This is a genomic window from Hymenobacter convexus, from assembly GCF_030580955.1.
Taxonomy (GTDB): domain Bacteria; phylum Bacteroidota; class Bacteroidia; order Cytophagales; family Hymenobacteraceae; genus Hymenobacter.
The window spans coordinates 513,905-629,247 of record NZ_JAUQON010000003.1 but is presented as its reverse complement, the minus strand read 5'-3'; the positions used below and the strand labels follow the sequence as shown (position 1 = coordinate 629,247).

Genomic DNA, 115,343 nt, shown 5'->3' with positions numbered 1-115,343 from the left:
CCAATACGCGCGGCGACCAGTCGCTCGACGTGCCCAACGCCCACCTCAGCCGCAGCTACCTCAGTTTGTTTCCGAGCGCGGTGCTGGCGTATGATGTGAGCAAGGACAACCGGTTGCAAATCAGCTATTCGCGCCGCGTGCAGCGGCCCAACGCCGATGAACTCAACCCCTTCACCGACCGCTCCGACCCACTGAACCTGCGCACCGGCAACCCGCTGCTGTTCCCTGAGTTCGTGCACGCGCTGGAGCTGGGCGACCAGCGCTTTTTCGGGGCCGGCAGCTCGGTGAGCGGCACGGCCTTCTACCGCTACGAGGAAAACACGATTACCAACATCCGCGACCCATTTTTTCTGGACCCGGTTTCCAACACCATCGTCACGAACAACACGCGCTTGAACGTGGGCCACGAAATCAGCTACGGCCTGGAGCTGGTGGGCACCACCAACCTCACCAGCATCTGGAAAGTCAACGCCAACGCCTCGGCGTTCCGGCGCATCATCCAGGGCTCGGTGCCGACCAATGTCGATTTCAACAACAGCAATTTCGTGTACTCGGGCCGGTTGAATACTACGGTTTCGCCCACCAAAAAGCTCGATTTGCAACTCTCCGGCAATTACCGCTCGCCGGTAGTTACGGCCCAGGGCTCGCGCCTCACCCAGCTCAACTTCGACTTTGCCGCCAAGCAGGCCGTGCTTAAAGACAAAGGCAACATCACGCTGCGGGTGTCCGATATTTTCAATACGCTGCAGTTCAACTTCAATGCCTACGGACCTGGTTTCGAGTCGCTCACGCGCAACAAGCGTGAGTCGCGGGTGGTGTACCTGGGCTTCACCTACCGCTTCGGCAACGAAAACGCGGCCCCACGCACCAAGCGCAAAGAAGAGCAGCCCGATGATGCCGGCGGCAAGGGCTTCGACTAGGGAAGTAGGGGCGCACGAGGAACGTTATGCGCTAAATTTGTGGTTTAGCGGCTTCATCGCCCTACGCTTTTTGTTCTTTCGAATGATGTTCTCGTCCCTCCGCTCCACCTTCGTTTCAGGCATTGCCGCCAGCTTGTTGTTGCTCAGCAGCTGTCAGCAGCAAAAGCCGGCCGCCGAGGCGGCTCCTGCCGCGGCCGCGCCCACGGCACAGGCCCGCTACGAATGCCCCATGGGCTGCGCCGGCAGCCAGAGCAACAAGCCCGGCAAGTGCCCCACCTGCGAGATGGAGCTGGTGAAAAAGTCGTAAGCGGCACCTGAAGCCAAAGCGGGATTTTGCAGGTTTTAGCGGCAATTTTATAAGTTCCGGGACTCATCGGCCGGTAATTTTGTTGCCCTGCCTTTGGTTATACCGGAGCGGCCGCACAGGTGCGGGCTGCTTCTAATTTCACTTCGCCATGTCCACGCTTCGCTTCAAAACCACTATCAACTGCGGCGGCTGCATCAAAGCCGTCACGCCCTCGCTCAACCAGCAGGTGGGCGCCAACAACTGGGAAGTCGACACCGCCAACCCCGACAAAATCCTGACCGTAAAAAACACCCAGGTTGCCCCGGCCGAAATCGTGAAAGCGGTGGAAGAAGCTGGGTTTGAGATTCAGGCGCTGGCTTCGTAAAACTATTGGCTGATGCTAGAAAGAACGTCATGCTGAGCGTAGCCGAAGCATCTCTACCGCGCAACGCAATTCATTCGATTGAATTTACTTCCACGGTAGAGATGCTTCGGCTACGCTCAGCATGACGTTCCTATCTACACAAAAAAGGCGGCCCCGCTACCGGGGCCGCCTTTTTTACGCGTTGCAATCAGCCTTATTGCACCACTACTTTCTGGCTGGTGAGTTGCTCGCCTACTTGCAACTTCACGAGGTAGGCGCCGGCGGGCAGGCTGCCCAGGGCAAATTGCTGCGGGCCGCTCTGCTCGGCGCCGGCCAGGGAGCGCACGCGCTGGCCCAGAGCGTTGTACACGGCCAGCGATACCGGCTGACGTCCGGCGGGCACGGTGTAGACCACTGTGGAGGTAGCCGTGGCGGGGTTGGGGTATACCTGGAAATCGAGGCCTTTGGCCACGGCCGAACGGGTGGCCAGCGTGCCCGAGCCCAGCACAAAGGTCAGGTACTGGTTGCCGGCAATGGTGGTGAAATTGGGGTCGATGCCCAGCGTGGTGGTGCGGTTGGCAATTTGCGGAATCACGTCCGTGAAAAAGCCGCCGTCGCCGTCGGTGTAGGCGGCAAACAAATCGAGGTTGCTGCCCGCCGTGAGCAGTGTGCCGCCAATGGCCGAGAGCGGAATCTCAATTTCCAGCCCTGCGTTGCCGGTATTGGCGCTGAGGTTGGCCGTGTTCAGGTACGCGAACCGAGTGCCCGGCAAAACGGTCGCCGTGGAGGTAACCGCCGTGCCGTTTTTATTGCCCGAGCCCACGTAGGTATCCGTACCAGCGGTAGGCGCGCCGGTGCCCGTCACGTACGAAACGTTGCTGAAATATACGTCGGTAGCGCCGGGGCCAACCGAAACGCGAAAGCCATAGTCCGTCTGCATGTCCAGGGTAGGGCGGTGCTTCAGAGGCGATTGGTTGTCGGCGCCGCCGAGCTGCACGCCTGCCGGCGCCCCCGAGCGGTTCGGTGTATTGATGTAGACCATGAGGGCCCGGTAGTTGCCCGAGGTAGCCGCTTCGGCCGAACCCGCCACCAGAATATTCAGCGTGGTGGCCGTGTAGCCTACATACAGGGCTTTCAGGCCGCGGTCGGTGTCGAGGTGGTTGCCGGTGTAGGATGCCGCCAGTTGGTATTTGCCAGCGCCGGTGCCAATTTCGGCCGTAGTGGCCTGCCCGTCAAGCGTGAACTGGGCCGAGGCCGTGAGCGAAGCCGCCGTGAGGGCGCCCATCGCAGCAAGGGTAAAGAAACGTTTCATGGGAATTTTGAATAAGTGAAAAAATGGTTTGAGAATGAGCTGACTAGAGTTGAACCACCTTCACGACCTCGGTCAGGTCGCCGTGGGTGATTTTTAAGAAGTAAGTGCCCGATGCCAGCCCTGGGGCTTCCCAGCGCACCAGTTGCGGCCCCTGGGCCAGGCGCTGCGGCCCGGCTACCACCCGCACCAGCTGCCCGGTAAGGCTGTAGAGCGCCACCTGCACCGTTTCGGCGCGGGGCAGGCTGAAGGCCAGCGTGCGCAGGCCGGCCGTGGGGTTGGGGAATACCTGCGCGGCCAACTGGGAGGTGGCCGCCGCCGTGGCCGTGGTGGTGGTAGCCACAAATTCTACATCATCGAGACTGGCCGACTGGTTAGCACCCGCATTGGAGCGCAGGCCGATTTCGCACTGCCCGTTCGTCACCACAATGCCCGGCACCTGCACCTGCACCCAGTTGCTGGCAGTGGGCAGCGTGGTGGCCAGCTCGGTGCCCCCAAAGCCGTTGGCGTAGAGCTGGCAGGTGGTTTGGCCGCCGGTGCTCTGGGCCCAGGCGCGCAGCGTGTAGGTGCCGTTGGGCACGTTGCTGAGCAGCTGGTAGGTGCGCACCTGGTAGGCGGTGGCTTTCTGGTGGCCTAGCTGGTAGAGGCTGGCGCGGCCGTAGTTCTGGGTGAGGTCGGCGTCGGCATCGGCACTCGACACGGTGGTCCAGCCCAGCGGCGTCTGGGTGGCGGCGGTGTATTCGAAGCCGGGGTTGTAAACCAGGCCCGGGGCGGGCGGGGTGTTTAAAAACGAGCTGAGCGCCACGGTGGGCTGGCCATTGTTATTCCACAAGCCCAGGCCGTAGCCCATCCAGTTGTAGGCCTGCGGCTCCCAGTACATCACACCCAGGCCTTTGCTACCGGATACGGCCCGCGTTTTGGCCAGCAGGTCGAGCAGCATTTGCTGGCTGGGAATGGCGGCGGTGGCGGGCATGCCGGTTTCCACCACCATCACTTCCTTGCCGGGGTAGCGCACCACCATGTCGTTCATGTTGGCCTGAATCTGGGCGTTGAGCGTGGGCCAGTTCACCTCCGTAGGGTAGTGCGACATGCCGATGACGTCGTAGCGCGCGCCGTTCACGGCCAGTTGGTCGAACACGTTGCGGAAGTAGCTGTTGTTGTAGCCGTTGGCGATGTGCACGATAACCTTGGAAGTCGGGTTCACGGCCTTCACGGCCGCGTAGCCCCGGTCAATGATGGCGGCAAAATTCTGGGGGTTGACGGAGCGGCGGCCGTCGGGCCAGAGCATGCCGTCGTTGGTTTCGTTGCCTACCTGCACCCACTCCGGCACGATGTTGTTGTCTTTCAGCGAGTCCAGCACATCGTAGGTGTGGTCGTACACCGCCGTGAGCAGCTGCGGAAAGGTGTAGTTGGCCCAGGCGGCGGGCTTGGCCTGGTGCGCCGGGTCGGCCCAGGTGTCGCTGTAATGAAAGTCAATCAGGAGGCGGTAGCCCAGGTTACGGGCCCGGATGGCCTTGGCTATCACGTCGTTTTTGCCGTTCCAGCCGCCCGCAGGGTTCACCCATACGCGCAGGCGAATGGCGTTCATGTCATGGTCGCGCAGCAGCCGGAACAGGTCCTGCTGCACCCCGGCTTCGTTGTAGAAGCGGTAATTGGCCTGCTCCATCTGCGTCACCCAGCTGATGTCGGCGCCTTTGGCAAAGGCGGGAGTGGTTTGGGCACTCGCGCGGTTCGCCAAGCCAAGCAGTAAACTCAGGGTGAGGAAGAGTATCGTTTTTCTCATGTCAATTGAAATGTTAATGACTGACAAGTCATTAACTAAAATTTCGGGTAAGAGTTTGGGACTGCTTGGATTTGTATGCAAACGATTGAACAACCCAACACAATCGATTTCTTAAAAACCAGCCCGCTATGAGGTGCCTCAGTGCATCAATACGATGCTGAGTCAAAAAGTTATGCAGTTTCCAGTAAAAAAACTACTGTAGCGACACCGATTCGATGTCGACGCTCAACGGCTTGTCCGTAGCCGCGGCAGCTTCCCAAATTACTTGCAACACTTCGGCTTCAGCCAGCTTGAATGCGGGCGCGTTGGCTGGCTGGTATTGCAGGGCGTTGAAGCCCGGGTAGGGGCGGGGCATTAGCAGCAGCGCATCGGGCTGGAATGCGCTGAGCGGCAGGCGCACATCCTGCAGCTCCGCGCCCAGCGGCAGTTGGGCCGAGTACGTCACCGCATCGCGGGTAGTCAAAGTCACCTTTGCCTGGGCACCGGGCTGGCTGCTGCGGGCCCGCACCACCACTTCCTTAAAACCAGCCACATCGGCCGCACGGCCCGCCAGCCGGTCGCCAAAATATGCCCGTAGGCTAGCGGCCGGGCCGGTTTGGGCCGTCTGGCCGGGGCGCGGCGGCCCCTGTACCAGCCGCAGGGCCAGGGTGCCGGCGGGCGTGGTCACGTAGTCCGTCCAGGAGTTGTTAATAACGCTACGCGCCTCGATATGCTCTTGGTCGCGGCTGGCTCGGAACAGCGGCAGCGGCGTGCCGGCCGCCACAATGGGCACCTCAAAATGCTCCTGGTGGGTATAATCCCAGTCGCGCGGCTGGCCGCTGAAACCGCCGGGAAAGGTGAGCACCTGCGCGCTGTGTTTCAGCACCAGCCAGTAGCGGAGCTGGCCGGGATAAAGTAGGTCGGCGGGCACGGTGGCTTCGTAGGTGGCGTAGGCCGGGCTGGTGGTGGGCAATGTGCGGGTGCGGCCGTAGTAGTGCTGGGCCACCAGAAACACGCTGTCGCCCGGAGCAACGCCGCTAAGGGTGGCGCTCAGGCGCAAGGGCTGCCCGGCCGTGGCCTGCACCGGCGGCGTGTGGCGCACCTGCTGCTGGGCGCCTTCCAGAAAAACAAAGCCTTTGGGCGCAGCAAATTCGCGCAGCTCCCCGTGGTTGAAAGCCGTGCGGGGCGTGAAAGCGGCCGTCGACTTGCCGGCTGCGGCCACCAGATACACACCGGGCCGTACAGTAGCGCGCCCATCGGTAGCGTGCGATTCGTAGGAGTTGCTTTCGTCCAGCGCCTTCAGCGTGAAACCAAGGCCCAAGTCGGGCAGCGAAAGCGTCAGCGGCTGCGTATTCCAGAAAATCTGCGTCACGGGCTTGCTGAGCGAAGCTTTTTCGAACGGGTCGCGGATGGGCACGGCGTCGGGCATCACCTCAAGGCGCCACACGCCGGGCGCCAGCTTGTCGAGGAAGTAGGCCCCGGTGCCACCGTAGCTCACCACTTTGGAGGAGCCCACGCCGGCCAAGTGCTGCAGTTTGGCCGGCTGTTTGGGGGCCGAGGCGGTATTGGCGGTGTAGTAAAATTCCTCGGGCGTGTTCATCTCGCTCAGCTGCTGGCGGTAGCTCACGCGGAAATCGCTGAACACGGAATCCTGGGGGTAGCGCGGGAACTGCTGGCCGCGCTTCACGCTGCGGAAAACCTTGCCGGCAATGAGCAGGCTGATGGCTTTGGCCGGCGTGTAGGCCAGGTTGAGGTAGTGCGTCTGGTACTCGGTGTTGGCGTAGGCAATGGCCAGCGGGTCGTAGGCAAACTGAGTGGCCCACTGAAAACCGGCTTCGCGGAAGCTGCGGGCCATGAACGGGTACATGATGGGCTGAATAATGTCGGCCGACTCGAACTCGTACACCATTTTGGCCTTGCTCGTGAAGCGCGAGTCGGTACGGTAGGGGATAGGGTATTGGTCGACGTAAGGCAGAAAGTTGCCGCGCAGCGCGTGGTTGGCCACCAGCCCCTGCGGGTACCACTGGAAAGTGAGGCCGTCGACCTTGGCATTAAGGATGGCCTCGTACACGTCGGGGTTTTCCGACACGTTGTAGAACACCGGCTTGCGGCAGCCCGTGGCCCAGATGGCGGCGGCCATGCGGTTGGCAAAGCTGGTCACTTCGCTCTCGGGCTTGTGGTAGCGCGGCTCGTTGCACACCTCGAAGGCCAGAATGTCGGGGTCTTCGCGGTTGAGGGCCTTGGTGTAGGCATTGCGGTGGTTGAGGAACTGCGTGAGGTAGCGCTCCTGGGCCGCAATGGCGCGCGGGTTGGTGTAGGCCTCGCCCTTCGAAAAGATGCTGGAAAAGCCCGTGCCGGTGTCCTTTTCCGGGTAGCCGTTGTTCCAGTAGGCGATGGGCGTGAGAATGATTTTGATGCCCCGCTGCTTGAGCTCGTTCACCAGAAAATCGAGCAGCCGCAGGTGCTCGTTCTCCTGCAAATTGCCCACCGTGTCGGTAATTTCCACGTCCCACACATGCACCCGAAAGGCATCGACCCCCAGCCGGGCCAGGTGGTACACGTCCTGCCGAATGGCCTCTTCGTGGTTCACGCCCAGCTTCTGCAGAGCGCGGTAGGAGTAGGCAAAGGGCGCGGTGTAGTTCACCCCGAACAGGGCTACTTCCTGGCCACCTTTCTGCCAGCGCAGCACGCCTTTTTTATCGACGTATACGTCGCCGCCGGGCGCTTTCGCGGGCTTCTGAGCCAGCGCCTCTGCGCAGGCAAAAAGGTGAAAGCAGCAGCTTAGCAGCAACAGAAGCGTGGGGCGCTTGCACATAGGTGGGCGGGATAGGGAGAAAGCCGAAGAAACACCCCAAAATTACGCCATTCAGCCCCCGCAGCCCAGACAATCGATTGCCTGCCTTTAAAAGTTAGACAGTACTTTTCGGCCTCCAACGCAACCTGGCTGGCCTGTGGCCGAGCTTAGCTGCCCGCAACCCATTGCGTTGGCCCGAGTTTTCTTCCTTTATTCTTTCTCCCCACCTCTCCATGTCCGCAACCCTCGCCCAAGCCCTCGGGGCCGATTTTCAACAACGTTTCGGCTACGCGCCGCTGCTGGTGCGGGCCCCCGGCCGCGTGAACCTCATCGGCGAGCACACCGACTACAACGGCGGTTTTGTGCTACCCGCGGCCGTTGACAAAGAGGCGGTGTTTGCCGTGGGTCTGAACAAGGGCACGCAAATCCGGCTGGTGGCCCACGACCTGAACGAAACCCTGGAGCTGGCCAACGCCGCCGAAATCGCGCCCAGCGCCACGCACTGGGCCAATTACCTGCTGGGCGTGGCGGCCCAGTTCCAGCTGCGCGGCATTGATGTGCCGGGATTCGACTGCGTGTTTGCCGGCACCGTGCCGCTGGGTGCGGGCATGTCGTCGTCGGCCGCCATTGAGTGCGGCCTGGCCTTCGCGCTCAATGAGTTGCTGAAGGCCGGTTTTGAGAAGATGGAGTTGGCTCGCATTGCCCAGTTTGCCGAGCACACCTATGCCGGCGTGCAGTGCGGCATCATGGACCAGTTTGCCAGCCTCTTCGGGCGCGACGGCCACGTGGTGCGCCTCGACTGCCGCTCGCTCGACTACGAGTATTTCCCCTTCGACACCCAGGCGGCCCGCATCGTGCTCTGCAACTCGGGCGTGAAGCACAGCCTGGCCAGTTCTGAATACAACACCCGCCGCCAGGAGTGCGAGCGCGGCGTATCGGTACTCCAGCAGCACTACGAAGGCATCGGCAGCCTGCGCGACGCCACCCTGGAACAGCTCGAAGCCGTGAAAGGCGAAATCGGCGGTACCGTATATCGCCGCTGCGCCTACGTGGTGCAGGAAAACGCCCGCGTGGAAGCCGCCTGCCAGTGCCTTATCGCGGGCGATTTGGCCGGCTTCGGCAAAGAGATGTACGGCAGCCACGCCGGCTTGCGCGACGACTACGAAGTGAGCTGCGCCGAGCTCGACGTGTTGGTCGAAGCCGCCCAGAAAGCCCCCGGCGTATTCGGCGCCCGCATGATGGGCGGCGGTTTCGGCGGCTGCACCATCAACCTGGTGGCCCCGGATAAGGTGGACGAATTCATCGCCAGCGTGAGCAAGGTGTACGAGGAGAAATTTGGGCTGAAGCTGGAGACGTACCAGACCACGATTGTGGCCGGAGTAGGGACGGTGGCGTAATAGCGTCATGCAGAGCGCAGCGAAGCATCTTGCGTGCAATAGCAAATCAATATTTTGGACGTCAGGAGTTAGTGGCAGCACGCGAGATGCTTCGCTGCGCTCTGCATGACGTTCTAACTAAACCATTCTTCCATGTCCGCTTCCTTCGATTCCACCGAACACCCGCACCGCCGCTTCAACGCCCTAGCCGGCGAATGGGTCCTTGTCTCGCCGCACCGTTCCAAGCGCCCCTGGCAGGGCCAACAGGAAGAGCCCGAGCAGGAGCACCGCCCCGCCTACGACCCCACCTGCTACCTCTGCCCCGGCAACAGCCGCGTGGGCGGCGAGCAGAACCCCAAGTACGAGTCGACCTACGTCTTCAACAACGACTTCGGCGCCCTCACGCCCGACGTGCCTACCGGCGGCCTGAACGAAGGCGGCCTGCTGCGCGCCGAGGCCGAGTCGGGCGTGTGCCGCGTCATCTGCTTCTCGCCGCGCCACGACCTCACCTTGCCGCAAATGACGGTGCCCGCCATCCGCAAGGTGGTCGATTTGTGGGTGGAGGAATTCGCCATGCTCGGCGCGCGGCCGGACATCAACTACGTGCAGATTTTCGAGAACAAGGGCCCGATGATGGGCTGCTCGAACCCGCACCCGCACGGCCAGATTTGGGCCCAGCGCACCGTGCCCGGCGAGCCGGCCAAGGAAACCACGCAGCAGCTGGCCTACTTCCAGGAGCACGGCCGCACGCTGCTGGCCGACTACCTGAAAATTGAGCTAGAGAAAAAGGAACGGGTGGTGCTCGAAAACGAACATTTCGTGGTGCTGGTGCCCTTTTGGGCAGTATGGCCTTTCGAAACCATCATTATCTCGCGCCGCGCCGTGCAGGACATCACCCAGCTCACGGACGATGAGCGCACCGCGCTGGCCGACGCCGTACGCCGCCTCACCATCCGCTACGACAACCTGTTCAACATCAGCTTCCCGTACTCGGCCGGCCTGCACCAGCGCCCGACCGATGGCCAAGAGCACCCCGAGTGGCACCTGCACATGCATTTCTACCCGCCGCTGCTGCGCTCGGCCACGGTGCGCAAGTTCATGGTGGGCTATGAAATGCTGGGCGACCCGCAGCGCGACGTGACGCCGGAATTCAGCGCCGGGCGCCTGCGCGAGCAGTCGGAAGTACATTATAAGGGCGTGCCGGCGGAGTAGGCGGTTATCTTCGGAAACATCATTTTTCAGAACGTCATGCTGAGCGCAGCCGAAGCATCTCGCGTGCTGAAGTAATCCAATCGCAAGAAAAGAATTACTACCACACGCGAGATGCTTCGGCTGCGCTCAGCATGACGTTCTGCATTTTAACAATAAGTCTGTAAGCCACCCATGCCCCACAAATACCGCCTGCTCGGCAGCCTACTAACCGGCCTCGTCCTGCTGAATGCCCCCGCCGCTTCAGCTCAAAAAGCCCCTAAAGCCACGAAAGCTGCCACAGCTACAAAAGCGGCAACGGACTACTTCCCGGCGGCCGACATGATGACCATCGGCGTGTATTACTACCCCGAGGCGTGGCCGGAAAGCCAGTGGGCGCGCGACTTCGCCAACATGCGCAAGTTGGGTCTGGAATTTGTGCACATGGGCGAGTTTGCCTGGGGCCTGTATGAGCCGCAGGAAGGAAAATACAGCCTAGACTGGTTGGAGCGCGCCGTGACCCTTGCCAGCCAGGCGGGCCTGAAAGTGGTGCTGTGCACGCCCAGCGCCGCGCCGCCCGTGTGGCTGGCCGAAAACCACCCCGAAACCATGATGGTGAGCGCCCAGGGCCGCCGCCAGGCCCACGGCACTCGCGAGCAAGGCAACTGGAGCTCGCCGCTGTTCCGGCAGTACGTGGCCAAAATCAACACCCAGCTGGCCCAGCGTTTCGGGCAGAACCCGGCCGTGGTGGGCTGGCAGATTGACAACGAGCTGAGCCACTACGGCCGGCAGTTTTCCTACGACGACTTCAGCAAAGCCAAATTTCAGGCCTGGCTAAAGCAGAAGTACGGCACCATCGACAACCTGAACCGCGACTGGGGCAACGTGTTCTGGTCGCAGCTCTACCAGAATTTCGAGCAGGTCCGCATCCCCAATCAGGACGAGCTGGTGGCCACGCCCAACCCCCATGCGCTGCTGGATTTCGAGCGCTGGTTTGCCGACGAGGCCGCCGACTACATCCGCGAGCAGGCGGCCACGCTGCGCCAACACAGCCGACGCCAGTGGGTGACTACCAACCACATGGCCACCCACCGCGACATCAACCCCGCCCTCACCCGCAAGGATGTGGACATCACTACCTGGACGGTGTACCCCGTACACGGAGAGGTATTTCCGGAGAATGGGCCGCTGGGTTTCCGGCTGGGCAACGGGGCCATGCTGGGCTTCATGCACGATTTCACGCGCAGCCTGAACGGCTACTCCGGCGTGATGGAGCTGCAGCCCGGCCAGGTGAACTGGGGCGACGTGAACCCGCAGCCGCAGCCCGGTGCCGTGCACATGTGGCTGATGCACGCTTTCGGCTCGGGCGCGAACCTGATTTGCTCGTACCGCTACCGGCAGCCGCGCGCGGGCAGCGAGCTGTACCACTACGGCTTCGTGGGGCCCGATGGGGTGACGCCCCTGCCCGGCGGCCTCGAATACGCCCAGGCCATGCGCGAGGTGAACCAGCTGCGCCAGCTGCGGAAGCCCAACGCCCAGATGCCCGCTCGCCACGCTGCCCGCCGCACCGCCCTGCTCTACAACGTCGACAACCGCTTCGACCTCGATAACCAGACCTCCACCACCCGCTGGAACAGCATGGGCCACCTGCTGCGCTACTACCGCGGCCTGAAAACCCTGAACTGCCCGGTCGACGTCATCACCGAAGACCAGGATTTCAGCAAGTACCCTTTCTTGGTAGCGCCAGCTTACCAATTGCTCGACAAGACGTTGGTAGACCGCTGGACCTCCTACGTGCAGAACGGCGGCCACCTCATTCTCAGCGCCCGCACCGGCCAGAAAGACCGGCGCGGCATGCTCTGGGAAGGCCCCTGGGCCATGCCCATCCTCGACCTCATCGGCGCGAAATTCGGCGACCGGCCCTTCGACATGCTGCCCGGCCAGGTGAAGGGGCAGGTGGCCGCCGCTGGCAAGAAATACGACTGGGGCAGCTGGGGCGAGCAACTGGTGCCCAATGCCGGCACCAGCACCCTGGCCACCTACGCCGACCAGTTCTACGCCGGCGCGGCGGCCGTGGTCACGCGCAAGCTGGGCAAGGGCACGGTGACCTATGTGGGCGCCGAGTCGCTGAGCGGCGACCTGGAGCGCGACGTGCTGCGGCAGGTGTACGCCGCCGCCAACGTAGCCGTAGAGAACTTGCCCGACCAATTCATGGTGAACTGGCGCGACGGGTTTTGGGTGGCTACTAACTTCACTTCCAGCCGGCAAACCGTGCCGGCGCCCGCTGGCGCCAAGCTGCTGGTGGGCACCCGCGAGCTGGAACCGGGCGGCGTGGCCGTGTGGCAGGAGTAAGCAACAGAATTAATGATTATTGCGTGCGGATAGGCCGGAGGAAAGAACTACTTTTGCGTTTTCCTTCCCGGCCTTCCTTTTCATCCATTTTCCCATCCCCTTGACGCCCAAACGCGCCTCCATTTCAGACATTGCCAAGGAGCTGAAACTCGCCGTTTCGACCGTGTCGCGGGCGTTGAGCGGGCATTCGCGCATCAGCGAGGCCACCCGGCAGCGGGTGTGGCAGCTGGCCGAGCAGCTCGACTACCAGCCCAACCACCTGGCCGCTGCCCTGCGCAAAGGCCGCAGCAACACGCTGGGGGTCATTCTGCCAAACATCGACGGCCACTTTTTTGCCCTCGTAATGAAGGGCGCGGAAGCCGTGGCCAACCAGGCCGGCTTCAACGTGATGCTCTGCCAGAGCAACGAAGACCACGCCCACGAAGCCAAAAACGTGGAAACGCTGATGAACGCACAAGTCGATGGCATTCTGGTGTCGTTGGCGCGCAATACCCACGATTTTCAGCACTTCGAGAAGGCCAGGCAACGCAACCTGCCGCTGGTTTTTTTCGACCGTATTCTGGATGGCAGCGAGGTGAGCGCCGTGGTGGTGGACGACCAGCGCGGCGGCTATGAGGCCACCCGCCACCTGCTGGCCCAGGGCCGCCGCCGCATTGCCCACTTCGGCGGCCCGCAGCACCTCAACATCTTCAAGGACCGCTACGCCGGCTACCGCCAGGCCCTGGAGGAAGCCGGCATACCGCTGGAAGAAGAGTTGGTAGTGCTCTGCCACGACATGTCGTTGGAAGACGGCGCGGCCGGCATCCGCCAGCTGCTGGCGCTGCCGCAGCCGCCCGATGCCGTCTTCTCGTCGGGCGACTTCACGGCCGTGGGGGCGCTCGATGCCCTTAAGGAAAAGGGCCTACGCGTGCCGCAAGACGTGGCCTTGGTCGGCTTCGGCAACGAAACTTTCTCCTCGCTCACCGAGCCCAAGCTCACCACCATCGACCAGCGCTGCGAGGAAATGGGCGGCGCGGCCATCCGCCTGCTGCTGGAAATGATTCAGAATGACACCCAGACGCGCACACCCCGCAAAATCGTGCTCCGGCCGGAATTGCTCACCCGGGCGTCGTCGGCGCAGAACTGAGACACGGGACATGAGTAGGGAGACATGCGACATGGGAATAGAGAGGTAGAAGACGCCATGCATTCTCCCATCTCACCTCGCACGGCTCACCTCTCGGACTACCTGCTGTTCGTCGATACCGAAACCTCGGGCATCCCGCGCGACTGGACGAAGCCCTACGCCAGCCGCAAAAGCTGGCCGCACATCGTGCAGCTGGCCTGGATAATCTGCACGCCCGACGGCCGCGAAATCAAGGCCGAAAACCACTACATCCAGCCCAGCGACTACGACATGAGCCCCGAGTCGGGCCGCGTGCACGGCCTGACGGTGGACTTCCTGCGCGCCAACGGCCGGCCCCGCCACGCCGTGATGCAGCGCCTGCACCGCGACCTGCAGCACTACCGGCCGCTGGTGGTGGCCCATTTCATGCAGCTCGATTTCCACATGGTGGGGGTGGGCTTCCACCGCGCCGGCCTGAAAAACGTGCTGGCCGACCTGCCCACCTTCTGCACCATGCGGGCCACCGGGCCGCTGGTGCGCCACCCCACGCAGGGTTTCCTGCGCCTGGGTGAGCTGTACGAGCGCCTGTTTCACGAGCCGCTGCTCCACGCCCACGACGCCCTGGTGGACGTGCGCGCCACCGCCCGCTGCTACTTCGAAATGCGCCGCCAGGGCCTCATCACCGACGAAACCATTGCCAAGCAAACGCCCGTGACCGTGCCGCCGGAGCGCCCGGTGCAGCCCTTGCGGCGCAAGCGGCTGCGCATTGGCGTGGCGCCGTGGCTGCTACTGGCGACGCTGGCGCTGCTGGTGCTGGCCTTCTGGTTGATTTCGTAGGATGGTAGGAACTGTACTAAACTTAAGAGAAAACGTCATGCAGAGCGCAGCGCAGCATCTTTACCGCGCTAGTAATCAGTATTATTCAACGAAGCGGTACAGATGCTTCGCTGCGCTCTGCATGACGTTCTATAAATTCTAACGCTACCCCTGATATGCCCGATAAACTCGATTTCCTCCGCACCGTCAAGCCCTTCGACTTGCTGCCCGAGGACGTGCTGGCCGAAGTGGCGGCGAGCCTGCAGGAGGTGCAGCACCCCCGCGAGGGCGTCATTTACTTTCAGGACGAGACGAAGCTGCGCGGGCTCGACATTCTGGTGGAGGGCGAATACGAAACGTTTTTCTACGACAGCCAGCAGAACCGGCGCGTGGTTGAATACAGCCGGCCGGGCGACTGCTACGGCGGCGTGTCGCTGCTGCTGAACCGGAAAAAGTCGCTCCGCACGGTGGTGGCCAAGAAAAATACCCGCGTGTACTTCCTGCACCGGCGCGAGTTTCTGGCCTTGTGTCAGGGCTACGAAGGCTTCTTTCACTTCTTCACTGCGCGCTACGGCCAGCGCATGCTCAACGAGGAGTACGCCCACTTTGTGCGGCCTCTCACCAGCGCCGGCCAGAGCTACCTGGCGTCGGACCAGCTGTTTTCGCGCCGCATCGAGACGCTGGAATTGCGCCCCATGGTGCTGTGCGCCGCCTACACGCCCATTCACGAAGTGGCGCGCCGCATGGCCGAGGCCCGCACCAGCTGCTACTTCATCACCGATGCCGACGTGGACGGCCAAATCATCGGCTACGTGACGGACATCACGTTGCGCGACAAGGTGGTGGCCGGCCTGGCCGATGCTCATTTGCCCGTCGAAACCATTCTGGACGCGCCGGTGGTCAGCATCAGCTCGCGGGCGTTTGTACACGAGGCCATTCTGCTGATGTTCCGGACCAAGACGCGCTATTTGTTGGTCGAAACCGACGGCGAATACGTGGGCTTCCTGAGCCGCAACAAGCTGCTGACCGACGACCAGGCCCAGTCGCCGTTCATCTTCATTCAGAGCGTGAAGCAGGCCCAGGCCGTGCCCGAGCTGAAGCGCCGCTGGGAGCAAGTCCCGGAAATGGTGTACCAGCTCCTGAACCGCGGCGTGAAGCCCGAAATCGTGAACCAGGTTATCACCACCGTGTCCGATACCATTGCCCTCAAGCTCATTGAGGGCGCCATTGCCGAGCTGGGGCCGCCGCCCGCCCGGTTCGTGTACATGGTGCTGGGCAGTGAGGGCCGCAAGGAGCAAACCCTGCTCACGGACCAGGACAACGCCATTATTTACGAAGACAAGGCGAACGAGCAACGTGAACTGGTGCGGGCCTACTTCCTGAAATTTGCCGAAATGGTGAGCGACCAGCTCAACGAAATTGGCTTCAGCTACTGCGAGGGCGGCTTCATGGCCAAAAATCCGAAGTGGACGCACTCGCTCTCGCACTGGAAGCGCAACTACGTGGAGTGGATGACCGAAGCCAACCCCGAAGCCGGCATGCAGTTCGCCGCCTCCTTCGACTGCCGCTACATTTATGGCGACGCCGAAATCATGGACGAGCTGCACACCTTCCTCGATGCCGAGCTGCAGAAGCCGCGCGAGCGGTTTTTCCACTACATGGCCGTGAACGCGCTGCAATACGAGCCGCCGCTCACGTTTTTCCGCAACATCCGCACCTTCGCCCACGGCGACCAGCAGGTATTCAACCTCAAGCGCACCATGTCGCCCATCGTGGACCTGGTGCGCATGTACGCCCTCAAGCACCGCATTTTCGCCACCAACACCGGTGAGCGGCTGGAGGCCCTGCGCGCCGCCGGCGTCTTCACCGAGCGAGAAGCCCAGGAACTGCTGCAGTCCTATTATTACCTGATGGGCGTGCGCCTGAAAAAGCAGGCTGCCCAAATCATCAGCGACAACGTGGCGCCCGATAATTACCTCGACCCCAAAAGCCTGACCAAAGTGGAGCAGGTGACCCTGAAGGAAATCTTCAAGGTCATCGCCGATTTTCAGCTCAAGATTAAGGTGGGCTTCACGAAGTCGTTGGGGTAGGCGACTGTCGCGTAGAAATAGCTGTCATTGCGAGCGCAGCGAAGCAATGACAGCTATTTCTACGGTTACTTCGCTCGCCGCATTTCCTCGCGGCGCATGGGCATCCTGTCCACAATGCCGAACAAGGCGGCGGGCTTTATTGGCCGGCTGCTTTTCTCCTTCACCCCGCCGTCCTTGCCGATGAGCACGGCGGCGAAAGCAGGCGGGGTGAGCCCGATTTCCCGCCGGAGAAACTGTTTGTCAGCCGCCGAAAGCTGGTCGTAGAGCACCGGCAGCACCAGAAAGTCGCGCGCCGCCAGTCCCGCTTCCTCAGTTGCTAAAAGCGCCTTTTGGTACTGGAAATCGGCGTGCGCAGCGTTGGGAGCGGCAATCAACAGCACGCGCTTTTTCCACTGGTTTTCGCGCAGGGTCTTTTCCAGGCTCAAGGGCTTGGGTATTTGAGCGCGGAGCGGGGCACGCAGAACGAGCAAGGCGACCGTGGCTGATAGCAGCAGAAAGGCGAAGCGTTTCATACAACCGGCAATAGACGCAAGAGTGAAAGGGGGATGGGAAGCCGGCAAAAGGCCGCCAGCATCGGTCGGTGACCGTAACACGCAGGCTATCCGAAAGATTTTGCGCAATCATCGATGCGCTGTCGGCTGGTTGATGATAAGAATAATTGATTTGATTAATGTAAGCGCTGCAATCAGCAAGCCTGCTGCTTAACATTTATGGCGTTATCTATTTGATTTTATGATAAATAGAAGAAGTTGATACGTCTTGGAATTATCGGAATAATAGTTGGAAAGCGCCAAGGTGAGGCGGGGAGGATTAGTTTTGATGTTGGCGCGGTCAAACCGGATGGGGCCTCCCGGTTGTTGTGCTATCCACTACCTCGCCCGTGCACCATCCTATGACATTTACTGCCAGTTCCTGGTTGGTTTCGATGGGCGACCTCTCGCGGGTAGTGCTGCTGCTGACTGGTTTGCTGGGCCTGCTGCGCTTTGCGGAGCTGCCTCGAGGGCTGCGCTATCTGGTGGGACTGGCCTGGTTTGGCTTGCTGATGGAAACGGCATCCATTTTCATGCACGGCCACGTTTCCAACCTGTGGCTTATTCCGTTCGACTCGGCCGGGGAGCTGTGGCTATTGTCGCTGGTGTATGCCTGGGCGTTGGGCTCGGCCCGCTTTGCGCGGTGGCGGCCGTGGTGGGTGGGCGCTTTTGTGCTGTATGCCGGCCTGAGCAGCCTCGTGGTGCCGCGGGCCCGGTTCAGCACCGGAGTGCTCGTGCTCGAAAGCCTGTTGCTACTTCTGTTGGCGGGGCTGTATTTTCGCAAGCTGCTGAACGAGCTGCAGGTGCCGCGTCTGGACCGGGACCCCATGTTCTGGGTGTCGACGGGCCTGCTGCAATTTTCCTTGGGCAAGCTACTGATAGCCCTGTTTGGCAACTATATGCTGGAACACTACTCCCTGGCATTGAACCAGTGGGTGTGGGCCTTGCATGCGCTGCTCATCACCGTGCTGTACCTCTGCTACTTCCGAGCCCTATGGATGCGCCCGCAGAAGTAACCTTTATTCCGCTGCTGCTGGGGGGCATTGGACTGATATTGCTATTGGCCGGGGCCTTTGTGTGGTTTGTGGTCACGTACCAGCGGCGGTTGTTTCGGCAGCAACTGCACGAGCGCGGCACCGAAGCCGCGCACCAGAACGCCCTGCTGGCCGCCATCATTGCCGCCCAGGAGGCCGAGCGTGAGCGCATCGGCCGCGACCTGCACGACGATGTGGCCTCGTCCATCGCCATGGCCAAAATGCTCGTCGACCGCCTCACGCCCGACCCGCACGACCCCGACGCGCCCGCTCTGCTGGGCCTGGCCCGCGAGGTGCTGGGCTCGGCCGTGGAGGAAGTGCGCACGGTGTCGCACAGCCTCTACCCGGCCATGCTGGCCCGCGTGGGCCTGGTGCACGCCCTGCGCTACCTGGCCGACCTGAGCCGCCAGACCGAAACGCTGGAAGTAGCGTTTGAGGCCCACTACCCGCTGCCGCTGCCCTTGGCGCAGGAACTGGCCCTCTACCGCATTTGCCAGGAGCTGGTTTACAACAGCCTGAAGCATGCCCACGGCGCTACGCGCCTCGGGGTGCGGCTGTGGCAGCACGAGGCCGTGCTCACGCTGGCCGTGGAGGACGACGGGCGCGGCTTCCAGCCCAACGGCCCCCAGGCCGCTGGCACCGGTGTGGGCCTGAGCAGCATTGCCGTGCGGGTGGAGATGCTCAACGCGCGCCTGGTGCAGCACTCATCGCCCAGCCAGGGCACCCAAACGCGCATCGACTTGGACAACCCGGCGGCCTGACCGGCTGGGCTCCCGGCGCGCTTTACTCGCGACGAAAACGAGCAGTTGCCCGCCCGGCCGCTTAGCCCGCGCGGCGCTTCTCGTCCTCGGCCCCGCCGCTGCGCCGGCGCGCGGGCGCCAGCTTGTCGTTGCCGAAACGGTAGGAAAAGGCCAGCGTCACCACCCGGAAATCGCCGCGCTGGTAGAAGCGCTCCACGTAGTTGTCGTAGGTCGAAACGGCGTGCAGGGCGCCGGTGTAGAAGATGTCGGTGGCGTTGAGCTTGAGGTAGGCCTTGCGGTCGAACAGGCTTTTCTGGATGCCCAGCGACACCTGGCCCAGCGGGCTCGAATTGAAAAACGACGACAGCTCGCGCGACTGGTAGTTGCCGTTCAGCTCGGCGCTCCAGCCCTTGCCGAAGCTGAAGGTGCTGTTGCTGCTCAGCGTGAAGGCCGGCCGGGCGTTGCGCGCGCCAAGGGTGGTGCCGGCCAGCGTGCCCACGTAGCGGCTGTAGTAGGCCACGGCGTTGTTGTACACGCTCCACCACTTTGCAATTTCGACGGGCGCCGTGAGCGTGAGGGCCGCGTAGTGCAGTTGGTCGAGGTTTTGGGAGGTGCTTACCACCGTGCGGCTGGTGGCGTTTTCGGGCTGCACCGTGCCCACAATGGGGTTGGTGGTGTGGCTGTAGCTCAGGCCGGCGCTGTATTTCTTGTGAAAAGTGTGCGTCAGCTCCACGTTGTAGCTGGTTTGGGGCAGCAGGTTGGGGTTGCCGGCGCCGTAGGTGGTGGCGTCGATGTAGGCCCGGAACGGGTTGAGCTGGCTGTAGCTGGGCCGGTCGATGCGGCGGCTGAGCGACAGGGCGGTTTCCTGGTTTTCGCTGAAGGTGTGCTTGAGCGCCGCGCTCGGAAACAACTGCCAGTAGTTGCGGCTGAAGCCCGGCTCCACGCCTTCCTGAATAACGTCCTGCCGTCCTTCGGCCTTGGTTTGCTCGCCACGCAGGCCGGCTTGCAGCGTCCACTTCGGTAGGGTGCGGGTGAAGTTGACATAAGCGGCGTTGATGTTCTCGTCGTAGCGGAAACGGTTCGAGCGGTTGGGGTCGCGCACCAGGGTGTTGAGGTCGCGGGCCTGGGTAGCGGGGTTCTGAAACGGCACCAGAAACAGCACGTCGTTGTCGGAATGCACCAGACTGGATTTGCCGCCCAGCTCCATGCGCGTGGTTTTGCTCAGCGGCCGGGCGTAGTCGGCCTTGATGGATTGGATGCTGAGGTCGCCGGTCACGTCGCCGTTCAGGCGGTCAAACAGCTCGGTGCCCCGGTCAAAGTAGGTATTGAAATACTGCTGCCGGCTACTGCTGTAGTGGGCGTAGTCGGCATCGGCGGTCAGCTCACGGCTGCCCAGGCTGTCCTCGAAGGTGTGTTTCAGGTTGAGGTTGGCGGCGTAATTCGGGAAGGTGGCCACCCGGTCGTTGGTCGAGTTGTAGGGGCGCAAGAGCTGGCCCTGCGCGTCGCGCGGCTCGGTGTAGTTGGTGCCGTTTTGGGTGTTGCGGGCCTGCAGGCCGTTCACGGTGGCGCCCACCACGGTGCGCTCGGTGAGGTTGTAATCAAGCCCCAGTTTGTAGCTGTGCGACTCCGTAATGCCGTGTCCGTAATTCTCTTGGTCGGTGCTGCCGATGAAGTTTTGGCTGCCGCCTGCCGTCGTAAAAAAGTCCCGATGGATGGTCAGTGCGCCATAATTTCCGCGGTTGGCGTAGTTGTAGGAGCCGAAGGTATTGGCCTTTTTGGTGCGGTGGTTCAGGCTGAGGCCGGTGGCAAACTTGCCGTAGCGGCCCTGGCCGAAGCTGGCATTCGCGGTGCCGTTGGTGCCCAGGCGCTGGTCTTTTTTGAGGTTGATGGCGATGACGCCGGCGCTGCCCTGGGCGTCGTATTTGGCCGGCGGGTTGGTGATGAGCTCAATGCTCTTGAGCTGGTCGGCGGGCAGGGCGCGCAGGTAGTCGGCCAGCTCGGTGCCGGTCATCGGCTGGCGCTTGCCGTCGATGAGCACCAACAGGCCCTGGCGGCCGCGCAGGGCCAGGTTGTCGTTGGCGTCCACGGTCACGCCCGGCGAGCGGGCCAGCACGTCCAGCGACGTGTTGCCGGCGGCCAGCGTCGAGCCCTCCACGTTGACCACGGTGCGGTCGGCCAGACGCTCGTAGGTAGGCTTTTTGGCCACTACGGTTACTTCTTTCAGGGCCGTGGCGGTGCTGGTTTGCAGCATCAGTGGAGGCAGCGTCAGCGTTTCGCCAGCCGCCAGCGTCACCGGCACCCAGCCGCGCACAAATCCCACCTGCGCCGCCGAAACCAGGTATTTGCCGGCAACAGCCTGCTCAAAGCGAAACACGCCCTTTTCGTCGCTGAACTCCGATTTCACCACCACCGAATCGGTGGTGCGGTGCAGCGTCACGGTGGCAAATTCGATGGGCGCGCCTGCTGCCGTTTGCACCTGGCCGCTCAGGATGCCGCGCTGTTGCGCCTGCCCACGGTGCGCCAGCATCAGGAGCAACAAGGTGGCGAGGTGATGCCAGCCGAATAATCGGCGGTAAGTGCGGGGGCATGCGTTGAAGCCGGGTATCCCGCTGTGGTGAAAGCTGGGCGCAGTATTCTGCGGACTTGATATCGGCAGTGCTGAAAAAGATGTGTCCATTTTTGTGCAGAAAAAAAGGTGTGTGAAGTAGGGTAGTCTAAGGAGTGTACCAATAGAATTATTTGTTGTAATTCAATGATTTATGCGAATTGTTTTGCTGAGCTTCTCTGCGCTTATGCTGTCCGGATTTGGACAATTGTTCGGAGGCGAATAAGCCCTGGAATCTTGCTGAGACTCGGCAGCGCGGTTGCCTGACTGATATGGCCATTCATCGCTTTGCCCAATTGAATTGAAAGTCGCCACTGCCGCGCAAGGGTTGCGAAGCCCCCTGCTTTTTGGCACGGCATGCAGCGGTTGGAACTGCCTGCGCGGCCCTCACCGAAGAGTACAGGAAGGTTCGGGCTGACACCGACGAGTTCTTGCGGGCGCTTTCATCCATTCCCACCGCGCCCCGTGGCAGTTTCGGTTAAGTTTCGTCTGGTTTTGTGGCTGGTCCTGCTGGGGCCGGGCGCGGCCGGGCGCGCGGCGGGGCAGGTGCTGCGGCGCGCCATACCGGACAAGCTCGTCGTCCTCACCTTCGACGACGCGGCCGTGAGCCACGCCACCTACGTGGCCCCACTGCTGAAGAAATACGGTTTCGGCGGCACGTTTTTCGTGTGCGAATTCCGCGAGCCGCCGTTCGCCGACAAAACCAAATACATGACCTGGGCTCAGATTCAGGGCCTGCACCGGCTGGGGTTTGAGGTGGCCAGCCACACGCTCACGCACCAACACGTCAACAAGCTGAGCCGCCCGCAACTGGGCGCCGAGCTGGATTCCATCGAGGCGCGCTGCCGCACTTGGGGCATTCCCCGGCCCACCACCTTCGCCTACCCCGGCTACGACACCCACCCCACCGCCGCGGCGCTGCTGCCCGAGCGCGGCTACCTGTTTGCCCGCGCCGGCGGCGGCCGGGCCTACGACCCTGCCACCGACCACCCCATGCTGCTGCCTAGCTTCAGCATCGCGGGCACCGATACGGCCAAAGTATTCGACGCCGTCCGGCAGGCGCACGACGGCCGCATTGTGATTCTGACCGTGCACGGCGTGCCCGACGTGGCCCACGATTGGGTGACGACCCCGCCCGCGCTGTTTGAGCAGTACCTGGGCTACCTGCGCGCCCACCGCTACAAAGTCATCGCCCTGCGCGACCTGGCCCGCTACGTGAACGTGCCCGAAGCCTTGCGCACCCTGCCGCCGCACTACGAAAACCTGAAATAACCGCTGTCCTCCATCCTCCCAAATCCCACCCCATGAAAACCAACCGCTACCTGCCTCTCGCGGGCGGCCTGCTGCTGAGCTTCGGCAGCCACGCCCAAACCAAACTCGTCACGGGTTCGCAGAAACCCATGCCCGCCGCCGAGTGGATTGACGCCGATACTGGCCACAAAGTGGTGCGCCTCACCCAACAAGACGGCGACAACGCCAGCTTCTACTTCCACAACAACCCGTTTGTGAAAGGCAAGGGCAACGAGGATTTGATGGTGATTTACCACACCGATGACCGGGGCAAGCAACTGCGCCTCGTCAACCTGAAAACCCGCCAGACAGAGCCGCTGACGCGCTATTTCAAGCAGGTGAAGGGCGAGATTGTGGGGCGTAAGCGCCGCGAGGTGTTCTACCAGGTGCAGGACACCGTGTACGCCACCAGCGTGGACAGCAAAAAGACCCGGCGCGTGTTTGTGTTTCCGGCTGATTTCAAGGCCGATATTACTTCGCTGAACGCCGACGAAACCCAGTTGGGCGGCGCGTTGGGCTCGGATGCGGAAAAGGAGATTTACCGCCAGTACCCGGCCAAGAGCGACTACTTCAACCGCATCTACGACGCCAAGCTGCCGCGCACGCTCTTCACCGTGAGCACCGATGGCAAGGGCAAGGTTGATAAGCTGTTCACGGACAATGCCTGGCTGAACCACGTGCAGTTTTCGCCGACTGACCCCGATTTACTGATGTTTTGCCACGAAGGCCCCTGGCACAAGGTCGACCGCATCTGGCACATCAACATCAAAACCAAGGCCGTGAAGCTGGTGCACAAGCGCACGGTGGATGGTGAAATCGCGGGCCACGAGTTTTTCAGCTCCGATGGCAAGACCATCTGGTTCGACATGCAGAAGCCGCGCAGCGTGACCTTCTACCTGGGCGGCACCGACGTGAAAACCGGCCAGGAGCGCGCCTACCAGATGGAGCGCAACGACTGGTCCATCCACTTCAACGTTTCGCCCGACCAGAAGCTCTTCGCCGGCGACGGCGGCGACGCCGGCCAGGTAGCCAAAGCCCCCGATGGCATGTGGATTAACCTGTTCCGCCCCGAGGGCGACAAGTTCCGCACCGAGCGGCTGGTGAACATGAAAGCCCACGGCTACAAGCTGGAGCCCAACATCCACTTCTCGCCCGATGGCAAATGGATTGTTTTCCGAGCCAACTTTGAAGGCCACGAGCAGGTGTACGCCGTGGAGGTCGACAAAAAGGCTTCGTAGCTGCGGCCAATCTGAAGTAAATAGAACGTCATGCTGAGCGCAGCCGAAGCATCTCTACCTCAATACGAATCTCAATAAAGCGGTAGAGATGCTTCGGCTGCGCTCAGCATGACGGACCAAATAATATGACGTTCAAATCAATGCCCTTAAAAACCACCCTCGCCGCCTGCCTGTCCGTCGCCCTGCTACTCGCGCAGCCCGCCGCCGCGCAGAAGCTGCCCAAGAAAAAGGCTGTGCTCAAAAGCATGACCCTCACCAACAACTACTTCATGGCGAAGTGGCCGGACACGGGCAAGGAAATCGTGACCAACAAAACCCGCCCCAGCCACATCTGGACGCGCGCCGTGTACTACGAAGGCCTAATGGCCCTCTACCAAACCGACAAGCAGAAGCGCTACTACGACTACGCCGTGGACTGGGGCCAGAAGCACCAGTGGGGCATCCGCAACGGCGTGACTGACCGCAACGCCGACAACCAGTGCGCCGGCCAGACCTACCTGGAGCTCTACCAGATTGACCCGAAGCCCGAGCGCCTGCACGACATCAAAATGGCCGTCGACAACATGGTGGCCAGCGAGAAAGCGGACGACTGGAACTGGATTGACGCCCTGCAAATGGCCATGCCGGTGTTTGCCAAGCTGGGCGTGATTACGAAGGATAATGCGTACTACGAGAAGATGTACGCCATTTACAGCTACTCAAAAACCCGCGAGGGCGGCAACGGCCTCTACAACCCGCAGGACAAGTTGTGGTGGCGCGACAAGGATTTCGTGCCCCCGTACAAGGAGCCCAACGGCGAAGACTGCTACTGGAGCCGCGGCAACGGCTGGGTGGTGGCCGCCATGGTGCGCGTGCTGGACGTGATGCCCAAAGACGCCCCCCACCGCGCCGAATACGAGCAGATGTACCTGAACATGATGCAGGCCCTGCCGCCCCTGCAGCGCCCCGACGGCTTCTGGAACGTGAGCCTGCACGACGCCGGCCACTTCGGCGGCAAGGAAATGACGGGCACGGCCCTTTTCACCTACGGTATGGCTTGGGGTCTCAACCACGGCCTGCTCGACCGCAAGCAGTACGAGCCCATCATCGCCAAAGCCTGGCAGGGCATGGTGAAGGACTGCATCCACAAAGACGGTTTTCTGGGCTACGTGCAGGGCACCGGTAAGGAGCCCAAAGACAGCCAGCCCGTGAGCTACACCAACAAACCCGACTTCGAGGACTACGGCCTGGGCTGCTTCCTGCTGGCCGGGAGTGAAGTGTATAAGTTGAAATAGCGTCATTCTGGCGGGGCGCCTCACCCCCCGGCCCCCTCTCCTCAGGGAGAGAGGGAGTTAGCTGACTTTTTAAGAGATTTGAAAATTGTGCACTGCACCGTCGTCAGGCACTCCCTCTCCCTGAGGAGAGGGGGCCGGGGGGTGAGGCGCCCCGCCAGAACAACCCCCATGAAACGCTCCCTCGCCCTTCTTCTCTTCGCCTCACTCAGCGCCCAGGCGCAGGCGCAGGCCCCCAAATGGCCCGCCATCACCCAGCAAACCAAGCCCTGGACGCGCTGGTGGTGGGAGGGCAGCGCCGTGAACAAAGCCGACCTTACCCACCTGCTGACGGAGTACCAGAAAGCTGGCCTCGGCGGCATGGAAATTACCACGATTTATGGCGTGAAAGGGGCCGAAAGCCAGTTCATTGACTTCCTCTCGCCGAAGTGGATGGACATGCTCTCGCACACGCTCACCGAGGCCAACCGATTGGGCCTGGGCATCGACATGGCGCAGGCTTCGGGTTGGCCCTTTGGCGGGCCCTGGGTGACGCCGGCCGACGCCTCGAAGTACATTACTTACAAAACCTTTGAGGTGAAGGGCGGCGCCAGCCTGGCCGAGCCGGTTACGTTCATGCAGAAGCCGATTGCCACGGCCATTGGGCACCGGGTCGATATCAAGCAACTGGCCGACCCCGTGGCCAGCAACAAAAACCTGCAAACCCTGGCCCTGGAACAGGTGCGCTACGAGAAGCTTATCCCGCTCCAAGCCTTGATTGCCTATTCTGACAAAGGCGCCACCGAAGACCTCACCGCCAAAGTCGACCCCAAGGGCAAGCTGACCTGGACGGCCCCGGCCGGCTCGACCTGGACGCTGTATGCCCTCTTTCAAGGCGGGCACGGCAAGCAGGTGGAGCGCGCCGGTCCCGGCGGCGAAGGCGACGTGATTGACCACCTTTCGAAGACGGCGACGGACCACTACCTGGCCTATTTCGACAAGGCGTTCAAAGGTCACGACGTGAAGCCGATTCGGGCGTTTTTCAACGATTCGTACGAAGTGGACGACGCCCAGGGCGAGGCCAACTGGACGCCGCTCATGTTCTCTGAATTCAGCCGGCGGCGCGGGTACGACTTGCGCCAGCACCTGCCCGCGCTGTTCGGCAAAGCCACCGAGGACGAAAACCAGCGCGTGCTCACCGACTACCGCGAAACCGTGTCGGAGCTGCTGCTCGAAAACTACACCAAAACCTGGGGCGCCTGGGCCAAAACCCACGACGCGCTGATTCGGAATCAGGCCCACGGCTCGCCGGCCAACATCCTGGATTTGTACGCCGCCACCGACATTCCCGAGACGGAAGGGGAGGACCTCACGCGCATCAAGTTCGCCTCGTCGGCTGCCCACGTCACGGGCAAGCCGCTGACTTCGGCCGAAACCGCCACCTGGGAGAATGACCATTTCCTGAGCAAGCTCTCGGACGTGAAAAAGGCCATCGACCGCATGCTGCTCGGCGGCGTCAACCACGTCTTTTACCACGGCACGGCCTACTCGCCGCAGGCCGCCAAGTGGCCCGGCTGGCTGTTCTACGCCGCCGTCGAGTTCAACCCCCAGAACCCTTTCTGGACGGATTTCGGCAAGCTGAACCAGTACACGGCCCGCTGCCAGAGCCTTCTGCAGGCCGGCCATCCCAGCAACGACGTGCTGCTCTACCTGCCGCAATCCGACGCCTACACGCGGCCCGGCAAGGTGCTGCTCCAGCATTTCGACGGCATCGAGCACGGCTTTAAAGGGCTACCGGTTGAGGCTACCAGCGAACTGCTGCTGGCCAAAGGCTACGGCTACGATTTTATTTCCGATAAGCAGGTGCAGCAGGTGAAAAACAGTGGCGCGGCCCTCGCCACCAGCGGCGGCGCCAGCTACCAGACGCTGCTCGTGCCCGACGCCCACCTCATGCCCCTGCTCACGATGGAAAACCTGCTGCGCCTGGCCCAGAACGGCGCCACCATCTTGTTCCAAAACCAGGCCCCCGCCGACGTGCCCGGCCTCGGCAACCTCGAAAATCGGCGTGTCAACTTCCAGAAGCTGCTGGCCCAACTCAAGTTTAAAGATGGCCAGGGCGGTGTGCGCCAGGCCACCGTGGGCAAGGGCCGCGTGCTGCTGGGCGCCGACGTGTCCCAGCTCCTGGCCCAGGCCGGCGTGAAGCGCGAAACGCTGGTCGATAACGGCCTGCAGTTCATTCGCCGCGGCCATGCGGGCGGCCACACCTACTTCCTGGCCAACTGGGGCGAACGCGCCGTAGCCGCCTGGGTGCCGCTGGCCACGGCCGCCAAATCGGTGGCCCTCTACAACCCCATGACCGAGCAGACCGGTATGGCCACGCTGCGCACCTCCGCCCAGGGCCTGCCCGAAGTGTACGTGCAGCTGGCCCCCGGCGAAACCTGCCTCCTCGACACCAACGAAGCCGCCGCCACCGGCCCCGCGTACCCCTACCTCACCCTCGCTGCTACCCCCCAGGCCCTTTCGACACCCTGGGACCTGAGCTTCCTCTCGGGTGGCCCGGAGCTGCCGGCCAAGCAGCAAATAAAGGAGTTGGTCTCGTGGACGACGCTGGGCGAGGCGGGCAAGAAGTTCTCCGGCACGGCCACCTACACCACCACCTTCGCCCAGCCGCAGGGCACCGCCGACGGCTGGCTGCTCGACCTGGGCCGCGTGGCCCAGAGCGCCCGCGTGCAGCTCAACGGCCAGCCCGTGGCCACGCTGCTCGGCCCGTCATATCAGGTGTATTTGCCCAAGTACCAGCTCAAGGCCACCAACACCCTCACCGTGACGGTGAGCAACCTGATGGCCAACCGCATCGAGGACCTGGACCGCAACCACGTCGACTGGAAGATTTTTTATAACACCAACATGCCCGCTAAGCTCAAGGAAAACCGCGGCGCCGATGGCCTCTTCACCACCGAAAAGTGGGCGCCGCTGGAATCCGGTCTGCTCGGGCCCGTCACCCTCACCCCGGCGTCGGTAGGCGCGCCGGTTCAATAGATTCTAGTTGTCGGTTACTGGTTGTCAGTTGGCAGATTATTCTGGAACGGCACCCAATACCTGACAACTGACAACTGATAACCAGCAACTGACAACTAACAGATGGAAGAAATAGCCTTCACCATGAAGCTCAAGCCCGGCGTGGCCGCCGAGTACGAGCGCCGCCACGACGAAATCTGGCCCGAACTGTCGTCCCTGCTGCACGAGGCCGGCATCCGGGACTACTCTATTTACCTCGATGCCGCCAGCGGCACCTTGTTTGCGGTGCAGAAGCGCCTGCCCGGCCACACCACCGACGGGCTGCCCGGCACCGAAATCATGCAGCGCTGGTGGGCCTACATGGGCGATTTGATGGAAACCAACCCCGATAATTCGCCGGTGGTGCAGCCGCTGGCGCGGGTGTTTCACATGGATTGAAGCCTCGTCATAATCGGTGGGTGAGTGTATCCTCACAAGAATTTTCACCGGGCAGGAGGGTGCGGGAAGGTTCCGGCCTGGTTCGGTGACAGATTTGTACTGTGAGTTATTTACAACCTGACTGGCGCGCAGCAGGATGGAAAAAGATTGGGTGGGAGTCCTCTTTCATCCGTTTCTGCAGCGTGCCATGTCAGTGTTGTCACCTCAAGGCTTGGCGTGGCAATAGGTGCGCGCTGGCCCATCCACTACCGCAATTTGCGGCGATGCCTCCGATTTCGCGGGCCATCGGCCTGACATAATTTGGTTATAAAGTGAGTTTTAGTGAAACAACAAATGCCGAAGAGGCGGCCTCCAATGGGGGCCGCTTCTTTTTTGTCTATGATTTAAAACATAGTAAATAATATATATAATGTCGCATTTGTACAATGCAAGCTTTTATTATCACTACATCTTTGTTGAGCACCTAGGTCAATACCACTAGCTACCCAGAAGGCCCCCTCCGGCCCCACCGCCCAAACCAGCGCCACAACAGATGTCGTGCCGGTAATCTGCCTGATTTTCAGAAGTCTGTTCATTGCTGCGCTTCCCACGGGCCCGCCCCTGCGCGTGGCTCGGATGGACCTGCTGTGCCCCATTTTTTGGGACCGACGAACCGCACGCTCACGGTGTTGCGGCGCCCGCTGCGAAGCTACTAATCCCACTTTTTGCCTCTGTTCCATGAAACATGTGTTCTTTTTGCTCGTCAATTGCCGCCTGCAGGTACCTGTCGGTCAGATGTTGCCATCTGTAGCCCATAGGAGTTTCCTGACCGCGCGGTGCCGCTCGCTGGGCGTGTTGCTACTGATGGGGTTGTTGCTCTGGGCTGGCCCCGCCGCCGCTCAGATTGCAGCCACCTACCACGATGGCAACCCCAGCGACTGGGCCAATTTTACCACGGTGTACCCCATTCACGCTTACTCGTTGGATGTGGCCAATGCCAGCGGCAACGCCGATAACCAGTTCACGCAGGGCTCCAAGGACGGGAACCTGCTCACGGGCTGGCACTGGAGCAACGGCAGCGCCAACGCCAAGGGCGACATCACCAACGCCGGCGCGCTGCTGACGGGCACGAACAACACCATCATGCGCTTCTTCGGCGACCGCACTTCCGACAACGGCGATGCGTCCATTGGCTTTTGGTTTTTCACCACGCCAGTCAGCGTCAACGCTAATGGCGATTTCAATGGGGTGCACGCCAACGGCGACCTGTTGATACTGAGTGATTTCACCAGTGGTGGCACCACGCCCACCATCACCGTGTATCGCTGGAACAATGGCAGCCTGGTGCAGCTGCCCGCCAACAATGCGTTGTATGCGGCCAACGTAAACCACATTCAGTACCCCGTGCCGGCCGGCCTGACCTATACCGGCAGCGACGGCAACGTGAACTACGCGCCCAACCTGTTCTACGAGGGGGCCATCGACCTGGCCGGGATGGGCATTGGCGGGTGCTTCTCGTATTTCCTGGTCGAAACCCGCAACTCGCAGTCCATCACGGCCTCGTTGCAGGATTTTACTTCGGGCACCTTCAATGCGCTGCCACCCACGCCGGCCGCCACGGTGGTGCAGCCCACCTGCACCCTGGCCACCGGCACCGTGAACGTCACCGACCCGGTATCGGCCTACGTGTATACCCTGACCGGCACCAACCCTGTGCGGGCCGCGGTGAGCAATTCGACGGGCGTTTTCGCCGGTACGCTGCCGGGCGTTTATAGCCTGGTGGCGGCCCAGCGCACGTGCGTATCGGGCGTGCTGACGGTGACAGTGAACGCGCAGCCCCCCACGCCTACGGCGCCCACGCTGGGCAAAGTGGACCCAACCTGTACCCTGAGTACGGGCACCGTCACGGTGACTTCCGCCACCACCGGGCTCACCTTCAGCTTCGATGGCGGTACCTACGCGGCCTATCCGAGCGGTGGCTACACCGGCGCCGCCACCGGCACGCACACGGTAACCTCGAAAAATAGCGACGGCTGTATTTCGGACCCCGCTTCCATCGCCATTGGTGCCCAACCTCCCACGCCGTTGGCGCCTACGCTGGGCAAAGTGGACCCCACTTGTACCGTAAGCACGGGCACGGTCACGGTTACTTCGGCCACCACCGGGCTGCAGTTCAAACTCGATGGCGGGAGTTATGCGGCCTATCCCGTGGGAGGCTATACCGGCCTGGCCGCTGGCTCGCACACCATCACCTCCAAGAACGGCGATGGCTGCATTTCGGCGCCCGCTTCCATCACGCTCAATGCGCAACCGCCCACACCGTTGGCGCCCACACTGGGCAAAATCGACCCCACTTGCACGGTGAGTACGGGTACGGTCACCATCACCTCGGCCACTACTGGGCTCACGTTTAGCCTGGATGGAGGCACCTACGCCGCCTACCCGGCAGGCGGTTACCCCGGCCTGGCGGCGGGCCTGCACGCCATCACGGCCAAAAACAGCGACGGCTGCATTTCAGCCCCTGGCTCCATCACCATTAATGCGCAGCCCGCCACGCCCGCCCGGCCGGTGGTCACCATCCAGGAAGCTACTCTTTGCGGCACCCTCACGGCCCCGAAGCTGAGTGTGAGTTGCCCCCTCACGGGCTACAACTACGTGGTGACCCAAACCGGCGTAGCGGGCTCGCAGTCCACGGTGTATAGCGGCTCGGGGGCTTTGGAATTTACGCTGCAGGCCGGCAAGGGCTTCAGCATCACCACCACCAGCCCGGCGGGCAGCGGCGGGTGTACGTCGGCCGCTACCAACTGCACCAACTATACCACTAATACCTGCCCGGTGGCCCGCCTCATTGGTGCTCCCGAACCCCCAATTTCGGCCCCCTTGCTGAGAGACATCGAAACCCAGGCCTACCCCAACCCCACGGGCAACGACGCGACCATCAACTTCACGGTTTCCCAGCGCGGGCACGTCGTGCTGACGGTGTACAACGCCATGGGCACCCGCGTCACCACGCTCTTTGATGCTGATACCCAAGCCGGCGAAGCGCACTCCGTGGTGCTGAAAGGGGCTGGGTTGGCCACCGGCACTTATTACTACAAAGTGAGCGCCAACGGCCAAACCAAAACCAGCCGCGTGCTCCTGATTAAGTAGGACATACGCTGCTGCCGAATGCAAAATCCCCGTCCAACCTGGACGGGGATTCTTGCGGTTAGGGCAATCCAAAAGTTAATACACCAGCACCACCAGGCTGCGCGCCCCGTGCGCCCCAATCACCAGCGACTGCTCAATGTCGGCCGTTTTTGAGGGGCCGGCCACGAACTTGCCGTAGCCACCCGTATTGGGCAATTGTGCGTAGGCCTGGTGCATGGTGGCCACAACGCGCCGGTGGTCGAGCACCAGCGCCAGGTGCTGCGTGATGGTGGGCAAGGCCCGGTGCAGCATGTTGGCCTCGGGCAGCCACACGCAGCCGTTTTCGGCCACGCCAATTTCGCCGGGCAGCACGGCCAGGTCAATTTCCGCCAGAATGCCCGTAGGCGTCTGCGCATTCACAGGCACGGTGCCGCGGAAGAGAGGAGAGGTTGTGTTGCGGGCCTCGGGGAAAAGTTGGCGCAGTGTTTCTTCCAGCTCGTCCAAGCCAGCCATTCGCACCACGGTACCGCCGATGCCCGTGAGCACGGTCGTAAACCGCTCAATCGTGGCCTCGCCGCCGAAATCGGGCACGATGGGCAGCGGCAGTTCCTCGGGCTTGTTGGCCTTCGCGGCGGCTAAAATTCGTTCGCGGGAAGTGGTGCTCATGCGGGAATCTGAGGTTGAGCGGGCTGAGCAGCGGCTGGGGCGGGCTGCTTGGCATACCACTCGCGGAAGCTTTGCTTGGGGGCCTCGGGCAGCTCGCGGGCCACGGCCCAGGCATTCATGGAAGGGGCGTGGGTGAGCCCGTGGGGTAACAGACGCAGCGCCTTGCGGGCAAACTGCCCGCCCAGGCCATACACCCGCGTGCTGGCCAGCACGCGGCCCATAAACTTCATGCTCCACTTCTTCGAGGCCGGGATTTCATTGGCCTCGCCCAGCACCTGCCGCCACTTGTAGAGCTGGGTGTGAATGTCGATTTTGACCGGGCACACGTCGGTACACGAGCCGCACAGCGTGCTGGCAAACGGCAGCGAGCTGTGCTTCTTCATGTCGATGTTCGGCGACAGAATGGCGCCAATCGGGCCGGGTACGGTGAAATCGTAGCTGTGGCCCCCGCTGCGCCGGTACACTGGGCAGGTGTTCATGCAGGCCCCACACCGGATGCACTTCAGTGAGGCCCGAAAATCGGGCCGACCCAGCTGCTGCGTCCGGCCATTGTCGACGATGACGATGTGCATCTCCTTGCCCGCCGCCGGCTTGGTGAAGTGCGAGGTATAAGTCGTAACGGGCTGGCCGGTAGCACTCCGCGCCAGCAGTCGGGTGAATACGCCCAAGTCACTCAGGCGCGGAATAATCTTTTCGATGCCCATGGCTGCGATGTGCACCCGAGCCAGGTTCACGCCCAAATCGGCGTTGCCTTCGTTGGTGCACACCACCACCGCGCCCGTTTCGGCAATGGCGAAATTGACGCCCGAAATAGCCACCTGCCCGGCCAGAAACTTGGCCCGCAAATGCTGGCGCGCCGCTTCGGTCAGGCGCTGCGGGTCGTTTTCACCCTTATTCGTGCCGAGATGAGTATGAAAGGTGTCGCCCACGTCCTCCTTTTTCAGGTGAATGGCGGGCAGCACGATGTGGCTCGGCGCCTCGTCCCGGAACTGAATAATCCGCTCGCCCAAATCGGTATCCACCACCTCAATGCCGTGCTTAATCAAGTACGGGTTCAGGTGGCACTCCTCGGTCAGCATCGACTTGCTTTTGACGATGCGCGTAGCGCCTTCTTTCTGGATGATGTCGAGGATAATGGCGTTGTGCTCGGCTGCATCGGCGGCCCAGTGCACGTGCACGCCATTGGCCTGCGCGGCGGCTTCAAACTCCCGCAAATACAGGTCGAGCCGGCTCAGGGTGTGGTTTTTGATGCCAGAAGCCAGTTCCCGTAGCTCCTGAAACTCGGGCACGGCGTACACGGCGCGGTCGCGCTTTTCGCGCACGAACCACAGGGTTTCGTCGTGCCAGGTGGTGCGGTCGGCATCCAGCAGGAATTTATCGGCGCGAATGGCGTGGTTCATTGGGTGGATTGTTGGATGGGTGGATGGGCGAATTGTTGAATGGGGCAGTTGCTGGGCGGTTTTGATTCTGTTAAAACAAACAATTCAACCATTTAGCAGTCCAACCATTCAACAATTCACCCATTGACCACCCCATTCAGAATTTCGGCCGCGTGCATCACTTTGATGGGCAGCTTGGCGCGGCGCACAATGCCTTCGAGGTGCATCAGGCACGACATGTCGCTGCCAGTGAGCACCTGCGTACCGTTCAGCACATGGTCGGCTACCCGGTCCTGGCCCATGCGGGCCGAAATGCCGGCTTCGCTCACGCAGAAGGTGCCGCCGAAGCCGCAGCATTCGTCGTTGCGGTTGAGCTGGGTGAGTTCAATGCCATCGAGCGAGGCCATTAGGCGGCGCAGCTGGCCGTCGCGCACCGGCGTCATCTCCGATTCGTTGGCCTGGTGCAGGCCGCGCTGGCCGTGGCAGCTCAGGTGCAGGCCCACTTTATGCGGAAACGCGCCCGGAATTTCCGTCACGTTCAGCACGGTGCTGATGAAGTCAATGAGGTCGTAGGCCGCGCCGCGCACGTGCTGCACGTCGGCCGTTTGGTCCAGCTTGTCGAAGTGCTTGCGGACGTGGTACACGCAGCTGCCCGAGGGCGCCACCACGTAGTCGTAGTCGCTGAATGTCTCCACAAAATGCTTGTAGATGGGCAGCGCGTCGCGCTCGCAGCCGCTATTGGCCAAAGGCTGGCCGCAGCAGGTTTGCTGAGCCGGAAAGTGTGCCTGCACGCCCAGCTTCTCCAGCAGCTGAAGCGTGGCAATGCCGACCTGCGGGTAGAACTGGTCGATGTAGCACGGGACGAATAGGGCGACTTTCATTTTAGCGGTTTCCTCCTCAACGATGTAGAGACGCGACACTTCGCGTCTCCTCGTTAGCGCCATTAGATTTTGGCAACTAACGTTTTAGAGTCGTTCAACGTGGAGACGCGACACTTCGCGTCTCTACATTGCAAACGGCTTATTCTATTTGCTCACGGGCGCAACATCGTTCCGTACTTCCGCCAGCGGCATATCATCCTCATCCGTAAACAGCGGCTGTGTTTTCTTCAGGGCCTCCCCCTGCTCCAGGTGCACCAAAGCACCCAAAGCCGTGGCCTGCGGCACTTCCAGCGTGCGGATTTCCGCCTTCGGGAAGTTCCAGCTCAGCGTTTGCATGAAGAGCGGGTTGCGGGCAAAACCGCCATCGACGAAGATGGTTTTTTCGCCCTGCCAAACGAGGTGAATAGATTCGAGCAGAATGTTAATCAGCCCGTGCATAAGGTGCTGGTAGGCATCGGAGGCGGTGCGGAAGCCGCTCAGGTCCCACTCCTCGGCCGGCTGGTCGGGGAAGGGGCCGGTGCCGGCCATGCAAGCCGGGCGGAAACCGGCCGAGGCCTCATCATACGGCCGGGCCAGCACGATGGAGCGGTAAAAATCGGGCTTGACGTGGAAATGAGCGGCAATGCGCTCCACCTGGTAGTCGTGCTCACGGCCCAGAAACACGCGGGCGGCGCGGGTGGCCTCGCCGCGCGGCGTCATAAAGCTGAGGCAGTCGCGGCGCAGCAGTTCGGGCGTGAGCGGGTTGCTGTTGAAGGGGTTGATGGTGACCGACCAGGTGCCGGTGGACACCAGCACGAACGGCTCGTCGTTCTCGGCCAGATAAGGCATCACGGCCGACGTGCTGTCGTGCAAGCCCACGCCCACCATGATGCCGTCCACGACGGAGGCAATGGAATCGCGGGTGAGGGGCGCCAGCTTCTCGTCGATGCCCTCGCGGTACACCCATTCGTGGTAGTCGCCGCGCTTGTAGTCCCAAAGGGCCGTGTGGCAGCCAATGGAGGTGAAGTCGCTGAATTTCTCGCCCGAAATCAGATAGGAGAGGTAGTTCGGCAAGTGTAGCGAGGTATGAATCTGGGCGTATTTCTCCGGCTTTGCGTATTTCAGCCAGTACAGCTGCAGGCCCGAATTGAGCAATCCCAGGCGCGGTGAACAGGTGTCGGCCGCGAATTCTTCGGGCGACTGGCTTAGCTCCGCATAGAACTTGGCCTCGATATCAGCCGGCATCGGCTTGAGGTAGTTGTAGAGCGGCAGCATGGGCTGGCCGTCGGCGCCGAGGTGCACCCAGCTGGCGCCATAGGCCGTGAAATTCACGCCCTTCACAGTATAGTGCGGGTGGTGGCGCAGCTGCTTCCAGTGGTCGAGCACCCACTCCGTGAGGCGGGGCAGGTGGTCGCACACAAAGCCGTCGTCGTCCAGCACATCGGTGCAGACGTGCAGCTCCTCGTTGATAATCTGCTGGTCCTCATCGAAAAGAATCAGCTTCTTATTGGTCTTGCCGATGTCGAAAACGGCGTAGACGGTCTTTTTTACGTTTGGATTCATAGCCCCGTCGATACGCTGTGCTTGCCGCGCTGCTGAATGAGTTTCTCGCGCACGCCTTCGGCGCGGAAGGCCGCGAGGGGCCGGATGGCGCCGCCGGCGCGCAGGTAGGCTTCCGATACCAGCGGGCGCACGTCGGTGAGGAAGGCGTCGCGCAGGATTTCCTCGGCGCGCACCACGTCGTTGGCGTCCTGGGCTTCGGCTAAGGCTTGGCGGTCGACCAAAAGGGCTTTGGCGTAGGCCGAGAGGATGTTGTCGACCGACTGTAGGAGGTCTTCCAGCGGGTCTTTCACGTTGTGGCTGGCGTCAATCATGTAAGCCACGGCCTCAGCCGGCACCGATTTGTCGAGGGCGGCGTCTACCAGCTCGTTGAAAATCAGGAATAGCTGAAAGGGCTTGATGCTGCCGGTGGTCAGGTCGTCGTCGCCGTACATCGAGCCGTTGAAGTGGAAGCCGCCAAGGCGGCCGAACTGCCGCAGGCGGCCCACAATCTGCTCAATGTTGGTGTTGGGCAAATGGTGGCCCAAGTCAACCAGCACCTGCGCCTGCTGGCCCAGCGCCTGGCAAAGCGCCAGCGAGGTGCCCCAATCGGGAATCACCATCGAGTAGAAATTGGGCTCGTAGGGCTTGTACTCCACCAGCATGGTCCAGTCCGAAGGCATGGCCTCGTAAATGGCGGCCAGCGACTCCTGGGTGCGCAGGAAGGCTCGGCGCAGGTGCGACTGCCCGGGGAAATTGGAGCCATCGGCCAGCCAGATGGTCAGCGTCTTGGCGTCGAGCTGCTTGCCGTAGCGCACGCAGTCGATGTTGTGCTGAATGGACTGCTCGCGCACCGCCTTGTCGGTGTGGCTGAGCGAGCCGAATTTATACGACTGCGGCTGGTCTTTCTGGTCCTGGAAGGTGTTGGAATTTACCGAATCAATCACTAGGCCCTTCTCCTTCAGCAGCTGCTGCAAGCCGGGAATGTCCTGCGGAATATCCCACGGAATGTGCAGCGAGATGGAATTCGAGGAGCGGTTCAGCGACTGCAGAATGCCTACGTCGCCGATTTTATCTTCCAGCGTGGCGGGCTCGCCGCCGGCCGCGAAACGGCCGAAACGGGTGCCGCCGGTGCCCAATGCCCAGCTCGGAATCGCCACCTGAAAATCAATCAGCTTCTGCACCACGGCGGCCACGTCGGCGTGGCGCAGGCGTGGCGATTCGGCCGTGTACTGAAACTGGGTTTGGTGCTCGGCCAGCAGCGGCTGGTTGAGTTCGGCAAGGCGTTGGTCAGAGAACATAAGTTGGCGAGGGAATAATGTCCGGTGTTGGTTGGGTAGATACAAATTACCCGTCTCCGCGAGGCAGAACTGTTCTGGGCTCTCCTGTTTTGCGCGCGAAACCTAACGGCACGGGATGTAGCGTGGACTCTGCGAGTCCGCGCATTGCCAGAACGTTCGCCCATGCGCGGACTCGCAGAGTCCACGCTACAGTTACAGCGACCCGCGCCGAATGGTGTAGAACGGGTTCTTCACCTTCACGCGCTGCTTCTCCAGCAGCAGCGTAGCGGCGGTTTTGCCCATGGCTTCGAAGTCGGTGGTAATCACCGTCATGTTGAGCAGCTCCTTCAGGGGTGTTTCGTTGAAAGAGATGATGCCGACTTCGCGGCCCAGCAGGTAGCTGGTCTGGCGGATTTTCTTCACCAGCTCTACCAGGTCGGTTTCGCGAATAACCACGTAGGCCGTACCGGCCTGGACCACCTCGTTCATGGCGTTTTCCACCACCGAGAACTCCTTGTTGCGCATCAGGCAGAAGGAGCGAAAACCCCAGGGCAATTCTTCCGGATGGTTGGCGTCGGAGGGCAGCACCAGTACGAGACGGGAGTACTTTTCGAGCAGGTCTTCGGAGCTTTCCAGGGCGTTGAAAATGTCCTTATCGAAGTCCTGGAACACGCGCAGGCAATCGTGAGTCAACTCGGGAATGTCTTTGTCGAGCAGCACCAGTTCTTGGCTGGGAATGGTGTTGAGCACGGCGCGCGACTGCGCCTTGTCGCTGTTCAGCGCAAAGTGCGGCATCACCACGTAGTAGTTGTACTTGCCGAGATTCTTCTCGATGATTTCCTGAAACAGATTCACGTTGTAGTGGTGAATCTGCAGGTCGACGGTGGCGTGGTCGCCGAGGGTTTCGAGGAAGGCGTAGTAAATGATTTTCTTGTAGGAACTGAGCTTGTTGAAGACCAGCAGAATCTTCAGTTTCGAGTTGTCGCTGGTTTCCACGTAATAGCCCTTGCCCTGCACCGAGGTAATGAAGCCTCGTTCGCGCAGCTCGCGATAGGCCTTTTCCACGGTGTCGCGGGCCAGGTAGTGCTCCACGCTCAGCTCGCTGATGCTGGGCAGGTGGTCGCCGTTTTTCAGCACGCCGCGCTCGATGTCCATAATGACCGACTGCACAATCTGCTTGTACTTGGGCGTTTTATCGAGCGGCTTTAGTTGGAGTTGGTACATCCCGGGGTGGAGGACAAGGCGTGTGATTTCAGGCTTTTCTACTAAGGGAAACCCGGTTGGAAGCGGCGAAATTCAGCAGCGCAAAAGGAAAGTGGGAAAAGGAAAGCAACGCAGAGCGTTACTCAAATGTAGCTTTTTCGGCGGTGCAAGCCGATAGATAGCTCACAAAAAAAGAACGTCATGCTGAGCGCAGCCGAAGCATCTCTACCGTGGGAGTAATTCGTTACTCTTGCGGTAGAGATGCTTCGGCTGCGCTCAGCATGACGTTCAGCTAATTACATAAACCGTCAAGCCTTGACGCTTAGCGCACGAAGGCCATGGCCACGCCGCCGTCCACGTTCAGCACGTTGCCGGTCGATTTGCTCAGCGAGCCATCCACGAACACGCGCACGGCTTTGGCAATGTCTTCCGACAGCAATTCTTCGCCCAGCAACGTGCGCTTGGCGTAGTGAGCCGGCAGTTCTTCCACCGAGATGCCGTAGGCCTTGGCGCGGCCGGCGGCCCAGTCGCCTTCCCAGATTTTGGAGCCGCGCAGCACGGCATCCGGGTTCACGGTGTTCACGCGGATTTTGTCGGCGCCGAGCTCGGCGGCCAGCAGGCGGCTCATGTGCAACTGGGCGGCTTTGGCGGTGCCGTAGGCCACGTTATTGGGGCCGGCTACGAGGCCGTTTTTGCTGGCAATGTTCACTATGTCGCCGCCCAGGCCCTGCTGGCGCAGGATGGTGACGGCGGCCTGGCTCACCAGGAACTGGCCTTTTACGAGCACATCGTTCAGGATGTCCCAGTCGGCTTGCGTGGTGTCGGCCAGCGGCTTGCTGATGCTTAGGCCCGCGCAGTTCACGATGATATCCACGCCGCCGAATTGCAGCGTAGCAGCGCGCAACGACTCGGCAATGCTCTCGGCGTCGGTCACGTTAATGGCGGCGGTGAGGGCGCTGTCCTTGCCGAATTGCTTGCGCAGGTCAGCCTGGGTTTCTTCCAGCCGGTCACGGTCGACGGCCACCACGCAGGCGCCGAATTTTAGTAACTCCTCGCAGATGGCTTTGCCGATGCCGCCGGTGCCGCCGGTCACGTAGGCCACCTTGCCGGAGAGGGCTTTGGGCGGGGCCATGCGCTGCAGCTTGGCTTCTTCGAGCAGCCAGTATTCGATGTTGAAGGCTTCCTGCTCGGGCAGGCCCTGGTAGGTGCTCACGGCTTCGGCGCCGCGCATCACGTTGATGGCGTTGGTGTAGAACTCGGCGGCCACGCGGGCGGTCTGCTTGTCTTTCGAGAAGGAGAACAGACCCACGCCGGGCCACAGGATGATGACCGGGTTGGCGTCGCGCACGGCGGGCGAGTTAGCGTGCTTGCTGCGCTCGTAGTAGGCCATGTAGTCCTTGCGGTAGGCTTCAAACTGCGCTTCCAGGTAGGTTTTTACGATGGCGGCGTCGCCCTGCATCACGTCGGCGTCGAGCACGAGCGGGCGGATTTTGGTGCGCAGGAAGTGGTCGGGGCAGGAGGTGCCTTTGGCGGCGAGGCGGGCTAGGTCGTGCGAGTTCACGAATTCGAGCACGCGGGCGTCGTCCGTGTAGTGGCCGAGCATGCGGCGCTGGCTGCTGGCCAGGCCACGCAACACGGGCATCACGGCAGCGGCGGCGGCACGGCGGCCGGCCGCGTCGAGGGTTTGCTCGCGCTTCACGCCACCGAAAACCGGCGCTTTCTTGCCGTAGTTGGCTTCGAGGTAAGTCGCGGCCTGCTCAATAACTTCGAGCGTGTTCATGTACGACTCGTACGAGGTGTCGCCCCAGGTGAAGAGGCCGTGGCCGCCGAGGATGACGCCGCGCAGGCCGGGGTTGTCGGCCACGATTTTTTCGAGCTGCAACCCGAGGTCGAAACCGGGCTTCTGCCAGGGCAGCCAGCCCATGGTGTCACCCCAGATTTCGTGCATGATTTGCTCGCCGTCCTTGCTGGCCGCGATGGCAATCAGGGCGTCGGGGTGCAGGTGGTCGATGTGCTTGAAGGGCAGCAGGCCGTGTAGCGGGGTGTCGATGCTGGGCGTGGCGCACTTGGGGTCGAAGAGGCAGTATTCGAACAGGCCCACCATCTCGTCCTCAAATTCGAGGCCGCGGTAACGGTTCTTGAGCTGGTGCAGCTTTTCTACATAGAGGTTGGCGCAGCCCGAGCGGGTCAGGGTGCCGATGTCGCCGCCCGAGCCTTTCACCCACATTACTTCGGCAGCTTCGCCGGTCACGGGGTTGGTTTCGGTGATTTTGCAGCTGGTGTTGCCGCCAGCGTAGTTGGTCAGGCGCAGGTCGGCGCCGAGCAGATTGGAGCGGTAGAGGAAAAGGGCTACTTCGTCGCCGGCCAGCTCTGCGGCTTTGGCTTCGTCCCAGAGGTAGCTGACGTGCTGGAAAGTGAGGGTTTTTTCCATGAGAGATGGTGCAGATGCGTTAACCAGAATTCGAAATAGGTTTGCGATGCTACAAAGGTGCCGGCAGGGGTGAGGCCTAACATCCTGCACTCTCCTGCTTAGCCGTAAAAAGTTATTGTGAACAGTAGCGCGGCCTCTGTAGTCCGCGTCGCCGTGCCATTTGGGTGTCGTTCGGGTTTCCTTCCGGGGCGCGGACTACAAAGTCCGCGCTACTTTGCGCGCTACTTTCGCGGTCAGGAGAGCACAGGAGGGTTTGGACTCACTTACCGGACAGTTTTGCCTAAAACAACATCATTATGGCTGTAATCTGGGGAGTTATCCTTCATGCGCTGGGCGGCTTTGCCTCCGGCAGTTTTTACCTTCCTTATAAGAAGGTGACGGGCTGGGCCTGGGAAAGCTACTGGCTGGTGGGCGGCATCGTGAGCTGGCTGGTGGTGCCGTGGATTCTGGGCCTGGCCACCGTGCCGCACCTGACGGAAGTACTGCACCAAACCGACTTCACCACGCTGCTGTGGGTGTATTTCTGGGGCATTATGTGGGGCTTTGGCGGCCTCACCTTCGGGTTGGCCATGCGCTACCTGGGTTTGAGCCTGGGCATGGCCGTGATTATGGGACTTTGCGCGCTGGTGGGCACGCTGGTGCCGCCCATCTGGGAAGGCACGATGGGCCACCTGGCCAGCACGCTGTCCGGGCAGGTGACGCTGCTGGGGCTGCTGGTGTGCTTGGTGGGCATTCTGATTTGCAGCCGCGCCGGCTTGATGAAAGAGAAGTCGCTCACGGCCGAGGAAAAGGGCAAATCCATTGCCGAATACGACCTGCGCAAGGGCCTACTGGTAGCCGTGTTTTCGGGCATCATGAGCGCCTGCTTCGCCTTCGGGCTGGCGGCGGGGCAGAAAATTGCCGACCTGGCCGTGCAGCAGGGCGCCGACCCGCTCTTTAAGAACAACGCCATTCTGGTGGTGATTCTGCTGGGCGGCCTCACCACCAACGCGGTGTGGTGCCTCTACCTCAACGTTAAGAACAAGACCTACACCGACTACTTCAACCCGTCGTTTCCGGCGTTGCGCAACATCATTTTCTGCGCCATGGCAGGCACCATGTGGTACTTCCAGTTCTTCTTCTACGGCATGGGCGACACCAAGCTGGGCACCTACCGCTTCTCGGGCTGGACGCTGCACATGGCCTTTATTATCGCCTTCAGTAGCATGTGGGGCCTGGTGCTGCACGAGTGGCGCGGCGCCAACCGGGCTACCATGCGGACCGTGACGCTGGGCATTCTGACGGTGGTGTTTTCGACCATTGTGGTGGGCTACGGCAACTACCTGGGCTCGCCGGAGCACAGCGGCGCGGCGCCGGATACGGCGGCCGTCATCGAATAAACTGCTGCGCTTTTCTTGTCACCATAAAACAGTTGGGCCCGCTGACAGCGCATGTCAGCGGGCCCAACTGTTTTATGCCCCGGCGCCCGATGAAAACTAACGGAATGCCGGGCGGCCAGCAGGAGAGGGAGAGCAGGTAGCCGGCGGCCGGCCTGTTTTTGCGCGAAAAGGCTGCTGGCGCGGGGGCTTTCGGCGCGAACTGCGTGCGTATTCTGCGGTTGGGCCAGCAATTTCTTCATTCTCGGCTTTGCGATAGATGCAGCGGCTGATACTGAGGCAAAAAACACGCAGGTATCGCGCGCCAAACATTGAAAATGACGGCGTTGAAAATGTAGATAAGATGAAAAAATAGTACAGGAATCAGCGAATTCAGGAGAGCACAGGTGAGTAGGGGCAGTGGGCGGCGGTTGCTTTGCCTCTACCTAAGGAAGCCCTTACTCACAGGGCTTTTGCTTTTAAAAACCCACCAACCAACCTTTCCATGAACAAGCTATACCAGCTTACCCGCCTGCTGCTACTCGTGCTGGCGGTGTTCTATTCCCAGGCCGCCCTGGCCCAAACCCGCGCCCTGAGCGGTAAGGTGACCACCGCCGATACCAAGGAAGCCCTGCCCGGCGTGACGGTGCTGCTGAAAGGCACCACCAACGGCACTGGCACCGGCCCCGATGGCACCTACACCCTGCAAGTGCCCGAGCAAGGCGGCACCCTGGTGTTCAGCTTTGTGGGCTATGCCAGTAAGGAAGTGGCCATCAACGGCCAGACCACCATCAGCCCCGTGCTGGATGTCGACGCCAAAGGCCTCGACGAAGTAGTGGTGGTGGGCTACGGCACCCAGAAAGCCGGCAACGTGACCGGCGCCGTGACGGGCATCACCGCCAAGGAGATTGAGGAGCGGCCCGTCAACCGCATCGAGAATGCGCTGGTGGGCCAGATGCCCGGCGTGTACGTGCAGACGACCACCGGCGAGCCCGGCGCCGACCTGCAGATTCGGGTGCGCGGCGCGGCTTCCATCAACGCTTCGAACGACCCGCTGTATGTGGTGGACGGCGTGCCGGTGGACAACCTGCGCGGCATCAACCCCACCGACGTGGCCAACATTGAGGTGCTAAAAGACGCGGCTTCAGCGGCCATCTACGGCTCGCGCGGCTCCAACGGCGTGGTACTCGTGACCACCAAGCGCGGCAAGAAGGGCGCAGCCAAGCTGCAATTTTCGGGCTATACGGGCGTGCAGCTAGCCGAAAGCCGGTTGAAAGTGCAGTCGGCCGAGGATTGGATTCAGATGCGCAAGGAAGGCATCGACATTGACTGGGTGAACCAAAACCCCACCCTGAACCGGCCCGAGGATTCGCGCACCACCCGCCTGCAGCGCCTGACCGTGAACGGGGTGCCCCCGAGCTCGACCAACGTCATCCGCTACACCTACGACCCCAAGTGGCAGTACGGCCAAGACAGCCTGGACTACATCGACTGGCAGAAAGCCATTTTCCAGCGCGCCCTGATGCAGCAGTACACGGTGGGCGTGTCGGGCGGCACCGACAACGTGAACTACAACGTGAATGGCTCGTTCCTGAACCAGAACGGCATCATCATCGGCAGCGACCTGCAGCGCGCCACGCTGCGCGCCAACATTGACGCCCAGATTCGCAAGGGCATCAAGCTGTTTATGACGCTGGCCCCGAGCATGGAATGGAGCAGCCTGGGCCGTGTGGACGGCACCGGCGGCCAAGCCCTGAACGCCGCCCAGATGCCGCCCGTGTCGCCGAAAGGCGCGGGCATTTATGCCGGCGCCGACCCCTACTTTACCTACAACTACTCGGGCCGCTACATCAGCCCCGTGGCCGTGATGGAACGCACCGATGCCAACGGCACCCGCACCCGCCTCAACGCCAACATGGGCCTGAACCTGGACCTCTACAAAGGCCTCCAGCTGCAGCTGCTGGGCGCCATGGACAACGGCTACTTCCAGGACCAGATTTATACGCCCACCAACGCCAGCCGCGACTGGGTGGGCGCCGCCCCGGGCTCGCTGAGCACCTCGCGCTACTCGCAGACGTTTAACACGCGCTACCTGTTTCAGAGCGTGCTGAACTACACCCGCTCGTTTGGCGACCACAACCTGAACGCCATTCTGGGCTACTCGGTGGAGCGCACCAAGGTGGACTTCTCGCAGCAGGAAAACGGCCAGCTGCCCAACGACCAGACCTACCTGTTCGACCGCGCCAATTCGACTGTAAACCGCAGCTACATCACGGCCGGCAAGGAGGCTTTGCTCTCGTATTTCGCCCGGGCCCAGTACGACTACAAGCAGCGCTACCTGCTGTCGGCCAGCATCCGGCGCGACGGCTCCTCCAAGTTCGGCGCCAACCGCCCGTTTGGCTACTTCCCGGCCGTGAGCGCCGGCTGGCGCATCTCCAGCGAAAGCTTCATGCAGGGCGTCACCTTCATCAGTGACCTGAAGGCCCGCGCCAGCTGGGGCGTGACCGGCAACAACCGCATCCCGAACGACTCGCAGTTTTCGCTGCTCGGCGTGAGCAACTACTCGCTGGGCGGCGCCAGCATTAACGGCTACGCACCGGTGGGCTTCCAGAACCGCGACCTGGGCTGGGAACAAACGGCCAGCTTCAACTACGGCCTCGACTTCAGCATCCTGAACAACCGCCTGCAGGTGACGGCCGACTACTACACCAAGCAAACGTCCGACCTGCTTTACCAGGTGCCGCTTTCGTCGCTCACGGGCTTCACCCGCACCTACGTCAACATCGGCGAAGTGTACAACCAGGGTGTTGAACTGGGCCTGACCTCGCGCAACCTGGTGGGCGCGTTTGAGTGGAGCACCAACTTCAACGCCTCCTACAACAAGAACCGCGTTGAGAAGCTTGACTACGACAACACGCCCGTGCCCACCGGCAGCAGCCCCGGCGGCTTTGTGAGCTTGCTGCAAGTGGGCCTGCCCATCAACTCCTACTATCTGTATGACGCCATCGGCGTGTACCAGACCCAGGCCGAGGTGGACAACCAACCCAAGCTGAGCAATACCCGCGTGGGTGACATCAAGTACCGCGACGTGAACGGCGACGGCAAAATCACGGACGCCGACCGCACCATCATGGGCAACCCCACGCCCAAGTACATTTTTGGCGTCACGAACACCTTCCGCTACAAGGGCTTCGACCTGATGGTGCTGATGAACGCCCAGCAGGGTGCCTACCTCTACTCGCTCATCGGCCGCAGCATCGACCGCCCCGGCATGGGCTACCTCTACAACCACGCCGAATCCTGGAACAACCGCTGGAAGTCGGAAGCCGAGCCCGGCGACGGCAAGACGCCCAACATCACGGCCCAGAACAGCTCGCTGCTGGACTCGCGCTGGCTGTATAGCTCCGACTACATCCGCCTGAAAAATATCACCCTGGGCTACACCCTGCCCAAGGCCCGCTTCTACAGCGGCGCCCGCCTCTACGTGGCCCTCGAAAACGCCTACATCTGGCACAACTACACCGGCGGCTTCTCGCCCGAGGCCCTGCAAACCGGCGGCTTCGACAACGGCAGCTACCCGCAGGCCCGCACTTACACCCTCGGTTTCAACCTGACGCTGTAAGGTCTTCCCACCCTCCTTATTCGATACATTCCGATGAAAGCTTTATTTCTCAAACAAGTGGCCTGCGCCGTGGGCCTGGGCACCGCCGGGCTCCTGGCCACTTCCTGCAAGGAGGACATTCTCCAGATTCAGCCCGTGGCCAACAACACGGTGGACGGGTTTTACCAGAACGAAATCCAGGTGAACCAGGGCGTGATAGCCATTTACAACGGCACCCTGTCGTTGCCCGAAAACTCCTACTGGTTTCTGGCCGAGTTCCGCTCCGACAACGTGGCCGCCGACATTGCCACCGTGCAGCGCGACTACAGCGACGTGAGCAACTTCAACACCACCTCGCAAACCCAGCAGCTGCAAGCCACCTGGACCGACCTCTACGAAATCGTGTACCGCGCCAACGTGCTGCAGGAGCGCATTCAGCCCTTCAGCTTTGCCCGCGTGCCCCAGTTCAAGGGCGAGGCCCGGTTCCTGCGCGCCCTGGCTTACTTCGACTTGGTGCGCTTCTTCGGCGCTGTGCCGATTGTGGACAAGACCCTGACCATTGAGCAGTCGAAGCAGGTGCCGCGTGCGCCCGTGGCCGACGTGTATAAGTTCATCGTGGACGACCTGCTCTTTGCTGCCGACAACCTGCCCGCCACTTACACCGCCGCCGACAAGGGCCGCGCCACCAAGTGGGCCGCCAAAGCCCTGCTGGCCAAGGTGTACCTCACCATGTACGGCTACCCGCTGCGCCAGGCCACGGCCTTGCCCCTGGCCAAGCAGCAGCTGATGGACGTGTACGCCGCCGCCAGCCCCACCACGTTCTCGGTAGCGACGAACTTCGCCGACCTGTTCAAATCGGCCAACGACAACAAGTACGCCGTGTTTGAAATCCAGTTCCAGTCGGGCGGCACCGGCCTGGGCAACCCCATTCCCTGGCAGCAGGGGCAGGTGTTCCCCACCAACTGGTCGCCGTTCACGGGCTTTGCCGCCGATTTCACGCTGCCGCCCGCCCTGTTTGGCGCCAACTGGCCCAAGGTGGACAAGCGCAAAGCCGCCACGCTCGATTCGGTCGTTCGCAACGCTTCCGGAACCATCGTTGCCGGCCGGCCGGAATTCACCAAGTTCCTGGAGAAGGGCGTGGCCGGCGTGCAGAACCGCACCGACTACCCCAACAACTTCCCCATCATCCGCTTCGAGGACGTGGTGCTCATGTACGCCGAGGTGCTGACCGAGGAAACCGGTGGCACCCCGCCGCCCCTGGCCATTTCGCTGGTGAACCAGATTCGGACCCGCTCGGGCCTGACGGCTTTCACCGCCACCTCGCCCGAAACGGCCTCGCAGGCCGCCTTCCGCGCCGCCATCCTCAAGGAGCGCCGCTACGAGTTCGTGGCCGAAGGCCAGCGCTGGCACGACTTGGTGCGCACCGGCAACGCCATTTCGGTAATGACGGCCTTCAAGCGCAGCACCACCGCCGCGGGCGCCAGCTTCCGCCAACTCGACGACCACGACCTGATTTTCCCCATTCCGCTGCTGGAGCTGCGCATCAACCCGGGCTTCTGGCAGCAGAACCCCGGCTACAACTAAGCCGCCGGCTGGCTTAACTGAGTTGCAGTGACCAGAACGTTGTTGCAGCAAATCGAACGTCATGCTGAGCGCAGCCGAGGCATCTCGCGTGCCGAAGTAATCCAATTGATAGGTTTACTCTTGCCCGCGAGATGCTTCGGCTGCGTTCAGCATGACGTTCTTTTTAACATGACTTGTCCTTCCTTTTTCCAATGAAAACCCGCTTTTTGCCTTTGCTGCTCACCACAGTGTTATTGGGCGCAGGCCCATCGATGGTGCCGCCACCCGCTGCCCCGCAAGCCCAGCCCGAGCGGTTGGGGAGGGGAGTGGTAGCCATAGCCCAGCCCGATGGGAAGGTGTTCATCAGCTGGCGCCTGCTGGCTGATGATGCGGCTAATGTGGCCTTTGACATATATCGGCTGAGTGACGCTAACCCGCCGGTAAAACTGAACGACAAGCCTTTGGCTGCCGGAACTAATTGGGTGGATGCTACCTCCCCAACTCGGGTAGCCGCTGAGTACCTCGTGCTACCTGTTGACGGCACGTTAGCACAATATTTCAAAGGCAATAACAAGCTCAGCAAAGACCACTCTGCCAGAGTCAGAGCTTGGGCCAACGGCTACCTGCGCCTGCCCCTCCAGCCGCCGCCCGGCGGCACCGTGAGCAGCGGCCCCGAAACCAGTCCCTACACCTACACCGCCAACGACGCCAGCCCTGCCGACCTCGACGGCGATGGCCAATATGAAATCGTGCTGAAGTGGGAGCCTACCAACGCCCGCGACAACGGCTCCAGCGGCATCACCGGCCCTGTCATTCTGGACGCCTATAAGTTGGACGGCACCCGTCTATGGCGCATCAACTTAGGCAAAAACATTCGCGCTGGCGCCCACTACACCCAGTTCATGGCCTACGACCTCGACGGCGACGGCCGGGCCGAAGTGGCCTGCAAAACTGCCGACGGCACCGTGGACGGCGCAGGCAAAACTATTGGCGATGCCGGCAAGGACTACCGCTCGCTGACGGTGCCCACCGATGGCGCCAGCGTACCCAGCCCGCGCGACAGCAAGTACGGCCGTATCCTGGCCGGCCCGGAATACTTCACGGTTTTCGATGGCCGAACCGGCGCGGCCCTGGCCAGCACGCCTTATCTGCCAGCCCGGGGCGAGCTGGGCGGCTGGGGCGGCATCGGCGGCAACGGCGGCAACGACAGCTACGGCAACCGCGTGGACCGCATGCTGGCCTGCGTGGCTTACCTGGATGGCGCCAAGCCCAGCGTGGTGATGTGCCGCGGCTACTACGGCCGCACCGTGCTGGCCGCCTGGGACTGGCGCGGCGGCCAGCTCACCTCTCGCTGGGTGTTCGACTCGAAAGACGGCCAGAATCCCTTTTCCGGCATGGGCAACCACGGCCTGAGCGTGAACGATGTGGACGGCGACGGCCGCGACGAAATCGTGTACGGCTCGATGGTGGTGGACGACAACGGCATGGGCCTGTTCAGCACCGGCCTGCGCCACGGCGACGCCCTCCACGTCTCTGACCTCGACCCCAGCCTGCCCGGCCTCGAAGCCTGGGGCGTACACGAAAACGAGGAGAAGGTGCCCGGCCACGAAAACGGCCCCGGCGCGGCCCTCTACGCCGCCGGCACCGGCAAAATGCTCGTCTCCAAACTGCCCGGCGAGGACGTGGGCCGTGGCATGGCGGCCGACATCGACCCACGCTACCCCGGCGCCGAGCTGTGGGTGAGCAACCCCGAGCTGGGCTTGCTCACCTGCAAAGGCGAGAAAATCGGCCCCTCGCCGCGCTCCGTCAACTTCGGCCTGTGGTGGGACGGCGACCTGCTGCGCGAGTTGCTGAACGACTCCCGCGTGGAGAAGTGGGACTACCAGGCCGGCCAGTTCGCCAAGCTGCTCGAAGGCAAGGACTTTGGTGCGGCGTCCTGCAACGGCAGCAAAGCCACGCCCTGCCTCAGCGCCGACCTGCTGGGCGACTGGCGCGAGGAAGTAGTGTGGCGCACCGCCGACAACTCCGCACTGCTCATCTTCAGCACCACCATCCCCACCCAGCACCGCCTCGTCACGCTGATGCAGGACCGCGCCTACCGCCTCGGCGTGGCCCGCGAAAACGTGGGCTACAACCAGCCCCCGCACCCCGGCTTTTTCCTGGGCGAAGGCATGAAGAACCTGTAGCACGGACTAAAGTCCGCGCTACGGTGCAGGTAGGTGCAGGATACCGTCCATTGCATTTAAACGAACATTTGCCCACCGGCTGCCTCCTTTCCCACCCGAAAACGACTTGATGAATAGATTCCTCTCCGCCGCCCGCCGCTCGGCCGCCATAGCCCTGGTGTTCGGCAGCTTCCCGGTGCTGGCCCAGCGCGTGACCACACCCTTCGACAACGACTGGCATTTTCTAAAATCCGACGCCAAAGGCGCCGAAGCCCCGGCCTTCGCTGATGCCAAATGGCGTACGCTGAACGTCCCACACGACTGGAGCATCGAAGGCCCTTACGACCAGGCCAACCCCACCAATAGGGGAGGGGGCTACCTGCCGGCCGGCATCGGCTGGTACCGCAAGTCATTTACGCTGCCGGCCACCGATGCCCAGCGCCGCGTCCGCATCGAGTTTGATGGCGTGATGGCCAACAGCGAGGTCTGGATAAACGGCGTGTCGCTGGGCCAGCGGCCCTACGGCTACAGCAGCTTCAGCTACGACCTGACCAAGCACCTGAAATTTGGCAAGGGCCAGACCAACGTGCTGGCCGTGCGCGCTGACAACTCGGTGCAGCCGGCCTCGCGCTACTACACCGGCGCGGGCATCTACCGGCACGTGCGGCTGGTGAGCACGGCCCCGGCACATTTTGGCGAAGGCGGCGTGTACGTGACCACGCCCCAAGCCGGGGCCGACAACGCCACCGTGCAGGTGAAGGCCGGCATGCTGAACCAGACGGCCGCCAGCAGCGAATACACGCTGCAAACCACGATTTTTGACCCCAGCGGCAAGTCCGTCCAGACCACCGAAACCAAGCAAACCGTGGCCGCCGGCAAATCGGCCGACTTCAGCCAGAGCCTCGCCGTGAAGTCCCCGCAACGCTGGTCGCCCGACCAGCCGCGCCTCTACCAAGCGGTTTCGAAGCTACTCAATGGCAAAACGTTGCTCGATGAGCAAACCACGCCCTTCGGTATCCGCGAAGCCAGATTCGACGCTGCCACCGGCTTCTCGCTGAACGGTGTGCCAATGAAAATCAAGGGCGTGTGCCTGCACCACGACGCGGGCGGCCTAGGTGCGGCCGTGCCGCTCGATGGCTGGCGCCATCGCCTGGAGCTGCTGAAGCAGGCCGGCGTGAACGGCATTCGCACGGCCCACAACCCCGTGGCGCCGGAGTTTCTGGACCTCTGCGACCAGATGGGTTTTCTGGTGATGGACGAAACGTTTGACACTTGGACGGCAGCCAAAAACAACGGCGAGCAGGGCTATAACCGCTTTTTTACGAAATGGTGGGAGGCTGACACCCGCAGCATGGTGCTGCGCGACCGCAACCACCCGAGCATTGTGATTTACAGCGTGGGCAACGAAATCCACGACAACCTGAACAACCCTGAGGGTTTCCAGAAATACAAGATGCAGCAGGACCTCATCCACCAGCTCGACCCCACGCGGCCCGTGACCATGGCGCTGTTCCGCCCCGGCCAGAGCAAGGTGTACGAGAACGGCTTCGTGGAAACGATGGACGTGGTGGGCCAGAACTACCGCGAAAACGAGCTGGTGGCCGCCCACCAGGCCAAGCCCGAGCGCAAGGTCATTGGCACCGAAAACGGCCACACCCTTACCGCCTGGCTGGCCCTGCGCGACAATCCGTTCATGGCCGGCCAGTTTCTGTGGGCCGGCTTCGACTACCTGGGCGAAAACGACTGGCCCGCCACCACCTCCGACCTCGGCCTGTTCGACCGCGTGGGCGGCTGGAAACCCATTGCCTACCAGCGCCAAAGCTGGTGGAGCTCCACCCCCGTGGTGCACCTCGTGCGCAAGGAAGGCAACGCCGGCGCCGGCCCTTGGGTGGCCAACTGGACGCCCACCGACTTCGACACCTACGACGACGGCAAGGTGGAGGCCTACAGCAACGCCGACGAGGTGGAGCTGTTCCTCAACGGGCAGTCGCTGGGCAAAAAAGACAAGCCGGCCAACGACGCCCCCCGCGCCTGGGACGTGACCTTTGCCAAGGGCACCCTGCGTGCCGTGGCCCGCAACAAAGGCCAGGAAGTAGCCACCGACGAGCTGAAAACGGCCGGCCCGCCCGCCCGCATCGTCCTCAGCACCAGCCGCCCGAAGCTGGGTGCCAGCTGGGACGATGCCGCCTACCTCACCGCCCGCGTGGTGGACGCCGACGGCGTGCTCTGCCCGAATGCGGATAACCAGCTCACCTTCACGATGACCGGCCCGGCCCTGCTGGCCGCCGTCGACAACGGCAACGTGGCCAGCCACGAAGGCTACCAGACCAATCAGCGCAAAGCTTACCAGGGCCAGTGCATCGCCATCGTGAAGGCAAAATCGGCGGGTGGCGCGATTACGGTTAAAGCCTCCGCGCCGGGCCTGACGGACGGCACCGTGACGATGGAAACCACGAAATAATGGAACGATTGTAGAGACGCGACACTTCGCGTCTCCCGCGTTGAACGACCCTACAGAGTTCTGCTATCACGCCCGATTAACAACATCCGCAACGAGGAGACGCGAAGTGTTGCGTCTCTACAATCGTTCTTAAAAACCATGAAAACGAAACCCCTTCTCGCCCTTTCGGCGCTTTTTCTCCTGCTGGCCAGCTTCCATAAGCCGAGCGCGCCGCCCACGCTGTTTCTCATCGGCGATTCGACGGTGAACAACAACAACAAGCCGCAAATGGGCTGGGGCAACGTCATCAGCGCCCTGTTCGACACCACCAAAATCAAAGTGCGCAACAACGCCAAGGCCGGTCGCAGCACCCGCACCTTCATCACCGAAGGCCGCTGGAAAACCACCATCGACGCCATCCGGCCCGGTGATTTTCTCATCATGCAGTTTGGCCACAACGAGGGCAGCGTGCCCGACACCAGCAAGGCCGGCCGGCGCGGCGTGCTGCGCGGCACCGGCGAGGAAACCAAAGCCCTCGTGTGGCCCGACGGCCACCCCGAAACCGTGAACACCTACGGCTTCTACCTGCGCAAATTTATCCGCGAGGCCAAGGCCAAAGGGGCCACGCCGATGGTCTGCTCCATGATTCCGCGCAACGAGTGGAAAGACGGCAAGGTCATCCGGGCCAGCAACGACTTTGGCAAGTGGGCCCAGGAAGTAGCCCAGCAGGAAGGCGTGGCGTTTATCGATTTGAACGACATCACGGCGCTGAAATACGAGAAGCTGGGCCCCGAGGAAGTGAAGAAGTTTTTCCCCGGCGACCACACCCACACCAACGAAGCCGGCGCGATTATCAACGCCCAATCAGTGGTGGACGGCATTCGGGCCAACAAGAAATTGGCGCTGAACAAGTATCTGAAGAAGTAGAATTCTCCCTCAAAAAGAACGTCATGCTGAGCGAAGTCGAAGCATTTCTACTGCGAGAGTAATCTGATGGCTATTGCGGTAGAGATGCTTCGACTGCGCTCAGCATGACACAAGGACCTTCCATGAAACCCACCAAAACCACCCGCACCTACGGCCTGCTTGTCCTCGTTCTGCTACTGGCCGCCTTCACCGCCCGCCCGCCCAAGCGCAAGCCCACGCTCTATCTCATCGGCGACTCGACCGTGAAAAACGGAAAAGGCAAGGGCGACGGCGGCCTCTGGGGCTGGGGCAACTACCTGCCCGCGCACTTCGACACCACCCGCATCCGCATCGAGAACGACGCGCTGGGCGGCACCAGCAGCCGCACTTTCCAGACCAAAGGCCTGTGGGAAGGTGTGCGGAATAAACTCCAGCCCGGCGACTTCGTCATCATGCAATTCGGCCACAACGACGATGGCGCACTGGTCGACACTTCCCGCGCCCGGGGCACCATCAAAAGCAACGGCGAGGAAAGCCAGAACCTCTACAACCCCCTCACCAAGCAGCAGGAAGTGGTGCACAGCTACGGCTGGTACCTGCGTAAAGTCATTAGCGAAACCAAGGCTAAAGGCGCTACGCCGGTCGTCTGCTCGCTGGTGCCGCGCAACGGCTGGAAGGCCGGTAAGGTGAACCGCGCCACCGATGGCTACACCAAATGGGCCGCCGAGGCCGCCCAGCAAGGCGGCGCTTATTTCATTGATTTGAACCGCTTGGTGGCCGACAAATACGACCGCGAAGGCGAAGCCAAAGTGGGTACCGTCTACTTCACCTCAAAGGACCACACCCACACCATCGAAGCCGGCGCGCAACTCAACGCTGCCACCGTGGCCGAGGGCATCAAGGCCACGAAGGGGCTGGCGCTAAGCAAATATTTGAAGAAGTAGCGCGGACTTTTAGTCCGCGACTTACAGGTTTAATTCCGATGCACTCGCGGACTAAAAGTCCGCGCTACAGCTCCCATTGCGCATGAAAGAACTCGCCGTCGTGGCCATGTTATTGTGCTGCACTGGCAGCTCAAGAATCGCTGCCCAGACGCCTGCCGCCCGGCCCGCACCGCTGCCGGCTACGGTCATCATTCCGGCGTCGGATTTTATTCAGGAGCTCCCCAAAGGCGTCGTCATTGCCGATGCCAATGCCCTGCATGCGCCCTGGATTTTCAACAACACCGCGCTGGTGCTGAAGTCGAAAACCAACATGCAGGTGCGCGTGCAGGTGCCGGAAGCGGGGCGCTACATGCTATTTGTGCGCAGCCAGGGCGAAAAAAACACCGGCTTCAAAGTCGCCGTCAATGATAAGGTGACGGTTGGGGAATTTGGTCGCGGCCCGCTAAGCTGGCAGGCCGGCGGCACGTTTGAGTTGCCAGCCGGCCCGGCTTACGTCAAGCTGACCCGCATCGAAATGGGCGCGGCCGTGGACGTGCTGGTCCTGAGCAAAAATGCCGATTTGAAGGAAGCAGATATTCGGCCCTACCAGCTGCCGGAGGATGTGGCGCTGCTGAAGCAGTACATTATTCCATCGTCGAACGCCGTGAAATTCGGCGACGTGGACGGCGACGGCAAAACCGATTTCATGGTGCTGGAACCCGACTTCTCGGCCCATGTTTTCGATAACGCGGGCAAGGAGCTCTGGGCCTACCAGGCGCCGACTGAGTATGTGAAGGAACGGTCAGAATTTGAAGCGCCCGGTGTGCTCTGGGACTTCGACCGCAACGGCCGCGCCGAAGTGGTGCACTGGCGCTTCATCGAAGGCCAGGAGTGGCTGGTGGTGGCCGACGGCCGCACCGGCCGCATTCTGCGCAAAACGCCCTGGCCCACCCAGCCGCTGCCGCACGTTTACAACAACTTCCGGCTGGCCATTGCCCACCTGCACGCCGGCCCGGCCAACGACCTGGTGGCCTACACCGACATGGGCGGCACCCAGAACGTGACCGCCTACGCGGCCGACCTCAAGCAGCTCTGGCAGCACACCGAGCACCGCAAAAAGGACAACCTGGGCCACTACGTTTACCCCGTCGACCTCAACAGCGACGGCCTCGACGAAGTGCTGGTTGGCTCGCTGCTGCTCGATACGAGCGGCAAAGAAATCTGGAACCGCTTCGACCTGCTGCCCGACAACCACGACCACGCCGACAGCTACAAATTCATCGACATGAACGGCGACGGCCGTCTCGACATCGCCACTGCCAACAGCGAAACCGGCGTGTTCATCTATGATGGGATGACGGGCAAAATCATCTGGCAAAACACCGCCGAGCACAGCCAGCAGCTCGCCGTGGGCAATTTCCTGAAAGGCGTTTCCGGCCCGCAGGTCGTCATCGGCGGCCGCACCTATGGCACCAAGGGCACCGACGAGCCCGGCCTGTCGAGCCAGCTCTACTGGTTCGACAACGGCGGCAGCCTAGTGAAAAAGTGGCCCGGCAACCCCATCAACGGCAACCCTGATTTCGTGCGCGGCAACTGGCGCGGCGACGGCACCACCTGGCTGTTCTGGCACAAATTCCGGCTGAACGACGCTGGTACCGGCGAGCTGTATTTCCCCGACACCGTTTTCCACATGTTCGATTTCACGGGACGCGGCGCGGAAGAGGTCATCACGCTGAATCAGGGGCGGCTGAGTGTCTTCGGCAGCCGCCGCGCCGCGCACAGCGGCAAAGACTCGAAGAAGAACCTGGAATACTTGAGAAACAGCGTGGTTAACCATACGCACTACTAGAACCGCCTGAACCATGTAGAGACGCGACACTTCGCGTCTCGGCGTTGAACGGCCGGAACCACAGCCCATTAGGAACAACATCAGTAACGACGAGACGCGAAGTGTCGCGTCTCTACATCGCCCTCCAATGCCCAAAACTATTCAATACCTGTTGCTCGTTTGGGCGCTTGTGTCCTTCCAGAATACTCGTGCCCAAACGTCTGCCAACCAGAAGCAAATTCAATACCTCTCCGGCCGCGACAACCACCCTACCGTGAAGTGGGATTTCTACTGTACCGGCGGGCGCAAAAGCGGCTACTGGACTACCATTGCCGTGCCTTCATGCTGGGAGCAGCAGGGTTTCGGCCTCTACAACTACGGCCGCGACTACAAAACCTACGGTAAGAACTTCCGCTTCGCCGACGAGCAGGGGCTGTATAAGCATTCGTTCAACGTGCCCGCCGCCTGGCGCGGGCGGCGCGTTGAAATCGTGTTCGAAGGCTCGATGACGGACACTGAAGTGAAGGTGAACGGCCAGGTGGCTGGCCCGATTCACCAGGGCGCGTTCTACCGTTTCAAGTACGATATCACCGACAAGCTCAAGTTCGGCGAGGCAAATTTGCTCGAAGTAAAAGTGAGCAAGATGTCGGCCGAGCCCAGTGTGAACAACGCCGAGCGACTGGCCGACTACTGGGTATTCGGCGGGATTTTCCGGCCGGTGTACCTGCAGTCTTACCCGCAGCAATACGCCGAAAACGTGGCCATTGACGCCCGCGCCAACGGCAGCTTTACGCTCCGCGCCAACGTGCGCAACGTGCGGCAGCCCGCCCAACTCCAGGCCGATATCATCGACCAAAGCGGCCAAACCGTGGGTGCCGCCAGCGCCACCGTGGCGGCCGGCGACACCCTGGCCCGCCTGACTACCACCATCAAAACCCCGCGCCAGTGGACCAGCGAAACGCCCGACCTTTACCGTGCCCGCCTCACGCTACGCAGCGGGGCTGAAACGCAGTACCAGACCACCGAAAGATTTGGATTCCGCACCATTGAGGTGCGGCGCGGCAAGGGCATTTACGTGAACGGTACGCAGGTGAAAATGAAAGGCACCAATCGCCACAGCTGGTGGCCCGAAACCGGCCGTACCCTCAACGACTCCATTCAGCTGCAGGACGTGAAGCTGCTGAAGGAGATGAATATGAACGCCGTGCGCATGTCGCACTACCCGCCCGATGCCGAGTTCCTGCACCTCTGCGATTCGCTGGGTTTGTACGTGCTCGATGAACTGGCCGGCTGGCAGAAATTCTACAGCACCAGGGCCGGCACGCCGCTGGTGCGCTCCATGGTGGAGAAGGACCAGAACCACCCCAGCATCATCTTCTGGGACAATGGCAACGAGGGCGGCACCAACAAAGAGCTGGACGCCATTTTTACGCAATACGACCTCACCAAACGCCCGGTTATTCACCCGCACCACCGGCCCGGCAACGCGGCCAGCGGCATCGACTGCAACCACTACGAGGACTACTACAGCACCCAAAAAATCCTCGCCGACTCGCTCATCTACATGCCCACCGAATTCCTGCACAGCCAGGACGATGGGGGCGGAGGGGCCGGCCTGGCCGATATGTGGGAGTTGCACTGGAAGGCCCAGCGCTCGGGCGGCGGCTTCCTCTGGGCCATGGTGGACGAGGGCATCGTGCGCACCGACCAGAACAACATCATCGACGTGAACGGCGTGAACGCGCCCGACGGCCTGCTGGGCCCGCACCGCGAAAAGGAGGGCAGCTTCTTCGCCATCCGCGAGATTTTCTCGCCCATTCACATCACCCTGAAAGAGCTGCCGGCCAAATTCGACGGGAAAATAGAAGTCGAAAACCGCTACCATTTCACCAACCTCAGCCAGTGTTTTTTCCAGTGGGAGCTGGTGAATTTCCGCCAGCCGAGCGACCCGTTTGCGGGCAGCATCACGGGCAAGAAAAGCCGCTTCAAGAGCCCCAACGTAGCCCCGCTGGCCACCGGCAAGTTGAAACTGGAGCTGCCCAAAGACTTTCAACGCTACGACGCCATCGTCCTTTCGGCCTTCGACCCGGCCAAAAATCTGGTGTACAAATGGACCTGGAAAACCGGCGGCAATACCAAGCTGCTGGCAGATGTACTGGTGCTGGCCGGCAAGGACAAGCCCGCCGTGCAGGTGGCCGAAACCGATAGCACGCTCAACCTTACGGCCAGCAACATTTCGGTCACGTTCAGCAAAACCAACGGCCGCATCACCGGTGTGAAGGGCAACAACGGCGACAAACTCAGCTTCACCAACGGCCCCGTGCTGGTGGCCGGCACTGCCACCTTCACCGGCCTCACGCACCGCACCGAGCCCGACGGCGAAGTGGTGGAAGCCCGCTACTCCGGCGACCTAAAAACTGTGCGCTGGAAAATGTACGCCACCGGCTGGCTACAAATGGATTACGAGTACGCCCTCACCGGCAACTATGCCTTCGCTGGCCTCAGCTTCACCTACCCCGAAAACTTCGTTATCGGGGCCAAATGGCTGGGCCAGGGACCGTACCGCGCCTGGAAAAACCGCCTCGCCGGCACCACTTTAAATGTGTGGGAAAACGCCAATAACAACACCCAAACGGCCGCCGCGCCCTGGATTTACCCCGAGTTCAAAGGCTATTTCGCCGATATCGCCTGGATGGAATTCAACACCGTGGAAGGGGCCTTCCTAGTGGCCAGCCCCGACAAAGACCTGTTCGTGCGGCGCTTCAATTTTTACGGCCTTTCGGGCGTGAAGCCCCAGCCCGGCCTGCCCATCGGTGACATTTCCTTCCTCGACCGCATCCCGCCCATCGGCACTAAGCTGGGCCTCAACATCGACAACAACCCCAAAAACCTCGGGCCAAACTCCGAAACCAACCACTTCAGCGGTGCGCCCATCCGGCGCACGCTGTACTTCTACTTCGGCCTGCCGCCCACCGACAGCAAGCCCCAACCCTACATTGCCCCGGCGAAGGACGATTTGTTCTAACGCCGGCCTGCGGGCGGTACCAGCCGCACAAACGTGGGCTTATCCCGGTCACAGGTCAGTTGGCCATCCTTAAATTCCAACTCTGCCACCTGAATCACGCTGCGCTTGGCGGCGATGCTGTTGGCCGGGGCGGGGCTGGCCTTGCTGCGGCCGGGGTGGGTGAAGTAGAACACGTAGGCGCGGCCGTTGCTAACCACCACGTCGCAGTGCCCGCCGATGGCCTGGTCGTCGCGGCCCTGGCCGGGGAGTTCGAGCAGGCGCTCGGGCTGGGGCTGCCAGTGCAGCAGGTCATCGGAATGGTACACGGCCATGCCTTTCCACTGGTCGATTATCATCCAGTACTGCTCGTGCCAGCGGAATACTTTGGGGCCTTCGCCGCGCTCATTCAGGGCCTGGCCGTGGTCGGTCCAGTGCAGCAGGTCGGGGCTGTCGGCGTAGTAAATAGACTTGTGGTCCCGCTCGTTGTTGTACCACAGCCGCCAGGTGCCGTCGGGCAGCCGGAACACGCTGGCGTCGATGACTTTATCAGTGATGAGCGGCAGGGTTTGCACGTATTTCCAGTTCAGCAAATCGGGGCTGGTGAGCTGGATGATGACGCGCGGGTGGTTCCAGTCGGTGAAGGTGCCGGGCACGTAGGTCAGGAACATGTGGTACTGCCCGTTGGCCTCCACCACATCGGGGGCCCAGTGGGTGTATCCGCGGTCGGGGCGGTAGTTGATGTTGGCCGTATCGCGGTAGGTCCAGGTGGTGCCACCGTCGCCCGATTCGGCGATGCCGATGCGGGTGCTGTGCACCCAGGTCACGCCGGTGGCGGTGGTGTCGGTGGCGCGGCGGTTGGTGTAGAACATCCACCATTTTTTCGCCTGCTTATTCCAGATGATGACCGGGTCAGCCGCCCCATCGAAAACGGGGTCGCTGAACAGCGGCTTGGGCGCGGGTTTGGCCGCGGTGGCTTTAGGGGCAGAAACAGCTTTCGGAGCTTTGGTGGCGGGTGTTTTTTGGGCGAATGCGTGGCCGCTTGCGAGTAGCAGCGCGAAGCAAGGAATGTAAAGGGCGATTTTCATTTAGTGCGTTTAAACGTCATGCAGAGCGCAGCGAAGCATCTCGCTTGCGATGGTAATCAGATACAGCACGCGAGATGCTTCGCTGCGCTCTGCATGACGGCTCAGTAGTGTTGTGCTATCTGGCGCGGACTCGCAGAGTCCACGCTACTGCGCCACGATTTCATACGTTTTACCAGCCTTCGTTTCGAATGCAGTGACGTACTGCGACTGCCCATTCAACGCACTGGTCACCGTTTGGGCCGCGATGTCCTTCACCGTCACCGGCACATTGGTGCGCAGCCGGAGCGGGGCGCCGGTGCGCGACAAAACCCGCGCCCGGGTCAGCCGGCCGTCGCGCCAGTCCATATCCACCACAAAGCCGCCGCGGGCCACCAGGCCAGAAACGTGGCCGGCGCGCCAGGCGGCGGGCAGGGCCGCAAGCAGGTGCACATCGTCGAGCTGGCTTTGTAGCAGCATTTCGGTGATGCCAGCGGTGGCGCCGAAGTTGCCATCAATCTGGAAGGGCGGGTGGGTATCGAAGAGGTTGTTGAGGGTGGAGACTTTGAGCAGCTCCTGGTACATCTTGTAGGCGTGGTTGCCATCGAGCAGGCGGGCCCAGAAGTTGATTTTCCAGGCCTTGCTCCAGCCGGTGCCTTCATCGCCGCGCACTTCGAGGGTTTTGCGAGCCGCGGCGGCGTATATGGCGTCAAGCAAGGGCGAGATTTCGCGGCCCGGGTGCAGGCCGAACAGCTGCGACACGTGGCGGTGCTGCGGGTCCACGTCGGGCCAGTCGCCGTACCACTCCTGCAGGTTGCCGGCCTTCCCGATGTGCAGCGGGTAGAGCCGGGCGCGCTGCTGCTTCAGCAGCTTCGCAAAGTCGGCATCGATGCCCAGAATGGAGTCGGATTCGATGACGTTGGCGAATAAGTCGCGCATGATGGACATGTCCATGGTCGAGGCGATGGTCACCACTTCCTGGTTGCCATTGGGCAGGAGGTAGCTGTTTTCGGGCGAGGTAGACGGGGCCGTGACGAGGTAGCCGTCCTTTTCCACCAGCCAGTCGAGGCAGAACTCGGCGGCCGACTTCATCAGCGGGTAAGCCTCATTGCGCAGGTAGGTTTGGTCGTTGGTGAAGCGGTAATGCTCGTACAGGTGCTGCGCGAGCCAGGGGCTGCCCAGGCTCCAGTTGGCCCACTTGGGGTCGCCGGTGCCTTCGCCCACGGGGTTGGTCTGGGCCCAGATGTCGGAGTTGTGGTGCACGGCCCAGCCGCGGGCGTGGTAGTAGTTGGTGGCGGTGGCGGTGCCGTTTCTGGCAAGGCGGTTAATTTGGGCCCGCAAGGGCTCCTGCATTTCAGGCAGGTTGCAGGCCTCGGCGGGCCAGTAGTTCATCTGCAGGTTGATGTTGGTTGTGTAGTTGCTGCGCCAGGAAGGCCGAATGAGCGGGTTCCAGATACCCTGCAAATTGGCCGCCGGCCCACCGGGACGGGAGCTGGAAATCAGCAGGTAGCGCCCGAAATCGAAGTACAGCAGCTCCAGCGCGGGGTCGGGCCGGCCGGCTTTGTAGGCCTTCAGGCGTTGGTCGATGGGCAGGTTGGGCGGCACGGCCCCGTCCAGCGTGAAATTCACCCGATTGAAATACTGCTGATAATCCTTGGTGTGTTCTGCTTTTAGCTTGTTGAAGCTCCGGCCACTGGCCGCATCTAGGTAGCGCAGGGCTTCTTGGTTTTCGTCCTTGCCGTCCTTGTCGGGGCACTTGTCGTAGCCATTAAAACTGGTGGCGCCCGATACCAGAATCAGCGCCTCGCTGGCCCCGCCGACGTGCAGAATGCTGTCGCCCGACACCTTGCCATCGGTTTTCACCACCCGAATGCGCAGTTGGTAGCGCATGCCGTTGCAGCTTTGGTCGTCCTGGTACACCACGGGTTTCAGGGCGCGGCGCTCGTCGGCGTAGATGCGGGCTTTGCCGCGCAGCACCAGGTCGTTGCTGCCTTCTATGGCTTTGGTAAAAGCCAGTTGGTTTTTGGTTGAGAGGCTGAAATTCAGCGTTTTTTTCCGGCTGGCCGTGAGCCGAATGACCATCACCTGTCCCGGCGCGGTTACGAATAGCTCGCGGGTGTAGTCCACGCCATCCACGGTGAAGCGGGTGGTGGCGGTGGCGTCGGCCAGATTGAGGTCGCGGTGGTAGTTGGTGGGCTGGCCGGCCATGGGCTGGCGCAGAATCAGGTCGCCCAGCGGCTGGTAGGCGTTGGTGTTGGGGCCCTGCATCCGGCGCATGAGCTTCACGGCCGCGCCATTATCGCCGGCGAAGAGCAACCGGCGCACCTCCGCCAAATGGCTGAAGGCCTCGGGATTGGGGTTTGGGTTAGCGGGGCCGCCGGTCCAGAGCGTGGCTTCGTTGAGCTGAATCAGTTCCTCGGCCGGGCGGCCGAACACCATGGCGCCCAGCCGGCCGTTGCCCAGCGGCAGGGCTTCTTCCCATACGTTGGCCGGCTGGTCGTACCAGAGTATGCGGGCAGTTTTCTGCTGGGCAAAGGCTGGGTTAAGGCTGGCCCAAAGGAGCAAGGCCAGGAAGACTTTAGTCATTGCTTGCGGGGATTTTCAGGAGGTAGGCCCGGGCAAACCGGCGGCCTTTTTAGTAGAGAATATCAGCGCTGTTGGCCACCGAATACGCGGGCTTCGCGCCGCTTCCGGCTTTCACGTCCGTGAATTTCACCTGCTCGGCATCGTTGATGACCACCTTCGCATTTTCGGGCAAAAGGATGTGGCTGAACGTGACGTTGCGCAGTCGGTGCGCCGGGTCCTTGAAGCCGTTGATGTTGATGGCCGGCTCGGTGGCAGCAGCTTCTGAGAGGTCGATGTTCCGGAACACAAACTGCTCAAACGTCGGGACCTCCGGGGCCGGCGCGCCGTCGTTGTTGTAGTTGACGGCCGAGAAAATGGTGATTTGGCGCAGTTGGCAATCCGTCACGGTGACGTTGCGCACGTAGCCGCCCCGGTCTTTGGTGCCTTTTATCTGCATGCCGTGCAGCAGCGCGCCGGCCTTGCAGTCCTGCACCAGCACGTCGCTCACGCCGCCCGACATCTCGCTGCCGATGGAAATGCCGTGCCCCCGCAGGAAGTCGCAATCCGTAATGCGCACGTTGCGGGTCGGCTTGCCAATGGCAAAACCCTCCGGATTCTTGCCCGATTTGATGGCGATGCAGTCGTCGCCGGTATCGAAGGTGCAGTTGAAAATGTAGGAATCGGTGGACGAGTCGGGGTCGATGCCGTCGCCGTTATGAATGCCTTTCGTGACGATGGCTAGGTCGTGGCAGCTGATGTTGTGGCTGTAGATGTAGTGGATGGTCCAGCAGGGCGGTTCCGTCACGGTGAGGTGCGAAATGCTCACGTCCTCGCAGCTCAACAGGCAGATGAGGCGGCCCCGGCTGCGCAGGCCGTGGGCCTTGGTCATGGCATCGCCCAGGCGGCGCCCGCCGCCCGAGATGGTGCCGCCGCCCGTGATGCGCAGGTTGCTGACCGTGTAGCCGTTGCGGTTGAGCGTGCCGGCGTTGAGCAGGCTGGCGTAGGTGGTCAGTTCCCAGCCTTCAAACCGATTCAGAATCATCGGCAGGTAGTCGTCCGGTGCGCGGGAGCCCTTCAGCATGCCCTCGATGCGCAACGTCATGTTGCTCTTCAAAAAAAGCGCCCCCGACACAAACGTGCCCTTCGGAATGAGGACGGTGCCGCCCGCTGCGCAGGCATTTATCGCCGCCTGAATGGCTTTGGTGTTGACGACGGCGGTATCGTTTTTCGCGCCGTAATCAAGCACGTTGTACACCTTCCCTTTGGCGGCGGTTTTGAATTTTAGGGTGCCGAAATCCCGGGCTGCTCCGGCGTTTTCCGGCTTTACGCGCAGCTGAATAGCGTAGGCTGTGGCGGGGGCGAGTTGGGAAAAGGTGTAATTGGTTTTGCTGGTCGTTGCCACGGCTTTACCGTTCAGGGCCAGCTCGTAGACTGCCTTGCCCGCACCGGGCTGCTTATCCCACAAAACCGTGACGGAATTTTCGGTCAGCGTGCCCGGCGCAACGAGCAGGTGGGCGTTGCCAGGCAGCGCGGCTGCCCCGCGTGCCGCAAAAGCGGCCAGGAAGCTCACCCAAAGCAGGAATTTGAGGGTTTTTGATGTTGTATTTTTTGCCATGGACGAGGAGTCGTTAGGAAACAGTGTTATCCGTCGTGTCGAGCTTACCCGTCATGTCGAGCGCAGCCGAGACATCTCGCGTGCTACCACTAATTCTTTTCGATTGAATTACTTCGGCACGCGAGATGTCTCGGCTGCGCTCGACATGACGTTCTTTTTTCTCGTCAAGCCGGGCTTCTGGAAGTGCCTTTCGCAGAAAAAGACGCCTAGTTCCCGTCCGGCTTGGTCACCTCACTCCGCGGGCTGTCCACCCACACCCAGTTGGCCAGCGTGTCGGGCTTGGCGGGGTCGAAGGCGGGCGTGTCGTTTTTCAAGAATTTCGTTAGGCCTAGTTTGTTGGCTTTGATGCCTTCGACCACGCATTTGGCGATTTCGTAGGCTCCGTAGGGGTTGAAATGGGTGTTGTCGGCCAGGGGGGCGGTTTGGCCGGGGTAGGTGTTGGCGGGGTAATGCACCAGGGCCTTTTTCGATTCTTCCACGCCCATGGCCTCGTAGAGCTTGGCGGTCATGGCGTTGAGGTCGATGAGGGCCACTTTTTCCTCCTCGGCTACTTTGCGGGCGGCGGCGGGGAAGTCGCCGAGGCTGTTTTCAATCTTGCCATCGGCCCCGAAGGTGCGGCGGCTGGTGGAGGTAACGATGACTGGGATGCCGCCCTTTTTCCGCGCTTCCTGCACAAACAGGTGCAGCCGCTCCGAATAGGCTTTCCAGGCGCCATCGTTCTCGCCTTTGTCTTTCTGGTCGTTGTGGCCGAACTCAATGAAGAGGTAGTCGCCGGGCTTCATCACGCTCAGCACCTTGGCCAGGCGCTTTGAGCCCAGGAAGCTGCCCAGCGTGAGGCCCGATTCGGCGTGGTTGGCCACCGCCACGCCGGGCTTGAGGAAGCGTGGCAGCATCTGGCCCCAGGCGGCCCAGGGCTCGTCGTCCTGGTTCACCACGGTGGAGTTGCCGGCCAGGAAAACCGTCACGGCTTGCGGCGCGGGCGTTATCTCAATGGCGTTAAGGCAGGGGTTCGCGCCGTCGAACTCTAGCGTCAGGCGGTCGTCCCAGTCCAGCTTGCGCAATTCGCGGGGCTTGAGGGCCACGGTTTCGGTGTCGCTGATGCGGCGGCTCTTCACGTTGAGGGTGAAGGTTTGGGTGGTGAACTGGCCCGGCTTGGTGGCCGTGGTTTCGAGTAGCAGCCGGCGCGACTCCGCCTTCAGAAAAGTGCTGGACGAGCCCTTGGCGTCGCCCAGCGTCACGGTCACGTTGTAGTTGCCTTCCGGCAAATTCACCGAGAAATAAAACGGCTGCTTGCTGGTCACAAAGTCGCCCTTGAGCGCGTCCTTCCCGCCGCGGTCCACACCCGTCACGGTGGTGCCAAAGTCGAAGCCGTAGCCGGTGGTGGGGGAGTAGGCCGCCGTGGGCAGCACCTGCTGGTAGCCGGGGGCCGCCTGGCCGGGGCCAAAGTCGAATTTGAAGGAGGTTTTGGGCGGCGTTTGGGCGGCAACGGCCGACGTCAGTAATACGCCGGCAGCTAAGGCGAAAAAGTGTCTTTTCATAGAACGAAGCGAGTGGGAAGTGGCTTGTGGGCTAAAAGTACCGGCAGCGGCTGCGCGGGCATACCTGCACTGTCATGGCCAGCGGTTCACCCCGGATTCTGCGCGTCAAGTGGCGACGGCCCGGGAGTGGAGCCAGGGCGGCAGAGTGCAGGAGAGTGCCGCTGGCGCAACTGGCTTCCTTGCGTAGCTTACTGCAGCCCCATTCCCACCCACCTCTGAATGCCCACCCGTCGCACCTTTCTCACCGGCCTCCTGCTGGCTCCGCTGGCCCACGCCTGGGCGGGCTTTGCCGGCCGGCTGATTGATTACCCCAAAGCCGATTTCTCGAAATTCAGCAAGCACCTCAAGCCGGTGGGCCGGGCGCTGGAACTGCCCGGCTACTACGTGTGGTGCAACTCGCCCATCTACGGGCCCGATGGCAAGGTGCACGTCTTTTTCTCGCGCTGGGTGGCCAGCAAGGGTATGGGCGGCTGGCTGAACGGCTCCGAAATCTGCCACGCCGTGGCCGATAAGCCCGAAGGCCCGTTCACTTTTGTCGAAACCGTGCTGGCCCCGCGCGGCCCCAGCCATTGGGACGCCACCACCTGCCACAACCCCAGCATTCAGTTCGTGGATGGCCGGTATTGCCTGTTTTTCATGGGTAATGCCAACGGCAAAACCGACACCAAGCGCATCGGCCTGGCCACCGCGCCCACCCTCAACGGCCCCTGGACGCGGCCCGACGCGCCGCTGCTGCTGCCCGGCCCCGCCGGCGCCTGGGACGACCACTGCACCACCAACCCCGCTTTCATCAAGCACCCCGACGGCCAGTACTGGCTCTACTACAAATCCTGGAACACCAAGGAATACGAGGACGCCAAGGGCCAGGAAATTCGCGGCAACCGCAAGTACGGCCTCGCCATCTCGGACAGGCTGGAAGGCCCTTACCAGAAATTCGAAGGCAACCCCGTCATCGACTTCTCGAAGCAGGGCAACAACAAGCAGTTCGAAGATGCCTTTGTGTGGCGGCAGCACGGCAAGTTCAACCTGCTGGCCCGCGACATGGGCGTGTACAGCCAGGAAGTGGGCCTCTACCTCGAATCCGAAGACGGCAAAGCCTGGACTTTCCCCAAAATCGCCTTCCTGCCCATCCGCGCCTACGGCGTTACGGAGCCGCCCGCGCCGCCCAAGCTCAAGCGCTACGGCCGCCTCGAACGGCCCCAGCTGCTGCTGCGCGACGGGAAGCCGGAGTACCTGTTCTGCGCCTCGCAGGGCGGACGGGAGATGACGGCTTCGGCATTCATCCTGAAAGTGAGCTAAAACGCCGCGTGGGTGCTGGCCGGGTGCGCTCGCATTGAGCACCACTAATTTATGGTCGCCAGGGACAACTTCCGAATAGTTGTCGGCCTCGTCGATGCGCTTCGATGTGTGACTGGTGCACCGCAGGGTAACAAGCAGCGCAAAAGTGGCGCCGGGCAGGAGGGTGCGGGAAGGCATTGCGCCTAAAAAAAGAAATTTTTGTATAAATGGTAATGTCCGGCGGAGTGGTTCTCCGCCGAATCGGTGAGTCGGGTCCGGCGCGGGTGGCTGCAACTGCCCGCGCCGGCCTTTCGCCCAACGCAGTTGGCGCTGCTGCCCGTGTTCAGCGGTGGTATGCCAATGGTCACGGCGCTGGCAGTGAGCGCGATACTGCCCCGCCGGTCGGTTTCTACTGCCGGGCCCGGCCGGGCCAATGTCCGTTCCACACACTTTTCCGGCGGGAGTGCAACTGGCTAATTCAGTACAAAAACCCGACAGTAAGTTATCAGAATGTGCCTAACCAGTAGTCTACAGGAGAGTAAGGGCTTACCCAACTCCTAATATTGACCCAGGTTCCGCCTTTCCACCCTGCTATTAAGTAGAAAGTCTCACCCAATTCCCACATCTGTATGAATAAGTTTTACACCTGGCAACGTTTGCGCCTCACCGCCTGCGTGCCAATGCTCTTCCTGGCGGGGCCAGCCGTTGCAGCGGCGGTGCCTCATGCGCCCGCCGCCCGCCACGCCGCGGCCGCCGACTGGCAGCTCACCGGCAAGGTGACTTCGCCCACCGGCGAGGGCCTGCCCGGCGTGACGGTGGTGGTGAAGGGCACCACCCTGGGCACCACTAGCAACGCCGACGGCTCGTTTAGCCTGTCGGTGCCCGAAACGCCGGGTACGCTGGTATTCAGCTTTATCGGCTTCCAGACGCAGGAGAAGTCGTTTTCGGGCCCCGGCAGCTTCACTGTGAAGCTGGCCGACGACAGCAAGAGCCTCGACGAGGTAGTGGTAGTGGGCTACGGTACCCAGAAGCGGGCCGACGTGACCAGCGCCATTGCCACTATGGACGCCCGCAAGCTGGAGGAGCGGCCCATTGCCCGCGTCGACCAAGCCCTGGTGGGCCAGCTGGCCGGCGTGGTCGTGAAGCAGACGTCGGGCGTGCCCGGCCGGCCCTTCAGCATCCAGGTGCGGGGCGCGGGCTCGATTTCGGCCGGCAGCGAGCCGCTGTACGTGATTGACGGCTTTCCGCTGGAAAGCGTGGGTGCCAGCGCCAACGGCCGTTTCGGCAGCGGCAACCCGCTCGACAACATCAACCCCAACGACATCGAGAAGATTGAGGTGCTGAAAGATGCGGCGGCGGCGGCCATCTATGGCTCCCGCGCCGCCAACGGCGTGGTGCTCATCACCACCAAGCGCGGCCGCACCGGCAAGCCCCAGATTCAGGTGAACAGCTACGTGGGCGGCTCGCGCGCGGCCAAAAAGCTCGACCTGCTGAGCGGCGAAGAGTGGGCCGCGCGCGCCACCGAAATCATCAACAACAACTGGGTGAAATCGGGCCCCGGCCGCACCGCCGACCAGACCACCGCCCAGCGCCGCCAGATTCTGGGCCTCACCGGCAATAACGTGACGGCCAACCTGATGCTGGACGACCGCTGGGCCCTGCCCGGCCACCCCGGCCTGCAATACATCGACTGGCAGGACGAGCTTTACCGCACGGGCATCAGCCAGAACTACCAGGTAAGCGCCTCCGGCGCGACCGACAACGTGAACTACTTCGTGTCGGGCAACTACAACGACCAGCAGGGCTTCGCCCTCGGCCTGGACTACAAGCGCTACTCGGCCCGCGCCAACGTGGAAGTGAAGGCCAGCGACAAGCTGAAATTCGGCCTCACCCTCACGCCGACTTACTCTATCTCGACCGACCCGGGCATCGAGGGCAAGGACAACCGCTTCCACCAGCTGCTTTCCGAAACCCCGATTGTGGAAGACACCGCCGGCGTGAACACCGGCTACGGCAAAAACGAAACCTACCGCTGGGGCGTGAGCACGGCCAGCCCGATTGCCGTCATCAACAACTACTCGGGCGATACCCGCAACTTCCGCACGCTGGGCACGGTGTTCGGCGAGTTTCAGCCCATTGCCGGCCTGCGCCTGCGCTCTACGCTGAACTTCGACAACAACGAGTCGACCTCGAAATCGTACCAGCCGCCCACGCGCAACCTGGTGACGTCGCTGGCCAGCGGCTCCTACAGCACCTACCGCCGCCAGACGTTCGTGAACGAAAACACGGCTACCTACAACAAGACCCTGGGCAAGCACGACTTTTCGGCGCTGGCGGGCTTTTCCTATAACTTCGCCAAGCTCGAAAACAACAGCCAGGCCTCGTCGGGCGGCTTTGTGAACAGCACGGTGAGAACCCTGAGCGGCGCCGTACTGGTGACCAGCCCCGGCCCCACCGAAACGCAAAGCGTGCTGATTTCCTACTTCGGCCGCCTGCAGTATTCATACGATGGCAAGTACCTGTTCTCGGGCAGCGTGCGCCGCGATGCTTCGTCGCGCTTCGGCTACGAGGACCGGGCCGGCGTGTTCCCGGCCTTGTCGGCCGGCTGGCGTATCTCGCAGGAAGAATTCCTGCGCTCCGTGACGGCGCTGAGCGACCTGAAGCTGCGCGCCAGCCTGGGCTACTCCGGCAACAACACCATCGGCGATTACAGCAGCATTGCCACCCTTAGCCCCTACAACTACACCTTCGGCGGCCTCATCGCCCCCGGCCAGGCGCCCAACAAAGTAGGCAACTCGCAGCTGAAGTGGGAGCGCAACCGCACCGTCGACTTCGGGGTTGATTTCGGCCTGCTGAAAAACCGCATCACGGCGTCGTTCGACTACTACACCAAAAACAGCCAGGACCTGCTCCTGAACGTGCCCGTGCTCACGGGGTCGGGCTTCGCCACCAACCTGCAGAACATCGGCGAGCTGCGCAATACCGGCTGGGAAGTGGAATTGAATACCCGCAACCTGGAAGGCGCCCTCTCGTGGACTACCTCGTTCAACGTGAGCCACAACGAGAACAAAGTGGTGCACCTGGGCCCCGGCGATGCCACCATCGAAGTGCCCAACGGCCTCGATACGCCCAGCAACATCCTGAAAGTGGGCCTGCCCATTTACAGCCTCTTCGTGGTGCGCCAGACCGGCATCCTCAGCCAGGCCGACATTGACGGCGGCGCCGCCAAATTTGGCAACGAAACGGCCGGCGACCCGAAATACGAAGACTACAACAAGGACGGCAAAATTGACGTGAACGACCGCCAGGTGGTGGGCAACCCCAACCCGACCTACACCTTCGGCATGACCAACACGCTGCGCTACAAGGGCTTCGACCTGAGCTTCCTGGTGCAGGGCCAGTACGGCGGCTCCGTTTACTCGACCCTGGGCCGCGCCATCGACCGTACCAGCGTGGGCTTCCTGGAAAACGCCCTGGGCCGCGTGCGCGACCGCTGGTACTCGGCCGACAACCCCGGCGCCGGCATCAAAGGCAAGGCCACGGGCAGCTTCGGCTTCATCCGCAACACCGACTGGCTGTATTCGTCGGACTACTACCGGGTGCGCACCATCACGCTGGGCTACGACCTGGGCCTGCTCATCAACAAGCGCGTGGCACAAGGCGCCCGCGTGTATGTGACGGCAGAAAACTGGTTTGGCTACGACAAGTACTACGGCGGTCTCAACCCCGACGCCGTGAACACGGGCAACACCGGCACCTTCGTGTCGGGCTCCGACTACGGCGGATTGCCGCTGGCCAAAACCCTGGTTCTGGGCCTCAACCTCACTTTCTAATTTAAGCAAGGATTTGAGCTCGACAGAACAGTCATGCTCAGCATGACCGTTCTGGAATCTGCTCTCCTTCTCATAAAATTCCCCATGAAAAAGTTATTCCTCAGCTTGTCTCTGGCCTGTGCCCTGGTTTCCTTGGGCGGATGTGAAAAAGACCTGGAACAGAACCCGCTCTCCAACGGCTCGGTACCGGACTTCTACAAAACGGCCGCCGATTTCGACCAGGCCATGTCGGCCGTGTACAGCTCGCTGCGCGGCTTTCCCGACCGGGAAGTGGTGCTCTCCGAGCTGCGCTCCGACAACATGTTCGCGGTGAGTTCCATCGGCTCGCGCGACTGGGACCCCATCAACAACTTCTCGTCCGCGCTGCTCGTCATCAACCCCTACGTGGCCGATGCCTGGGCCTCGGACTATGCCACCATCTTCCGGGCCAACACCATGCTGGCGCAGCTGGCGGCCAACGGCTCGGCCACGGGCTCGCTCCGCACCCGCTACGAGGGCGAGTCGAAGTTCATCCGGGCCTTTATGTACCTCGATTTGGTGCGTAAGTTTGGCAAAGTGCCGGTTATCGACAAACCGCTCATTCCGCAGGAAGTAGCCAAAATTCCGCGCAGCGAAGTAGCCGCTGTTTACGCCCTGATTGAGGCTGACCTGCGCACGGCCATTGCCAGCCTGCCCACCGCCTACACGGGCAGCGGCGTGGGCGCCACGCTGGGCGTGGGCCGCGTCACGTCGGGTGCCGCCAAGGCCCTGCTCGCGCAGATGTACCTTACCAAATCGGGCCCTACCTACGGTATCAACGGCCCGGGCCTGGCCAGTAATGAGTACGACAAAGCCAGCGTGCTGCTCGATGAAATTATTGCCGCCACCGGCACGGCCCGCTACAACCTGCTGGCCGGCACCGGCGCCTACGCCAACATCTTCTCGCCCACCAACGAGAACAACGCGGAGGTCATCTTCGACCTGCAGTACATCTCCAACGGCACCGGCACGCTGGGCTCGTCCTTCATGAACGTGGTGGCCCCCGACGGCTACTACTCCGGCACCGTGGCGCTGGGCAACCTGGCCCTGCCGTTCTCGGCCGGCTCGGTCGAAATCAAGCCCTGCTCCAACGACCTGAACAACGTGTCGTATAGCGCCACCGACGTGCGCCGCGCCGTGAACATCCAGCAGGGCTACAACAACGCCGGCAACGTCGACCCCCGGCCGTTCTACAAGAAGTACATCAACGTGGCCGCCAAAGGCACCAGCCGCACCGACTGGGCCACCAACTTCATCGTGATTCGCTACGCCGATGTGTTGATGATGAAGGCCGAATGCGAAGTGCGCGGCGTGGGCGGAACCCCGGCCACGGCCGCCGCTCGCCTCACGCCCATTCGCACCCGCGCGGGCCTGCCGGCCCTCACCACCATCGACCTGCCCGGCCTGATGGAGGAGCGCCGCCGCGAGTTTGCTGGCGAAAACCTGCGCTGGAACGACCTCATGCGCTCCGGCCTGGCCCTCACCACCATGAACGCCTGGATTCTGCGCGAGGACCCACCCGCTGGCAACCCCCCAACGTATAAAATCACGCGCCCTCTCACCGCCGACCTGCTGCTCTACCCTGTGCCGCAGGTGGAGCTAAGCTCGGCGCCCGGCCTCTACGACCAGAACCCGGGATACTAGGCTAAACGACTGATTCCGGCCACCAGCGCCCGGTTTTGGGGTTGCTTCGCACACTGCGGGCAGCGCCAGGGCCGGGCGCTTTGGCATAGCGCCGCGCAGACCGCACAGTACAGGACAGTGTGAGTGGTGGGGGCTGCTTCATTTGTCTGATTCCTTCTTTTTCCTCATGCTGATTCCGAATTTCTGCCGGTTTGTAAGGGCGTGGCGCGCTGCCGCGCTGCTTGTGTTGCTGTGGAGCCTGGGCCCCGCTGCCCTGGCCGCCCCGGCCCCGGCCGGCCGCCTGAAATTCAACTTCAACCCCGGGTGGAAAGTGCGGGTAGGGGAGATGCCCGGCGCCGAAGCCAGTGCGTTTGACGACGCGAAGTGGAAAAGCGTGACGCTGCCCTACGCCTGGAACGAGGACGAAGCCTTCAGCAAGGACATCAAGGATTTGAGCACGGGCGTGGCCTGGTACCGCAAGCATTTCCGGCTGCCAGCCGGGGCGGCGGGCCAGAAGGTGTTCGTGGAGTTTGAGGGCGTGCGGCTGGCGGGCGAGTTCTGGCTGAACGGCCAGCCCCTGGGCCTGCACGAAAACGGCGTGATGGCCGTGGGCTTCGACCTGACGCCCTACCTGCGGCCCGCGCCGGCCGACAACGTGCTGGCCGTGCGCACCGACAACGACTGGGATTACAAGGAAAAAGCCAGCGGCCAGATGTTCCAGTGGAGTAACCGGAACTTCAACGCCAACTACGGTGGTATTCCCAAGAACGTGTTTCTGCACGTGATGAGCCCGTTGCACCAGACGCTGCCGCTGTTCTCGATGCTGGGCACTACGGGTGTGTATGTGTATGCGCAGGAGTTCGATGTGGCCGCAGGCAAAGCCACGGTGGTGGCCGAGGCGCAGGTGAAGAACGGGTTTCCGGCCGCCCGCACCTTCACGTTTGAGGCGGCGGTGGCCGATGGGGCGGGCAAAACCATCGGCACCTTCAGCGGCGGCACAACAACTTTGGCGCCGGGCGAAATGAAAACGGTGACGGCGCGGGGCAAGCTGGCCGGGCTGCATTTCTGGAGCTGGGGCTACGGCTACCTGTATACGGTTTCGACCCGATTGATTGATAGCAAACAAGTCATCGATGAGGTGAAAACCCGCACCGGCTTCCGCAAAACCGAGTTTGCCAACGGCCTCATCAAGCTGAACGACCGGGTGATGATGGTGCACGGCTATGCCCAGCGCACCAGTAACGAGTGGCCGGCCGTGGGCCTGGGCGTGCCGGCCTGGCTCTCGGACTACAGCAACGGCCTGATGGTGGCTGGCAACGCCAACCTGGTCCGCTGGATGCATGTCACACCCTGGAAACAGGACATCGAAAGCTGTGACCGGGTGGGCCTGCCCCAGGCCATGCCCGCCGGCGACGCCGAAAAAGACGTGGCCGACCGCCGCTGGGGCCAGCGCCTGGAGCTGATGCGCGACGCCATCATTTACAACCGCAACAACCCCAGCATCCTGTTCTACGAGGGCGGCAACGAGAGCATCAGCGCCGCCCACATGCAGGAGCTGAAGGACATCCGGAACCAGTATGACCCGCACGGCGGCCGGGCCATCGGCTCGCGCGAGATGCTGGACATTCCGGCGGCCGAGTACGGCGGCGAGATGCTCTACATCAACAAAAGCGCCACCAAGCCGCTGTGGGCTATGGAATACTCGCGCGACGAGGCCCTGCGCAAGTACTGGGACGAGCTCAGCCCGCCCTTCCACAAGGACGGCGCCGGCCCACTCTACAAGGGCGCGAATGCCGCCGAGTATAACCGCAACCAAGACTCCCAGGCCCGCGAGGACGTCATCCGCTGGTACGACTACTGGCACGAGCGGCCCGGCACCGGCACCCGCAGTAGCGCCGGCGGCGTCAACATCGTGTTCAGCGACACCAACACCCACTACCGTGGCGAGGAAAACTACCGCCGCAGCGGCGAGGTGGACGCCCTGCGCATCGCCAAAGACGGCTACTACGCCCACCAGGTAATGTGGGACGGCTGGGTAGAGCCGGAGAGGGCGCGTACCCACATTATTGGCCACTGGAACTACAAAATGGGAGTGGTGAAAAACGTGGATGTGGTTTCGAACGGTGAGAAAGTGGAGCTGTTTCTCAATGGCAAGTCGCTGGGTTTTGGGCAGCAGCAGTACCGCTTCCTCTTCACCTTCCCGGACGTGGCCTGGCAGCCCGGGACCCTGCGCGCCGTGAGCTACGACGCCAGCGGCAAGGTCGTGAGCGAAGCCGAGCACCAGACCGCCGGCCCCGCCGTGGCCCTGCGCCTGGCCGCCACCACCAGCCCCACCGGCCTGCACGCCGACGGCACCGACCTGGCCCTGGTGCAGGTGGAAGCCGTGGATGCGCAAGGTCGCCGCTGCCCCACGGCCCTCAACATGGTGAACTTCACCCTAAGCGGCCCGGCCGAATGGCGCGGCGGTCTGGCGCAAGGGCCCGGCAACTACATTCTGGCCAAAAGCCTGCCCGTGGAAGGCGGCGTGAACCGGGCGCTCGTGCGCAGCACCACCCATGCCGGCACCATCACCATCACCGCCACTTCGGAGGGCCTGAAGCCGGCCACGGTCAGCCTGAAATCGCAGCCGATGACGGTGGCCAATGGCCTGAGCATGCAACTGCCGGGCGCCGATTTGCCGGTGCGGCTGGGGCGCGGGCCCACGCCGGCCGGGCCGTCGTTCCGGGTATCGCGGGTGGCCGTGCCGATTCAGGCCGTCACTGCCAGCTCCAACCCTGACAACGCGGCTTTCAGCTTCGATGACAACGAGCTTTCGGAATGGATTTCGGACCGCAAGCAGGCCGGGCCGTGGATTGAATACACGCTGGCCCGGCCCGCAAGTATCAGCCAGGTGGCCATGAAGCTCACCGGCTGGCGCACCAGCACTTACCCGATTCGCATTCTGGTGGATGGGCAAGAGGTTTTCGGCGGGAAAACCGAGCGCAGCCTGGGCTACTTCACGGCCGTATTTCCGCCGCGCACCGGCCAGAAGGTTCGCATCGAACTGACCGGCCAGACGCAGGCCAAAGACGCTTTCAACATCACCGAGCTGGAAACGCCCAAAGTGGCTACCGCCGCCACCGACCAGGCCGGCCCGCCCGGCACGCTGGGCCTGGTGGAGGTGGAAGTATATGAAAAGCCGGCGGGTACGCCGGCGCCGTAAGTTACTGTTCCGTTGCTCATGTTCCTCCGCTTCCTTTTGTCTGGCAAGCCATTAGCCCTCGGCTTGCTGCTGATTTGTGCTACAGCGGCCCATGCGCAAGGGCCGCTCACCGCCCCGCTCACGGCGGCGTATTCGGCCCAGGCCTTTCCGTTGGTACACGCTCACCAGGTAGCTACGCTCTGCTTCGATGCGACTGATGCCGCCGTGGTGCGCGTGGCGGCCGAAGCCTTTGCCGGCGACGTGGCGCGGGTGACGGGCCTGAAACCCCGGATGCAGACTGGGGCGAAAACGCCCGCCGGGCCCGCCGTCATTATCGGCACGCTGGGCCAATCGGCGCTGATTGACAAACTCGTGGCCAGCGGCAAGCTCAAGGCCAGGCAACTGCGTGGCACTTGGGAAAGCTACAGCATAAGTGTGGTGGAAAAGCCGTTTCCGAATGTGCCGCGCGCCCTGGTCATTGCCGGGAGCGACCGACGGGGCACGGCGTTTGGCGTATTTGAGGTGGCGCGGCGCATGGGCGTATCGCCGTGGGTGTGGTGGGCCGATGTGGCGCCCGCGCACCATGATGCGCTGTATGTGCAGCCGGGTGCGCTGGTGCAGGGGCCGCCGGCGGTGCAGTATCGGGGCATTTTCCTCAATGATGAGGACTGGGGCCTGCGCCCCTGGGCGGCCCGCCACTTAGATAAAGACGTGCAGGACATTGGCCCAAACACCTACGCCCATATTTTCGAGCTGCTGCTGCGCCTCAAGGCCAACTACATCTGGCCGGCCATGCACCCCGGCACCAAGGCTTTCTACCATTACCCCGCCGACCCCGTGCTGGCCGACCGCTACGCCATTGTGGTGGGTGGCAGCCACTGCGAGCCCATGCTGCGCAACAACGTGTTTGAGTGGGCCGAAAACTACGAGCACGAGTACGGCCAGAAGCCCGGCGAATGGCGCTACGACCTCAACGGCCCGCAGATGTACCGCTACTGGGAAGACCGGCTGAAACAGTCGGCTCAGTACGAATCGGTGTACACGGTGGGCATGCGCGGCATCCACGACGGCAGCATGCCCGGCCCGCCCGACCGCGCTGCCAAGGTGCGCCTGCTCGATACCGTCATCACCGACCAGCGCCGCCTGCTGCACCAGTACGTGAAGCCTATCAATGGCCAGCCGGTGCCTCAAATTTTTTGCCCCTACAAAGAGGTGCTGACGCTGTATCAGGCCGGCCTGAAGCTGCCCGATGACGTGACCATCGTATGGGCCGATGATAACCACGGCTACATCCGGCAACTCTCTGACAAAGAAGAACAAAAACGCAGTGGCGGCAGCGGCGTGTACTACCACGTCTCGTACTGGGGCGCCCCGCAGGATTATTTGTGGTTGTCGAGCATTTCGCCCGCGTTGATGAGCTACGAGCTGAGCAAGGCGTACGCCCTGGGAGCTAAGAGGCTGTGGGTGGTGAACGTGGGTGACATCAAGCCCGCCGAGCTGGAAACGCAGTTTGCCATGGACCTGGCCTGGAACGTGGGCCGTTGGACGCCCGCCACCGCCGATGCCTATGCCGCGCGCTGGGCCACCGAAACCTTCGGCGCTAAGCTTGCGCCCGCCATTGCCCGCCTCAAGCACGAGTACTACCGCCTGGGCCACGCCGCCAAGCCCGAGCACCTGAGCGGCGTAAGCTTCACCGCCCCCGAGCAGGACCAGCGCCTGGCCGACTACCAGAAAATAGCGGCCGAAGCCGAGGCCCTGGAAAAGCAAATTCCGGCTAGTTTGCGGGATGCTTATTTTGAGCTGATTCTCTACCCAGTACTGGGGGCAAGGCTAATGAACGAGAAGGTGTTTTACGCCGCCCGTAGCCTGGAATTGGCCAAAAAAGGCGATGACCAGGCTTTGGGTTTTACCCAAAAATCCCAGGCCGCCTACGACCAGATTCAGGCCCTGACCCGGCGCTACAACGACGAAATAGCCGGCGGCAAATGGGCCGGCATGATGAGCTCGCACCCGCGCGACCAGAAGATTTTCGAGATGCCGCCCGTGGCCAACGCGGCCTTGGTGGCCGAAGGCAAAGCCGCCGCCGCTGCGCCGAGAGCTCCGGAAGCCGCCTTGGCCACCGCGCCGCTGATGCTGCCTGCCACGGCTTTTACCAGCAAAGGGGCCGCGCCCAACGAATTCCTGGCTCCGCTGCCCGGCCTCGGGCTGGAAGGGCAGGGGCTGACCCGACTACCCTACGACGTGCCCTCTTTTGCGGCCGACATAGCCCACGCGCCCTACCTGGAATACCGCGCCAACCTTTCGGCCGGCCCGCATTCGGTGTTCGTGCGCTGCCTGCCCACCTTTGGGCTGTATGCCGGGCGCGGGCTGCACTACGCGGTTTCGGTGAATGGCGGGCCGCCCCAAACCGTGGACGTGAACGTGCCCGCCGACTCGAAGCAGTGGAAAGAAAACGTGCTGCGCGGCTTCTCACAAGGCCAGACCACGCACGAGGTGGCGGCCAGCGGCCCGGCCACTATTCGGCTATACTTGCTCGATGCGGGGCTGGTGGTAAATCAGCTTCAGATTCAATAACTCCGGCCGCTGATGAACAAAAAGACCCTTCTGAACCTACTGCTGCTCCTGTTGCTGAGTCGCGGGATGCAGGCGCAGGGCGTGCCCGGTCCGCCGCTTTGGCACAACCAGCCGCGCACCCTGCGCTACCGTCCCGAAGGCACCGATTTTGTCATCAGCAACGGCACGCACCGCTTCACCCGCGCCCTTTACGGCACCAACACCGCCTTCCGCGTGGAAGCCGGCGACTTGCCCGAATTCGCGCTCTACCTGCCCGGCATGGGCGGCAACCTGAAGTTCGGCCTGCTGGCCAATGGCCAAAGCAAGTGGCTGATGAAAGCCGAAAACATCACGGCCCGCTACCGCCCGGGCATGATGCTCTACGACATCACCGACCCTCTGCTGGGCCCCGGCCGGCTGCACCTCGACGTGCAGGCCATGGCCGATGCCGAAGGCGTGCTGGTGCGGGCCCGGTTTGAAAACGTGCCCGCCGGCCGGGTGCGGCTGCTGTGGGCTTTCGGTGGAGCCACGGGCAAGAAATTCAGCCGCGACGGCGACATCGGCGCCGACCCGGAATCGAGCTTCTACCTGAAGCCGGAGTATTGCCAGGGCAACACGGTTGAATTGAAAAAGAATGCTTTTGTGCTGACTTATGGCGGGGCAAAGTCCCCACCCACCGCCGACCCCTACCGTGATTTGGGCGCGAAACTGCCAGCCACGACGCCCGCCCCGGGCCCGGCCGCGACCCCTAAATTGCTGCTGGGTGTGGTGCCGCCAACTTCGGAAAGCCACGTGGCCGATGCCGCGCAGCAGGAGACGCCACAGCAGCTTTTCGCTTCCCAAGCTTCGGCCGCGCCGGTAGCGACGGGTGCTGTAAACGCCCGCAGCGGCGAAGATTTTTACTTCGCGGTGCAGAAAGGCGAGGCGGGCCCAGTGCCGGCTTATGCGGCTTTGCCGGCTGCTTTCGCCCGGGCCGAGGCCGTGCGGGTGGCGCTGGCGGGCCGCGTGAAAGTTGCGACGCCCGACCCCTACATCAATACCCTGGGCGGGGCGCTGGCCGTGGCCGCCGATGCCATTTGGGAAACGCCCTCCTATATGCACGGCGCCATTGCCTGGCGCATGCGCCTAAATGGCTGGCGTGGGCCCTACGCGGCCGACCCGCTGGGCTGGCACGACCGCGCCCAGTTGCATTTTGGCAGCTACGCGCAGTCGCAGCTCACCAGCCCGCCCAGTGGCCCTATCACGCCCGATACGGCCCTGCACCTGGCCCGGCAGCTGGAGAAGCTGGGCACCACTATTTTCAGCGAAGGCTATATCAGCCGCAACCCCGGCGGCGACTTCCGGCCCCACCACTACGACATGAACCTCGTGTTCATCGACGAGCTGCTGCGCCACTTCAACTGGACCGGCGACCTAGCCTTTGCCCGCCGCATGTGGCCCGTGCTGCAGCGCCACCTGGCCTGGGAGAAGCGCAACTTCGACCCCGACGGCGATGGCCTGTACGACGCTTACGCGGCCATTTGGGCTTCCGATGCGCTGCAGTACAGCGGCGGCGCGGTCACGCATTCGTCGGCCTACAACTACTTCGCCAACCAAAAAGCCGCAGAACTGGCCCAACTGCTGGGCGAAAATCCGGCACCTTACCAACAGGAAGCAGCCAAAATTCATCAGGTCCTGAATGCCCGGCTCTGGATGCCGGGCCGCGGGTGGTACGCCGAATACCAGGATGCGTTGGGCCTGAAAACCCTGCACCCCGCCGCTGGCCTCTGGACGATTTACCACGCGCTCGATTCGGAAGTGCCCGATGCGTTCCAGGCCTACCAGGCGCTGCGCTACGTCGACGCCGAATTGCCCCACATTCCGGTGCGCGCCGCCGGCCTGCCCGATGCCGGCTACTACCTGCTTTCGACTACTAATTGGCAGCCTTATGACTGGTCTTTGAACAACGTGGTGCTGGCCGAAAACCTGCATGCCACGCTGGCCAACTGGCAGGCCAGCCGCCCGGAACAGGCCTTCCTGCTCTGGAAAAGCGCTTTGCTCGAAAGCATGTACCTGGGCAGCAGCCCCGGCAATTTCCAGCAGATTTCCTTTTACGACGCCAACCGCGGCGAACTGTACCGCGACTTTGCTGACCCCATCGGCATGGCTGCCCGTTCGCTGGTGGAGGGCCTGTTCGGCATCGTGCCCGATGCCCTGCACGGCACCCTGCGCATCCGACCCGGCCTGCCCGCTGCCTGGAACGATGCTGCCCTGAATGTGCCGGACGTGGCATTTGATTTCAAACGGAAAGACGCCCGCGACACCTACACCATCATGCCTGCCTTTGCCAAACCGCTCAAATTGCAGCTGCAGGTGCAGGCCCGCGCCGTGGGCATCCAAACCGTTATGGTAAACGGCCAGCAAGCCACTTGGCGCAATGTGGAAACGGCCGTGGGGCGGCCCATTATTGAAATCAACAGCGAGCCGGCGGCGAAGTATGTGGTCGAAATTCAGTGGCAGGGCGATGCGCCCGACGTGGCCGCGCCCAAAGCGCAATACGCCGCCAACGAGGCCCTGACGGTGCGCTTCCCGCAGGCCAATATTCTCAAGGTTTCCGACCCGCAACAAGTGCTGCGGCAGCTAAACAACACGACGCACGAACTAAGCGCGCAAGTAGGAGGGGAGCCCGGCGCCCGCACGGTGTTCGTGCAGCTGCAGCAGGGCGCCCTGACGTGGTGGGAGCCGGTGAACCTGAATGTAACCTTGGCCGCGAAAGTGGCGGAAGCAGCTCCGGCTGCTCCTGCCAAATGGGAAACCGTGGACTTGAGCCGTTATTTCAACGACCAGGTGACGCGCATTTTCCAGAATGCCTACCTCTCGCCCCGCGCCGGCACGGCCACCCTGGAGCTGCCTACCCAGGGCATCGGCAACTGGTGCTACCCGCTCACACAGGCCAACATCGACGACAGCGGCCTGCGCCAGTTGGCGGGCGCCAAAAATGAAATCCAACTGCCCACTGGCGAGCCACTGCGCACGCCCGGCGCGGCGGGCACGAAGAACATCGTGTTCGTGTCGCAGTGGGACACTTACCCCCACGCAGCCACCGTGCCGCTGCGGGGCCGCGCCAGCCGCACCGTGCTGCTCATGGCCGGCTCCACCAATCCCATGCAAAGCCAGTTGACCAACGGCGAAGTGCTGATAACCTACGCCGACAACAGCACCGCCACGCTGCTCCTACGCAACCCCGACAACTGGTGGCCCATCGAGCAGGACTACGCCAATGACGGCTTCGCCTTCCAAACCAACGCCCCCCAGCCCCTGCGCCTCCACCTCAAAACCGGGCTGATGACGCGCGACTTCAGCCAGTATACCAGCATCAAGGGTTTCAGCACCCGCGCCATCGACGGCGGCGCAGCCACGGTGCTGGAACTCCCGCTCGACCCAAAGAAAAAGCTCAAAAGCCTCACCGTCAAAGCACTAGCCAATGACGTGGTAATTGGGCTGATGAGCGTGACCTTGGCCCGTAATTAATCTAATCTGTTTCATGAAAATACCCGTTGGCATTCTTCTTCTTAGTTCGCTGCTGGCTGCGAAGCCGGCCCGCATAGCTGCTCAGCCAACTCCCATCAACCGCCAGGCCGTGGTGGAGCGCCACAAAGTGTTGGTCACCAATACCGACTCGCTCAATTCGCTGTCGGTAGGCAATGGCAAATTTGCTTTCACCGCCGATTTCACCGGCTTGCAGACCTTTCCGCTGCACTACGAAAAAGGCCTGCCGCTGGGCACGGAGTCGGAGTGGGGCTGGCACCGCTTTCCCAATAAAGAGGGCTACAAATTCGGCCAAAGCCTGCGCACTTACACCCTCAACGGCCGCCCGGTGAGCTACGCCGTGCAGGTGAAAACGCCTGGCAATAAGGAGTCCGGCGACTACTTCCGGGCCAACCCGCACCGCCTGCAGCTGGGCAATCTGGGTTTTATTATTATAAAGAAAGACGGCCAGCCGGCCGGAGTCCGGGACATCAAAAACATCCATCAGGTGCTGAACCCCTGGACGGGCGAAATCCAGAGCCACTTCACGGTGGAAGGCACGGCGGTGGACGTGCTGACCGTGGGCCACCAGGCGCAGGACGCCGTGGCGGCCAAAATCACGTCGGAACTGCTGAAAACGAGGCGGCTGAAAGTGGCGTTGCGCTTCCCGTTTCCCACCGCTGGCTGGGCTGATATGGCCGTCGACTACAGCCACAAAGACGCGCACAAATCAACCATTGTGGAACAGAAAGTCGGCCGCGCTTTGCTCACTCATCAACTCGATACCACGAAATACTTTGTGGCACTGAACTGGGCGCAGCCGGCCACACTTGCTGCGGGCCGGCCGCATGAATTCATCCTCACGCCCGGCCGGGCCAGCGCCACGCTGGAACTGGGCTGCCAATTCACGCCCAACAAAGCCCGGGCTGCCGCACCCACTTTCGCCGCCACGCTGGCCAACAGCCGGCAGCAGTGGCCAGCCTTTTGGCGCAGCGGCGGGGCCGTCGATTTCGGCGGCACCGCCGACCCGCGCGCCAGGGAGCTGGAGCGCCGCGTGGTGCTCTCGCAGTACCTGACCAAGATTCACAACGCTGGCTCGCAGCCGCCGCAGGAAACCGGGCTGCTGCTCAACAGCTGGTACGGCCGGCCGCACCTCGAAATGCACTGGTGGCACGCGGCGCATTTCGCGCTCTGGGGCCGCCCCGAAATTCTGGAAAAGAGCCTCACCTGGTACGCCCGGCCCGACGTGCAGGCCGTGGCCCGGGGCATTGCCCAGCGCCAGGGCTACGCCGGCTGGCGCTGGCAGAAAATGACCGACCCCTGGGGCGAAGAAGGGCCGTCGTCGGTGGGCGCTTTTCTGCTGTGGCAGCAGCCGCACACCATTTATTTCGCCGAGGAAGCCTACCGCGCTCACCCCAACGCCGCTACCCTGAAACTGTACCAGGAGCGCGTGACACAGACGGCTGAGTTCATGGCGTCCTTCCCGTTTTATGAGAAGGACAAAGACCGGTATATTCTCGGCAAAGGCGTGATTCCGGCCCAGGAGCGGTTCAAGGCCGAGGACACTTTCAACCCCACGTTTGAGCTGGTGTACTGGCATTGGGCGCTGGATATTGCCCAGAAATGGCGCGAGCGCCAGGGCCAGCCGCGCAACGCCAAGTGGGACGAGGTGCTGGCCAAGCTCTCGAAACTGCCCGAGGCCAACGGCGTGTACCTGGCCACCGAAAGCGCCCCCGATTCCTACACCAACCCCGAATACAAAACCGACCACCCCTCGGTGCTGGCCGCGCTGGGCGTGATGCCCGCTACCGGCCAGCAGGACGCCGCTACCATGCGCCGCACCTTCGACCTCATCTGGAAGGACTGGAGCTGGAACGACACCTGGGGCTGGGACTTCCCCATGACGTCGATGACGGCCACCCGCCTCGGCCTGCCCGAAAAGGCCGTGGACGCCCTGCTGATGAAGGTGCAAAAGAACACCTACCTGCCCAACGGCCACAACTACCAGGAAGGCCGTCTGCCCCTCTACCTGCCCGGCAACGGCGGCCTGCTCGCCGCAGTGGCCCTCATGTGCGCCGGCTACGACGGCGCCAAAGAAGCCAACCCCGGCATTCCGAAGGGGTGGAAGGTGAAGTGGGAGGGCTTGCAGAAAATGCCGTAGGCACTGTAGCGTGGACTCTGCGAGTCCGCGCGTGACCGGCCGTTCAAACGCTCACATTCGCTGCGCTCATTCGCGGACTCGCAGAGTCCACGCTACATTTCCCCTATGAAAGCCTTCCTGCTCGCATTACTTCCAATAGTCGCTGCCGCCCAGTCGCCCGCCGCGCTACCACCCGTTAAGACCACCGCCTTCCGGGCCGATACGTTTTCCATTGCCAAATACGGCGCCATCGGCGACGGCCAAACTACCAATACCGCCGCCTTCCAGCAAGCCATTGCGGCCTGCGTGGCCAAGGGTGGGGGCGTGGTGCTGGTGCCGCCCGGCCAGTGGCGCACCGGCCCCATCGAGCTGCAAAGCAACGTGAACCTGCGCGTGGCCACTGGCGCACTCGTGCAGTTTAGCGAGCAAATGGCTGATTATAAACTCATCAAAACCAACTGGGAGGGACTGGCTGCCGTGCGTAACCAGCCGCTCATCTACGGCAAAAACCTGGAGAACGTGGCCATCACCGGCCACGGCATTCTCGACGGCGCGGGCGAGGCCTGGTGGATGGTGCAGAAGCCGCGCACCCTGGAAAGCGACTGGAAAAAGCTGGTAGCCTCGGGCGGCGCCCTCAACGAGAAGCAGGACCGGTGGTACCCCACCGCCCAGGCCCTGAAGGGCACCACCGTAAAGGAGGCCGGCGTGCTCACCGAGGATAAGAAAAACATTGCCGATTTCGAGGACATTAAGGACTACCTGCGGCCTGATTTCCTGGTGCTCGACGGCTGCAAGCGCCTCCTGATTGAGGGCGTCACCTTCCAGAACTCGCCGGCCTGGACGGTACACCCACTGCTGAGCGACAACGTCATCGTGCGCAACGTGACGGTCATCAACCCGCCCTACAGCCCCAATACTGACGCGCTGGACCTGGAGTCCTGCCGCAACGGCATTGTGGAGGGCTGCTCGTTCTCGGCCGGGGACGACGGCATTTGCATCAAATCGGGCCGCGACGCGCAGGGCCGCGCCCGCGCCGTGCCCACCGAGAACTTTCTCATCCGCAACTGCACCGTGTACCGCGCCCACGGCGGCTTTGTGATTGGGTCGGAAATGTCGGGCGGCGCCCGCAACATCTACGCCTCCAATCTCACGTTCATTGGCACCGATATTGGCCTGCGTTTCAAAACCACGCGCGGCCGAGGCGGGGTGGTCGAAAACATCTTCATCGACCACGTCACCATGAAGGACATCCTGAACGAGGCCCTGCTCTTCGACATGTACTACATGATACGCGACCCCAGCCCGCAGGTGGCCGGCTCGAAGGAGCGCCCCGCCTCGCCACCCAAGCCGGTGGACGCGGGCACGCCGCAGTTCCGCAAAATTTACATAACGGACGTGACCTGCAACGGGGCCAAAACCGGCCTGCTGGTGCGCGGCCTGCCCGAAATGGCCATCCAGGACATCAGCCTCAAAAACGCGGTGCTGAAGAGCGAGCAGGGCCTGGTGTGCATCGAAGCCGACCGCATCAGCCTCACCAACGTGACGCTGCTGCCCACCCGAACCGACCCGGTGATAGAGGTGCACAACAGCCGCAACATCAGCCTCGACGGCATCCGCTACGCGCCGGGCGCGGCGGTGTTGCTGCGCGTGTCGGGCCCCGAGAAAGCCCAGAACATTAAGCTCACCAACACCGATGCTTCCAAGGCCAAACTAGCGTTGGAACTGGGTGCGGGCATGAACAAGAAAGCCGTTGTAATGCCGAAAAAATAGGAAGCGTCACGGACCCCATAGTATCGGCGGTGCAGCATAGAATGGTGGGCCGAATGGAGCTGGATTGAGCAGCAAAGCCGCCTGGCGGCGACAGATTCCCTGGTGGTTCTGTCGCCGCCAGGCGGCTTTGCACTGCATGGCGCCCTCATATAATGCCGTCAGACTACGAAGCTGGGAAAATGAATTGGCGACATGCTGCTGAAAGTAGTCATGGCAGAAATATAGCTTTCTGGGCTTGAGGCCATCGAATCTGGGCCTGTGCAGGTGATAAAGGAAGCTAATATTTGGAAAGGACTTTGGTTAAGGCAGTGATTTCTGCGCGGAAGCAGGCATGAGGCAGCAAAACCACCTCAAAATGCACACCTCCGGACATTGCCTAATAAAAGGATTTAGCTAAAGCGCTTTTTTGCAGGAATTGCAAAAGCGTGCTGGCCGGATTAACAAAATTTCTATCGAGCCAATGCTCTGTTGCTTTTACTTGAAAAAACAGGGCTTTATGTTGGGTGTAACCATTCCGTTTGGCAGGATAAGACGAAGGATTCAGCCAGAAAAATCAACGTTGTCAGGGTGTTAAGTGCAGGCTTTCGCTCTACATTTGAAAAAAATCTAATCAGCCATTTTCATATGAAAAAACTGTTTACACGCACCTGCCGGCCGCTGCTTTATGCGCTGGGCCTGGGCGCCTTATTCATTAATGAAGTGCAGGCCGCTCCGGTACCCGTGGCCGTGACCGGCTACACCGCCGACGTGGTGGCCGACGGCACCGGGGCCGCTACGGCCCGCACCACGGCCGACTTCGACGGCGCCAGCTACGCCCTCATGACGGTGGGCTACACCAACCCCGCTGGCGCCACCTCAACGTCGGGCCTGCCCGCGTCGGGCCTCATCACCAGCGCCGCCACGTCGGGGCTCACCTTCCAGTTGGCGGCCTACACGGCCAATAACTCGCTGCGCCTCAACACCACGGGCGGCACGGGCACCCTCACCGTGACCACGCCGCGTACGGCCGGCGATGTCTACGTGCTGGCCTCGTCGGGCAGCGGGGTGTCCACCATGGTGGTGACCGTGACGTTTACGGACGGCACGACGCAGGTATTCCCGGCCACGACCGTGGCCGACTGGTACGGCGGCACCGGGGCGGCCATCATCGGCCTGGGCCGCGTGAGCGTGGCCGATAACACCATTACCAACAACACGTCCGACCCCCGCCTATACGAATTCCGCTACACCTTGTCGGCGGCCAACCTCAGCAAGCAGGTGCAGAGCGTGGGCTTCAGCAAAACCTCCACCACCGGGGTGCTCAACGTGATGGGTATTTCGGTGAACCCTGTGTGCAGCAGCGCGCCCACGGCCGGCACGGCCGTGGCCTCGGCCACCAATACCTGTGCTTCGGCGGCCATCGTGCTGTCGCTCACGGGCACTTCCACCGACGGCGGCCTGTCCTATCAGTGGCAGGCTTCGACCAATGGCGGCACCACCTACACCGACATCACGGGCGCTACCAGCGCCACCTACACGGTTTCGGGCCAAACGACGACCACGCTTTATCGCGCCCGCGTGACGTGCAGCGCCACGTCGCAGTCGGCCAATTCCACGGCGGTAACGATTTCCTCGACGGCGCCGAGCTACGCCACGCTGCCCGTGGTGGAAAGCTTCGAGGGCACCTGGCTGGACGTGTGCAGCACCCGCGACGTGCCCACGGCCTTCTGGCGCAACTCGCCCGGCACGGGCAACCCTTCGTGGCGCCGCGACGACGACGGCACCGCCGCCGGCTGGAGCCTGCCTACTTCGTATATCTACACTCCGCTGGCCAGCCAGGGCTCGCACTCGGCCCGCTTCCACAGCGGCTACACGCTGTCGGGCGTCACGGGCGCGCTCGATTTGTACGTGAACCTGAGCGCCGCCGGCGCCAAGCGCCTGAGCTTTGACGTGAACAACACGGTGGGCTCCGACTCGCTGGTGGTATTGCTTTCTGAAGACGGGGGCACCACTTTCACCCGTCTGGGCCGCTACGGCGTGGTGGGCGCGGGCTTCGTGACGCAGGTGCTGCCCATCAGCAGCACGTCGGCCACGGCCGTGATTCGCTTCCGCGGCCGCGGCGACTACGCCAGCAACGACATCGGCCTCGATAACGTGATTCTGGAGTCGGCCACGGGCTGCCTCACGCCGGCCAGCCTCACGGCCACGGCCGTCACCACCACCACCGCCACGCTGTCGTGGCTGACGGGCGGCACCGGCACCTACACCGTCGTGTACGGCCCCACGGGCTTCAACCCTGCCACGGGCGGCACCACGGTTTCGGGCATCACCACGGGCAGCACCAACCTCACGGGCCTCACGCCGGCCACTACTTACCAGTTCTACGTGACGGCCAACTGCGGCACCGGCTCCAACTCGGGCACCGCCGGCCCGGTTACGTTCACCACCCTGATTTTGAACGACAATCCCTGCGGCGCCACGCAGCTGACCATTAATAACGTGTGCACGCCGGTTACCTCCACCACCATCGGCGCTACCCAGACGCCGAGCACCACCTATACCGGCGGCACGCAGGGCACGGGCTGCGGCTCTGTTTCGGCCCCGCGCGACGTGTGGTTCCAGTTCACGACGGCCGCCACCGGCCCCACCAGCACGCAGGTGCGCATCACCGTCACGGGCGGTGCGGCCAGCGTGGTACGGGCTTACTCGGGTACGGCCTGCACGGGCCCGCTCACCTACATTTCCTGCGTGGGCACGGCTTCTAACACGGCCGCCCCGGTACTCGACTTGACTTCCCTCACGCCGAGCACCACCTACTACATCCGTGTGAACGAGTACAGCACCACCGGCACGCTGGGCAGCTTCACCATCTGCGCCTCGCCGGTGCCCAACTGCCCGGCCCCCACGGGCCTGACCGCCGGCTCGCTCACCAGCTTCACGGCGGTGCTGAGCTGGAGCGGCACGCTGAGCACGGGCGGCACCTACTCCGTGATTTATGGCCCCCGCGGGTTCATCCCCAGCGCCAGCGGTACCACGGTTTCGGGCCTCACCGCCAATACCACCACCATCAACGGCCTGAGCCCCACCACCGACTACGATTTCTACGTGCAGCAGATTTGCGGCGGCTTCAACGGCAGCAGCACCCTGGTGGGCCCCTCGCTCTTCACCACGCCGCTCACCGTGCCCGCCAACGATGAGCCCTGCGGTGCCATCGCGCTGAGCAGCACGCCCGTTTCGGCCAACAACATCGGCTCGACTACCACCACGCTGGGCAGCATTTTCCTGCCGGCCTGCGTGGGCGGCCAGCAGCCCAAAGACGTGTGGTTCGCCTTCACGGCCAGCGCCACCTCCAGCACCATGACCCTCACCGGCGCACCCGCCGGCGCCCTGCGGGTGTACACCGCCGCCAGCTGCTCGGCCGGGCCGTTCAACTCGGTGTTCTGCCAGGGCAGCGGCGCCAACAACACCGCCTTTGCTGCGCCGGTAGTCGTGTCGCCCCTCACGGTGGGCACGCGCTACTACGTGGCCGTGAGTGGCTTCGGCAGCTCCGACACGCCGGGCGCGTTCACCATCGCGGCCTCTAACGTGCTGGCTGCCCGCGCCCAGACCAATAGCACCGCCCTGAGCGTGTTCCCCAACCCAAGCAACACGGGCCAGCTCACGTTGCGTTTCAGCGGCCTCGGCGCCAGCCAGGCCACGCTGCTCAACGCCCTCGGCCAGAGCGTGCGTACCCTGCAGCTGCCCGCTGGTCAGGCCGAGCACACGCTCAAAACCCAAGGCCTGGCGGCCGGCGTCTACACGCTGCGCCTGCAGGCCGGCACGGAGGTATTCACCCAGAAAGTGGTGCTGGAATAGCTTCCAGGTACTTTCCATGAAAAGAGCCGCTCCATTTGGGGCGGCTCTTTTTTTGTTTAATGGCCAGCCTTGGTTGGGGCCGCCAAGCAATCCGACTTCAACCACGGTTGATGGCAGTGGGAAAATGTAAACGAGTTCCTGCCCATCTCGCTGCGCTGAAATCGACCTGTCTGACGGTTTCTTTGGCTAAGTATGCTTAGAAGCTATTTAAGTTGATAATGAAAAGGGGAGGCCTGTCGCGTTATCTTGCCATCCATCATGAACCTGAAGCTACTCGTGTTACCCCTGGCGCTGTTGGCCCTGCCGGCACTCGCCCAAAAAGCAAAGCTTAACGTCGGCCAAAAAGTAAAGCTCAACGTGCGGCTGCGGCAGCAGCTCGATAGCCTGGACCAGGCCTACCGGCGGCACGAGCAGCGCAACGACGCTGCCTTTGAGCGAGCCGAAGCCGACTCGCTCCTGAAGCCCGTCCGCCTGCCCACTGGTGCTTTGGCCGGCTACGCGCGGGCCGGCTCCACGGGACCGACAAGCTGGGAAATGCCACCCGATAGCACCGACCTGCGCTTCGTGGCCGCCGTTATCCGGCGCTACGGCTACCCTGGGACGTCACTGGTAGGCCGGCCGGCCAGCGAAATAGCCTGGCGGGTGCTGCAACGCACCGGCCAAACCACGCGCTTCCTGCCGCAGCTGCGCGCGGCGGCCGTAGCGGGCGAGCTATCCTACCAGTACTACGCGCAAGCGGTGGACACTCAACTGATGCAGGCTGGTCAGGCGCAGCGCTACGGCACGCAGGTGGTCGATTGCCTCATCATCAACAAAGCCACCGGCCAACTCGACGTGGTGCGCTTTCTCTGGCCGGTGGCCGATATGCGCCGCGCCAACGAGTTGCGCCGTCGGGCGGGCTTTCCCACCACCGTCGCTCAGGAGGCCCAGATTCTGGGCTTTTCAGCTGCGCCGGTGAGCCTGGCGTACGCCTTGCGGATGAAACACGCCGCCGAAACCGGCGAGTGAGCGTCGGAAAAAGGCGGTTCGAGTTGCCGAAATTGAAGGAAATGGCAGGCGTTAAGGATTGTCGGCCAGATAGCTTCGTTGCCCCATGAAAAAAGCCCCGAACTGCTAGGCAGCCGGGGTTTTTTTCATGGGGCAACGAAGCTGTTATTCCACAACCAGCTTCTTGACCACTGCCCCGGCCGACGTTTGCAGGCGCAGAGAGTAAACGCCGGTGGCCACGTCGGTCAGCGGCAAGGTGTGGGTGGTGAGGCCGGCGGGGAGCTGCTGTTGCAACACCACCCGGCCCAGGGCGTCGACCAGCGCGGCCGTCACGGCCACGCGCCGCAGCGCCGCCGGCAGCTCCACAAACACGGCCTTGGAGGCCGGGTTGGGGAACACGGCTACCTGCGCCGCCAGCGCGGCCGAAGCCGTGCCCAGCACCTGCGCCGGCCCAAACACCAGCTCGAAGCGCGGCGTGGTATTGGCCGCGTTCATGGTGAAGGTGTAGGTCGGCGTCACGCTCAAGTCCGTGAGCGTGCCCAGCTGCAAGTCGCGCAGGAAGGGTTGAGCGCCGCTGCCAAAGTTGAGCACCTGCGCCGCGCGCAGCGTGTAGGTGCCCGTGGTGGGCAGGCCGATGGACAACGGCACCGTCACGGCCGTAGCGCCGCCGGTGGGCAGGCCGTTGATGGCCAGCTGCTGGCCGACGGCCACCGAAGCCAGGTTCAGGCCGGTGGTGTTGGGCAGCTTCACGGCGTCGTACTGCGCATCCACGCCGGCGGTCGCACCCGCTTCGAAGTACACATACGCCTCGTCTGTAGCTGCACCGGCCGCCGCCCCGCTGAGCGTGAGCTGCACCAGCGGCCGCGTTTCGGCGGTGCCGCGGTGGTACGTGGGGTTCTGGTAGGTCGTCACGCGTTGGGTATTGCGGAAAGTGAGCGAGCCGCTGGTCTGGCCGGAGCTCACCCGCGCGAAGAAGCCCTGGCCCATGGGCAGGATGGGGTTGCCGCCTAAGCCGTTGACGTAAGCGCGGTAGGTGCCCACGTACTGGGCGGTGCTCTCGAACACGTAGATGGCCGCATCCAGATTCGGCCGGTCAGCCGCCGCCACCAGCGAGTAGTCCAGCGGCGAGGGGTAGGGGTTGCCCAGCAGTTGCCAACCAGCGTCGGCGTTATTAGCTGAGCCGGCCGCGTTGCGCGTCAGGCTCTTGGTGAATGCGCCAAAACCCAGGCCGCCCTTGAAGCTCACCGTTTCGCCGGCGCCCACGTTCACCGTATAGCCGGTGCCCGAAGTCATACGGTCGCTCAGCGCGTTGGGCGAAACCCAGCCCTTGTCGAAAGCCGACAGATTGTTGGTGGCCGAAGCCAGGCGGCTCTGGTCGTAGCCGTACACCGTGGGGAAGGGCGTCACGGCCGTCGGCGTGGCCGACGTGTTGTAGGCCGGGTTCACCACGGGCGTAAACGAGGCCGTGCTCAGGTCGCTGAACATGGTGCCGGTGGTGTTCGACAGGCTCACGGTGGGCGAGGACAGGTGGCGGTAGCCCAGGCCGGGGTTCAGGTCGGGGCTGATGTAGCGCTGCACCGTGATGCTGGTACCGCTGGTGCCGGAGGAGTTCGGGTTCACCACCAGGGCCGTACCCGCGGCATTCGACTCCAGCAGCAACGGGTTGCCGTTGGTGTTGAAGGTGGAAGCGTTGGTCAGCACCCGCTGGATGCTGACGCCGGCACTGGTGGCGATGGTCACGGTGTTGCCGGTGGTGGTCAGGTTCCAGAAGCGCGTGGGGCTGCTGCCAAAGATGTTGGCCGCCGCGCTCGTGCCCAGCACCACCGTGCCGCCCGTGGCGGCGAAGGTGCCGTTGTTGGTCAGGTCGGCCGCCAGGGTCAGAGTGCCGTTGCTCTGACTTATCGTGGCGCCGGAGCTGATGCTCAAGTTGCGAACATCGGCCGTGCCCGACGAGATAACCGGGAAGCGGTTGCCGCTGGGCGCGGTCGGAATGATGGCATCGGTGTTCGCCGTGGGCACTACGTTGGGCGTCCAGTTAGTAGTCGTGAACCAATCGGTGCTCGCGCTGCCGTTCCAGGTGAGCGAAGTCGGCGAGGCAATGGTCAGTGAGTAAGCGCGCGAACCGCTGTAAGGAGCCCCTGCTCCGGTGGAAGCGTCGGTTGCTGCCACCGTGAAGTTGAACGTGCCGCTGGCTGAAGGTATGCCCGAAATCGTGTTGCCCGTCAGGCTCAGGCCCGTCGGCAGCGCGCCGCTGATGAGGGCATAGCTGTAAGGTGCCGTGCCGCCCGAAGCCGTCAGGGTCTGGCTATACGCCGTGCCCTGCGTGCCGTTGAGCAGCGTGTTCGGGGTCAGGGTGATGGTCGGCGCCCCGATGGTTAGCGTGTATGCCTGCGTACCGGTGATGGCCGTGGGCGTACTCGTGTCGGTGGCGCGCACCGTGAAGGCGAACGGGCCGCCCGCCGTGGGCGTGCCCGACAGCGTACCGTTGCCGGCCAGCACCAGGCCCGCCGGCAGCGTACCGCTGGCCAGGGAGTAGGTGTAGGTGCCATTGCCCCCCGTGGCCGTGAAGGTCTGGCTGTAGGCCATGCCCACCGTGCCGCCGGTCAGCGTCCCGTTGGTTGGCGCCACCGTCAGGGTGGGCGGCGGCGAGGTCAGCGAGTAGGTGCCCGAGGCCGTGTTGCCGTTGCTGGCGGCGTCTTGCACCGAGTTGGCCGATACGGTCACTGTGGTCACCGTGCCGGCCGTGGTCGGCGTCACGCTGAAGGTGTAGGTCGAATTGGCGGGCGTGGTGCCGGCCACCACGGTCGGGCCGCTCGTCACCGAGCCGTTGGTTACCGCAATGTCACCGGCCACAAAGCCCGTCACGCCTTCCGAGAAGGTGGCCGTGAAGGCGAAGGGCGTTGCCACGTTGGTGCTGCCGCTGGCCCCGCTGGTGCTGGTCAGCGTCACCGTCGGCGCCGTCTGGTCCACCGTGAAGGTGTTGGTGTTCGAGCTGGCGCTCACCGCTTCGCCCGGGTTTTGGGCCGTAGCGTAGGCCTGGTAGGTGGCACTTGCGAGGGGCAAGGGGCTCGTGCTGAAGGTGCCGCCCGCCGTGGCCGTGAGCGGGAAGGACTGCAATGCGCCGCCGTTCTGGCTCACGTAGACCACCACCGCGCTGTTGGCCGGGGCCGTGCCGCTGATGGTCACGGCCTGGTTGGTGAAGCTGTTGTTGGCCGGCGAAGTGATAACCGGTGCCGCCGTCACCGGCTGGCTGCCAATAATCAACGTGTAAGCGCGCGCGCCGCTGTAAGGAGCCCCTGTGCCGGTAGAAGCGTCGGTTGCTGCCACCGTGAAGTTGAACGTGCCGCTGGCCGTGGGCGTGCCCGAAATCGTGTTGCCCGTCAGGCTCAGGCCCGCTGGCAGCGCGCCGCTGATGAGGGCATAGCTGTAAGGTGCCGTGCCGCCCGAAGCCGTCAGGGTCTGGCTGTAGGCTGCTGCCACCGTGCCGTTGGGCAGGGTAGTCGGGGCGATTACGATAGTGGGAGCTGTAATGGTCAGCGTATAGCTACGTGTGCCATTGTATGGCCCTGGGGTTGCCGAAGCATCCGTCGCGCGCACCGTGAAGTTGAACGTGCCGCCTGCCGTAGGCGTACCCGCCAACGTGCCGCCGGCCGTCAGCGTTAGGCCCGCGGGCAAAGCGCCAACGGTAATGGCAAACGAGTAGGGAGCGGTAGCGCCCGAGGCCGTGAAAGTCTGGCTGTAGGCGACGCCTACCGTACCGCCGGTCAGCGTCCCGCTGGCCGGGGCTACCGTCACCACGGGCGGCGCCGAGGTCAGCGAGTAGGTGTTCGAGGCCGTGTTGCCGTTGCTGGCCGCATCTTGGACCGAGTTGGTGAACACAAATACCGACGTCACCACGCCGGGTGTATTCGGCGTCACGGTGAAGGTATAGGTCGAGTTGGCGGGTGTGGTGCCGGTCACCACGGTCGGGCCGCTCGTTACCGTGCCGTTGGTCACCGATAGGTCACCCGATACGAAGCCCGATACGCCTTCAGAGAAGGTGGCCGTGAACGAGAAGGGCGCCGCCACGTTGGTGCTGCCGCTGGCTCCGCTCGACGAGGTAAGAACCACCGTCGGGCGCGTTGCGTCTACCGTGAAGGTGTTGGTGTTCGAGTTGGCGCTCACCAGCGCGCCAGCGGTTTGGGCCGTGGCGTACACCGTGAACGTGCCATCCGGCAAGGCCGTCGGCCCGAAGCTGAACGAACCGTTGGCCAGGGCCGCGACGCTGAAAGGCGACCCGCTGACCGCCGTGCCCCCCTGCGCGACGTAAAGCAACACCGTGCTGCCCGCCGGGGCCGTGCCGCTGATGGTCACGGCCTGGTTGGTGAGGCTGCCGTTGGCCGGTGCGGTAATCACCGGCGCCGCCGTCACCGGCTGCGTGTACTGCACGCTCACTGCGTTGCTGGCCGTATTATTCGTGTTATTAGCGTCGCTAGCCACGCCCGCGGCCAGGCTCACCGTCACGGTGCCCGTGCCGCTGGGCGTCACGGTAAAGGTGTAGGGGCCGGCGCCGCTGCCGCTGAAGCTGCCGCCGGTCAGCGTGCCGCCCGACACCGTCACGTCCGAGGCCGTGAAGCTGGTGCCCACGCTTTGCGAGAAGCTCACCGAGAACGGAAGGGGCGAGGTGCTGGTCGGGCTGGCCGGCCCGCTCACCGTCGCCGTCAGGACCGGGGCAAACACGTTGAACGTAGCCGAGGTGAAGGGTGCGTACGCCGGGGTTTGACCGGACTGAATGCTGCCCACGAACACGTCATTAATCCCGTCGTTGACGAACACGTTCAGCCGCTGGTCGACCGAGGTGTAGTAGCGCTGGGCCGTCTGGAAGTTCACCTGGTAGCTGCCCGTGGGCACGGCCAGGTTTTGCGAGAGGCTGGCGTTGTTGTTGCCGGCGCTCTGTATCAGGGCTACCGCGTCGCCGTTGGGCGGCAGGGGCTGGGGCTGGCCCGGGACTTGGGAGTCGAAGGGGCTGCCGTAGCGCGCCACCCCGGCCGTGCCGGTGAAGCTCCAGGGCGCGGCCACCACGCCGTCGGCCGTTTTCTTGAAGCCGTTAGCCGGGACGTTGTTGGTTTCAAAGCTGCCGTTTTGCAAGCCGTTGGGCACCACCGTGCTCGTGCCGCTTTGCAGCACCTGCACCACGTCCACGAAGGCCGTCACGTCGCCGTTGCCGCTGGCGCTGCCCGCCGCCTGAATGCGCAGCGTGGGCGCGGCCGCGAAGTTCTTGATGATGGTGTACTGCTCGCCCGCCGTGTAGGGCACGTTCGACGCCGTGGGCGTAATGCCCGCGGTGTTGGCCACGTTCAGGAGCAGGGTGCCGTCGCCGGTGCCGGTGTTCACCGTCACGGTGTAGGTCGTGCCCGAGCCGCTCGTGCTGCTCACCGAAGCCCCGCTCACGCCGGAGCTCAGCGTGTTCACCGAAAAGTTGCTGACGGTGACGCCGCTCACGCTGCCCGAGAACACCACTTGGTAACGCACCTGGGCCGTGGCCGTGGGCGAAAGGTCCAGGCGCGTGACCGAAACGACGGTGACGGTCGGGGGGGGCGCGATGGTGAGCGAGTAGCTGCGCGCGCCGCTGTAGGGGCCGGGAGCCGTCGAGGCGTCGGTGGCCGTGATGGTGAAGTTGAACGTGCCGTTGGTTGTGGGCGTGCCGCTAACCGTGCCGTTGCTCAGGTTCAGGAGCAGGCCCGCCGGCAGCGCGCCGGCCGTGACGGCGTAGGCGTAGGGCACCGTGCCGCCCGAGGCCGTAATGGCCTGGCTGTAGGCCGTGCCCTGCGTGCCGTTGGGCAACGAGGCCGGGCCCAACGTGATGGTGGGCGCCTGGAACTGCACGCTCACCGCGTTGCTGGCCGAGTTCTGCGTGTTGTTGGCGTCCTGGGCCACGCCCGCGGCCAGGCTCACCGTCACGGTGCCCGTGCCGCTGGGCGTCACGGTGAAGGTGTAGGGGCCGCTGCCCGCGAAGCTAGCGGTGTTCAGCGTGCCGCCCGCCACCGTCACGTCCGAGGCCGTGAAGCTGGTGCCCACGCTCTGCGAGAAGTTCACCGAGAAGGGAAGGGGCGAGGTGCTGGTCGGGCTGGCCGAGGTCGTGCTCACGGTGGCCGTCAGCGGCGGCACCTGCACCGTGAAGGCGCTGGTCACTGTCTGCGAGCAGGGAGCTGCTACCGCCAGGCTGCCAGCGCCGAAGGTGGCCCCGGTGGGCACCACGAAGGAGAAACCGTTGGCCGACAAGCTGCTCACGGTTGCCGTCGCGCCGTTCACCGTCACGCTGTTCACGCCGCTCAGGTTAGTGCCCGTTACCGCCACGGTGGCGCCGCGCTGGGCCGAGGTGGGGTTCACGGCAGAAATCGTAATGGCGGGCGGCGGGTTCACCGTCACCTGGGCCACTTGGGTGCTGGTGCTGGTGCCGTTGCTCACGGTCAGCAGCACGTACTGGGTTTTGGTGGCTTCGGTGCAGTCGTAGGTCAGGCTGGCGGCGTCGGCCGAGTAGCCGGCCTGCACGGCCAGGAACTTGGGCGTGCCCCCGCAGGGGTCGCCGAGGATGGGGTTGTTGCGGGTATCCGTGTTGCTGGCGTACAGGCTGCCGCTGCTGCGGCCCACGTAGGCGTTCTGCGCAGCTGCTAGGCTGTTGGCCGCGTTGCAGGAGCCCAGGCTGTAGTTGCCGTTGATATTGTTGTTGGGCGTACCGTAGCTGGCGAAGCGGATTTGGGTGAAGTTGGCGCCGTTGGGCGTCGTCAGCGTGAGCGGCGAAGTACTCTCCGGAATATAGCCAAAAGCAATTTTCTGGATGGTGTAGGTGAGCGTGCCCGGGCCGGTGCTGCCGTTGTTGACGCTGCTGGCGTTGAGCGTGGCCGTGCCGTTGGCGGCCAGGTTCACCGTCACGTTCTGCGCCGTGGCCACCAGCGGCTGCTGGTAAGTGACGCTGAACTGCGAGGCTGCCGTGTTGCCGTTGCCGGCCGCGTCGGTGGCCACGTTGGCCGCTACGTTTACCGTCACGGTGCTGCCGCTTCCGATAGGCGTTACGTTGAAGGTGTAGGTCGAGCCCGAGCCCGTGAATCCTGAGATGGTGCCACCCGCCACCTGTACGTCGCTCTGCACGAAGTTCAGCACGCTTTCCGAGAACGTCACCGCGAAGGCAATCGGCGTAGTGGCCGTCGTACCGCCGTTGCTCACCCCCGGCGTCGAGCTGGAGATGGTCGTCGTCGGGGCCGTCTTGTCGAAGGTGTAGGTTTCGCCCGCAAACGGGAGCGTGGTGGTGATATCGACTGAGAGGTTGGTGTCGTTGGCCAGATTTAAGGTCAGGGAACCGTTGCCCGTGCCCGTGTTTACCGGCACGGTCCAAGTGTTGCCTGCGCCGGCCACCGGCGTACCCACCGAAGCGCCGCTCACACCTGTGGTCGTCAGCGTGAAGTTAGAAGCCGTCAGGCCCGTCACCGGGGCGCCGAAGGTTACCGTGTAATTTACCGTGGCGGCGTTGGTGGGGTTGGCGTTGGCCCGCACAATGGAGTTGACCGTGGTTTGCGGCGTGCCCGTAATCTGGATGTTGTCGAAGGCAATTTCTTCGCCCCCGTTGTCGCCCACTTCAACCCGGAAGCTCACGTTGGTACCCGCCACCGCGGCGGGCAGCGCGATGTCCACGTCTTGCATGGTGGTGGTCAGCAACAGGCCGGAGGCGCTGCCGTCCTGGCGCAGCCCCCCGTTATTCAAGCCCGTGAAGTTGCCCGAAGGGAAGGCCTGCCAGCCCGCGCCGGTGTTCAGGTTGTAGGAGAAGCGCAGAAAGTCGTCGGTGGAAAAGGGACTGGGGGAGGTGGCGGCGGCCTTGAGCTTGAAGTGCAGGTTGGTGAAGCCGGTGGTATTCACCGGGGCCAACTGCAGTACGCCGCCAAGCGGCGTCGCGATGTTGTTGCCCGCCGTGGGCAGCCCGTCGCTCGACGCGGGCAGGAAGAATTCCTTGGTGCCTTTGCCGTAAAAGTAGCCGCTGCCCTGGACCTGGCTGAAGACGGTGCTGGAGCCGTACGTAGCGCCGGGGGCGCCGGTCAGCCGCACAAAGCCCTGCGTCCCAGAGGTAGCCGTGTTGGAGCCATAGGTCGTGCCTTCGCCGTCAGTCTCGAAATCCACGGTGAAAGGCACCGCCAGCCCTACCGCGTTATTGAGCATGGCCGTCACCACTACGTTGCGGGTAAGCTGCCCGCTGGTGCTACCGCTGTTGCTGACCGTAAACGCGAAGGTGCGCGTCCCGCCGCGGGCGGCCGTAGAGGTGGTGTTGCGGTATCTCACCGAGAGCAGCAGGTCCTGGTAATTGGTTTCCGAGGAAGAGCCGGTAAAAGCCAGCGCGCCGTTGGTGCTGTTGGCCGCATCGAACGTGATGCCGCTGCCGCTGGGAATCGTGTACGTCAGCTCATCCTGCGCCGCCACGCGGCCACTGATGAATACAACTTTTGCCCCGTCCAGCGTAGCGCCCGAAGGGTTATTGGCCGTCAGCGCGCTGAAGATGGCCGTGGCCGCCGCCCCTTCGGTGTAGGCTACGTCACCCGTATTGGTAGTCGCTAGGGTCGGTTGGCTGGCGGTAGCCTGCGTACCCGTTACCCGGAGGTTGTCAAATCCCAGCTCCGCGCCCGACTGGTTCTGGTCAACCTCTACGCGGACAAATAAAAACCCCGTGCCGCTCGGAATCGGAAAATCAAAATTGGTGAGGCTTGTGGTTAGGGCAGGCCCTTGGGTGCTGCCTACGAACTGATACCAGGAGCTGACACTAGCAGCATTAAGACCCCTAAATTCGCCGACTGTTTGAAAACTGGAAGCTGCCGGAACGGCGTTCGTCGAGGTATAAGCGTATTGAATACGCATGTGCTCGTCCGATGTAGCGACGCCGCCGCCACTACCGCGCGGGTCCGTGACCAGAATACTAAGCTTAATGTTGTTGTAGTTTCCCGCGTTGGGTATCCCGTTGAGCGTTAGCGTTGCTGCGGGTATGGTGCGGTTGAAATCCCTTACCCCTTCCGCCGCCCAGAACCAGGAGCCATCGGGCGTCGGCGATTGAACCGGGTTTCCAAATCCCGTCTTCGGATTGGTCGTGCGGGTGAAGTAAACTTGGGTGGCTGGGGTATTGGAGAAGCTACTAGTGTAGCCGTAGTCGCCATTCACTGTCTCGAAGCTTTCCCTGATGCTCAGCTGAGCCCAGGCGCTGCCGGAAAGCAGGAGCAGTAACCAGAGGATTATATGTTTTTTCATAAAAAATATTTGAAAGGATGAAACAAAGGGACGGTGTAATTCAGAGGGGTATAGGAAGCGGGAAAGCCCGCCGCCAATAAACCGCGCCGGCCACCGGCAGCAGACGGGCTGCTGCCCAGGCCGGCGCGGTTTATTGGTGGCAGAGGCAAGGAGTTAGCCGCGCGAGGGGAAGATGCCCGTTATGGCAATGGCATAGTTCATTACCATCAGGGGCTGGCGGTTTTCGTGGGGCTGGCTGCCGCCGCTGTTGTCCGTGTTGCCCGTAAACTGCCCGCCCAGGGTCGTGTTGGCCGAGCCATTGGCGTACTGGTTGCCCTGGTTGGCAGGGGGAGCCGGATACGTATTGGCGGGCGACTTGCTGTCGGCCGAGTCCGCCGTCTTCACCGTGCCCGAAAAGGCGTGCTGGTGCGCCGGTATCTGGTTGGCGTTTAGCGCTACCGATTCGGAGCCGGCCATCTGGCCCGGCGAGTAGTTGGCGCCGCTGGCCGTCGACTGGCCCTGGCCCAGAATTACGCGGCCGCGCAGGTCGGGCAGCTTGAACGTGGTCACGCCGTCGCCGCCGTAGGTGGTGCCGAGCAGCGAAAACAGGGCCTGGTTCTGGTTAACGGGCAATGTCTGGCCCTGGCAGAGCAGCCAGCCTTTCGGCGGAAAATTGAAGCTCATGAGGCGAATTTCGCCGAGGAATATACCGTCCATGTGATTGGGAGCAAATACGAGGTGGAAGAGAAGCTACTGTTGCGACGGGTAGATGCCGTACAGGGCAATGATGTAGCTCGTCGCCAGTACGGGCTGGATGTTGAGGTGCGGCGCGCTGCTGCCCACCGGGGTAGTTTGGCCGGTCACGGAGCCGGGGGCCAGGGTGGCATTCGCCCCCGCCGGGCTGGCGTATTCACTTGTTCCATTACCCCCGAACTGATTGTTGTCGGGCGTATTGGCGGGCGTGCCGCCGGTCATCGCGCTGATGGAGCTACTGACCGGGTGCGTATGCGCCGCCATGTTCAGGGTGGTCAGCGTCACGCTCTCCACGCCCGCATTCATCCCCATCTGATAATTGGTGCCCGAGGCGGCCACCCCTTGGCCTACCACCACCCGGCTCTGCAGATTGGGCAGGGCAAAGGTCGTTTGCCCGTCGCCGCCGTAGGTCGTGCCGACCAGCTGAAACAGCGCGGGGTTTTCACTGATACTGACCAGGCTGCCGTTGCAAAACGCCCAACCTTCCGGGGCGAAGTTGCCGGCAAAAACGCGGATTTCACCAACGTAGTTATCCATAAGAAAAGCTGTTTAAATGTCAGGGGTTAGGAACGGGGCGGGAAAACGCCCACCAGGCAGATGATGTAGTTCATGGTCAGGTAGGGCATCATGTTGCTGTGCGCCTGCCCGCCCCCGCTTGGGCTGGAAGTGCCCTTGATAATGCCCTGGCCCATGGTTTTGCTGCCGACTTCTTCCCCGTACTGGTTGACGGGTGTCGTAGCCAGAAAATTATTGCTGGGGCTGTTCTTGTCCGCTTGGCCATCAAAGACCGGCAGCGTGCCGGTGATGGTGTGGAGGTGGGCCGGAATCTGCGTCATATCCAGCGTGACGCCCTCACTGCCTACGGCCGCGCCCCGCGGGTACGTCGATAGCCCCGGACCCTGCCCCGCGTTGATGATGGCCCGGCCGCAAAGGTTCGGCAGGGCGAAGGTGGTCGTCCCATTGCCGCCGTACGTCGTGCCCAGAATCGAGAACAGGGCCGTATTTGACCGGATTTGCATAATCTGGCCCTGGCATAAGGCCCAGTTCTGCGGCGCGAAACTGAACCCGACGGCGCGGATTTCGCCTACGTAAGCTTCCATAAAAAAGAAAGGTGAAAAAAGGTGAAGGTGAAAAAAGCAGGCCCTCGCAACCGCTTCGGCCCGTAACTAAAGCATTGGTAGCAATCAGGCTGCCGGGGCCGCAGCATCGTTGGCCGGCCCGTGCCCGGCATCCACCACGCGGCGGGCCTTTTTATACTCGGCCGCCATCTTTTCAAATTCCGGCTCCTCGCCCAGGCTGTCCATCCGCGTGTCCAGCGGCTCGAAGTCCGTGCGCAGCTGCGCTACCAGTTTGCGGCCCGTGGTGCGCAGTGTGCTGCCCGCCAGCATCTGCCCGCGCGGCGTGCCCACCAAGGGGCGGTAGGCCTCCATCGTCTCGGTCAGCGCGGTTAGCCTCTTCGCCATCACGCGCTCGGCCATTGCCGCTGCGGCCACCCCGGTGGCCGCAGCGGCAATGGCCTCCAGGGCCTTCACCAGGTTCTCGTCGCGCAGCCGGTCCAGGTCCGATTGCTGGTAGCCCGCCGCCTTGGCCAGTTCCGGGCGGTACTGGTTCAGTTGCACGTTGCGTAAGCCCTTCACCACCCGCATGGCCGCCACCACAGCCGCGTCCTCGGCCCGGTCCTTGGCATCGGTGTTGCCCCGGTTGCTCGTGCCCGCCAGCGCGGTGCCAATGGCATCGAAATCGGCCAGCAGCTGTTGCACCTTCAGGAAGTCGGGCACCATGCGCGGGGCGACCGGCTCCCACAGCTTGCGGTAGTCCGTGCGCTTTTGCACGGCCCGGCGTGCCATCGCCCGGCAGTTCGCTTCTTTATCGGTCATGGGAAAGGAAATAGGAACAGTAAGAAGAAGCAAGCAGGGCAACCACTACGCCATTCTAGGGGTAAATAGGATGACGGTGGTAAAAGATAAGATTTTCGCGATAATAATTTGCGTCGCGGTGGCAGGAAGTTGATTTTCGCGAGAAGCAGCGCCGTCGCAGCGTAGGTAAAGTCGCAGCGTAGGTAAAGTCGCAGCGTAGGTAAATAGGATTGCGGCGGCAAACAGTGGTATGGCGTCGGTAGTCCGATGGGTTGCGGCGGCGGCCGTCTCGCTACGCGGTTGCCCAGGCACCAGCCCACCGCGAAACCAGCGGCCCAGCCCGGCTGCTGGTTTCGCGGCTCCCCAGCGTTGGCCGGTGCGGACTTTGCGTAGAAAGTAGCTCCATGGGCGCCCTTCAATAACCAGCGGCTAAAAGTGTCCAATCGGTGCTTTAGCAAAAGGACGTTTGAAGTAATAGCAGCATAAATGTAAGATGAATTTTTAGCTGTTATATATTAAATATTCCGTTAAAATAAAATTCCGCTCCAAGCAGCCGGAAAAGATGATTTGGCGACAAAAACATATTTTGCTCCGTTCAACTGCCTCATCTGACCGTTGAAAACAAGTCGACCGACCCACCCGGTTTGCATCAGCAAAATAAGGAGCTACATACCGCAGGCTTTAGCGTAGAAATACGTGCTTCTAAAAACCACGTATTTTTACGGGGGTGCCCCCGCCGGACGTGGTCAGGCGCGGCGCTGCCATTACGATTCCAGCAAGCCGTGCTTGGCGGCAAACCCGACCAGGCCCGCCGCATTGGGGGCGCCGGTTTTCTCCAGCAGCTTCTGCCAGTGGCCCTCCACCGTGCGCCGACTGATGAAAAGATGGGCGGCAATTTCGGCCGCCGTGCGTCCCTCGCAGATGAGCCGCAGCACTTCCTGCTCGCGGGGAGTGAATTGCTCCTGCTCCTGCAGCTTAACGGACGGCGGACGGGTGGGCTGATGCAGGCCCCGCATGAGTGCCCGCGAAATGCGCGGCGTGAAGTGGTAGCCGGTAGTAAGTACCTCTTCAAGGGCGTGAATGAGCTCCTCCTGATTGGCGTCTTTGGGCAGGTAGCTACGGGCGCCGAGCTTCATCATCTGGGTGATGTACTTGTCGGCCGAAAACATCGACAGCACAATGATTTTCAGGGCGGGGTATTGGCGGAGCAGCTGTTGGGCTACTTCGGCGCCGTCGGCACCGGGCATTTGCATGTCGAGCAGTAGCACGTCGGGTAGTCGTTGCTCGCAAATGACCAACAGCCCCGGCAGTGTGGATGCCTCTTCTACAGCCGCCACGTAAGGCAACGATTGAAGGATGAAACGCAAGCCCTGCCGGAACATGGGATGGTCATCGAGCAGGGCAATGTGGGCGGGCGAGGAGGGGGCGGCCATATACAATGGGGGTAGCCAAGGCTGGGCGAAGTTAATGGTTAAGAATCTGCGGGAGGGAAACAGGCTAGGCTGGTGCTTTTAGTTGGATGATGAAGCGGCTGCCCCGGCCTGGCGCCGACTCCTGGTGCAGGCGCGCGCCCAGCATTTGCACCCGCACGTCGATGTTGCGCAGGCCGGCCCCGCTCCCGGCAGGGGCCGGGCCCAGCGAAAAGCCGCAGCCGTTGTCGGCTACTTCCAGGGTCAGGTGCTGGTGCTGCTGCTGCAAGCTTACCAGCAGTTGCGTGGCGCCCCGGGCGTGCTTCAGGGCGTTGTGCATGAGCTCCTGGCAAATGCGGTAGAGCGCCAGTTCCTTAGCCAGCGCCAGGGGATGGGTGTAGTCAAGCTCCAACTCGATGGCCATCGTCTCCGTCTCGTTGCACACGTCCACCAGGTGCTGAATGGCCTCGGCCAGGCCAAAGCGGGCGAGCACCGCCGGGTAGAGACTGTGCGAAATGCTGCGTGCATCCTGCACAGCCGCGGCCATCAGCTCTTCCACCATGGCCAGCAACTCGGGCGCATTTTCGGGCGCGGGCCGGTTGCTGAGGCGGTTCACGAGCAGCTTGGCCGTGGCAATGGTGGAGCCGATGCCGTCGTGCAAATCCTGCCCGATGCGCTCCCGCTCGCCTTCCTGCGCTTCGATGACGGCCGCCAAGAGTTGCTGCTGGTGCACCGATTCGGCCATGCGCAGCTGCAGTTCCTGCAGCAGCAGCCGTTTTTGGTAGGTAACCAGAAACAGCAGCAGGCACCCGGCGGCCAGCAGCATCATGCCAATGCTCCAGAACAGGAGAGGGCCGAAGGTTACTTCTTCCGGGGAAGCCATAGGGCCAGGCTGTAACAGCAGTAAAGCGTGATAAACAGCAGGGAATGTACCATCCAGACGGTCATGTTCAACTGGTCGGAATACCGCAGCAGGTAATTGCTGAAAAGAGCAATCTGCAGGTAGCCGAGGCAGTAAATTATCAACCCGGCCGACACCCAGAACATGGGTTCGCGCTTGAGCTGCTGCACGCGCAGCTCGTGCAGCAGCTTGCGGAAGTACAGCCCCACCAAGCCGAGCGTGAGCACGCTTTGCAGCACCTGTTGGCCGGGCCGGAATTCCTTGAGCATGCCCGCCGAAAAACTGTCGAACAGCACGTAGGCCCCAAAAGCGCCCACCAGCCAGGGCGAGGCCCGCGTGAAGGCCGGCGAGCGCAGCGTTTTGGCGTAGACCAGGACCAGCAGCCCAAATTCGCCAATGGCGCATAGGGGCATGAGAAACAGGTTGTTGCGCTGTTGCAGCATCAGCGCGTAGGCGATGAGGTCGAGCGGCAGAATGAACCAGACGAGGTAAGCCAGGCACCGCAGGTTGTTCGGCAGGTAACGAAAGCGCAGGGCACCAATCAGGGCCGCCGCCACTACCGGCACCAGTGTCAGCCGCGTGAGCCACTGCTGAAGCGTTAGGTGCAAAAAGTCATCCATGCTGGCAACTCGCTATTGCATTGAGGGGCAGGGGCAGCGCCGGCCCTGTTAGTGAACCGGCGGGCAGGGAAACGACAAATCGTAGAACAGGTCGCCGTCGTCGCCTTTGCCAACTGCCGACAGCGGGTCGTAGCGCCGCACCACCAGCCCGAAGGTCTGGGTCAGGCTGTCGAGGTTGGCCGGCGAGTAGTAGTTGTGCAGGCCCAGCCAGAGGCGGATTTCCTGCTTATCGTAGGGCTGGTCGGTGAACAGGGGCTTGACAAAGTCCTTGAGGTCGAAGTTGTAGCCTTCGAGCGGGCCGTCGGGCGTGGCAAACAAAGCGGGGGCCACGCCCGCCGCGCTTTGCCAGTTGTTGAGCCACACGGCGGCCAGGCTGTCCGGCACGGCCTCGCCCAGCTGGGAGCCGGCGGCCGACGTCCACGACGGTTCGGCCAGGTAGTAGGCCGATTTGCGGCCCTCGGCCTGCTGCGTGTCGTCGGCGGCAAACAGCACGAGCGAAAACTTCTTCTGCCCGCCCGCCGGCAGCAGCACAAAGCGGGCCTTTACCTGCTGCGCCCCCACCGCCGACACCAACTCCACCACGCGCGAGATGGGAAAGCTGACGTACAGCACCCGGTCGCCCGCTTCGGTCTGAAAGACTCCGGGCAGCGTCGGGCTGTCGGGCTGGCCGACGAGCGACAGCCAGTCGGCCGCGTACTGGTTGAACTCGTCTTGCGAAAGAAGGCCCGGGGAGATGGAGTTGTTTTGCATTGGTTGAAAGAGAATGAAGGAATAAGGAGGGGAAGGGAACCGCAACGAAGCCCGGCGGCCTGCAAAATAGCGCAGCCGCAAGGCCCACCCAACAGGGCCACCAAAGGGCCTTTTGCCGAGTTGCGAGGGCAAAGTACAGGGGCAGCCGCAGGAATTGGGCAGGTAGAATTACGGGGTTTTAAAAACCACGTAATTCTACGGGGGTGGGCCGGGGCCTGCGCCCGAACGCCGGGCCTGGCTTAGTCGAACTCCACCATGGCTTTGATGACGCCGGTGGCGGGTTCGAGCCAGCTTTCAAATTGGTCCTTCACGGCCCCAAACCGCACGCGGTGCGTGATGTAGTTGGTGGGGTTCACCAGCCCTTGCTTCATGGAGCGGATGACATGCTCAAAATCGGCACGGGTGGCGTTGCGGCTGCTCATCAGCGTGGCTTCGCGCTTGTGAAACTCGGGGTGGGAGAAGCTGATTTCGCCCTTTTGCAGGCCCACCAGCACCAGCCGCCCGCCGTGCGCCAGATACGGGAAAGCCCCCACAATAGCCTTCTGGCTGCCCGTGGCGTCGATAACCACCGTGGGCATGTCGCCGTTGGTGATGCTGCGCAATTGCTCCACCACATCGGGCGCCAGCGCATTGAGGGTGTGGGCCACGCCCAGCTTTTCCCGGCAAAAAGCCAGCCGCTGCTCGTTGATGTCGAGCGCAATGACGTGGGCGTCGGCAATGCGGGCAAACTCCATCACCCCCAATCCAATGGGCCCGGCGCCCACCACCAGCACAAACTCGCCGGGCTCCACCCCGGCGCGGCGCACGCCGTGGGCGCCAATGGCCAGCGGCTCCACCAGGGCCAGCTCGTCGAAGCTCAGGCCTGCGCCGTGCACCAGCTTGTCGGCCGGCACGGCCACCACGTCGGTCATGCCGCCGTCGGTGTGCACCCCGAAAACCCGGATGCTGGCGCAGCAGTTGGGCAGGCCGCGGCGGCAGGCAATGCAGTGCCCGCAGTTGAAATAGGGGATGAACGTGACGGCCTCGCCCGTGGCAAAGCCGTCGGCACCGCCGGCGTCCAGCAGCTCGCCGGCCAGCTCGTGGCCCAGTACGCGCGGGTAGCTGAAAAACGGTTGCGTGCCCTGAAAAGCGTGCAAATCGGTGCCGCAGATGCCGATGCGCCGGATGCGAATCAGGGCTTCGCCGGGCCGGGCGACGGGGTGGGGGTGCTGCTGGTAGGCAAACTGGCCGGGTTCGAGACAGACGAGGGTATTCACTTTGCTGAGTGATGAGGTGGTGAGTGGAGAGGTAGTGTGCCCGTCAGTCATGCTGAGCGCAGCGAAGGACCTTCTCACCGATGAACAATAGTCGTTCAAACGTGAGAAGGTCCTTCGCTGCGCTCAGCATGACTGACGTTTCCTGACTATGCTACTAGGCATTGGCCAGGGCGCGGTCGAGGTGGACGTAGCCGCCGTCGACGTGGACGATTTGGCCGGTGGTGTGGCTGCTGCGGCTGGAGAGGAGGAAGGCCGTGGTGTTGGCCAGCTCCTCGGCGGTGGTCATGCGGTTGCCGAGCGGGATTTTGCTGGTGATTTCGCGCAGCTTCTCTTCCGGGTTGGGCAGGGTCTGAATCCAGGTTTCGTAGGCCGGCGTCCAGCTTTCGGCCACCATCACGGCGTTCACCCGAATGCCGTATTTGAGCAGCTCCACGGCCCACTCGCGGGTGAGGGCGTTGCGGCCTCCGTTGGCGGCAGCGTAGGCCGAGGTGTTGCCCTGGCCGGTTTCGGCGGTTTTGGAGGTGATGTTGACGATGGCGCCGCGCGACTTGATGAGCTCCGGCAGGGCGTGGTGGGCCATGAGGTAGTAGTGCACCACGTTGCGGTGCAGGCTTTGCATGAAGCCCTCGTAAGTGCCGGTTTCGAGGCCCACGCCGTCGTTCACGCCGGCGTTGTTCACCAAGCCGTCGATGCGGCCGAACTGGCTGATAACGGCCTGCACGGCGCGGGCGCACTCGTCGGGCTCGGCCAGCTCGGCGGCCACCTGCCCGGCCCGGCCACCGGCGGCCTCAATGGCGGCCACGGTCTGCCGGTTGTCGGCCTCGTTGCGGCCCACAATGACCGGCACGGCGCCCTCCTGAGCCAGCAGCCGCGCAATGCCTTCGCCGATGCCTTTGGCCCCGCCGGTTACAATAATGACTTTATCCTGAAGCTGTAAATCCATTTTTTCAGTGAGCAGTTAACAGTGAGCAGTTATCAGGAGGCCAGCTTGTAGAAGCGCGCAGCATTATCACCCCAGAACTGGGCTTGCTCGTTGGGCGAGAGCTGCGCGACGTAGTCGGCCACCAGGGCGTGCATGCGGCTATAGCCGCCGGCCACATTGCACACCGGCCAGTCGGAGCCAAACAGCACGCGGCCCGGGCCAAAGGCTTCGAATACGACGTCGAGGTAGGGCCGGAAATCGGCCGGTTGCCAGCGCTGCCAGTCGGCTTCCGTTACCATCCCCGAGACTTTGCACCATGCATTTTCACGCGCGGCGAGGGCTTGAATATCGCGCCGCCAGGGCTCCAGCTCGCCGGCTTTGATGAGCGGTTTGGCGAGGTGGTCGAGCACAAAGGGCTGCGTCGGAAATGCCTGCGCCAACTCGGCCGCGTAGCCCAGTTGGTCGGGCAGCACCAGCAAGTCGTAAGTGAAGCCGTGGGCGGCAAGGGCCGCCAGCCCGCGCCGGAATTCGGGCCGCAGCATGAGGGCGCGGTCGGCTTCGCCTTGCAGCACGTGCCGAAAGCCTTTCAGCTTTTCAAAATGCGCGTAGTGCGCCAGCCGCTCCACCACGTTTTCGGCCCGCAAATCGACCCAGCCCACCACGCCATTAATGAAGTCGTGCGCGTCGGCAAGCCTTAGCAGCCAGTCGGTTTCGGCTTCGCTCTGGCTGGCCTGCACGGCCACGCAGCCGTCGAGGCCGTGTTGCTGCAGAATAGGCGCCAAATCCTGCGGCAGAAAGTCGCGTTGAATAACGGCCATAACCGGCGTTATCCAGGCGTCACGCTCGGGGTCGAATTGCCAGAAATGCTGATGCGAATCAATGCGCGGCATACGCTTTCACGGTTTGGCGCGAGGTGCCGAGGCCGTCGATGCCCAGTTCCACCACGTCGCCGGGCTTGAGGTACACGGGGGGCTTCATGCCCAGGCCCACGCCGGCCGGCGTGCCCGTCGAGATGATGTCGCCGGGCAGGAGCGTCATGAACTGGCTGAGGTAGGAAATCAGGAAGGGAATCTTGAAAATGAGGTTGGCGGTGGTGCCGTCCTGCATCATCTGCCCGTTCACCGAGAGCCAGAGGCGCAGGTTGTCCACGTCGCCGATTTCGTCGGGCGTGGCCAGAAACGGGCCCACCGGTGCGAAGGTGTCGCAGCCCTTGCCCTTGTCCCAGGTGCCGCTGCGCTCCAGCTGAAACTCGCGCTCCGAGACGTCGTTGTGCAGCGCGTAGCCGGCAATGCATTCGTGGGCGTCGGCCTCTTCCACATAAGAAGCTTTCTTGCCGATGATTACGGCCAGCTCCACTTCCCAGTCAGTTTTTACCGAGTTTTTGGGAATTATGAGGTCATCGAATGGCCCCACGTAGGCCGTGGTCGATTTCATGAACAGCACCGGTTCGGGCGGGGGCGTGGCGCCGGTTTCGCGGGCATGGTCGGCGTAGTTCAGGCCAATGCAGAGCAGCTTCGAGGGCCGGGCCACCGGCGGGCCGAGGCGCTCGCCGGCCGGGATTTGCGGAAGTTGGCCTTCGTTTTCTTTCACGAACTGAGCGAGGCGGGCGAGGCCGTCATTTGCAAAAAACGCTTCGTTGTAATCCTCCCCAAACGCGGAGGTGTCGTAGTGCTGGTCGTGGAGGATAACGCCGGGTTTCTCCTGGCCGGGCTGGCCGTAGCGGATGAGTTTCATAGGTGGTTTAGGGTGTGTTGGAGAATTATTCAAAGAACGTCATGCTGAGCGCAGTCGCAGCATGACGTTCAATTGACTGACCAGACTGCATTTAGGTGTTCAGCTTGATGAAGCCGCCATCGAGCGGGTAATCGCAGCCGGTCACGAAGCCGGCTTCATCCGAGGCCAGGTAGAGGGCCAGAGCGGCCACTTCGTCGGGCCGGCCCATGCGGCCAATGGGCTGGCTTTGAGAAAGCTTGTCGAAGATTTCGGCTTCCCGGCCGGCGTAGTTTTTGGCGATGAAGCCGTCCACAAACGGCGTGTGCACGCGGGCCGGCGAGATGCTGTTGCAGCGAATGTTGGCGCCCAGGTAGTCGCGCGCCACCGAGAGCGTCATGGCGAAAATGGCGCCCTTGCTCATGGAATACGCCAGGCGGTCCGTCAGGCCGACGTGGGCCGCAATGGAGGCCATGTTCACGATGGCGCCGCCGCCCTGCGCTTTCATCAGCGGCACGGCGGCGAAGAGGCAGTTGTAGGCGCCCTTCACGTTCACTTGGTACACGCGGTCAAAATCGGCTTCAGAGGTGGTTTCGACGGTGCCCACGTGGGCAATACCGGCGTTATTCACCAGCACATCGACCCGGCCAATGGCCTGGAACACGGCCACTACGGCGGCCTGCTGGCTCACGTCGGCGGCGTGTACCCGGGCCTGCCCGCCGGCCTGCTCAATTTCGGCCACCACGTCCCGGCCCGCTTCGGCGTTCAATTCGATGATGTGCACGGCGGCGCCCTGCCGGGCAAAAAGCAGCGCAATGGCCCGGCCGATGCCGCTGCCGCCGCCGGTGATAACGGCCGTTTTTCCGGTTAACTTAAACATGCTGTGAAGGTGCTGCAAAGAGCTTGATGAGCGGAATGGGGAGGCGCGGATGGTTGCGGCTTCGTCAACCACCAGATATGCCAATGCGCCGCCATCCGGATGGGATAGCGACGCATTGAGGGGTAAGGAGTTAAGTCGGGCTGGCCACGCCTTAGAGCATGGGGTCGAAGCTGCCGCCCCAGTCTTTGTTTTGCTGAATCTTGTTGTTGTTGTCGATGGCCGCCTGCGGAATGGGGAAGAAGTAGTACTTCGACTGCCAGGCAATGCCCCCGGCGTTGCGCGTATCCAGGATTTTGGGGGCCAGCGTGAAGTAGTTGGTATACACCATGTCCAGGTTCAGGTTGTCGCGCGTGGTGGCAAAATCGGTGGGAACGCCAGTGGTTTTCAGCGTAATGGTCAGGCCGGTGCGCTTCGTGTTGTTGAGGGTTTCCATCTTGCGCCAGCGGCGCAAATCCCAGAAGCGTTTGCCTTCGAAGGCCAGCTCCAGCTGCCGCTCGTAAAGCACGGCTTCGAACATCTCGGCCCGGGTCATGTTGGCTTTTAGGCCGTAGAGTTGGTCGGCGCCCGCCTCGATGCCGGCGCGGGCCCGAATGGCCTTCAGCTCCGTGTAGGCCTCGCTCAGCTTGTTCACGCCGCAGGCACTTTCGGCCAGGTTCAGCAGCACTTCGGCAAAGCGGATTTCAATCCAGTCGGTGCCCAGGTACTGCACTTCGCTGGGCGAAGCCGTGGGGTTGATGGCCTTGCGGCAGTAGAAGCCGGTGTTGGTCGAGCCGCCGGTTTCCACTGTGGTGGTGCCCCGCAGGTAGGTCCAGAGGCGGTAGCCGGTGTTGCCGTTCAGGGGCCAGGTGGCGCCGTTGTAGGCAATGGTTTTGTCGAAGCGCGGGTCGCGGTTTTTGTAAAACAGCTGGTCGGTGTAGGTATAGCGGCCCGTTTCGCTGCGCTTCTTGCCATCAAGCATGGGGAAGGCTTGCGCCATTTCCCAGGTGGGCTGGTTCTGGCCACCGCCGGTGCCGTTCACGGCGGGGCGGGTCGAGTTGTCGTAGGTGTTGTTGCGCTTCAGCTGGTCGCCGGTGGCTGTGTTATAGCTGGTCACCATCACGGCTTCGGGGTTGTTCACTTCCTGAAACCAGAGCTGGTCGAAGGACGTGTGCAGGCGGTAGCCGTTGGCCGTGAGCAGGGCTTTGGCCTGCACGTTGGCGTCGTAGGCGGCCTGCCACTTGTCGGTGGTGGTGAACTGGGGGCTGGCGGCGTACACCAGCACCCGGCCTTTGAGGGCGGCGGCGGTGCCTTTGTTGATGCGGCCCCAGTCGGCGGAAGCCGTCCACTTGCCGGGCAGCACTTGGATGGCCGAATCCAAGTCGGCCACGATGGCGGCGAAGGTTTCGGTGGTGCTGGCGCGCGGCAGGTAGGTCAGGTCGCGCGCTTCGGGGCCCACGCCGTTGAGCGGGCTCATCACCAGCGGCACGCCGCCGTATTGCCGCACCAGCTCGAAGTAGCGCCACGCCCGGAAAAACTGGGCCTGGCCCCGCAGGCGGCCTTTGGCGCCGGCGGGCAGCGGGCCCACCTGCACGTTGCTCAGGAACATGTTGATGGTCCTGATTTTGCCGTAGTTGTTGGTGGCGCTCAGGCCGGTGCCAAACTCGCCGCCCACGTCCGATAGCTGCAGCGTGCCGGCCAGCAGGCGGTTGTCAGCGTACGCCTCGTCGGCTAGGCCGGCCACGTTGTAGTTGCTGGCCGTGGTGTTGCCCGCGTTCAGGGTGGCCGAAATGATGGGGTCGCCCCACTCCGGCAGGTTTTGGTTGTAGATGAAGCTCAGGTTGAGGTTGGCCAGCGTGGAGTCTTTGAAAATAAGCTCCGTCGTGGACTGCCCCAGGTTCTCCTTATCGAGCACTTTTTCGCAGCTGCTCAGCCCGAAAGCGGAGGCAATGGTGGCGAGTGCGATGTAATGAAATGGTTTCATGTTGCGGATGGGGTGGGAATTAGAAGCCAACGTTCAAACCGAGCGAGAGCGAACGCAGCGTGGGGTACGCGTCGTAGGAGCCCGAATAGGTTTTGTAGCTGTAAGGGTTGTAGAAGTTCAGCGGGTTGATGGCCGTGAAGAACACGCGCACCGAGCCGATGCCCGCCCGGTTGGTGAGGGCGCTGGGGAGGCTGTAGGAGATGTTGGCGTTGCGCATGCCGGCCGAGAACGAGCTGCGGAACCAGAACGCGGAGGACACGTCGTAGGTGGCGTTGTAGGCGGGCGCGGGATACGTGGCGCCCGTGTTTTCCGGCGTCCAGTGGTCGGTCCAGAACTCGGGCCGGTTGGACGTGGCGGTGCCCAGCTTGCGCGCCGCCGACTCTACCTGGGCCTGGCCACCCCAGGAGATGCCCATCGTGGCCGAAATGCTCAGCGACTTGTAGGTGATGGTGGGGTTGAAGCCGATGCCGTAGTGGTTGCTTTCCTTGGGGGTCAGGTAGGTTTGGTCTACGTCCGTGATGATGCCGTCGGGGGCGGTGTAGTTGCCCGAGGCGTCCTTGGGGCCGCGGATGTCTTCGTAGTACAGCATGCCGGGCTTGGGGGCCGAGCCGAAGATGGTATACCTGGGGTTGGCCTGGAGCAGGGCGTCCACGTCGGCCTGGGTGCGCAGCATGCCCACGTACTTGTAGCCCACCACGCCCTGGTCGGTCGAGCGGCCCGTCGGGTCGTCCCACTGGCCGAGCTGGCCGCGGCTCACGTCCACCAGCACCTGCTTGTTGTCGCTCCAGGAGAAGAACGTGTTCAGGCGGAAGCTGAGGTCTTTGGTGATTTTGTCGCCGTAGCCCACCGACACTTCGTAGCCGAAGCCGTCAACCGATGAGTAGTTTTCCGAGGGCAGGGCGGCGCCAATCACCAGCGGGGCCGAGTTCACCAGCGCCGTGAGCATGTTGTAGCGGTGGTCGTAGAAGCCGTCCACGGTCAGCGAGAGGCGGTTGCCCAGGAACGCCGCGTCGATGCCGGCGTTGTACTTGGTGTCGTCGTCCCAGCGGGCGGCGCGGTTGGCCAGCGCGTTGTTGGCCGCAAACACCAGCGAACGGTCGCCGTTGCCGCCGAACACGGCGCCCTGGCCGGTTTTCAGGCCGTAGCTCGTTTGCCAGTTGAAGGGCTTGGTGGCGTCGCCGCCCAGGAAGCCCAGCGAGGCGCGCAGCTTCAGCAGGTTCACGAAGTTCACGTTGTCTTTAAAGAACGGCTCCTGCGACATCACCCAGCCCACCGATACCGACGGGAACAGGCCCCAGCGGTACTCCGGCGCGAAGTTGGTCGAAGCGTCGTAGCGCAGCGTGGTTTCGAGCAGGTACTTGCCGTCGTAGTCGTAGTTGAAGCGCCCGGCGTAGGAGAGGGTACCGGCCTCGCTGGCGGTTTCCGTGGTGGTTTGGGCACCGGTGGCAAAGTTCTGGTAGTCGAGGTTGGGCACGTCGGTGGCAATGATGGCGCCTTCGGCCATGGCGGCCACGCCGTCAATCGCCGTTTCCGACTGCTCGAAGAAGCCAATGGCCGCCACGTGGTGCTTGCCAAACTGCCGGTCATACGTGAGGTAGCCGTTCAGCTGGTAGCTGTCGAAGGTGGTGGGGTTGAGGCGCACCCGGTCGCCGTTGTTCAGCACAATGGGGGCGCCGCTCACGTTGCCGCCGTAAATGTGCTTGTTGGTGCCCAGCATGGTCAGGCGGTACACATTGTACTTCGTGCCGTACTGCTTGCCGAAGCCGTTGTCCATGGTTTTGCTGAACAACACCCGCGCTTTCAGGCCCTTGAGGAACGGCAACTCGTAGTCGGCGCTGGCCGTCACGTTCAGGCCCGTGTTGCGGGTCGAGGTGTAGTTGTCCGAGTTCTGCACCTCGAAGAAGTGGAAGGCGTCCACCGAGTTCAGGTTGGCGTTGCTGGCGTTGGTCAGCAGCGTCGGCAGGCCGTTCACGTACGTGGGTACCCACTGCGGCGTGTAAAGCAGGCTCTTCATGTCGTTTTCCACGTTTTCACCCCCCTGCTTGAGGTAGTACATGCGCTTCTGCGACAAGTCGCCGCTCACCGACAGGGCCACCTTCAGGCCGCGGGCCACCTTCACGTCGGTGCTGGCCCGGTAGGTCCACTTGTTGGCGTTGATGTTGTCGAAGTTGGCGTTCTGGTAGTTGTAGCTCACGCCGGCGAAGTAGGTCACCCGGTCGGTGCCGCCGCTCATGTTCAGGGCGTGGCGCGTCACGGTAGCGGGTTTCCAGGCCGTGCGCAGCCAGTCGGTGTTGTTGTTGGCGAAGTAGTCCAGCTCGTCCGGCGCGTAATAGGCCGCGTTGGTGGAAGCCACGTTGTTTGCGCGGTTTACGTCGTTCAGGTAAGTGGCCTGCTGCACCGCATTCATCATCTTGGGCAGCATCACAGCATCGGTGGAGCCCACTGAGCCGCTGTAGCTGAACTTGGGCGCGCCCAGCTGGCCGCGCCGCGTGGCCACCAGCACCACGCCCTGGGCGCCGCGGGCGCCGTAAATGGCCGCCGCCGCGTCTTTCAGCACCGATATGGATTCCACTTCCGACTGGTCAAGCACGTTGAAGTCGTCCTCCGTCCGCACCACGCCGTCGATGACGAACAAGGGGCGCAGCGTGCCGCCGTCCTTCGACAGAATGATGGGGTTGCGCACCGTGATGGCACCCGGGTCGCCGGGGCGGCCCGTGCCGCCGCTCACGCCCACGCCCGGCAGCTGCCCCTGCAGGGCCGTGGAGAGGCTTCCCACCGGCAAATCCTGAATTTTCTGCATGTCGACCACGGCCACGGCCCCGGTCAT

Annotated in this window: 68 protein-coding genes (2 of these 68 running past the window's edge); 36 read left to right on the top strand and 32 right to left on the bottom strand. The window is 62.6% G+C overall.

Features of this window, described 5'->3' with window-relative positions:
* The 3 genes from Q4S41_RS09090 to Q4S41_RS09080 form a co-directional block, all read left to right on the top strand.
* Positions 1–920, top strand: partial view of a TonB-dependent receptor domain-containing protein gene (locus tag Q4S41_RS09090; RefSeq protein ID WP_305030831.1) — the end only. It extends 1,492 nt beyond the left edge of the window; 920 of the gene's 2,412 nt are visible here — the last part of the coding sequence; its start codon lies off the left edge, out of view; the stop codon is at positions 918–920.
* An 82-nt stretch (positions 921–1,002) separates the two neighbouring features.
* The gene (locus tag Q4S41_RS09085; RefSeq protein ID WP_305030796.1) at positions 1,003–1,227 is read left to right on the top strand and encodes a heavy metal-binding domain-containing protein; all 225 of its coding nucleotides are present in this window, start codon (positions 1,003–1,005) and stop codon (positions 1,225–1,227) included.
* Positions 1,228–1,375: 148 nt separating this feature from the next.
* A complete protein-coding gene (locus Q4S41_RS09080; protein ID WP_305030795.1) occupies positions 1,376–1,591 on the top strand; it encodes a heavy-metal-associated domain-containing protein in 216 nt (71 codons plus the stop codon).
* 193 nt (positions 1,592–1,784) lie between these two features.
* Here the strand turns inward: Q4S41_RS09080 and Q4S41_RS09075 are convergent, their stop codons facing one another.
* From Q4S41_RS09075 to Q4S41_RS09065, 3 genes are all read right to left on the bottom strand, one after another.
* Positions 1,785–2,882: a T9SS type A sorting domain-containing protein gene (locus tag Q4S41_RS09075; RefSeq protein WP_305030794.1), complete on the bottom strand. Its 1,098-nt coding sequence runs from the start codon at positions 2,880–2,882 to the stop codon at positions 1,785–1,787.
* A 43-nt stretch (positions 2,883–2,925) separates the two neighbouring features.
* A complete protein-coding gene (locus Q4S41_RS09070; protein ID WP_305030793.1) occupies positions 2,926–4,662 on the bottom strand; it encodes a glycosyl hydrolase 53 family protein in 1,737 nt (578 codons plus the stop codon).
* A gap of 193 nt (positions 4,663–4,855) precedes the next feature.
* Complete coding sequence (locus Q4S41_RS09065) at positions 4,856–7,456, bottom strand: cellulase family glycosylhydrolase (protein ID WP_305030792.1); 2,601 nt, start codon at positions 7,454–7,456, stop codon at positions 4,856–4,858.
* Between the two features lie 212 nt (positions 7,457–7,668).
* Between Q4S41_RS09065 and galK the strand changes: the two genes are divergently transcribed.
* From galK to Q4S41_RS09030, 6 genes are all read left to right on the top strand, one after another.
* Positions 7,669–8,832 carry a galactokinase gene (gene galK, locus Q4S41_RS09060; protein ID WP_305030791.1) on the top strand — a complete coding sequence of 388 codons (1,164 nt, stop codon included), beginning with the start codon at positions 7,669–7,671 and terminating at the stop codon, positions 8,830–8,832.
* A 132-nt stretch (positions 8,833–8,964) separates the two neighbouring features.
* The gene (locus Q4S41_RS09055) at positions 8,965–10,023 is read left to right on the top strand and encodes a UDP-glucose--hexose-1-phosphate uridylyltransferase (protein WP_305030790.1); all 1,059 of its coding nucleotides are present in this window, start codon (positions 8,965–8,967) and stop codon (positions 10,021–10,023) included.
* A gap of 171 nt (positions 10,024–10,194) precedes the next feature.
* Positions 10,195–12,351 carry a beta-galactosidase gene (locus Q4S41_RS09050; RefSeq protein ID WP_305030789.1) on the top strand — a complete coding sequence of 719 codons (2,157 nt, stop codon included), beginning with the start codon at positions 10,195–10,197 and terminating at the stop codon, positions 12,349–12,351.
* Between the two features lie 100 nt (positions 12,352–12,451).
* Complete coding sequence (locus tag Q4S41_RS09045) at positions 12,452–13,477, top strand: LacI family DNA-binding transcriptional regulator (protein WP_305030788.1); 1,026 nt, start codon at positions 12,452–12,454, stop codon at positions 13,475–13,477.
* A gap of 57 nt (positions 13,478–13,534) precedes the next feature.
* Positions 13,535–14,293 (top strand): 3'-5' exonuclease, encoded by a 759-nt coding sequence (locus Q4S41_RS09040; RefSeq protein WP_305030787.1) that lies wholly within the window; start codon positions 13,535–13,537, stop codon positions 14,291–14,293.
* 155 nt (positions 14,294–14,448) lie between these two features.
* The gene (locus tag Q4S41_RS09030) at positions 14,449–16,362 is read left to right on the top strand and encodes a DUF294 nucleotidyltransferase-like domain-containing protein (RefSeq protein ID WP_369811269.1); all 1,914 of its coding nucleotides are present in this window, start codon (positions 14,449–14,451) and stop codon (positions 16,360–16,362) included.
* Positions 16,363–16,427: 65 nt separating this feature from the next.
* On the opposite strand, the gene Q4S41_RS09025 is transcribed toward Q4S41_RS09030, so the two are convergent.
* The gene (locus Q4S41_RS09025; RefSeq protein ID WP_305030786.1) at positions 16,428–16,787 is read right to left on the bottom strand and encodes a DUF4174 domain-containing protein; all 360 of its coding nucleotides are present in this window, start codon (positions 16,785–16,787) and stop codon (positions 16,428–16,430) included.
* Between the two features lie 467 nt (positions 16,788–17,254).
* Between Q4S41_RS09025 and Q4S41_RS09020 the strand changes: the two genes are divergently transcribed.
* Both Q4S41_RS09020 and Q4S41_RS09015 read left to right on the top strand, forming a co-directional pair.
* Positions 17,255–17,908, top strand: coding sequence for a hypothetical protein (locus tag Q4S41_RS09020; protein WP_305030785.1), 654 nt, complete (start codon positions 17,255–17,257; stop codon positions 17,906–17,908).
* Entirely contained in the window at positions 17,887–18,687 is an 801-nt protein-coding gene (locus Q4S41_RS09015) for a sensor histidine kinase (protein ID WP_305030784.1), read from the top strand. The genes Q4S41_RS09020 and Q4S41_RS09015 overlap by 22 nt, the downstream gene beginning before the upstream one ends.
* A gap of 61 nt (positions 18,688–18,748) precedes the next feature.
* On the opposite strand, the gene Q4S41_RS09010 is transcribed toward Q4S41_RS09015, so the two are convergent.
* Complete coding sequence (locus Q4S41_RS09010; protein WP_305030783.1) at positions 18,749–21,193, bottom strand: TonB-dependent receptor domain-containing protein; 2,445 nt, start codon at positions 21,191–21,193, stop codon at positions 18,749–18,751.
* 543 nt (positions 21,194–21,736) lie between these two features.
* Between Q4S41_RS09010 and Q4S41_RS09005 the strand changes: the two genes are divergently transcribed.
* From Q4S41_RS09005 to Q4S41_RS08980, 6 genes are all read left to right on the top strand, one after another.
* A complete protein-coding gene (locus tag Q4S41_RS09005) occupies positions 21,737–22,543 on the top strand; it encodes a polysaccharide deacetylase family protein (RefSeq protein WP_305030782.1) in 807 nt (268 codons plus the stop codon).
* Positions 22,544–22,575: 32 nt separating this feature from the next.
* Entirely contained in the window at positions 22,576–23,799 is a 1,224-nt protein-coding gene (locus tag Q4S41_RS09000) for an oligogalacturonate lyase family protein (protein WP_305030781.1), read from the top strand.
* A 140-nt stretch (positions 23,800–23,939) separates the two neighbouring features.
* Positions 23,940–25,073 (top strand): glycoside hydrolase family 88/105 protein, encoded by a 1,134-nt coding sequence (locus tag Q4S41_RS08995; protein WP_305030780.1) that lies wholly within the window; start codon positions 23,940–23,942, stop codon positions 25,071–25,073.
* Between the two features lie 168 nt (positions 25,074–25,241).
* Complete coding sequence (locus Q4S41_RS08990; RefSeq protein WP_305030779.1) at positions 25,242–28,088, top strand: glycosyl hydrolase; 2,847 nt, start codon at positions 25,242–25,244, stop codon at positions 28,086–28,088.
* 102 nt (positions 28,089–28,190) lie between these two features.
* Positions 28,191–28,505, top strand: a complete 315-nt coding sequence (rhaM, locus tag Q4S41_RS08985; protein WP_305030778.1) for an L-rhamnose mutarotase — start codon at positions 28,191–28,193, stop codon at positions 28,503–28,505.
* Between the two features lie 717 nt (positions 28,506–29,222).
* Positions 29,223–31,634, top strand: coding sequence for a T9SS type A sorting domain-containing protein (locus Q4S41_RS08980; RefSeq protein ID WP_305030777.1), 2,412 nt, complete (start codon positions 29,223–29,225; stop codon positions 31,632–31,634).
* Between the two features lie 75 nt (positions 31,635–31,709).
* Here Q4S41_RS08980 and Q4S41_RS08975 read toward each other — a convergent pair whose 3' ends face one another.
* The 7 genes from Q4S41_RS08975 to Q4S41_RS08945 form a co-directional block, all read right to left on the bottom strand.
* Positions 31,710–32,279: a LutC/YkgG family protein gene (locus Q4S41_RS08975; protein WP_305030776.1), complete on the bottom strand. Its 570-nt coding sequence runs from the start codon at positions 32,277–32,279 to the stop codon at positions 31,710–31,712.
* Positions 32,276–33,679: a lactate utilization protein B gene (locus Q4S41_RS08970; RefSeq protein ID WP_305030775.1), complete on the bottom strand. Its 1,404-nt coding sequence runs from the start codon at positions 33,677–33,679 to the stop codon at positions 32,276–32,278. The genes Q4S41_RS08975 and Q4S41_RS08970 overlap by 4 nt, the downstream gene beginning before the upstream one ends.
* Before the next feature lie 116 nt (positions 33,680–33,795).
* Positions 33,796–34,539 carry a (Fe-S)-binding protein gene (locus Q4S41_RS08965; RefSeq protein ID WP_305030774.1) on the bottom strand — a complete coding sequence of 248 codons (744 nt, stop codon included), beginning with the start codon at positions 34,537–34,539 and terminating at the stop codon, positions 33,796–33,798.
* A 144-nt stretch (positions 34,540–34,683) separates the two neighbouring features.
* Positions 34,684–36,081 (bottom strand): FGGY-family carbohydrate kinase, encoded by a 1,398-nt coding sequence (locus Q4S41_RS08960; protein WP_305030773.1) that lies wholly within the window; start codon positions 36,079–36,081, stop codon positions 34,684–34,686.
* Entirely contained in the window at positions 36,078–37,358 is a 1,281-nt protein-coding gene (locus Q4S41_RS08955; RefSeq protein WP_305030772.1) for a TIM barrel protein, read from the bottom strand. Before Q4S41_RS08955 ends, Q4S41_RS08960 begins: the two co-directional genes overlap by 4 nt.
* A gap of 192 nt (positions 37,359–37,550) precedes the next feature.
* The gene (locus tag Q4S41_RS08950; protein WP_305030771.1) at positions 37,551–38,561 is read right to left on the bottom strand and encodes a GntR family transcriptional regulator; all 1,011 of its coding nucleotides are present in this window, start codon (positions 38,559–38,561) and stop codon (positions 37,551–37,553) included.
* A 301-nt stretch (positions 38,562–38,862) separates the two neighbouring features.
* Entirely contained in the window at positions 38,863–40,971 is a 2,109-nt protein-coding gene (locus Q4S41_RS08945) for a bifunctional aldolase/short-chain dehydrogenase (RefSeq protein ID WP_305030770.1), read from the bottom strand.
* A 296-nt stretch (positions 40,972–41,267) separates the two neighbouring features.
* Here Q4S41_RS08945 and rhaT point away from each other — a divergent pair, with 296 nt between their 5' ends.
* From rhaT to Q4S41_RS08900, 9 genes are all read left to right on the top strand, one after another.
* Entirely contained in the window at positions 41,268–42,350 is a 1,083-nt protein-coding gene (gene rhaT / locus Q4S41_RS08940; RefSeq protein ID WP_305030769.1) for an L-rhamnose/proton symporter RhaT, read from the top strand.
* Between the two features lie 481 nt (positions 42,351–42,831).
* A complete protein-coding gene (locus tag Q4S41_RS08935) occupies positions 42,832–45,948 on the top strand; it encodes a SusC/RagA family TonB-linked outer membrane protein (RefSeq protein WP_305030768.1) in 3,117 nt (1,038 codons plus the stop codon).
* Positions 45,949–45,981: 33 nt separating this feature from the next.
* A complete protein-coding gene (locus Q4S41_RS08930) occupies positions 45,982–47,511 on the top strand; it encodes a RagB/SusD family nutrient uptake outer membrane protein (protein WP_305030767.1) in 1,530 nt (509 codons plus the stop codon).
* A gap of 191 nt (positions 47,512–47,702) precedes the next feature.
* Complete coding sequence (locus tag Q4S41_RS08925; protein ID WP_305030766.1) at positions 47,703–49,676, top strand: rhamnogalacturonan lyase; 1,974 nt, start codon at positions 47,703–47,705, stop codon at positions 49,674–49,676.
* A 109-nt stretch (positions 49,677–49,785) separates the two neighbouring features.
* Positions 49,786–52,116 carry a glycoside hydrolase family 2 TIM barrel-domain containing protein gene (locus tag Q4S41_RS08920; RefSeq protein WP_305030765.1) on the top strand — a complete coding sequence of 777 codons (2,331 nt, stop codon included), beginning with the start codon at positions 49,786–49,788 and terminating at the stop codon, positions 52,114–52,116.
* Positions 52,117–52,254: 138 nt separating this feature from the next.
* Positions 52,255–53,022 carry a rhamnogalacturonan acetylesterase gene (locus tag Q4S41_RS08915; RefSeq protein WP_305030764.1) on the top strand — a complete coding sequence of 256 codons (768 nt, stop codon included), beginning with the start codon at positions 52,255–52,257 and terminating at the stop codon, positions 53,020–53,022.
* A gap of 122 nt (positions 53,023–53,144) precedes the next feature.
* Positions 53,145–53,945: a GDSL-type esterase/lipase family protein gene (locus Q4S41_RS08910; RefSeq protein WP_305030763.1), complete on the top strand. Its 801-nt coding sequence runs from the start codon at positions 53,145–53,147 to the stop codon at positions 53,943–53,945.
* A gap of 82 nt (positions 53,946–54,027) precedes the next feature.
* Positions 54,028–55,773 (top strand): hypothetical protein, encoded by a 1,746-nt coding sequence (locus Q4S41_RS08905; protein ID WP_305030762.1) that lies wholly within the window; start codon positions 54,028–54,030, stop codon positions 55,771–55,773.
* A 127-nt stretch (positions 55,774–55,900) separates the two neighbouring features.
* A complete protein-coding gene (locus Q4S41_RS08900) occupies positions 55,901–58,777 on the top strand; it encodes a glycoside hydrolase family 2 protein (RefSeq protein WP_305030761.1) in 2,877 nt (958 codons plus the stop codon).
* Here Q4S41_RS08900 and Q4S41_RS08895 read toward each other — a convergent pair.
* The 4 genes from Q4S41_RS08895 to Q4S41_RS08880 form a co-directional block, all read right to left on the bottom strand.
* Positions 58,774–59,841: a glycosyl hydrolase gene (locus Q4S41_RS08895; RefSeq protein ID WP_305030760.1), complete on the bottom strand. Its 1,068-nt coding sequence runs from the start codon at positions 59,839–59,841 to the stop codon at positions 58,774–58,776. The two genes, Q4S41_RS08900 and Q4S41_RS08895, sit on opposite strands and share 4 nt — an antisense overlap.
* A gap of 144 nt (positions 59,842–59,985) precedes the next feature.
* Entirely contained in the window at positions 59,986–62,403 is a 2,418-nt protein-coding gene (locus Q4S41_RS08890) for a glycoside hydrolase family 95 protein (protein ID WP_305030759.1), read from the bottom strand.
* Positions 62,404–62,452: 49 nt separating this feature from the next.
* Positions 62,453–63,997, bottom strand: coding sequence for a glycoside hydrolase family 28 protein (locus Q4S41_RS08885; RefSeq protein ID WP_305030758.1), 1,545 nt, complete (start codon positions 63,995–63,997; stop codon positions 62,453–62,455).
* A 206-nt stretch (positions 63,998–64,203) separates the two neighbouring features.
* Complete coding sequence (locus tag Q4S41_RS08880; RefSeq protein WP_305030757.1) at positions 64,204–65,535, bottom strand: rhamnogalacturonan acetylesterase; 1,332 nt, start codon at positions 65,533–65,535, stop codon at positions 64,204–64,206.
* A gap of 219 nt (positions 65,536–65,754) precedes the next feature.
* Here Q4S41_RS08880 and Q4S41_RS08875 point away from each other — a divergent pair, with 219 nt between their 5' ends.
* The 10 genes from Q4S41_RS08875 (at position 65,755) to Q4S41_RS08830 (ending at position 90,280) form a co-directional block, all read left to right on the top strand.
* The gene (locus Q4S41_RS08875; RefSeq protein ID WP_305030756.1) at positions 65,755–66,834 is read left to right on the top strand and encodes a glycoside hydrolase family protein; all 1,080 of its coding nucleotides are present in this window, start codon (positions 65,755–65,757) and stop codon (positions 66,832–66,834) included.
* A gap of 608 nt (positions 66,835–67,442) precedes the next feature.
* The gene (locus Q4S41_RS08870) at positions 67,443–70,646 is read left to right on the top strand and encodes a SusC/RagA family TonB-linked outer membrane protein (protein ID WP_305030755.1); all 3,204 of its coding nucleotides are present in this window, start codon (positions 67,443–67,445) and stop codon (positions 70,644–70,646) included.
* Between the two features lie 84 nt (positions 70,647–70,730).
* Positions 70,731–72,308 (top strand): RagB/SusD family nutrient uptake outer membrane protein, encoded by a 1,578-nt coding sequence (locus Q4S41_RS08865; RefSeq protein ID WP_305030754.1) that lies wholly within the window; start codon positions 70,731–70,733, stop codon positions 72,306–72,308.
* A 166-nt stretch (positions 72,309–72,474) separates the two neighbouring features.
* Positions 72,475–75,489: a DUF4982 domain-containing protein gene (locus Q4S41_RS08860; RefSeq protein WP_305030753.1), complete on the top strand. Its 3,015-nt coding sequence runs from the start codon at positions 72,475–72,477 to the stop codon at positions 75,487–75,489.
* Positions 75,490–75,507: 18 nt separating this feature from the next.
* The gene (locus tag Q4S41_RS08855; protein ID WP_305030752.1) at positions 75,508–78,042 is read left to right on the top strand and encodes a glycosyl hydrolase 115 family protein; all 2,535 of its coding nucleotides are present in this window, start codon (positions 75,508–75,510) and stop codon (positions 78,040–78,042) included.
* A 12-nt stretch (positions 78,043–78,054) separates the two neighbouring features.
* Positions 78,055–81,531 carry a DUF4450 domain-containing protein gene (locus Q4S41_RS08850; protein ID WP_305030751.1) on the top strand — a complete coding sequence of 1,159 codons (3,477 nt, stop codon included), beginning with the start codon at positions 78,055–78,057 and terminating at the stop codon, positions 81,529–81,531.
* Positions 81,532–81,544: 13 nt separating this feature from the next.
* On the top strand, positions 81,545–83,689 hold the full coding sequence (locus Q4S41_RS08845; RefSeq protein ID WP_305030750.1) for a hypothetical protein: 2,145 nt from the start codon (positions 81,545–81,547) through the stop codon (positions 83,687–83,689).
* A 105-nt stretch (positions 83,690–83,794) separates the two neighbouring features.
* A complete protein-coding gene (locus Q4S41_RS08840; RefSeq protein WP_305030749.1) occupies positions 83,795–85,438 on the top strand; it encodes a glycoside hydrolase family 28 protein in 1,644 nt (547 codons plus the stop codon).
* Positions 85,439–86,062: 624 nt separating this feature from the next.
* Entirely contained in the window at positions 86,063–89,272 is a 3,210-nt protein-coding gene (locus Q4S41_RS08835; protein WP_305030748.1) for a fibronectin type III domain-containing protein, read from the top strand.
* Between the two features lie 258 nt (positions 89,273–89,530).
* On the top strand, positions 89,531–90,280 hold the full coding sequence (locus tag Q4S41_RS08830; RefSeq protein WP_305030747.1) for a hypothetical protein: 750 nt from the start codon (positions 89,531–89,533) through the stop codon (positions 90,278–90,280).
* Between the two features lie 144 nt (positions 90,281–90,424).
* Here the strand turns inward: Q4S41_RS08830 and Q4S41_RS08825 are convergent, their stop codons facing one another.
* The 16 genes from Q4S41_RS08825 to Q4S41_RS08750 all read right to left on the bottom strand — a co-directional run.
* On the bottom strand, positions 90,425–99,520 hold the full coding sequence (locus Q4S41_RS08825; RefSeq protein ID WP_305030746.1) for a putative Ig domain-containing protein: 9,096 nt from the start codon (positions 99,518–99,520) through the stop codon (positions 90,425–90,427).
* A 153-nt stretch (positions 99,521–99,673) separates the two neighbouring features.
* On the bottom strand, positions 99,674–100,216 hold the full coding sequence (locus Q4S41_RS08820) for a phage tail protein (RefSeq protein ID WP_305030745.1): 543 nt from the start codon (positions 100,214–100,216) through the stop codon (positions 99,674–99,676).
* Positions 100,217–100,249: 33 nt separating this feature from the next.
* Positions 100,250–100,789, bottom strand: coding sequence for a phage tail protein (locus Q4S41_RS08815; RefSeq protein ID WP_305030744.1), 540 nt, complete (start codon positions 100,787–100,789; stop codon positions 100,250–100,252).
* 26 nt (positions 100,790–100,815) lie between these two features.
* Complete coding sequence (locus Q4S41_RS08810; RefSeq protein ID WP_305030743.1) at positions 100,816–101,352, bottom strand: phage tail protein; 537 nt, start codon at positions 101,350–101,352, stop codon at positions 100,816–100,818.
* 84 nt (positions 101,353–101,436) lie between these two features.
* Positions 101,437–102,129 (bottom strand): hypothetical protein, encoded by a 693-nt coding sequence (locus Q4S41_RS08805; RefSeq protein ID WP_305030742.1) that lies wholly within the window; start codon positions 102,127–102,129, stop codon positions 101,437–101,439.
* Positions 102,130–102,872: 743 nt separating this feature from the next.
* On the bottom strand, positions 102,873–103,541 hold the full coding sequence (locus Q4S41_RS08800) for a response regulator transcription factor (protein WP_305030741.1): 669 nt from the start codon (positions 103,539–103,541) through the stop codon (positions 102,873–102,875).
* Positions 103,542–103,605: 64 nt separating this feature from the next.
* The gene (locus tag Q4S41_RS08795) at positions 103,606–104,400 is read right to left on the bottom strand and encodes a sensor histidine kinase (protein WP_305030740.1); all 795 of its coding nucleotides are present in this window, start codon (positions 104,398–104,400) and stop codon (positions 103,606–103,608) included.
* On the bottom strand, positions 104,379–105,026 hold the full coding sequence (locus Q4S41_RS08790; protein ID WP_305030739.1) for a hypothetical protein: 648 nt from the start codon (positions 105,024–105,026) through the stop codon (positions 104,379–104,381). Before Q4S41_RS08790 ends, Q4S41_RS08795 begins: the two co-directional genes overlap by 22 nt.
* Before the next feature lie 60 nt (positions 105,027–105,086).
* Entirely contained in the window at positions 105,087–105,788 is a 702-nt protein-coding gene (locus tag Q4S41_RS08785) for a hypothetical protein (RefSeq protein ID WP_305030738.1), read from the bottom strand.
* 239 nt (positions 105,789–106,027) lie between these two features.
* The gene (locus Q4S41_RS08780; RefSeq protein WP_305030829.1) at positions 106,028–107,044 is read right to left on the bottom strand and encodes a zinc-binding alcohol dehydrogenase family protein; all 1,017 of its coding nucleotides are present in this window, start codon (positions 107,042–107,044) and stop codon (positions 106,028–106,030) included.
* 154 nt (positions 107,045–107,198) lie between these two features.
* Positions 107,199–107,987, bottom strand: coding sequence for an SDR family oxidoreductase (locus Q4S41_RS08775; RefSeq protein WP_305030737.1), 789 nt, complete (start codon positions 107,985–107,987; stop codon positions 107,199–107,201).
* 32 nt (positions 107,988–108,019) lie between these two features.
* A complete protein-coding gene (locus Q4S41_RS08770) occupies positions 108,020–108,856 on the bottom strand; it encodes an amidohydrolase family protein (protein WP_305030736.1) in 837 nt (278 codons plus the stop codon).
* Entirely contained in the window at positions 108,843–109,700 is an 858-nt protein-coding gene (locus Q4S41_RS08765; RefSeq protein WP_305030735.1) for a fumarylacetoacetate hydrolase family protein, read from the bottom strand. Before Q4S41_RS08765 ends, Q4S41_RS08770 begins: the two co-directional genes overlap by 14 nt.
* Positions 109,701–109,791: 91 nt before the next feature.
* On the bottom strand, positions 109,792–110,556 hold the full coding sequence (locus Q4S41_RS08760) for an SDR family NAD(P)-dependent oxidoreductase (protein ID WP_305030734.1): 765 nt from the start codon (positions 110,554–110,556) through the stop codon (positions 109,792–109,794).
* Between the two features lie 151 nt (positions 110,557–110,707).
* Positions 110,708–112,516 (bottom strand): RagB/SusD family nutrient uptake outer membrane protein, encoded by a 1,809-nt coding sequence (locus Q4S41_RS08755; protein WP_305030733.1) that lies wholly within the window; start codon positions 112,514–112,516, stop codon positions 110,708–110,710.
* 19 nt (positions 112,517–112,535) lie between these two features.
* On the bottom strand, positions 112,536–115,343 hold the 3' portion of the coding sequence (locus Q4S41_RS08750) for a SusC/RagA family TonB-linked outer membrane protein (protein ID WP_305030732.1). It continues 447 nt past the right edge of the window; only the last 2,808 of its 3,255 coding nucleotides appear in the window; the start codon falls outside the window, past its right edge; it ends in the stop codon at positions 112,536–112,538.

Bases quoted from the DNA above. Each gene is read 5' to 3' on its own strand.
- Q4S41_RS08830 (WP_305030747.1), top strand. From the start codon at position 89,531: ATGAACCTGAAGCTACTCGTGTTACCCCTGGCGCTGTTGGCCCTGCCG.
- Q4S41_RS08755 (WP_305030733.1), bottom strand. From the start codon at position 112,516: ATGAAACCATTTCATTACATCGCACTCGCCACCATTGCCTCCGCTTTC.
- Q4S41_RS08865 (WP_305030754.1), top strand. From the start codon at position 70,731: ATGAAAAAGTTATTCCTCAGCTTGTCTCTGGCCTGTGCCCTGGTTTCC.
- Q4S41_RS09085 (WP_305030796.1), top strand. From the start codon at position 1,003: ATGATGTTCTCGTCCCTCCGCTCCACCTTCGTTTCAGGCATTGCCGCC.
- Q4S41_RS08905 (WP_305030762.1), top strand. From the start codon at position 54,028: ATGAAAGAACTCGCCGTCGTGGCCATGTTATTGTGCTGCACTGGCAGC.
- Q4S41_RS08800 (WP_305030741.1), bottom strand. From the start codon at position 103,541: ATGGCCGCCCCCTCCTCGCCCGCCCACATTGCCCTGCTCGATGACCAT.
- Q4S41_RS09080 (WP_305030795.1), top strand. From the start codon at position 1,376: ATGTCCACGCTTCGCTTCAAAACCACTATCAACTGCGGCGGCTGCATC.
- Q4S41_RS08775 (WP_305030737.1), bottom strand. From the start codon at position 107,987: ATGGATTTACAGCTTCAGGATAAAGTCATTATTGTAACCGGCGGGGCC.
- Q4S41_RS09030 (WP_369811269.1), top strand. From the start codon at position 14,449: ATGCCCGATAAACTCGATTTCCTCCGCACCGTCAAGCCCTTCGACTTG.
- Q4S41_RS08795 (WP_305030740.1), bottom strand. From the start codon at position 104,400: ATGGCTTCCCCGGAAGAAGTAACCTTCGGCCCTCTCCTGTTCTGGAGC.
- Q4S41_RS08845 (WP_305030750.1), top strand. From the start codon at position 81,545: ATGAAAATACCCGTTGGCATTCTTCTTCTTAGTTCGCTGCTGGCTGCG.
- Q4S41_RS08885 (WP_305030758.1), bottom strand. From the start codon at position 63,997: ATGGCAAAAAATACAACATCAAAAACCCTCAAATTCCTGCTTTGGGTG.
- Q4S41_RS08855 (WP_305030752.1), top strand. From the start codon at position 75,508: ATGTTCCTCCGCTTCCTTTTGTCTGGCAAGCCATTAGCCCTCGGCTTG.
- Q4S41_RS08950 (WP_305030771.1), bottom strand. From the start codon at position 38,561: ATGTACCAACTCCAACTAAAGCCGCTCGATAAAACGCCCAAGTACAAG.
- Q4S41_RS08840 (WP_305030749.1), top strand. From the start codon at position 83,795: ATGAAAGCCTTCCTGCTCGCATTACTTCCAATAGTCGCTGCCGCCCAG.
- Q4S41_RS09010 (WP_305030783.1), bottom strand. From the start codon at position 21,193: ATGCTGGCGCACCGTGGGCAGGCGCAACAGCGCGGCATCCTGAGCGGC.
- Q4S41_RS08895 (WP_305030760.1), bottom strand. From the start codon at position 59,841: ATGAAAATCGCCCTTTACATTCCTTGCTTCGCGCTGCTACTCGCAAGC.
- Q4S41_RS09000 (WP_305030781.1), top strand. From the start codon at position 22,576: ATGAAAACCAACCGCTACCTGCCTCTCGCGGGCGGCCTGCTGCTGAGC.
- Q4S41_RS08835 (WP_305030748.1), top strand. From the start codon at position 86,063: ATGAAAAAACTGTTTACACGCACCTGCCGGCCGCTGCTTTATGCGCTG.
- Q4S41_RS09050 (WP_305030789.1), top strand. From the start codon at position 10,195: ATGCCCCACAAATACCGCCTGCTCGGCAGCCTACTAACCGGCCTCGTC.
- Q4S41_RS08820 (WP_305030745.1), bottom strand. From the start codon at position 100,216: ATGGACGGTATATTCCTCGGCGAAATTCGCCTCATGAGCTTCAATTTT.
- Q4S41_RS08970 (WP_305030775.1), bottom strand. From the start codon at position 33,679: ATGAACCACGCCATTCGCGCCGATAAATTCCTGCTGGATGCCGACCGC.
- Q4S41_RS08890 (WP_305030759.1), bottom strand. From the start codon at position 62,403: ATGACTAAAGTCTTCCTGGCCTTGCTCCTTTGGGCCAGCCTTAACCCA.
- Q4S41_RS08955 (WP_305030772.1), bottom strand. From the start codon at position 37,358: ATGTTCTCTGACCAACGCCTTGCCGAACTCAACCAGCCGCTGCTGGCC.
- Q4S41_RS09020 (WP_305030785.1), top strand. From the start codon at position 17,255: ATGACATTTACTGCCAGTTCCTGGTTGGTTTCGATGGGCGACCTCTCG.
- Q4S41_RS08810 (WP_305030743.1), bottom strand. From the start codon at position 101,352: ATGGAAGCTTACGTAGGCGAAATCCGCGCCGTCGGGTTCAGTTTCGCG.
- rhaT (WP_305030769.1), top strand. From the start codon at position 41,268: ATGGCTGTAATCTGGGGAGTTATCCTTCATGCGCTGGGCGGCTTTGCC.
- Q4S41_RS08945 (WP_305030770.1), bottom strand. From the start codon at position 40,971: ATGGAAAAAACCCTCACTTTCCAGCACGTCAGCTACCTCTGGGACGAA.
- Q4S41_RS08805 (WP_305030742.1), bottom strand. From the start codon at position 102,129: ATGACCGATAAAGAAGCGAACTGCCGGGCGATGGCACGCCGGGCCGTG.
- rhaM (WP_305030778.1), top strand. From the start codon at position 28,191: ATGGAAGAAATAGCCTTCACCATGAAGCTCAAGCCCGGCGTGGCCGCC.
- Q4S41_RS08930 (WP_305030767.1), top strand. From the start codon at position 45,982: ATGAAAGCTTTATTTCTCAAACAAGTGGCCTGCGCCGTGGGCCTGGGC.
- Q4S41_RS09040 (WP_305030787.1), top strand. From the start codon at position 13,535: ATGCATTCTCCCATCTCACCTCGCACGGCTCACCTCTCGGACTACCTG.
- Q4S41_RS08785 (WP_305030738.1), bottom strand. From the start codon at position 105,788: ATGCAAAACAACTCCATCTCCCCGGGCCTTCTTTCGCAAGACGAGTTC.
- Q4S41_RS08980 (WP_305030777.1), top strand. From the start codon at position 29,223: ATGAAACATGTGTTCTTTTTGCTCGTCAATTGCCGCCTGCAGGTACCT.
- Q4S41_RS08960 (WP_305030773.1), bottom strand. From the start codon at position 36,081: ATGAATCCAAACGTAAAAAAGACCGTCTACGCCGTTTTCGACATCGGC.
- Q4S41_RS09070 (WP_305030793.1), bottom strand. From the start codon at position 4,662: ATGAGAAAAACGATACTCTTCCTCACCCTGAGTTTACTGCTTGGCTTG.
- Q4S41_RS08880 (WP_305030757.1), bottom strand. From the start codon at position 65,535: ATGAAAAGACACTTTTTCGCCTTAGCTGCCGGCGTATTACTGACGTCG.
- Q4S41_RS08770 (WP_305030736.1), bottom strand. From the start codon at position 108,856: ATGCCGCGCATTGATTCGCATCAGCATTTCTGGCAATTCGACCCCGAG.
- Q4S41_RS08910 (WP_305030763.1), top strand. From the start codon at position 53,145: ATGAAACCCACCAAAACCACCCGCACCTACGGCCTGCTTGTCCTCGTT.
- Q4S41_RS08935 (WP_305030768.1), top strand. From the start codon at position 42,832: ATGAACAAGCTATACCAGCTTACCCGCCTGCTGCTACTCGTGCTGGCG.
- Q4S41_RS09075 (WP_305030794.1), bottom strand. From the start codon at position 2,882: ATGAAACGTTTCTTTACCCTTGCTGCGATGGGCGCCCTCACGGCGGCT.
- Q4S41_RS08870 (WP_305030755.1), top strand. From the start codon at position 67,443: ATGAATAAGTTTTACACCTGGCAACGTTTGCGCCTCACCGCCTGCGTG.
- Q4S41_RS08900 (WP_305030761.1), top strand. From the start codon at position 55,901: ATGCCCAAAACTATTCAATACCTGTTGCTCGTTTGGGCGCTTGTGTCC.
- Q4S41_RS09065 (WP_305030792.1), bottom strand. From the start codon at position 7,456: ATGTGCAAGCGCCCCACGCTTCTGTTGCTGCTAAGCTGCTGCTTTCAC.
- Q4S41_RS08995 (WP_305030780.1), top strand. From the start codon at position 23,940: ATGCCCTTAAAAACCACCCTCGCCGCCTGCCTGTCCGTCGCCCTGCTA.
- Q4S41_RS09055 (WP_305030790.1), top strand. From the start codon at position 8,965: ATGTCCGCTTCCTTCGATTCCACCGAACACCCGCACCGCCGCTTCAAC.
- Q4S41_RS08815 (WP_305030744.1), bottom strand. From the start codon at position 100,789: ATGGATAACTACGTTGGTGAAATCCGCGTTTTTGCCGGCAACTTCGCC.
- Q4S41_RS08765 (WP_305030735.1), bottom strand. From the start codon at position 109,700: ATGAAACTCATCCGCTACGGCCAGCCCGGCCAGGAGAAACCCGGCGTT.
- Q4S41_RS08915 (WP_305030764.1), top strand. From the start codon at position 52,255: ATGAAAACGAAACCCCTTCTCGCCCTTTCGGCGCTTTTTCTCCTGCTG.
- Q4S41_RS08825 (WP_305030746.1), bottom strand. From the start codon at position 99,520: ATGAAAAAACATATAATCCTCTGGTTACTGCTCCTGCTTTCCGGCAGC.
- Q4S41_RS08990 (WP_305030779.1), top strand. From the start codon at position 25,242: ATGAAACGCTCCCTCGCCCTTCTTCTCTTCGCCTCACTCAGCGCCCAG.
- Q4S41_RS08860 (WP_305030753.1), top strand. From the start codon at position 72,475: ATGCTGATTCCGAATTTCTGCCGGTTTGTAAGGGCGTGGCGCGCTGCC.
- Q4S41_RS08875 (WP_305030756.1), top strand. From the start codon at position 65,755: ATGCCCACCCGTCGCACCTTTCTCACCGGCCTCCTGCTGGCTCCGCTG.
- Q4S41_RS08920 (WP_305030765.1), top strand. From the start codon at position 49,786: ATGAATAGATTCCTCTCCGCCGCCCGCCGCTCGGCCGCCATAGCCCTG.
- Q4S41_RS08850 (WP_305030751.1), top strand. From the start codon at position 78,055: ATGAACAAAAAGACCCTTCTGAACCTACTGCTGCTCCTGTTGCTGAGT.
- galK (WP_305030791.1), top strand. From the start codon at position 7,669: ATGTCCGCAACCCTCGCCCAAGCCCTCGGGGCCGATTTTCAACAACGT.
- Q4S41_RS09015 (WP_305030784.1), top strand. From the start codon at position 17,887: ATGGATGCGCCCGCAGAAGTAACCTTTATTCCGCTGCTGCTGGGGGGC.
- Q4S41_RS08965 (WP_305030774.1), bottom strand. From the start codon at position 34,539: ATGAAAGTCGCCCTATTCGTCCCGTGCTACATCGACCAGTTCTACCCG.
- Q4S41_RS08975 (WP_305030776.1), bottom strand. From the start codon at position 32,279: ATGAGCACCACTTCCCGCGAACGAATTTTAGCCGCCGCGAAGGCCAAC.
- Q4S41_RS08760 (WP_305030734.1), bottom strand. From the start codon at position 110,556: ATGTTTAAGTTAACCGGAAAAACGGCCGTTATCACCGGCGGCGGCAGC.
- Q4S41_RS08925 (WP_305030766.1), top strand. From the start codon at position 47,703: ATGAAAACCCGCTTTTTGCCTTTGCTGCTCACCACAGTGTTATTGGGC.